The sequence below is a fragment of the Sedimentibacter hydroxybenzoicus DSM 7310 genome, assembly GCF_013403245.1.
In the GTDB taxonomy this organism is placed as follows: Bacteria; Bacillota; Clostridia; order Tissierellales; family Sedimentibacteraceae; genus Sedimentibacter; species Sedimentibacter hydroxybenzoicus.
In genome coordinates this window covers 1-115343 of record NZ_JACBNQ010000008.1, presented here as the reverse complement: position 1 = coordinate 115343, position 115343 = coordinate 1, and the positions used below count along the sequence as shown (strand labels likewise).

At 35.2% G+C, this 115343-nt stretch carries 137 protein-coding genes, 1 tRNA gene, 1 riboswitch and 2 other annotated features (1 of these 141 running past the window's edge); of the genes, 126 read left to right on the top strand and 12 right to left on the bottom strand.

Annotated elements, in window-relative coordinates; translation table 11 throughout:
- From kal to HZF24_RS09010, 20 genes are all read left to right on the top strand, one after another.
- Nucleotides 1–95, top strand: partial view of a 3-aminobutyryl-CoA ammonia lyase gene (gene kal / locus HZF24_RS09105; RefSeq protein ID WP_179238006.1) — the end only. Its footprint begins 292 nt before the window's first position; only the last 95 of its 387 coding nucleotides appear in the window; the start codon falls outside the window, past its left edge; it ends in the stop codon at nt 93–95.
- Between the two features lie 159 nt (nt 96–254).
- The gene (locus tag HZF24_RS09100) at nt 255–1943 is read left to right on the top strand and encodes a GspE/PulE family protein (protein ID WP_179238005.1); all 1689 of its coding nucleotides are present in this window, start codon (nt 255–257) and stop codon (nt 1941–1943) included.
- 13 nt (nt 1944–1956) lie between these two features.
- Entirely contained in the window at nt 1957–3006 is a 1050-nt protein-coding gene (locus HZF24_RS09095) for a type IV pilus twitching motility protein PilT (RefSeq protein ID WP_179238004.1), read from the top strand.
- Between the two features lie 82 nt (nt 3007–3088).
- Nucleotides 3089–4294, top strand: coding sequence for a type II secretion system F family protein (locus HZF24_RS09090; protein ID WP_179238003.1), 1206 nt, complete (start codon nt 3089–3091; stop codon nt 4292–4294).
- A gap of 142 nt (nt 4295–4436) precedes the next feature.
- Complete coding sequence (locus tag HZF24_RS09085; protein ID WP_179238002.1) at nt 4437–4829, top strand: type II secretion system protein; 393 nt, start codon at nt 4437–4439, stop codon at nt 4827–4829.
- Nucleotides 4830–4989: 160 nt separating this feature from the next.
- Entirely contained in the window at nt 4990–5730 is a 741-nt protein-coding gene (locus tag HZF24_RS09080) for a prepilin peptidase (protein WP_179238001.1), read from the top strand.
- Nucleotides 5731–5741: 11 nt separating this feature from the next.
- Nucleotides 5742–7355, top strand: a complete 1614-nt coding sequence (gene pilM, locus HZF24_RS09075; RefSeq protein ID WP_179238000.1) for a pilus assembly protein PilM — start codon at nt 5742–5744, stop codon at nt 7353–7355.
- On the top strand, nt 7342–8517 hold the full coding sequence (locus HZF24_RS09070) for a hypothetical protein (protein ID WP_179237999.1): 1176 nt from the start codon (nt 7342–7344) through the stop codon (nt 8515–8517). Before pilM (HZF24_RS09075) ends, HZF24_RS09070 begins: the two co-directional genes overlap by 14 nt.
- Before the next feature lie 40 nt (nt 8518–8557).
- Nucleotides 8558–9313, top strand: a complete 756-nt coding sequence (locus HZF24_RS09065) for a PilW family protein (protein ID WP_179237998.1) — start codon at nt 8558–8560, stop codon at nt 9311–9313.
- 23 nt (nt 9314–9336) lie between these two features.
- The gene (locus HZF24_RS09060) at nt 9337–11343 is read left to right on the top strand and encodes a hypothetical protein (RefSeq protein WP_179237997.1); all 2007 of its coding nucleotides are present in this window, start codon (nt 9337–9339) and stop codon (nt 11341–11343) included.
- Nucleotides 11344–11379: 36 nt separating this feature from the next.
- On the top strand, nt 11380–14019 hold the full coding sequence (locus HZF24_RS09055; RefSeq protein WP_179237996.1) for a MucBP domain-containing protein: 2640 nt from the start codon (nt 11380–11382) through the stop codon (nt 14017–14019).
- Between the two features lie 43 nt (nt 14020–14062).
- Nucleotides 14063–14512, top strand: a complete 450-nt coding sequence (locus HZF24_RS09050; protein WP_179237995.1) for a prepilin-type N-terminal cleavage/methylation domain-containing protein — start codon at nt 14063–14065, stop codon at nt 14510–14512.
- 253 nt (nt 14513–14765) lie between these two features.
- On the top strand, nt 14766–16187 hold the full coding sequence (gene pilM, locus HZF24_RS09045; protein ID WP_179237994.1) for a pilus assembly protein PilM: 1422 nt from the start codon (nt 14766–14768) through the stop codon (nt 16185–16187).
- A complete protein-coding gene (locus HZF24_RS09040) occupies nt 16184–16714 on the top strand; it encodes a hypothetical protein (RefSeq protein ID WP_179237993.1) in 531 nt (176 codons plus the stop codon). Before pilM (HZF24_RS09045) ends, HZF24_RS09040 begins: the two co-directional genes overlap by 4 nt.
- Before the next feature lie 69 nt (nt 16715–16783).
- A complete protein-coding gene (locus HZF24_RS09035; protein WP_179237992.1) occupies nt 16784–17158 on the top strand; it encodes a type IV pilus modification PilV family protein in 375 nt (124 codons plus the stop codon).
- Nucleotides 17148–17702 (top strand): hypothetical protein, encoded by a 555-nt coding sequence (locus tag HZF24_RS09030; RefSeq protein ID WP_179237991.1) that lies wholly within the window; start codon nt 17148–17150, stop codon nt 17700–17702. The genes HZF24_RS09035 and HZF24_RS09030 overlap by 11 nt, the downstream gene beginning before the upstream one ends.
- 14 nt (nt 17703–17716) lie before the next feature.
- Nucleotides 17717–18244: a type II secretion system protein gene (locus tag HZF24_RS09025; protein ID WP_179237990.1), complete on the top strand. Its 528-nt coding sequence runs from the start codon at nt 17717–17719 to the stop codon at nt 18242–18244.
- Nucleotides 18245–18332: 88 nt separating this feature from the next.
- Nucleotides 18333–18767: a prepilin-type N-terminal cleavage/methylation domain-containing protein gene (locus tag HZF24_RS09020; RefSeq protein WP_179237989.1), complete on the top strand. Its 435-nt coding sequence runs from the start codon at nt 18333–18335 to the stop codon at nt 18765–18767.
- A 43-nt stretch (nt 18768–18810) separates the two neighbouring features.
- Nucleotides 18811–19368, top strand: a complete 558-nt coding sequence (efp, locus tag HZF24_RS09015; RefSeq protein WP_179237988.1) for an elongation factor P — start codon at nt 18811–18813, stop codon at nt 19366–19368.
- A 10-nt stretch (nt 19369–19378) separates the two neighbouring features.
- Entirely contained in the window at nt 19379–19732 is a 354-nt protein-coding gene (locus tag HZF24_RS09010; RefSeq protein WP_179237987.1) for a CD1247 N-terminal domain-containing protein, read from the top strand.
- A gap of 158 nt (nt 19733–19890) precedes the next feature.
- On the opposite strand, the gene HZF24_RS09005 is transcribed toward HZF24_RS09010, so the two are convergent.
- Nucleotides 19891–20763, bottom strand: coding sequence for a hypothetical protein (locus HZF24_RS09005; protein WP_179237986.1), 873 nt, complete (start codon nt 20761–20763; stop codon nt 19891–19893).
- Nucleotides 20764–21158: 395 nt separating this feature from the next.
- Here HZF24_RS09005 and HZF24_RS09000 point away from each other — a divergent pair, with 395 nt between their 5' ends.
- From HZF24_RS09000 to sigG, 14 genes are all read left to right on the top strand, one after another.
- The gene (locus HZF24_RS09000; RefSeq protein ID WP_179237985.1) at nt 21159–21584 is read left to right on the top strand and encodes a C-GCAxxG-C-C family protein; all 426 of its coding nucleotides are present in this window, start codon (nt 21159–21161) and stop codon (nt 21582–21584) included.
- A gap of 174 nt (nt 21585–21758) precedes the next feature.
- A complete protein-coding gene (locus HZF24_RS08995; protein ID WP_179237984.1) occupies nt 21759–23621 on the top strand; it encodes an ATP-dependent helicase in 1863 nt (620 codons plus the stop codon).
- A 184-nt stretch (nt 23622–23805) separates the two neighbouring features.
- Nucleotides 23806–24996, top strand: a complete 1191-nt coding sequence (locus HZF24_RS08990; RefSeq protein ID WP_179237983.1) for a bacterial transcriptional activator domain-containing protein — start codon at nt 23806–23808, stop codon at nt 24994–24996.
- A 189-nt stretch (nt 24997–25185) separates the two neighbouring features.
- A complete protein-coding gene (locus HZF24_RS08985; RefSeq protein ID WP_179237982.1) occupies nt 25186–26625 on the top strand; it encodes an HD-GYP domain-containing protein in 1440 nt (479 codons plus the stop codon).
- Between the two features lie 35 nt (nt 26626–26660).
- A riboswitch (cyclic di-GMP riboswitch) is annotated at nt 26661–26748 on the top strand.
- Nucleotides 26749–26809: 61 nt separating this feature from the next.
- Nucleotides 26810–27418 (top strand): hypothetical protein, encoded by a 609-nt coding sequence (locus tag HZF24_RS08980; RefSeq protein WP_179237981.1) that lies wholly within the window; start codon nt 26810–26812, stop codon nt 27416–27418.
- 24 nt (nt 27419–27442) lie between these two features.
- Nucleotides 27443–28048, top strand: coding sequence for a hypothetical protein (locus HZF24_RS08975; RefSeq protein ID WP_179237980.1), 606 nt, complete (start codon nt 27443–27445; stop codon nt 28046–28048).
- Nucleotides 28026–29234: a signal peptidase I gene (locus HZF24_RS08970; protein ID WP_246346018.1), complete on the top strand. Its 1209-nt coding sequence runs from the start codon at nt 28026–28028 to the stop codon at nt 29232–29234. The genes HZF24_RS08975 and HZF24_RS08970 overlap by 23 nt, the downstream gene beginning before the upstream one ends.
- 53 nt (nt 29235–29287) lie before the next feature.
- Entirely contained in the window at nt 29288–30037 is a 750-nt protein-coding gene (locus HZF24_RS08965; protein ID WP_179237979.1) for a hypothetical protein, read from the top strand.
- Nucleotides 30038–30148: 111 nt separating this feature from the next.
- Entirely contained in the window at nt 30149–31243 is a 1095-nt protein-coding gene (locus HZF24_RS08960) for a DUF5305 domain-containing protein (protein WP_179237978.1), read from the top strand.
- A gap of 38 nt (nt 31244–31281) precedes the next feature.
- Complete coding sequence (locus HZF24_RS08955; RefSeq protein WP_179237977.1) at nt 31282–32229, top strand: LPXTG cell wall anchor domain-containing protein; 948 nt, start codon at nt 31282–31284, stop codon at nt 32227–32229.
- 176 nt (nt 32230–32405) lie between these two features.
- The gene (locus tag HZF24_RS08950; protein ID WP_179237976.1) at nt 32406–33719 is read left to right on the top strand and encodes an FAD-dependent oxidoreductase; all 1314 of its coding nucleotides are present in this window, start codon (nt 32406–32408) and stop codon (nt 33717–33719) included.
- Nucleotides 33720–33864: 145 nt separating this feature from the next.
- A complete protein-coding gene (locus tag HZF24_RS08945; protein ID WP_179237975.1) occupies nt 33865–34770 on the top strand; it encodes a sigma-E processing peptidase SpoIIGA in 906 nt (301 codons plus the stop codon).
- A complete protein-coding gene (gene sigE / locus HZF24_RS08940; RefSeq protein WP_179237974.1) occupies nt 34748–35470 on the top strand; it encodes an RNA polymerase sporulation sigma factor SigE in 723 nt (240 codons plus the stop codon). The genes HZF24_RS08945 and sigE overlap by 23 nt, the downstream gene beginning before the upstream one ends.
- Nucleotides 35471–35531: 61 nt before the next feature.
- Nucleotides 35532–36305: an RNA polymerase sporulation sigma factor SigG gene (sigG, locus tag HZF24_RS08935; protein ID WP_179237973.1), complete on the top strand. Its 774-nt coding sequence runs from the start codon at nt 35532–35534 to the stop codon at nt 36303–36305.
- Between the two features lie 81 nt (nt 36306–36386).
- Here the strand turns inward: sigG and HZF24_RS08930 are convergent, their stop codons facing one another.
- Nucleotides 36387–36659, bottom strand: coding sequence for a YlmC/YmxH family sporulation protein (locus HZF24_RS08930; protein WP_179237972.1), 273 nt, complete (start codon nt 36657–36659; stop codon nt 36387–36389).
- A gap of 104 nt (nt 36660–36763) precedes the next feature.
- A complete protein-coding gene (locus HZF24_RS08925; protein WP_179237971.1) occupies nt 36764–37924 on the bottom strand; it encodes a 1-deoxy-D-xylulose-5-phosphate reductoisomerase in 1161 nt (386 codons plus the stop codon).
- Nucleotides 37925–38090: 166 nt separating this feature from the next.
- Here HZF24_RS08925 and thrC point away from each other — a divergent pair, with 166 nt between their 5' ends.
- The 4 genes from thrC to HZF24_RS08905 all read left to right on the top strand — a co-directional run bounded on the left by thrC (nt 38091) and on the right by HZF24_RS08905 (nt 42241).
- The gene (thrC, locus tag HZF24_RS08920; protein ID WP_179237970.1) at nt 38091–39575 is read left to right on the top strand and encodes a threonine synthase; all 1485 of its coding nucleotides are present in this window, start codon (nt 38091–38093) and stop codon (nt 39573–39575) included.
- Between the two features lie 111 nt (nt 39576–39686).
- Nucleotides 39687–40571 (top strand): homoserine kinase, encoded by an 885-nt coding sequence (gene thrB, locus HZF24_RS08915; RefSeq protein ID WP_179237969.1) that lies wholly within the window; start codon nt 39687–39689, stop codon nt 40569–40571.
- Nucleotides 40572–40588: 17 nt separating this feature from the next.
- The gene (locus tag HZF24_RS08910) at nt 40589–41026 is read left to right on the top strand and encodes an ACT domain-containing protein (RefSeq protein WP_179237968.1); all 438 of its coding nucleotides are present in this window, start codon (nt 40589–40591) and stop codon (nt 41024–41026) included.
- 3 nt (nt 41027–41029) lie between these two features.
- Nucleotides 41030–42241 (top strand): patatin-like phospholipase family protein, encoded by a 1212-nt coding sequence (locus HZF24_RS08905; protein WP_179237967.1) that lies wholly within the window; start codon nt 41030–41032, stop codon nt 42239–42241.
- Nucleotides 42242–42314: 73 nt separating this feature from the next.
- On the opposite strand, the gene HZF24_RS08900 is transcribed toward HZF24_RS08905, so the two are convergent.
- Complete coding sequence (locus HZF24_RS08900) at nt 42315–43724, bottom strand: N-acetylmuramoyl-L-alanine amidase (protein ID WP_179237966.1); 1410 nt, start codon at nt 43722–43724, stop codon at nt 42315–42317.
- Nucleotides 43725–43961: 237 nt separating this feature from the next.
- On the opposite strand from HZF24_RS08900, the gene cysS reads away from it, so the two are divergent.
- The 69 genes from cysS (at nt 43962) to HZF24_RS08555 (ending at nt 94459) form a co-directional block, all read left to right on the top strand.
- Complete coding sequence (gene cysS, locus HZF24_RS08895) at nt 43962–45383, top strand: cysteine--tRNA ligase (RefSeq protein WP_179237965.1); 1422 nt, start codon at nt 43962–43964, stop codon at nt 45381–45383.
- Nucleotides 45365–45838 (top strand): Mini-ribonuclease 3, encoded by a 474-nt coding sequence (locus HZF24_RS08890; protein WP_322790734.1) that lies wholly within the window; start codon nt 45365–45367, stop codon nt 45836–45838. The genes cysS and HZF24_RS08890 overlap by 19 nt, the downstream gene beginning before the upstream one ends.
- Nucleotides 45825–46553, top strand: coding sequence for a 23S rRNA (guanosine(2251)-2'-O)-methyltransferase RlmB (rlmB, locus tag HZF24_RS08885; protein WP_179237964.1), 729 nt, complete (start codon nt 45825–45827; stop codon nt 46551–46553). The genes HZF24_RS08890 and rlmB overlap by 14 nt, the downstream gene beginning before the upstream one ends.
- A 1-nt stretch (nt 46554) precedes the next feature.
- Complete coding sequence (locus HZF24_RS08880) at nt 46555–47073, top strand: NYN domain-containing protein (RefSeq protein ID WP_179237963.1); 519 nt, start codon at nt 46555–46557, stop codon at nt 47071–47073.
- Between the two features lie 143 nt (nt 47074–47216).
- A complete protein-coding gene (locus tag HZF24_RS08875) occupies nt 47217–47864 on the top strand; it encodes a sigma-70 family RNA polymerase sigma factor (RefSeq protein WP_179237962.1) in 648 nt (215 codons plus the stop codon).
- Nucleotides 47865–48044: 180 nt separating this feature from the next.
- Nucleotides 48045–48120 (top strand) — tRNA-Thr (locus tag HZF24_RS08870).
- Between the two features lie 81 nt (nt 48121–48201).
- The gene (gene tuf, locus HZF24_RS08865; RefSeq protein WP_179237951.1) at nt 48202–49395 is read left to right on the top strand and encodes an elongation factor Tu; all 1194 of its coding nucleotides are present in this window, start codon (nt 48202–48204) and stop codon (nt 49393–49395) included.
- A gap of 194 nt (nt 49396–49589) precedes the next feature.
- Complete coding sequence (gene rpmG, locus HZF24_RS08860; RefSeq protein ID WP_019227378.1) at nt 49590–49739, top strand: 50S ribosomal protein L33; 150 nt, start codon at nt 49590–49592, stop codon at nt 49737–49739.
- A 23-nt stretch (nt 49740–49762) separates the two neighbouring features.
- Nucleotides 49763–49975: a preprotein translocase subunit SecE gene (gene secE, locus HZF24_RS08855; protein WP_179237961.1), complete on the top strand. Its 213-nt coding sequence runs from the start codon at nt 49763–49765 to the stop codon at nt 49973–49975.
- A 15-nt stretch (nt 49976–49990) separates the two neighbouring features.
- A complete protein-coding gene (gene nusG, locus HZF24_RS08850) occupies nt 49991–50518 on the top strand; it encodes a transcription termination/antitermination protein NusG (protein WP_179237960.1) in 528 nt (175 codons plus the stop codon).
- 45 nt (nt 50519–50563) lie between these two features.
- Nucleotides 50564–50989 (top strand): 50S ribosomal protein L11, encoded by a 426-nt coding sequence (gene rplK, locus HZF24_RS08845; protein ID WP_179237959.1) that lies wholly within the window; start codon nt 50564–50566, stop codon nt 50987–50989.
- 55 nt (nt 50990–51044) lie between these two features.
- Nucleotides 51045–51743 carry a 50S ribosomal protein L1 gene (gene rplA, locus HZF24_RS08840; RefSeq protein ID WP_179237958.1) on the top strand — a complete coding sequence of 233 codons (699 nt, stop codon included), beginning with the start codon at nt 51045–51047 and terminating at the stop codon, nt 51741–51743.
- Nucleotides 51744–51770: 27 nt separating this feature from the next.
- Nucleotides 51771–51899 (top strand) — a sequence feature (ribosomal protein L10 leader region).
- A 10-nt stretch (nt 51900–51909) separates the two neighbouring features.
- Nucleotides 51910–52413 (top strand): 50S ribosomal protein L10, encoded by a 504-nt coding sequence (gene rplJ, locus HZF24_RS08835; protein WP_179237957.1) that lies wholly within the window; start codon nt 51910–51912, stop codon nt 52411–52413.
- Between the two features lie 128 nt (nt 52414–52541).
- Complete coding sequence (rplL, locus tag HZF24_RS08830) at nt 52542–52925, top strand: 50S ribosomal protein L7/L12 (RefSeq protein WP_179237956.1); 384 nt, start codon at nt 52542–52544, stop codon at nt 52923–52925.
- Nucleotides 52926–53297: 372 nt separating this feature from the next.
- Nucleotides 53298–57026 (top strand): DNA-directed RNA polymerase subunit beta, encoded by a 3729-nt coding sequence (gene rpoB, locus HZF24_RS08825; RefSeq protein WP_179238020.1) that lies wholly within the window; start codon nt 53298–53300, stop codon nt 57024–57026.
- Between the two features lie 114 nt (nt 57027–57140).
- Nucleotides 57141–60659: a DNA-directed RNA polymerase subunit beta' gene (gene rpoC / locus HZF24_RS08820; RefSeq protein WP_179237955.1), complete on the top strand. Its 3519-nt coding sequence runs from the start codon at nt 57141–57143 to the stop codon at nt 60657–60659.
- Nucleotides 60660–60909: 250 nt separating this feature from the next.
- Entirely contained in the window at nt 60910–61143 is a 234-nt protein-coding gene (locus HZF24_RS08815; RefSeq protein ID WP_179237954.1) for a ribosomal L7Ae/L30e/S12e/Gadd45 family protein, read from the top strand.
- A 28-nt stretch (nt 61144–61171) separates the two neighbouring features.
- Nucleotides 61172–61591: a 30S ribosomal protein S12 gene (rpsL, locus tag HZF24_RS08810; RefSeq protein ID WP_179237953.1), complete on the top strand. Its 420-nt coding sequence runs from the start codon at nt 61172–61174 to the stop codon at nt 61589–61591.
- Nucleotides 61592–61730: 139 nt separating this feature from the next.
- A complete protein-coding gene (gene rpsG, locus HZF24_RS08805; protein ID WP_179237952.1) occupies nt 61731–62201 on the top strand; it encodes a 30S ribosomal protein S7 in 471 nt (156 codons plus the stop codon).
- Nucleotides 62202–62238: 37 nt separating this feature from the next.
- Nucleotides 62239–64305 carry an elongation factor G gene (fusA, locus tag HZF24_RS08800; protein WP_179238019.1) on the top strand — a complete coding sequence of 689 codons (2067 nt, stop codon included), beginning with the start codon at nt 62239–62241 and terminating at the stop codon, nt 64303–64305.
- 20 nt (nt 64306–64325) lie between these two features.
- Nucleotides 64326–65519 (top strand): elongation factor Tu, encoded by a 1194-nt coding sequence (gene tuf / locus HZF24_RS08795; RefSeq protein ID WP_179237951.1) that lies wholly within the window; start codon nt 64326–64328, stop codon nt 65517–65519.
- Between the two features lie 510 nt (nt 65520–66029).
- Entirely contained in the window at nt 66030–67505 is a 1476-nt protein-coding gene (locus tag HZF24_RS08790; protein WP_179237950.1) for an alanine/glycine:cation symporter family protein, read from the top strand.
- A gap of 159 nt (nt 67506–67664) precedes the next feature.
- Nucleotides 67665–69068, top strand: a complete 1404-nt coding sequence (locus HZF24_RS08785) for a sigma-54 interaction domain-containing protein (RefSeq protein WP_179237949.1) — start codon at nt 67665–67667, stop codon at nt 69066–69068.
- A 373-nt stretch (nt 69069–69441) separates the two neighbouring features.
- The gene (rpsJ, locus tag HZF24_RS08780; RefSeq protein WP_179237948.1) at nt 69442–69753 is read left to right on the top strand and encodes a 30S ribosomal protein S10; all 312 of its coding nucleotides are present in this window, start codon (nt 69442–69444) and stop codon (nt 69751–69753) included.
- 87 nt (nt 69754–69840) lie between these two features.
- Entirely contained in the window at nt 69841–70476 is a 636-nt protein-coding gene (gene rplC / locus HZF24_RS08775; RefSeq protein WP_179237947.1) for a 50S ribosomal protein L3, read from the top strand.
- 23 nt (nt 70477–70499) lie between these two features.
- Nucleotides 70500–71123 carry a 50S ribosomal protein L4 gene (gene rplD, locus HZF24_RS08770; RefSeq protein ID WP_179237946.1) on the top strand — a complete coding sequence of 208 codons (624 nt, stop codon included), beginning with the start codon at nt 70500–70502 and terminating at the stop codon, nt 71121–71123.
- Entirely contained in the window at nt 71123–71413 is a 291-nt protein-coding gene (gene rplW / locus HZF24_RS08765) for a 50S ribosomal protein L23 (RefSeq protein ID WP_179237945.1), read from the top strand. The genes rplD and rplW overlap by 1 nt, the downstream gene beginning before the upstream one ends.
- 33 nt (nt 71414–71446) lie before the next feature.
- Nucleotides 71447–72280 (top strand): 50S ribosomal protein L2, encoded by an 834-nt coding sequence (gene rplB / locus HZF24_RS08760; protein ID WP_179237944.1) that lies wholly within the window; start codon nt 71447–71449, stop codon nt 72278–72280.
- 31 nt (nt 72281–72311) lie between these two features.
- On the top strand, nt 72312–72593 hold the full coding sequence (rpsS, locus tag HZF24_RS08755) for a 30S ribosomal protein S19 (RefSeq protein ID WP_179237943.1): 282 nt from the start codon (nt 72312–72314) through the stop codon (nt 72591–72593).
- Nucleotides 72594–72610: 17 nt separating this feature from the next.
- Nucleotides 72611–72946, top strand: a complete 336-nt coding sequence (rplV, locus tag HZF24_RS08750; RefSeq protein WP_179237942.1) for a 50S ribosomal protein L22 — start codon at nt 72611–72613, stop codon at nt 72944–72946.
- Between the two features lie 21 nt (nt 72947–72967).
- Nucleotides 72968–73708: a 30S ribosomal protein S3 gene (gene rpsC / locus HZF24_RS08745; RefSeq protein WP_179237941.1), complete on the top strand. Its 741-nt coding sequence runs from the start codon at nt 72968–72970 to the stop codon at nt 73706–73708.
- A gap of 27 nt (nt 73709–73735) precedes the next feature.
- Nucleotides 73736–74179 carry a 50S ribosomal protein L16 gene (rplP, locus tag HZF24_RS08740; protein WP_179237940.1) on the top strand — a complete coding sequence of 148 codons (444 nt, stop codon included), beginning with the start codon at nt 73736–73738 and terminating at the stop codon, nt 74177–74179.
- Nucleotides 74169–74372 (top strand): 50S ribosomal protein L29, encoded by a 204-nt coding sequence (gene rpmC / locus HZF24_RS08735; protein WP_179237939.1) that lies wholly within the window; start codon nt 74169–74171, stop codon nt 74370–74372. The genes rplP and rpmC overlap by 11 nt, the downstream gene beginning before the upstream one ends.
- 21 nt (nt 74373–74393) lie before the next feature.
- A complete protein-coding gene (rpsQ, locus tag HZF24_RS08730) occupies nt 74394–74648 on the top strand; it encodes a 30S ribosomal protein S17 (RefSeq protein ID WP_179237938.1) in 255 nt (84 codons plus the stop codon).
- A gap of 31 nt (nt 74649–74679) precedes the next feature.
- On the top strand, nt 74680–75048 hold the full coding sequence (gene rplN, locus HZF24_RS08725; RefSeq protein WP_179237937.1) for a 50S ribosomal protein L14: 369 nt from the start codon (nt 74680–74682) through the stop codon (nt 75046–75048).
- A 16-nt stretch (nt 75049–75064) separates the two neighbouring features.
- Nucleotides 75065–75373, top strand: a complete 309-nt coding sequence (gene rplX, locus HZF24_RS08720) for a 50S ribosomal protein L24 (protein WP_179237936.1) — start codon at nt 75065–75067, stop codon at nt 75371–75373.
- Nucleotides 75374–75397: 24 nt separating this feature from the next.
- Entirely contained in the window at nt 75398–75937 is a 540-nt protein-coding gene (rplE, locus tag HZF24_RS08715) for a 50S ribosomal protein L5 (RefSeq protein ID WP_179237935.1), read from the top strand.
- 15 nt (nt 75938–75952) lie between these two features.
- Nucleotides 75953–76138, top strand: a complete 186-nt coding sequence (locus HZF24_RS08710; protein ID WP_019229589.1) for a type Z 30S ribosomal protein S14 — start codon at nt 75953–75955, stop codon at nt 76136–76138.
- Nucleotides 76139–76168: 30 nt separating this feature from the next.
- A complete protein-coding gene (gene rpsH, locus HZF24_RS08705; RefSeq protein WP_179237934.1) occupies nt 76169–76567 on the top strand; it encodes a 30S ribosomal protein S8 in 399 nt (132 codons plus the stop codon).
- Nucleotides 76568–76590: 23 nt separating this feature from the next.
- Nucleotides 76591–77130: a 50S ribosomal protein L6 gene (gene rplF, locus HZF24_RS08700; protein WP_179237933.1), complete on the top strand. Its 540-nt coding sequence runs from the start codon at nt 76591–76593 to the stop codon at nt 77128–77130.
- 29 nt (nt 77131–77159) lie between these two features.
- Nucleotides 77160–77528: a 50S ribosomal protein L18 gene (rplR, locus tag HZF24_RS08695; protein WP_179237932.1), complete on the top strand. Its 369-nt coding sequence runs from the start codon at nt 77160–77162 to the stop codon at nt 77526–77528.
- A gap of 14 nt (nt 77529–77542) precedes the next feature.
- Nucleotides 77543–78052, top strand: coding sequence for a 30S ribosomal protein S5 (gene rpsE, locus HZF24_RS08690; protein WP_179237931.1), 510 nt, complete (start codon nt 77543–77545; stop codon nt 78050–78052).
- 12 nt (nt 78053–78064) lie between these two features.
- Complete coding sequence (gene rpmD / locus HZF24_RS08685; RefSeq protein WP_179237930.1) at nt 78065–78241, top strand: 50S ribosomal protein L30; 177 nt, start codon at nt 78065–78067, stop codon at nt 78239–78241.
- 21 nt (nt 78242–78262) lie between these two features.
- Entirely contained in the window at nt 78263–78703 is a 441-nt protein-coding gene (gene rplO / locus HZF24_RS08680) for a 50S ribosomal protein L15 (RefSeq protein ID WP_179238018.1), read from the top strand.
- A gap of 1 nt (nt 78704) precedes the next feature.
- A complete protein-coding gene (gene secY, locus HZF24_RS08675; protein ID WP_179237929.1) occupies nt 78705–79973 on the top strand; it encodes a preprotein translocase subunit SecY in 1269 nt (422 codons plus the stop codon).
- 15 nt (nt 79974–79988) lie between these two features.
- Entirely contained in the window at nt 79989–80636 is a 648-nt protein-coding gene (locus HZF24_RS08670; protein WP_179237928.1) for an adenylate kinase, read from the top strand.
- 1 nt (nt 80637) lies between these two features.
- The gene (map, locus tag HZF24_RS08665; RefSeq protein WP_179237927.1) at nt 80638–81384 is read left to right on the top strand and encodes a type I methionyl aminopeptidase; all 747 of its coding nucleotides are present in this window, start codon (nt 80638–80640) and stop codon (nt 81382–81384) included.
- Nucleotides 81385–81394: 10 nt separating this feature from the next.
- Nucleotides 81395–81697 (top strand): KOW domain-containing RNA-binding protein, encoded by a 303-nt coding sequence (locus tag HZF24_RS08660; RefSeq protein ID WP_179237926.1) that lies wholly within the window; start codon nt 81395–81397, stop codon nt 81695–81697.
- A gap of 3 nt (nt 81698–81700) precedes the next feature.
- Nucleotides 81701–81919: a translation initiation factor IF-1 gene (gene infA, locus HZF24_RS08655; protein ID WP_179237925.1), complete on the top strand. Its 219-nt coding sequence runs from the start codon at nt 81701–81703 to the stop codon at nt 81917–81919.
- Nucleotides 81920–81931: 12 nt separating this feature from the next.
- Nucleotides 81932–82045, top strand: a complete 114-nt coding sequence (gene rpmJ, locus HZF24_RS08650) for a 50S ribosomal protein L36 (RefSeq protein WP_179237924.1) — start codon at nt 81932–81934, stop codon at nt 82043–82045.
- 47 nt (nt 82046–82092) lie between these two features.
- Nucleotides 82093–82461, top strand: a complete 369-nt coding sequence (gene rpsM / locus HZF24_RS08645; protein ID WP_179237923.1) for a 30S ribosomal protein S13 — start codon at nt 82093–82095, stop codon at nt 82459–82461.
- Between the two features lie 14 nt (nt 82462–82475).
- Nucleotides 82476–82877 (top strand): 30S ribosomal protein S11, encoded by a 402-nt coding sequence (gene rpsK, locus HZF24_RS08640; RefSeq protein ID WP_179237922.1) that lies wholly within the window; start codon nt 82476–82478, stop codon nt 82875–82877.
- An 18-nt stretch (nt 82878–82895) separates the two neighbouring features.
- Nucleotides 82896–83519, top strand: a complete 624-nt coding sequence (gene rpsD, locus HZF24_RS08635; protein WP_179237921.1) for a 30S ribosomal protein S4 — start codon at nt 82896–82898, stop codon at nt 83517–83519.
- Between the two features lie 54 nt (nt 83520–83573).
- On the top strand, nt 83574–84521 hold the full coding sequence (locus tag HZF24_RS08630) for a DNA-directed RNA polymerase subunit alpha (RefSeq protein ID WP_179237920.1): 948 nt from the start codon (nt 83574–83576) through the stop codon (nt 84519–84521).
- Nucleotides 84522–84541: 20 nt separating this feature from the next.
- The gene (rplQ, locus tag HZF24_RS08625) at nt 84542–84883 is read left to right on the top strand and encodes a 50S ribosomal protein L17 (RefSeq protein WP_179237919.1); all 342 of its coding nucleotides are present in this window, start codon (nt 84542–84544) and stop codon (nt 84881–84883) included.
- 303 nt (nt 84884–85186) lie between these two features.
- Complete coding sequence (locus tag HZF24_RS08620; RefSeq protein WP_179237918.1) at nt 85187–85909, top strand: LytR/AlgR family response regulator transcription factor; 723 nt, start codon at nt 85187–85189, stop codon at nt 85907–85909.
- Nucleotides 85906–87231: a sensor histidine kinase gene (locus tag HZF24_RS08615; RefSeq protein WP_179237917.1), complete on the top strand. Its 1326-nt coding sequence runs from the start codon at nt 85906–85908 to the stop codon at nt 87229–87231. Before HZF24_RS08620 ends, HZF24_RS08615 begins: the two co-directional genes overlap by 4 nt.
- 182 nt (nt 87232–87413) lie before the next feature.
- Complete coding sequence (locus HZF24_RS08610) at nt 87414–87551, top strand: cyclic lactone autoinducer peptide (protein ID WP_179237916.1); 138 nt, start codon at nt 87414–87416, stop codon at nt 87549–87551.
- Nucleotides 87541–88101 carry an accessory gene regulator ArgB-like protein gene (locus HZF24_RS08605; protein WP_179237915.1) on the top strand — a complete coding sequence of 187 codons (561 nt, stop codon included), beginning with the start codon at nt 87541–87543 and terminating at the stop codon, nt 88099–88101. The genes HZF24_RS08610 and HZF24_RS08605 overlap by 11 nt, the downstream gene beginning before the upstream one ends.
- Before the next feature lie 221 nt (nt 88102–88322).
- The gene (locus tag HZF24_RS08600) at nt 88323–89150 is read left to right on the top strand and encodes an energy-coupling factor transporter ATPase (protein WP_179238017.1); all 828 of its coding nucleotides are present in this window, start codon (nt 88323–88325) and stop codon (nt 89148–89150) included.
- Nucleotides 89141–90001: an energy-coupling factor transporter ATPase gene (locus HZF24_RS08595; RefSeq protein WP_179237914.1), complete on the top strand. Its 861-nt coding sequence runs from the start codon at nt 89141–89143 to the stop codon at nt 89999–90001. The genes HZF24_RS08600 and HZF24_RS08595 overlap by 10 nt, the downstream gene beginning before the upstream one ends.
- A complete protein-coding gene (locus HZF24_RS08590; protein ID WP_179237913.1) occupies nt 89994–90791 on the top strand; it encodes an energy-coupling factor transporter transmembrane component T family protein in 798 nt (265 codons plus the stop codon). Before HZF24_RS08595 ends, HZF24_RS08590 begins: the two co-directional genes overlap by 8 nt.
- Nucleotides 90785–91531 carry a tRNA pseudouridine(38-40) synthase TruA gene (truA, locus tag HZF24_RS08585; protein WP_179237912.1) on the top strand — a complete coding sequence of 249 codons (747 nt, stop codon included), beginning with the start codon at nt 90785–90787 and terminating at the stop codon, nt 91529–91531. Before HZF24_RS08590 ends, truA begins: the two co-directional genes overlap by 7 nt.
- Nucleotides 91532–91732: 201 nt before the next feature.
- Nucleotides 91733–92164 carry a 50S ribosomal protein L13 gene (gene rplM, locus HZF24_RS08580; RefSeq protein WP_179237911.1) on the top strand — a complete coding sequence of 144 codons (432 nt, stop codon included), beginning with the start codon at nt 91733–91735 and terminating at the stop codon, nt 92162–92164.
- Between the two features lie 18 nt (nt 92165–92182).
- Nucleotides 92183–92572, top strand: a complete 390-nt coding sequence (gene rpsI / locus HZF24_RS08575) for a 30S ribosomal protein S9 (RefSeq protein WP_179237910.1) — start codon at nt 92183–92185, stop codon at nt 92570–92572.
- Nucleotides 92573–92774: 202 nt separating this feature from the next.
- Entirely contained in the window at nt 92775–93041 is a 267-nt protein-coding gene (locus tag HZF24_RS08570) for a type II toxin-antitoxin system Phd/YefM family antitoxin (RefSeq protein ID WP_179237909.1), read from the top strand.
- Nucleotides 93028–93318, top strand: a complete 291-nt coding sequence (locus tag HZF24_RS08565) for a hypothetical protein (RefSeq protein ID WP_179237908.1) — start codon at nt 93028–93030, stop codon at nt 93316–93318. The genes HZF24_RS08570 and HZF24_RS08565 overlap by 14 nt, the downstream gene beginning before the upstream one ends.
- On the top strand, nt 93309–93752 hold the full coding sequence (locus HZF24_RS08560; RefSeq protein ID WP_179237907.1) for a type II toxin-antitoxin system VapC family toxin: 444 nt from the start codon (nt 93309–93311) through the stop codon (nt 93750–93752). The genes HZF24_RS08565 and HZF24_RS08560 overlap by 10 nt, the downstream gene beginning before the upstream one ends.
- 200 nt (nt 93753–93952) lie before the next feature.
- Nucleotides 93953–94459, top strand: a complete 507-nt coding sequence (locus HZF24_RS08555) for a QueT transporter family protein (protein WP_179237906.1) — start codon at nt 93953–93955, stop codon at nt 94457–94459.
- Nucleotides 94460–94784: 325 nt separating this feature from the next.
- Here the strand turns inward: HZF24_RS08555 and HZF24_RS08550 are convergent, their stop codons facing one another.
- The 4 genes from HZF24_RS08550 to upp all read right to left on the bottom strand — a co-directional run bounded on the left by HZF24_RS08550 (nt 94785) and on the right by upp (nt 97163).
- A complete protein-coding gene (locus tag HZF24_RS08550; RefSeq protein ID WP_179237905.1) occupies nt 94785–95045 on the bottom strand; it encodes an AbrB/MazE/SpoVT family DNA-binding domain-containing protein in 261 nt (86 codons plus the stop codon).
- A gap of 90 nt (nt 95046–95135) precedes the next feature.
- Nucleotides 95136–96080, bottom strand: a complete 945-nt coding sequence (locus tag HZF24_RS08545; RefSeq protein WP_179237904.1) for a diacylglycerol/lipid kinase family protein — start codon at nt 96078–96080, stop codon at nt 95136–95138.
- 48 nt (nt 96081–96128) lie between these two features.
- Complete coding sequence (locus HZF24_RS08540) at nt 96129–96365, bottom strand: MATE family efflux transporter (protein ID WP_179237903.1); 237 nt, start codon at nt 96363–96365, stop codon at nt 96129–96131.
- A gap of 168 nt (nt 96366–96533) precedes the next feature.
- The gene (upp, locus tag HZF24_RS08535; RefSeq protein ID WP_179237902.1) at nt 96534–97163 is read right to left on the bottom strand and encodes a uracil phosphoribosyltransferase; all 630 of its coding nucleotides are present in this window, start codon (nt 97161–97163) and stop codon (nt 96534–96536) included.
- Between the two features lie 103 nt (nt 97164–97266).
- On the opposite strand from upp, the gene acpS reads away from it, so the two are divergent.
- The 5 genes from acpS (at nt 97267) to HZF24_RS08510 (ending at nt 99521) form a co-directional block, all read left to right on the top strand.
- Nucleotides 97267–97638 carry a holo-ACP synthase gene (gene acpS, locus HZF24_RS08530; protein WP_179237901.1) on the top strand — a complete coding sequence of 124 codons (372 nt, stop codon included), beginning with the start codon at nt 97267–97269 and terminating at the stop codon, nt 97636–97638.
- A gap of 85 nt (nt 97639–97723) precedes the next feature.
- On the top strand, nt 97724–98233 hold the full coding sequence (locus HZF24_RS08525; RefSeq protein WP_179237900.1) for a hypothetical protein: 510 nt from the start codon (nt 97724–97726) through the stop codon (nt 98231–98233).
- A gap of 106 nt (nt 98234–98339) precedes the next feature.
- Nucleotides 98340–98615, top strand: a complete 276-nt coding sequence (locus tag HZF24_RS08520) for a CopG family ribbon-helix-helix protein (RefSeq protein WP_179237899.1) — start codon at nt 98340–98342, stop codon at nt 98613–98615.
- Nucleotide 98616: 1 nt separating this feature from the next.
- Entirely contained in the window at nt 98617–98967 is a 351-nt protein-coding gene (locus HZF24_RS08515) for a type II toxin-antitoxin system PemK/MazF family toxin (protein WP_179237898.1), read from the top strand.
- A gap of 119 nt (nt 98968–99086) precedes the next feature.
- On the top strand, nt 99087–99521 hold the full coding sequence (locus tag HZF24_RS08510; RefSeq protein ID WP_179237897.1) for a serpin family protein: 435 nt from the start codon (nt 99087–99089) through the stop codon (nt 99519–99521).
- Nucleotides 99522–99684: 163 nt separating this feature from the next.
- On the opposite strand, the gene HZF24_RS08500 is transcribed toward HZF24_RS08510, so the two are convergent.
- Nucleotides 99685–100134: a GNAT family N-acetyltransferase gene (locus HZF24_RS08500; RefSeq protein ID WP_179237895.1), complete on the bottom strand. Its 450-nt coding sequence runs from the start codon at nt 100132–100134 to the stop codon at nt 99685–99687.
- A gap of 257 nt (nt 100135–100391) precedes the next feature.
- Here HZF24_RS08500 and HZF24_RS18975 point away from each other — a divergent pair, with 257 nt between their 5' ends.
- On the top strand, nt 100392–100733 hold the full coding sequence (locus HZF24_RS18975; RefSeq protein ID WP_246346016.1) for a serpin family protein: 342 nt from the start codon (nt 100392–100394) through the stop codon (nt 100731–100733).
- A 22-nt stretch (nt 100734–100755) separates the two neighbouring features.
- A complete protein-coding gene (locus HZF24_RS18970) occupies nt 100756–101409 on the top strand; it encodes a serpin family protein (RefSeq protein ID WP_246346015.1) in 654 nt (217 codons plus the stop codon).
- Between the two features lie 51 nt (nt 101410–101460).
- Here the strand turns inward: HZF24_RS18970 and HZF24_RS08490 are convergent, their stop codons facing one another.
- The gene (locus HZF24_RS08490; RefSeq protein WP_179237894.1) at nt 101461–102768 is read right to left on the bottom strand and encodes a bifunctional folylpolyglutamate synthase/dihydrofolate synthase; all 1308 of its coding nucleotides are present in this window, start codon (nt 102766–102768) and stop codon (nt 101461–101463) included.
- Nucleotides 102769–102927: 159 nt separating this feature from the next.
- Between HZF24_RS08490 and HZF24_RS08485 the strand changes: the two genes are divergently transcribed.
- From HZF24_RS08485 to yhbY, 8 genes are all read left to right on the top strand, one after another.
- Nucleotides 102928–104787 (top strand): TIGR03960 family B12-binding radical SAM protein, encoded by a 1860-nt coding sequence (locus HZF24_RS08485; protein WP_179237893.1) that lies wholly within the window; start codon nt 102928–102930, stop codon nt 104785–104787.
- The gene (locus HZF24_RS08480; RefSeq protein WP_179237892.1) at nt 104771–105445 is read left to right on the top strand and encodes a TIGR03936 family radical SAM-associated protein; all 675 of its coding nucleotides are present in this window, start codon (nt 104771–104773) and stop codon (nt 105443–105445) included. The genes HZF24_RS08485 and HZF24_RS08480 overlap by 17 nt, the downstream gene beginning before the upstream one ends.
- A 13-nt stretch (nt 105446–105458) precedes the next feature.
- Nucleotides 105459–106955: an Rne/Rng family ribonuclease gene (locus HZF24_RS08475; RefSeq protein WP_179237890.1), complete on the top strand. Its 1497-nt coding sequence runs from the start codon at nt 105459–105461 to the stop codon at nt 106953–106955.
- Between the two features lie 110 nt (nt 106956–107065).
- On the top strand, nt 107066–107377 hold the full coding sequence (rplU, locus tag HZF24_RS08470) for a 50S ribosomal protein L21 (protein WP_179237888.1): 312 nt from the start codon (nt 107066–107068) through the stop codon (nt 107375–107377).
- A gap of 2 nt (nt 107378–107379) precedes the next feature.
- Complete coding sequence (locus HZF24_RS08465; protein ID WP_179237886.1) at nt 107380–107709, top strand: ribosomal-processing cysteine protease Prp; 330 nt, start codon at nt 107380–107382, stop codon at nt 107707–107709.
- Nucleotides 107710–107711: 2 nt separating this feature from the next.
- Nucleotides 107712–108005, top strand: coding sequence for a 50S ribosomal protein L27 (rpmA, locus tag HZF24_RS08460; RefSeq protein WP_179237872.1), 294 nt, complete (start codon nt 107712–107714; stop codon nt 108003–108005).
- A 181-nt stretch (nt 108006–108186) separates the two neighbouring features.
- Nucleotides 108187–109461, top strand: coding sequence for a GTPase ObgE (obgE, locus tag HZF24_RS08455; RefSeq protein WP_179237871.1), 1275 nt, complete (start codon nt 108187–108189; stop codon nt 109459–109461).
- A 138-nt stretch (nt 109462–109599) separates the two neighbouring features.
- A complete protein-coding gene (yhbY, locus tag HZF24_RS08450) occupies nt 109600–109887 on the top strand; it encodes a ribosome assembly RNA-binding protein YhbY (RefSeq protein ID WP_179237870.1) in 288 nt (95 codons plus the stop codon).
- A gap of 19 nt (nt 109888–109906) precedes the next feature.
- Here yhbY and uppS read toward each other — a convergent pair whose 3' ends face one another.
- Nucleotides 109907–110548 (bottom strand): polyprenyl diphosphate synthase, encoded by a 642-nt coding sequence (uppS, locus tag HZF24_RS08445; RefSeq protein WP_179237869.1) that lies wholly within the window; start codon nt 110546–110548, stop codon nt 109907–109909.
- A gap of 254 nt (nt 110549–110802) precedes the next feature.
- On the opposite strand from uppS, the gene HZF24_RS08440 reads away from it, so the two are divergent.
- The 4 genes from HZF24_RS08440 to HZF24_RS08425 all read left to right on the top strand — a co-directional run bounded on the left by HZF24_RS08440 (nt 110803) and on the right by HZF24_RS08425 (nt 113457).
- Nucleotides 110803–111570 carry an HAD family hydrolase gene (locus tag HZF24_RS08440; protein ID WP_179237868.1) on the top strand — a complete coding sequence of 256 codons (768 nt, stop codon included), beginning with the start codon at nt 110803–110805 and terminating at the stop codon, nt 111568–111570.
- 110 nt (nt 111571–111680) lie between these two features.
- Entirely contained in the window at nt 111681–111875 is a 195-nt protein-coding gene (locus HZF24_RS08435; RefSeq protein WP_179237867.1) for a hypothetical protein, read from the top strand.
- 215 nt (nt 111876–112090) lie between these two features.
- Nucleotides 112091–112921, top strand: coding sequence for a thymidylate synthase (thyA, locus tag HZF24_RS08430; protein ID WP_179237866.1), 831 nt, complete (start codon nt 112091–112093; stop codon nt 112919–112921).
- Between the two features lie 11 nt (nt 112922–112932).
- Complete coding sequence (locus HZF24_RS08425; protein ID WP_179237865.1) at nt 112933–113457, top strand: dihydrofolate reductase; 525 nt, start codon at nt 112933–112935, stop codon at nt 113455–113457.
- Nucleotides 113458–113597: 140 nt separating this feature from the next.
- On the opposite strand, the gene tyrS is transcribed toward HZF24_RS08425, so the two are convergent.
- Complete coding sequence (tyrS, locus tag HZF24_RS08420) at nt 113598–114809, bottom strand: tyrosine--tRNA ligase (protein WP_179237864.1); 1212 nt, start codon at nt 114807–114809, stop codon at nt 113598–113600.
- Between the two features lie 86 nt (nt 114810–114895).
- Nucleotides 114896–115154: a binding site (T-box leader), on the bottom strand.
- Nucleotides 115155–115343 lie beyond the last annotated feature (189 nt).

The following is a 115343-nucleotide window of genomic DNA, read 5'->3' as shown; positions in this document are numbered from 1 at the left end:
ATTCTGCATGTGATTTCCTGGAAGAACCAATCGTAGTGTGCAGAGCCAGCGGAACATGTGTTGTAACGAAGGACAAGCAAAGAAAAAATAAATAGAAATACAATATAACAAAAGCGTAATCTTTATGAATACATATAAGATTACGTTTTTTTATTATTAAGATAAATTGACAAAGTGCCAAATTTTCAATATAATTAATACAATATGTCGTATTTTACACTTTTTAGTGTTTTTTTACATAAAAAGGAGATATTATGAATAATTATAGCAAGACAGCTCGCCTTGGTGATATTCTTCTGCATAAAAAAGAAATAACACAGGATCAGCTAAATGAGTGTCTTAGGTTACAAAAAGGAAGCGGTAAAAAGCTCGGAGAAATTCTTATAGAAAAAGACTTTGTAACCGAGGATATAGTTTTAAATACACTGTCCGAACAATTAGGAATAGAAATAGTCAATTTAGATAATTTTCATATAAATGCAGAAGCAACAAAACTGATATCAGAAAAATTAGCTAAAAGGGTTAATGCCATACCATTAAAAACAGTAAACGATAAAATTTATGTTGCAATGAGTGAGCCGTTAAACATTTTTGATATCGAAGATATTGAAATGGAATCAGGCAAAAAAACGGAAATTTTGTTAGCTGCAAAATCACAGATTAATTATGCCATAGAAAAATATATGGGAAGAAGAAGTGCGGAAAAAGCGGTAGAGGATTTCAACAGAGAAAATTTAGCAAATGAAGATTTTGATGCAATAAGCGAAGAAACAGACATAAACGTAAGCAACTCTCCCGTTGTCCGCCTTATTAATTCACTTATAAGACAGGCCCTGAAAATGGGAGCCAGTGACATACATATAGAGCCATTGGAAAACAGAATCAGGGTAAGAGTGAGAATAGACGGTGAGTTACAGGAAATATTAACACCATCAAAGCATACACAATCTGCTTTGGTAACAAGAGTTAAAATAATAGCCGGAATGAATATTGCGGAAAAGCGATTGCCTCAGGACGGCAGAATCGAAATGAAAATAGACGATACAATAGTTGACCTGCGTATATCCGTCTTACCGACTGTTTATGGCGAAAAAATAGTGATGCGTTTACTGGACAGAGGTAATTTTTTAAAAAACAAAAAAGAGTTGGGTTTTACTCACGAAAATCTGGAGATATTTGAAACAATATTAGGAGCACCAAATGGGGTAATTTTGGTGACGGGACCAACAGGAAGCGGAAAAACGACTACTCTTTATGCTAGCTTAAACGTGCTTAATAAAATGAATAAAAACATCATTACGGTTGAAGACCCTGTCGAATATAAAATTGAAGGTATAAACCAGGTTCAGGTTAACAGTAAGGCAGGATTATTATTTTCAACCGGATTAAGGTCAATATTAAGGCAGGACCCGGACATAATAATGGTAGGGGAAATCAGAGACGAAGAAACTGCAGAGATAGCCGTGCGAGCAGCTATAACAGGTCACCTGGTTATTTCTACCTTGCATACAAATGATGCACCGTCAACCATTATGAGATTGCAGGATATGGGTATTAAACCATTTTTAATTGCAGCTTCAGTCAGAGGAATCGTGGCACAAAGATTGGTAAAAAGAGTATGCACAAATTGCAAGGAAGAATATAAGGCAAGTGAAACAGAAAAGAGTCTGTTAGGAATAGAATTTGATGCAATATTGCAAAGAGGAGCCGGATGTCCTAAATGCTTCAATACAGGATACAGCGGGAGAATTGCGATTCACGAAATATTAAAGGTTGATAAAGCAGTAAGAGAAGCAATACAAAGAGGGAAAAGCTCGGATGAAATTACAAAAGCCGCAGAAAAGGGCGGTATGACGACATTGAAGGAAAATTGCAGAGAATTGGTATTGTGCGGAATTACAACAATGGAAGAATATTCACAGGTGGTTTACAAATTGGATTAATGCGAGGATTAACATGAATATAAATGATATGCTATGCAAATTGATTGAAATGAATGGCTCTGATTTGCATATAACGGTTGGATGTGCCCCTATATACAGGATAAATGGTGTATTGATAAACACAGGGACCGAAAAATTGACTCCGGATGATACAGAAAGCTTAGTGAGACAGGTAACAAGCGAAGAGCAATTAAAGGAAATAAATGATATCGGTGACTTTGACATGTCCTATGCAATACAAAGCTTAGGACGGTTCAGAATCAATATATTCAAGCAAAGAGGAAGCTATTCCATTGCAATTCGTGCCGTCCGTATGGAAATACCCACTCTTAAAGAAATTAATATGCCTGAAATTTTGTATGATTTTACACAAAGACAAAGAGGGCTTATTTTGGTGACGGGACCTACAGGCAGTGGAAAATCAACTACATTGGCTTCAATGATAAATATTATAAACTCAGAAAGAAAACATCATATTATAACCCTAGAAGATCCTATAGAGTATCTTCACAAGCACAACAAAAGCATAGTTAACCAGAGAGAATACAGAAGCGATTTTAAATCCTTTGCTTCAGGGCTTCGCTCATGCATGAGGCAGGACCCTGACGTTATACTGTTAGGTGAAATGAGAGACCTGGAAACCATGGAAATGGCGCTTACTGCAGCGGAAACGGGGCACTTGGTATTTTCAACATTGCATACGACGGGTGCTGCAAAGACGATAGACCGTATAATAGATGTATTTCCTCCACATCAACAGCAGCAGGTAACGATTCAGCTTGCCAATGTACTGGAAGGTGTTATATCGCAGCAGCTTGTTCTGAACATGGATGAAAAAGAGCGACTTGCAGCCGTAGAAATTATGGTTACTACACCTGCCATAAGAAATTTAATAAGAGAAAAGAAAACTCATCAAATACAAAATCAAATACAGACAGGTTCGAAATTCGGAATGCAGACAATGGATTTCAGCTTATTAAATTTATACAACGAAAAGAAAATATCAAGACAAACATTGTTAAAATCAGCGATAGATCTGGATTATGTCATGAAACAGATCTAAATGGGGATATTCTCCAAGGGACTCACTTTAAATAAAAGATGTGTCCTCACAGCTTAAAATTATTTACAAAGGGAAGGTTGCTATGGCAGTATACAAATGCAGTGTGGTAGATCAATCAGGCAAAAAGCGAAAGATAAGCCGTGATGCAGAATCAAAATCAGAAGCTATTGATTACTTAAAGCAAAACAACTACATAATAATAGATATAAACAAGTCAGACAGCTCAGTAAGCTTAAGCGGACTTAATTCCGGCAGAATTAAATCAAAGGATCTGGCGGTGTTTTGCAAGCAGCTTTATGCCATGTTAAAAGCAGGTGTGACTATAGTTAATTCGCTTGATATTCTGAGACAGCAGACGGAAAACAAAAGACTGGCAAAAATAATAGGATTCTTATATGAAGATTTACAAAAGGGCAATACCTTCTCGGAAAGTCTGTCGCACCATAAGGACGCATTTCCTTCAATCCTTATAAGCATGGTGGAAGCAGGAGAATTGAGCGGTAATCTGGATGTTATTATGAACAGACTGGCAGTACATTTCGAAAAGGAATACAAGATAGAAAACAAGGTTAAGGGAGCAATGACATACCCTATCATACTTATTTTTGTAAGTATTGCCGTAGTAATATTTTTATTGACTACGATTATGCCCACATTTGTTGAAATGTATTCAAGCTCCGGCATAGCGCTTCCGAAGGTTACAGAGATTATGATTTCTATAAGCAACGGTCTTAAGAACTATTGGTATATTATAGGCTTTTTTATTTTGGCATTGGTTCTTTTAATTTCTGCAATCAATAAAAACGAAAATATAAAAATAAAGGGAGATTATTTTAAGCTGCAAATACCTGTGGTTAAAAATTTAATTCTGAAGGTAGCAACTTCCCGGTTTACACGTACTCTTTCAACCCTCATGGGAAGCGGTGTACCGCTATTGCAGGCCCTTGAAACCGTATCGGGAGTAACCGGCAACACATATATAAAAAGCAAAATATTAGAGGCAAAAGAGGATGTAAGAAGAGGACATGCCTTGTCACAGCCCTTAAAACGTCAGGGAGTGTTCCCGCCCATGGTTCACTCGATGATTAAAATAGGAGAGGATTCCGGCTCCATCGAGGAAATTTTGGACAAGACGGCAGATTTTTATGACGAAGAAGTGGATACTGCAGTAACCAGACTTACGGCCATGCTTGAACCGATGATGATTGTCTTTATGGCCGTAATAATCGGCTTTATAGTAATTGCGATGGTAACCCCGATGTTTGACATGGTACAAGCCGTGCAATAATTGTTTAAAATAGTATAAGTAGGGTAAATATTACAAGTATTTGATTCTTCAATAATGAAGCAATTGTTTATAGATAATAAGGGATAATATTGAAGCATTATTGAAGCTTAAAATAAAATTTATTCATAAGAGGAGAGAGCATATGTTTAGATTAGTAAACAAATTAAAAAACAAAAAAGGATTCACATTAATTGAGTTGATAGTAGTATTGGCAGTGTTGGGTATTATTATGGCTATTGCTGTGCCGAGGTTTGTAGGAGTGCAGGAGCAAGCTAAAGTTGATGCGGACTATGCATCGGGTTCATTGATAGCTAAAACTGCTGAAATATACGCCGCGAAAGGAATGAATGCTACAGACATTGAGAGTAAATTACAAGACGATTTTCCACAAGACATTAAATTCCAATCATCAAAAATTAGTGGACAAACTTTAGATGATGTTAAAATTACTGTAGCAAATGGTTCTGTTACAGTAAAAGTAACTAAAGGATCTACAGATTATGAAATTTACCCTGAAAATGATTTAGATGAATAATTAAAATACAAAGGGAGGACACCGGGAGGACACCGGGACGTTTCAGAGGGAGGACACCGGGACGTTTCATTTGTCCCGTTTTTACAAATACGGAGGGAGGACACCGGGACGTTTCATTTGTCCCGTTTTTACAAATACGTAACAAACACGAGAAAACACAATGACTATTTTATTTTTAATCTACGGCCTATTTATAGGTTCATTCCTGAATGTATGCATTTATCGCATACCTTCAGGAATTTCAATAATAAAACCGCCATCCTCCTGCGGGAGCTGCGGACACAAGCTTAATTACATAGATATGATACCTGTGGTGAGTTACATTGTAAACAAAGGTAAGTGCAGGTATTGCGGTTCAAATTATTCGGTACAGTATCCCTTGATAGAAATATTAAACGGATTGCTGTATGTTTTGGTATATACAAGGTTCGGGTTAACATTAAGCTCTGTGCTTTACTGCTTGATAATAAGCCTTCTTATAACCATAAGCATCATAGATTTAAGACACAAAATAATTCCTGACGGATTAAATATAACCGGCTTGGTGTTGGGAATTATCTATATAATCATTAACCAAAAACTAATAGACGGCTTAACGGGTGCTGCCATAGGATTCGGTTTATTTCTTTTGATAGCATTGATTACAAATGCCATGGGCGGAGGCGATATAAAGCTTATGGCTGTGCTGGGGCTCATATTCGGCATAAAGGGTATATTGCTTATAACCTTATCCTCATTTGTAACGGGAGCTGTCATATCGGTAATTTTATTAGCTATGAAAATTAAAAGCAGAAAGGATGAAATACCCTTCGGACCTTTCATATCTTTATCTGCTTTAATATATATATTCTTTGGCAGCGAAATAATAAATTGGTACTTTGAGTTATTTAAATTACATTAGAAAGGTATGTCATGGGAAGAATTTTATCTGTAGAAATCAAAAACCGTAATATAAAAATATTGGACGGCTTGAGGAAGGGCTCTTCAATTACTGTCTACAAAAGCTTATTGTTAGACCTTGAACCCGGCAGTATCGATGACGGTAAAATAATCGATATTGACTCGGTTGTTCATATTATCGACAGTGCGCTTAAGGAGAACAATATTAAAACAAAAAACGCAACATTTATTATTAATACTAATGCAACTATTACAAGAAATATGGAATTGCCTTTGTTGAAAAGTAATTCGGAAACATTTTCAATGGTAAAAAACGAATTAAGTCAGCTTTTGCCTGTGGATATTGAGCAATACAAAATTGTTTATAAAAAAACCGACACTGTTACGATTGACGGTGTGGTAAAGGGACTATACATTGTTTACGGACTTCCAATAGCGATATATGAACAATACATAGAGCTGTCGGAACGTTTGAAATTAGAATTAGTTGCAATGGACCTTGCCTCTAATTGCCTTGATAAAATTGCTGCTAAAAATTTATTTATCAACAAGGAAAATTTAAAACCAAGCACATCTGTCGGCTTTGTAGATATCGGCTACACCAACATACTGTTCAGTGTTTTAAATGACGGTAAGGATATATTTTCGAGAATATCCTCTAACGGCTTGCGTGATATTGTCAATAATTTTGAAGCTGTCTACAATTTAAGTACCGAAGAAGCCATAAATGAAATATACGGCTTGTCATTGGGTGACAATTTTGAATTAAATAAAATTTCTGAAAGTAATATTTTAGAAGAAAATATAAATATGTGGGCAGATGAGTTCAACAGATATATCAGATATTATAATTCCAACAACAAGGACAGACAAATTGAACATATATACGTTTACGGAAGCTTCGCAAACATGTCGGGGATTGATCAATACTTAGAATCAAGATTAAATATCAGCACGTCAACAGTTAATGAGCTTTCAAATATTATCGATAAAACAGGCAAACCGGATATCAAAACATATATGAATACTATTTTATCCTTATATATAGACAGACGCGATATAAACTTTTTGTCTGACAGAAAAAAGCAGCATAAAAATAAATTCAATACTGGTGTTGTGGTAATGGCAGCTTCATTAATAGCAGTGCTTACAATCGCTTATTACGGCTATTCGTACTTTGTTGAAAAGTCTGCCTTGGACAAGGATATTGCCGCAATGGAGGCATTTTTGAACAATCAGGAAAATATTAATCTGAATGACGAAGCCGTTAAAGCAAGGAACAAATCACTGCTGCTGCAAAAATATAAGGAGGAAGCAGACAAGCTGTTAATTGCCATTAAAAATGAGGACGCAGTCAATTCAATAATATTTGAACAAATTGCTGCTTCAATACCCCATGGAACAATAATTAATTCTATGTCAATAGAAAGAACAAGCATAAACCTTCAATGTACATCGGCTTCAAGACAGGAGGCTGCTCAATTTGAAAAGAATTTACAGGGAATAGAGTTTATAGATAATGTATACATACCTGCTGTGGCAGACAGTGCAGAAGGAAGCAGCGTAAGCTATTCTTATTCGGTTGTATGCGATGTAAAGGATGTGATTGTTAATGAAGCTGAGTAGAAGAGAAAAAGTACTGATTATTGTTTTAATAATATCATTGATAGCATATGCAGGATACATGATTATTCCGTCCTTAAACTTATTTAACTTAGAATCGTTAAGGTCGGAGTACAACCAAATGAGCATCGAATATAACGGCATGTCTCAAAATATATTGCTTAAAAATAAATACGAAGAAAGCATTCAGACTGTGAGTGAAGAAATAAACAACTTAAATGTCATTTCAGATTTGCGGCAGGAAAAAATTATAGTGTTATTAAATAACTATTTTACAAATAACGGTATTGATGCTAATGCCATAAGCTTTACGGACGCGACTGTTGTTCCGATAAGTATTGCGGCAGAACAGGCAGAGCAAAAGGAAATCAGCTCCTTTGAAGCATTGATGAATGATATAAACGGCGAAGCTTCAGAAAATGACGAAGCGCCAAAGCCGGAGGATTTAAATGAGGAGCAGTCTCTTACAGTTCGGCAGATATCTGTAAATATAACATTTGAAAGCACCTACGACGAATTGTTGAAATTCATTGATTCCATACAAAACAACAAGGTTGATATATCTATTACCAATATCAATATTGTTTCGGAAAGTAACCTAATACAAGGTACAATAGCTTTGAATTTTTATGAGGTGCCAAAACCTGAAGGCTTTACAGAAAGCAACGATGAGTGGATATGGGAGGATTTGGCTGAAAGTGGCAAGAACAATCCCTTTGTGGCTTCATCAGGCCGGATGCAGATGAGCTCAGGCAATTACGACTTTCATATTAGTATCATGCCTGACAGCTCTGACTTGCCTGCAGTAATTTTAGGCAAATCGGATGATGACAGCAGGACATCTTATCTTTATGCCGATGGAAATGCTGTAGAAAGCGTGAATTTTGAATTTAAAGAGGAAGACAGCAAATATTATTACAAATATGCAGCTGTTGAAGGAAGGTATCCTGCAGATGGAACGTGGAAAGAATTTACGCCTGAAATATCCGGCAGCATTTATATTAAAATATATTCAAGCAAAAGAAATTCGAAGGTCGATTCGGTTGGTGTGAACATAGGAGTTTCAAACACCTCGGGTCTTAAACCCAGATTTGAAATCGAGGGTGATGACAGTACCACGAGGGTATTTTTTAAAGACCCTAAATCGGTGACCGTAATCAGATAATACAAGTTAAGACTGTAATTAATATGTGAGTGAGGAAAGTATGATAAACAAATTCAACAATAAGGGACTTACATTAATAGAAATAATTGTGACGCTGGCTGTCTTAGGTGTTGTTGTTACGCCTCTAATGAACATGTTTATCGCATCTCAGAAAATAAATAACGAGAGTGGTGAAGAGTATAGAACATTGCAGATAGCTCAAAATCATTTAGAAAAAATCAAATCTGCAACAGATCTGTCTTCTTTACCCTCCATGGGATATATAAATACAGGCGGAAATCATTATTCGACTGCAGTGGGAGAAACTTTTCCGTATGAAGTCGATATTATCATTGAATCAGAGTCCTCGGGAAATGTTGTAAGCAATGCCCCTCAAAATGCGTTGCCGGTTGTTACGATATATGATGACATTGTCATGCTGCAATATGATATAGTAGTAAAATCCTATCCTGTCGCAAACGGTACAGTGGATATAAGCATTGACGGGGGTAAGATAAATGTTGCGGGATATGAACATTTCATAAGCTCAAATGATATTAACGTCGAATTAGAAACTGATGCCTTCGATGCAAAATTGAATTTTATAAATTGTACGGTTTCAGAAAATGTATATCTCCATGAAAATGAAAAAGAATGGAGCTTTGAGGTTTTTGGAGGGAAGACACCTAAAATAGTAAGTGTAAAGGAGCTTCTTCCCGGGGAACTGTTATATAAAATAGAAGTTAAGGTTTATAAGGGAAACGGCACGGAAAGGAAGCTTGTCAAAAGTCTGGAAAGCACAGGCATATTTAAGTAGCTTCAAATGAAAGGGAGAGGTTTATGAAAAAGCTTCGGAGTAAAAAGGGTTCTACATTGATAATGCTGATAATGTCGATAGGTATCATATCCTTGCTCGGCACATCAATACTGGGCGTTACAATGATGAACTATAAAATTAAAAAAGCAAATACAGATTTGAAGCATACCTTTTATATGTCTGAAACAGGGCTGGACAAGGCATACGACAGAGCATATAACCTTGTACTTGAAGCGGTAAATGAAGGCAGCTCCGCATCACAGGATTTTATCAATGAGCTGACGGAGGAAATTTCCACTCTCAACTCCGCAGAAAATGAAGCTCCTCCGACAGTAAAGGATGCATACAGGGACTATATAATTATAGGTACTGATAAACCCTTTATTGCGGAGTCGAATGAAGTTGAAATAAAAATCAGAGCTTCAGAAATATTTAACAGTACATATGAAAATTATATGGATGCCTTTAAAATCAATCAGACACTGGACAGCAGCTTCAGCCCTTATGACAGCGGATTGGAGGTTGAGGTTGAATACAGCAAATGGGATAATGAAACAGGAAGACCGGCTAAAAGGACATTGACAATCGGAATTCGTTCCTCATATATTTCAGAGTATACCAAAAGGGTATCGGCAAGCTTAATAATAGGCATACCCGATTACGAGGAACCGTTTACAATAGAAACAAAAATTGTTCCTGTACATAAGCTGTGGACATACGGTATTGCCGCCGATAATATAATTATCGGAAATAATTCATATAACGGAGACAAGGTCACGGTTTCAGGTGATGTGTACGCAGGGGTAAATCTTGAAATAAACGGCAGGAACACAGAAGCATATTTTGATAAAAGCCTCATTGCAGCAGGAAGTACAATTGATAATTACGGAATATTGTTGAAGGGTCCGGACTCTTACTTGAGAGTTAAAGACGTTTTTGCCAAAAATATAATTATGAGCGGAACCGGAGCTTCCTTCACAACATATCCGAACAGCAGAATTTATGTCAAGGATGATTTGGAAATGAACAATACCGCCCAGACCACGGATATAGACGGCTCGTATTACGGCTTCAGCCCCGGGGGAGAGCAGCATGAGGTCAATACACTTAACAGCGCTTTGATAATAAATTCTCCGGATATAGCATCCGGCGGTTCAAAGTTTAACATATCCGGCGATTTAGTTCTGTACGGCACTTCATACATCAAGGGTACACCTTATGCAACAGGTGAATCTGTTTCAATTCCGGGGAACTACATAGCATATACAAGGCCGCTTTCCGGCGGTACCTCCGAAGGCAAAAGCATGGTTTGGGACAATATTATAACACAATATTATGACCCGCTGCCTCCTTTGGCTTACAGCTTCAGAAGCGGGGGAGATATGTGGGTTTGGAATAAGGCGGATTATTTTACACAATATTCAATGGAGCATGGAACAGGACTTAACTTAGGCGGCGGAAACATAACGGTGGGAGGCAATATCGAAACTCTTGGTACAGGCTTGAACGGTACCGAAATAAAAACCTCTTCCTTTAATCTTGAATTCCTTGAGAAAATAAACAACAAAAACACTTACAGGACTATCTATGAAGAAAGGGCGAAAAATTACTATGATGCGGGTTTTAAAGCAAAAGTATCATCAAATCATATGAGCCAAATACAAGGAAGTGAGCTTATATACATAGATGATGATGATGTGGTGATAGATGACGGTATATATGACGGACATTTTACGGACAGAGGTATCATAGTCACAAACGGAGACATAGTAATTAACGGAGAGTTTAACTTTAAAGGAAGTTTAATTGCGGGAGGAGATATTATAATCAATTCCGAGCGTGGAAATGCGGTAAATATCATTCATGACGGAAATTATGTCGCTAAGCTCATAGCGGAAAATAATCTGTATAATACTTTGTTCAGTGAAGTCGATGCAGGAAGCTTTGCCATAACGGTATATAAAAACAGCATCTCCGCGAAAATTGATTTTAAAGATTATATTGACTTTAGAGACTGGAAGATAGAATAATAAAACACAAATACTTAACTATGGGAGGATGAAAGAATGAAAAGAAATTTTGTGATAAAGACCGGTGTCAGTATCATCTTATTGTTTTTAATTATTTCTTTTGGAATCAGCAATTCGGCAATGGCATATGGCAGTAACAATAAGCCGGCAAGCTATACGGTAAACTACTATGTTAATTCCATGTTTCAGGAATCAGAAACGATAACAACTACAGATTATGACAAAGACAGGAATGCCGTTGTAGCGTACAAAACGGCTTCGGAGCTTAATCTTACATCAGATTATAAGGTTAAGGGAGATGTTGTAAAAACAATTACTCTTAATTTATCAAACAATAAAAATAATAAAATCAATATCTTCTACAACAACGGTACAATAGCAATGGAAGATCCATGGAAAAGATCTGTGGAAAATTCAAAGAAATCGGGCGGGAAAGCTGTGGAGGTAATTTCGCTTGCTACATTTAACGGTTGGACATGGAATGATGCAGGTGAAATAAAAATGTCCGTAACAGACGAAACTTTAATTTGGGATGAAGGACAGTATTACAACGGATATGTTAAACCTGATTTAAAAAGAGGCTTCCCTTATGCAACCTGGGTGAGACAGTCATCCGGAGACAAAAGGGACATCCGGAGATTTCAGACTGTAATTACGGTGCCCGAGGGTTATGACGGCAACGACTTTGTAAGAATGAAATCGGTAAACCAGGATGCATATATGGATATTAACAACGGAAATATAGTTCCCATAAACGACAATATATTTGTCTTTGTTTATCCGGAAGGTACAGTTGTAAATAATAATAATTATTTAAGCTATCTTGCTTTTTGGGCGGGAACCGAAAGCCAGAGCGGTAAAAAGGCATATTTCAAGGATATATTGGGAAATCCCGCTTATCAGAACACAGGCCTGGCGGAATTAAGACAGACAGACGGATGGCATATATACGCTACAATTGACAATGTGGGAGAAAAGCTCGTAGGCGCAGAATCAGGAGACAGATATGTAATTGACATATTCACTCAGGATTATGCGGAAGGCGGTGGTATGGACAAATATGAGTTTGAATTTATTAAAAATAAGGCTCCGAATGCAGAGGATGACTTTTTTATAACCGCAAAGGGCGAAACCTTTAACCTGATGACAAATAATAATGGCGGCATTCTTGATAATGACTTTATATATGTACCCGAGGCAGGAGCAAAAGCAGAATTGATTACAGACAGCAAACTCAGGAAGGTTTCAGACGGTGTATATAACATTTATGATGATAACAACAAATTAGGCGGCACTATAAAAAACTTTGACGGCGACAAGGGCTTGTTTGTTTTCACTCCAAATTCGGATTATATGGGAGTATTGAAATTTAAATATGAATGTTACCAAAAAAAGATAGGACAGAATGCTGTCGATACGAAGCTGAAGGACAATGCGGAGGTAACTATTTATGTATTGCCGAAAGTTACGGCAGAGCATAAACAAGCTAAAATTAAAAACGGCAAAATAGACAACATTTCATCAGGCACGCTAAAAGAAAGTGATGTAGTATACGGATGGCCGTCAAATTTAGCTTGGAATAACAATTGGATATGGCCTGAAAATGCTTCCGGCATTAACAGGACGGCAGATAAGAAGAGCAGCTATGAGGTAAGCTCTTATACATTCCCAAACCACGACTATATAGGATATAAAAATGATAAGAACATTGTCGTGGCAGATAGCAGTAATTCATCCAAGATATTAAACGGTACCTTTACATCGGAAAATAAAAAGGTTGCATTTTATTATGAAATAGGAAAAAGTAATCTCATAGTAGAAAGCTATATCAAAGGGACGAATACTTTACTGGACAGGCAGAGCATGTCGCTTGACAGCGGAAGCTCGTACAAGGTGGATATACCGGACATACCGGGATATACGTATGACAGCAGCAACGTAAGCTTAAGCGGAACGATGCCTAAAAACGGACTTACCGTTAAATTGTATTATACTGCCAACATGTACAATTATTCCGTACAGTATTATTTCGATGACGTTCTTAAGCACGAAATCACGTATTCCAAGCCCTATGGAAGTGAAGTAAAAAGCTACCTGAAGGCTGAACAAATCGAATCTCTGGAGGATATTGTAAACAGCGGCTATGAGTTTGTAAGAGATGAAAATGTCCCTCTTACAATAGGCAGTTCACAAAATGTGATAAAGGTTTACTATGAGAAGAAGAACAGTGACTTAAACTGGTTTTATATGTATCCTAACGTTAATATAAGCAAAGACAATTATCAGATTCCGCTGATTTATAATCCCGATTACAATGAATACAACATATTGAGGGGTTTTGACTATACATTCGGCTTTAACTTTAACGCTGCACAGCCGGTACCTGATATAATTGTTGATTATAGCGACAGCCTGAACGGAAGCATAGATAATTTCAGGATATATGATGAAGACGGCAACCGACTGTATCCTGCAGAGGGTGTAAATAAAGGAAGTTTTACGGAGCTTGTCAACGGACACAATCTGACAAGAGGAAAGAACTACACGGTTGTTTTCAGACTGAAATATGATAAGCCTGACAATAATTTGACTATTGAAATAAACGGGGATATTGACAGCAAGGAAGTAATAAATAAAATAAAATTGAATCCGATTAAGCTGATTGATGTTGAATAGTGCTTCAATTTAAAAAAATTCCTTGGCATCCGCGAGGTAAGAAATGAGAGATAAAAGAGGATTTACTTTAATTGAATTGATTGTTGTGCTTGGATTGGCGAGCATTGTTATTTCTGTTGTTATGTCTTTTTTCATCGCTAATTTTAAAAGCTATGAGGCAATTAATACGGAGTCGGAAGCGCAATATCAAAGTCAATATATAATAAATTTTATGACGGATAAAATTTTAGGAGCCGAATCATTTGAAGGACATACAGGAAGTGTATTTAAATTTAAAAACCCTGACGGTAAAGAAATAACATTTGAAGGAGCAGGCAAAAGAGTTCGATACCGGCACGGCACAGATGCCCCTGTTTTAATCGGCAATTATGTAAAAGCTCTTAATATTGAAAGCTCAGGTGCCGGGGAGATTACAATAACCTTAATACTTGAAAATGGCAATAAAGAATACGCTGCTAAACAGATTGTATATATGAGAAACTCATCAAATTAATATAAGAGGTCGGCACAGCCTATCATCTTGATGACTTTGTCATCAATCTGAGGTCGGCATAGCCGACCTTTTATTAATATCTCGGCAATAATCGACAAAATTCTTCATTTTTAAATATCTGCAACACATTTTATAATTTTTTAACATTAAATTCTTTGACATAATTTGCCTGTTTATATATAATCTACATACCATAATTTGTAAATAAAGGATGAATATACGATAACAATGTAGAATTTGATTGGAGTACAAAATGATATTGGCTGTGGAAATAAATGATAGTAGCATTAATATTGTTCAGACCTTGATTAGGAAGGGCACACTGTCAAAATTCAGGTGTGTGAGTGAAGATATCCCGCAGGTTGTTGATGACGGCAATATTTTGGATGTGGGCTATCTGTCGGACAGGATTAGGAAAATACTTCAAAGAAACAGAATTAATACTAAAAAGACTGTATTTGTCATAAATTCCAAAAGCATAATTGTACGCAGACTCAGGTTACCTGCACTGAAAAAAAGAAATGAAATAAGAACTATGATAGAGCATGAGTTAAGTCATCTGATGCCTTTTAATCCGGCTGACTATAGGATACACTATGAGGCTGCTTTGGACAGCAGTAATGAAAAATATGCGTGGTACGTCATCTATTGCATCCCGGAGGATTTGCTTGAGAGCTACAGAAACCTTGCCTTAAAGTCGAAGCTGAGACCGCTGGGCTTTGAGATATATTGCAGTTGTATCAATAAGCTCAAGGGTATGGAAGAAGATACACTTGCTTTTACGGATATAGGAGAGAAAAGAATCAGCTTTACGGTTATGAACAAAGGTATGGCCGATTTTTCAAGAATTGCTGAAATTTCTTATGTCGGAGCAGGAAGCCCATTAAATGCATGTATGGATGAAATAATCAGGTGCATAAGGTATTACCAGTCAATAGACAATGAAAGTAAAATAAACAGAATGTATATATTCAATTCGGAAATCAAGGAAAGCTTCTCATCTTTCATTGAAAGAATGTCTGCGGAATTGCCTGATCTGGAAATAGTTACGGAGCCGCCGATATTTTCCCAGGAGCTTTCCTGTTATGCCGGTAGTTGCTTTATGCCTGTTCTTTCGGCATTTAATGAAGGAAGAGGCTCCTACAAACTTCACAAAACTAAATATTATGGAATAAGTGACTTCAGGACTGCTGCATCTATAGCCGTTATCCTTGTATCGTCACTTTTTTTTATTATCAGTGGTGTATTTGTCTTTAAGTTGTACAGGGAATACGAATATATGAAGGAATACATAACAAACGAAGAAAATATTCTGCTGAATAATGAAATAGAGAGATTGAAAGCTGAATCACAAAGTAAGGAAAAAAGAATTACGGATATAGAGTCTCTGCAAAATAAAATAAAAGAAGAAAGCTATGCTGATTCGGAAATATTCAGGGGCATATTTTCCAGTCTTCCGAAAAATACATATTTGAATTCCATTCATGTTGGAATTGCCGGGGTAAGTGCGTATTGCACATCATACTCAATTGAGGAAGCTGCCGTATTTATTAGTAATCTCAGAGAGTTGAGCGTAATCGAAGATGTTTTTGTAGATGAGGTGTCAAGAAAAGACGACTCTGAAAGTGGATACGAGTATACGATCCACTGTGTATTGAAAGGTGTACAGCAATGAAGGATGAAGAAAGAATAAGGAGTTTAAGCTTAAGAAAAGTATTAATATTACTTGTTCCGTGTATAGCAGTTATGTTGATATATTCAGGCGTATTTTCAGAGGTTCATGCAGGAATTACAAAGCCCGCTACCAGATATAGGGATGTAAAGGAACAATTTCACAATATGCATGATAATATTTGTGCAGCAGAAATATATATGGGCAAAAATGCAGTCTTGACTGACGAAGCTGCATATGATTATGACAAAATTTGTTCTTATCCTGAGGAAGCAATGCTTTTTATAAATGATTTGTGCGAAAATAACGCAATAGAAATAAATAGTATGAGACTTTATCATGAAAGTGATGCTGAAGAAGTACTTGTGTCGGAAATTGAGTTTGAATGCACATATGAATGCCTGCTGAGCTTTATGGATGATGTTAAAAACAAGGGGTTCAATGCTGCTGTAAGCAGCGTCAATGTATTTGTACTTGGAGGCGGCGGCAGGTTCAATGCGGTAGTAGGACTGAACTTTTATTTCACTTAGAGTATAAGCGAATGACATCAAAGTAGAGACCGGGTCATATGAGTATCTTAATTGAGTGAGGATTTATTTATGAAAAATAATGAGGGCTTTACATTGCTTGAAGTAATGTTGACTCTATCCATATTCGGCATGGTTGCGGTACCTCTGATGTCCATTCTGGTATTTGCAGCTAAAGTCAATTATGAAAGTGATAGGGAGTACAAATCGTTTTTAGCTGCGCAAAGCTGCATGGAAGAAATAAAGGCAGCCGGTATTGACACCGAAGATTATATTTACGACAGCAATACCGGTTCGTATGAAAGAACAATATCTCAGAATGATAATGAATTCGGGTATGAAGTAAGAATAGTGCCCGAAAAGTCTTTTTATTATGTGATAGATATAAGTATATTAGATAACGGTGAGGTCATCAACACCTTGAGGGGGAGTATGATTGTTAAATAAGAATAAAGGATCGATTTTGATATTGATGGTCATCATCATTGCAATCATAAGTTCAATCAGCTTAACTACCCTAAGCATTGCTGTTTCACAATATCAAATAAAAAAAACAAACAGCAATATAAAAAGGGCTTTTTATTTGTCTGAAGACGGTATAAACAGTGCTTCATTGAGAGCTTGTGATCTAATATGCCGTGCTTGTGCGGATTCTGCAAACAAGACAGATGAATATGTTGAATTATATCCTGATGATATTGCCGTAGCCGAATCTCTGTTTAAAAATAATTATAAATTGTATGTAATAAACAGAGCAGCAAGCACGATAAACAATGGCGGGAATCCTTCGATAAAGATTATAAATTATAACGATTTGTTTTTTATGGATGAAAAACTGACATTACATGTAAAATCAACATATGTATCAGATGCAGGGATTGAAAAAAGCTTGAACGTTAATTTAGTTATCTTAATTCCCTGCTATGCAGATATAAAAGCAGGCATACTTGATTTTTCAGAATTGTTTCATTTAAGCAGCTTTGATTTATGAAGGATAGGTGTGTTATGAAATGTAAAAAAGGATATACTTTAGTTGAGCTATTAATAACCCTGGCAATGACCTCATTTATTCTTGTATTAATTATGACCTTTTTTACTGCCAACATGAACAATATCACAAAAATAAAAAATAATTCCGAGCTTCAGTTCCATGCTCAATATATTTTAAACTTTTTTTCTGAAAAAGCCATGGAATCTAAAAAGGTTGAATTGGTTTTAGACGGTTCGTATATAAACAGTAAGACCAATTCAAAAAAGGAGCAGATTGTATCAAAGATATCCTTAAGATATGGAGAACGAGCCAATCAATGTTATATTTTTGAAGTAAAAGGCATTAAGATATTTTACGGCAAAGGAAAATCAGGTGATTCTGCATACGATGAATTGGGTACTTATGTAAGAGAGTTGAAAATAAAACCATATCCGGATGGAAAATCATTTGCAGAGGCAGTAGGGCTCAAAGTTACCGTTGTGTTAGTCAAGGGTGATGAAGAGTATGATGCATCGCAGCTTATTTATATGAGATTAAGCTAAAAATATGGCACATAAATTCAAGAAAACATTGACAAATATTCAATTAATTTATAAAATGGGATGAGTGATTATGTCCTAAGGGAGTACAATGAATAAAAAAGGTTATACTCTTATTGAAATAATTACAGTATTTTCTTTAATCGGGATACTAATCAGCTTAAGTATTCCTAAAATTACAAATGATTTTGGCTATTTAGACAATTCTTTGGAAGAGCTTTTGAGAGATGTACGATATATTCAGACGGAAGTTATGAAAAATCCTTCAAACAGCTATAAAATAAGCGTAGATTCTATTAAACACAGTTACTACATAGTTAATTCACGAAATAATAATAAAGTGCTGAAATCGGTTAAGTTAAAAAACAGATACACAATCAGTTATAATGGTAATGGGGATTTATATTTCAATTCAAGCGGAACTCCCATAAACCCCGGAACCTTTGAGATAACTGATACAAGATTGAATAAATCTAAAAAAGTTACCGTTGTTGTTGCAACGGGACGAACAATTATAGTGGAATAAGCAGCAATCAGCTGGTTATAATATACATAAGGAGGAGACACCAATGATTACAGCAAGTGATTTTAAAAAGGGTATAACCATATCCTGGAATAACGGATTATGGCAAATAGTAGATTTTCAGCATGTTAAACCTGGTAAAGGCGCGGCTTTTGTCAGAAGTAAATTAAAAAATATAGTAACAGGAGCTATAAGAGAAGAGACCTTTAACCCTACTGAGAAATTCCCGCTGGCAAGAATAGAAACAAAGGATATGCAATATTTATATAATGATGGAGAACTGTATTATTTTATGGATCCGGAATCATTTGAACAAATTCCTTTAAATCACGATCAGGTAGCTGATGCGATTATTTATATTAAAGAAAATGAATTTGCCCAAATGAGATTTTATGAGGGTAAACCATTTGAAGTAACAGCACCGAATTTTGTTGAGTTGGAGGTAGTTGAAACAGAACCCGGTTTCAAGGGAGATACTGCCACAGGTGCAAATAAGCCTGCTATAGTTGAAACAGGCGCTAAGGTTAACGTGCCGCTCTTTGTTGAGTTAGGCGATAAAATTAAGATTGACACCAGAACAGGTGAATATCTATCAAGAGTCTAGGAGGTATAACATGGATTTTTTGTATGAAAAAATATCATATTTGAGAGGTTTAGCTGATGGCTTAGACGTTAAACCAGATTCAAAAGAAGGTAAATTGTTTAATGCTTTAATGGATGTTATCGAAGAAATAGCTGATGGTATGAATGACATAGTAGAAGAACAAGATGAAGTTAATGAGTACTTAGATTTATTAGATGAAGATTTATCAACAGTTGAAGAAGAATTGTTCAGTGACTTGGAAATCGATGAAGATGATGATTACGACTTCGATTTTGATGATGATTTCGATGATGAATACGATGACGACTACGACGATGATTTCGAAGAACATGAATGTAATTGTGCGGAACACGAAGACATATAGTATTTAGTTATAACCAAAAAAAAACTGAGATTCCTCACTGCGTTCGGAATGACACAAGAGTCATCCTGAGCGTTAGCGAAGGATCTCATTTTTTAATTGGGGACATTCCTTTTACCTTCAAGGACTACCCCTATACTAAAGGTGTGTCCCCATACCTTTTACGGCCATATATCTTCCGGGTTTACCCCATAAATCTGAACTACTTCAAATAAATCACTGTTAGCAATATCCTTAGGTGTTACAAGCCATGAACCGTCATAATCGATATTAAAGCCATGCTGCATAAACGGATACCAGACCAGGTGAGAGCATTGGGTGCTGCTTATATCCTCAGGATTCGGATTCTTTTTACTCGTCAATCCGACTGTTAATCCATAGGGTATATCATTTAAGCTTTCCTTTGCGAATTTTGATATCTCGTCAAGCTCATCCTGCGAAGCATCCTTTAATTTGAGCATCATAAACGAAGGATAGACTCTCCATTTATTTATATTTTGCAGCATTGTATTGCTTCCTAAAATTACCGCTTCCAATGTTTCCATATTTTCCGCATCCGTTATTATCGCTGCATGTCCATGTCTCCATCCAAGTGAATGGGTTGCCTTTGTTATAAGGACGTAACCATTTTTGTAGTCTGCCAGATCAAAGCCGTATATCGGCTTATTTTCTTCATTCACCAATGATTCCTGACTGGTGATAATACCTATAGACTCACAAAGTATATTATTATTTCTGAAAAAATTCTCTTGAAATTGAAGAATTTTGTTTTTTCCGTTATCTTCATCTTTTAAATATTCATCCAGAGCCGTCTTGCCTAAGCCGGTTTGATAAAACAGCTCCTTGTAATCTTCTTCAGATAATTCAGCTTTTTCTAATATAGGGATAATATCTGTTTTTTCATAATCGGGATGATAATAACCCATTGGCTCAATTATCATCTCCATTATTGACACTGCAATAAAAATCATTAAAAATACCAATGAAGTAAATAGCAGCTTTTTATATTTGATTTTCTTTATTTTAGCAATCATTTGTCACCTCGATACGTAATCCTGAGAAAAATGTCATTTCAACGAGATTCTTCACCTGACGGAGACATTCCTTTGTGGTGCATCTTCAAAGAGTTTCTATCCATAAAGGTGTGTCCCACTTCCCTTATATAGATTATATATCAAATTTCCTGAAAAATAAATTAAGAATACAAAAAAATATAAATTAAGAAAAGTTCAAGCTGTTAAATTGATAATAAATATGATAAAATATATATTATCAAAATAGATATTATCAAAAATTCGGAGGATATTTATGAACAAATATAAAAGAGCAAATACATTTAAAAGAATCGTATGCTTGGTATTAGCAGGCGGAATGATATTAACAGCGTTTATGAGTATGCTTACATTCTTTATGTAGAGGCGGGCCGTATATGAAAGAAATAGTTGATAAAATAAGCAAATCAGAATTATCATATCCCTTAGAAGAAAGACCCAAGTACCATATAAATTGTGCGGAAGCATTGTTAATGGCAGCAAATGAAGAATATAAACTAGGGCTTGATGACAGGTTTATCAAGGCTGTGTGTCCTTTTGGGGGAGGACTTCAGTCCGAATGCACCTGCGGAGCTCTGTTAGGAGCTTTATCTGCAATTGGAGTAATGTTTACGGAAGACAGACCGAGCGATAACGAAAAAATGAAAGAAATAACTAAAAAATATGTTGAAGAGTTCGAAAAAGAATTTGGGTCATTGGACTGTGTGACAATTAAACAGCACCATAGAAGTATAACAGAAGGGTGCACTCCCGTCAGAGTAAGAGCCGCAGAAGTATTTGAAAGAGTAATGGAGATGCCCTAACCCTATTTTTTAGAGTGTTTTTTCTAAAAAATAGCGGCAGGTCATTCGCAGTGAAATCCCAATGTATATTACCAAAGGGAGTAAATACATTGGTGGATGAGACTGCGCAATACCTCTTGGGCTTTAATACATAAACAGGCATATAAAATTGTAACGAAATTACATAGGTGTAACATGGAATATTTTGATTTATTGAAAAGCTTTAATGGCATAGAATTAAATGATCAACAAATAAAAGCGGCTTCCTTTGATAAAGGAAATGCTTTGGTGCTTTCCACCGCCGGCTCAGGTAAGACAACCGTTACTACTGTAAGAGCCGGGCGTCTTTTGTATGAAAACAAGTGCGGCAGCAAAATTCTGACTATAACATTTTCAAAAATGGCCGCAAAAGACATGTATAACCGATTTCATACATTTTTCGGAGATTCACACAAAAATAAAACGGATTTTTTAACCATACATGCCTTTTCTTATAAAATTGTCAGGGATTTTTTTAAAAGAAAAGGCGTTAATTTTGAGCTGCTTACAAATAACTATCAGGCATTGAATGAAATACTTAAATCATATTATTCTAATTCATATTACAATTATATAAGTGATGAAGAAGTGGAAAATCTTTCGTCAGCTATAAGCTTTATCAATAACATGATGATTGATCCGCCGGAATATAAGGATTACGGAATTGAAATAAAGGGCTTTGATAAAATATATGAAGCATATAAGTTGTACAAGTCACAAAAGCAGCTTATAGATTTTGATGACATGCTTTTATATGCATATAAAATTCTTTCCAATTCAAGCAATCGAAGAGAAAATATTAAAAGGCTGTATGAATACGTTCAAATAGATGAAATGCAGGATACATCCAGAATACAACATGAAATTATAAAGCTTATAACTGACAACAATTTATTTATGGTCGGTGATGATGACCAGGCAATTTATTCTTTCAGGGGCAGCTATCCGGATTTTATGCTTGATTTTAAAAACGTATATAAGGACGGAGAAGTTTTTTATTTAGATAATAATTACAGGTCGGACAGAAATATTGTAGAAGGTGCTAAAAAGTTTATAGAGAAAAATAAAAAGCGATATAAAAAGGAAATTAGTACGGACAACAAAAAAGAAAACGAAATAAATATTATTAAGGTTAACAGCAGGTCTGAGCAGGCTAAATACATCACCCGGGAATTGGCTAAAATTAAAGAGGAAACTGTAGGTATACTGTTCAGATACAATATTTCAGCCATGATATTAGCCAATAACTTATATGAAAACAATATCAATTTTTATATAAAAGAGGACAAGTCCAAGTTCTTCAGCAGTCCCGTATTATACGACGTATTGTCGTTTCTGAATCTTGCACTGAATCCGAAGGACAGAGGTGCATTTTCAAGGATTTATTATAAAAGCTACACCTATTTTACAAAGGGTATGTGCAAAATTGTTACGGACAGCCCCAGAGACGATTTAACGGTATTTGATATATTGGATAATTACAAATATTTTGACTACTATGTATACGATAAAATCCGTCAATTCAAGACGGACATAAACTATATCAATAAGCTTAAGCCTAACGATGCTGTCAGGTTTATCAAGCTTGAACTGGAGTATATTAACTATCTGGAAAGAATGCAGGATGAAGGAAGAAATAATTTATCTAATTCATTGCATATATTAGAAATATTGGAGGAAATAGGCTCATATTGCAGCAATATAAAAGAATTCACAGAAAAAATAGAAAATCTTCAGAGCGTTATAAAAAAAGCTTCGGAAAATATTTCGGCTAATGTAACACTTACAACAATACACAGTGCCAAAGGATTAGAATACGACCGCGTATTTATTATAGATAACATTGACGGTGAATTTCCTTCAGACAGAAAAAATACGACAAATGAAAATTATGAAAAATTACTGGAAGAAGAACGGCGAATATTTTATGTTGGGATGACGAGAGCTAAGAAGATACTAAACATTACAGTCCCGGAGAAACCTTCGTTGTTTATAAACGAATTGATAGATAATAAATAATATATAAAAAATTAAGAAATCTCAAAATAGTCAATGAAAAATAAAAACTAAGTGTTAATATATGAGTATGAATTTTTACAGCTAATAATTATTATAATTATCCATAATATATAATTTTGTTGAAAAAAATTTTACAAACGTATATAATGGTATAAATTGTAATACAGGGCAATGGGGGTAATTTATGAAGCTCTATATTAACACACTTGGTGAGTTTGACATTAAATCAAACGGTAATTCCATTCTTATGCAATCTAAACGTACATATAAGCTGTACAAGCTTTTTGAGTATTTTTTGACATTCAGAAATAAAAAACTGTTGCCTGAAAATATCATTGATAATCTATTGTCCGAAAGCGACTCAGACGACCCAAAAAACATACTTCGCACCCAAATATTCAGATTGAGAAAAGTTATCAAATCCTTTGTCCAACATGATGAAGATAAATCCAAATATATAAATTTAAATTTTAAAAACGGTTATTATTGCCTTGATTTAGGAGAAAATATAGTTATAGACATAGATGAATTTGAAGAACTTATCAGGAAAGGTGACACCGAGCGAGAAAATAATACTCAAAATTCAATTCAATATTATGAAAATGCGATAGAGCTTTATAAGGGTGCATATTTATCTGATAATGCGTACGAGGTATGGCTTGTTCCTACGAGAAACTATTATCAAAGATTGTATCAGAAAACATTGTTGAAGCTTATAGAATTGTTAAAGGTTAACAATAATTATGAAAAAGTAATTTCTTTATGCGAAAAATCTTTATTAATAGAGCCGTATGATGAGCTCATACATGAAAACCTCATGGAAGCTATGATTAACTTAGGACAAAGCAAAGCGGCCCTGAATCACTACGAATATGCATATAAATTGCTGGAAAGAGAGTTGGATACAAAACCATCAGAGCAGTTTACCGGATTTTTAGATAAGATACAAAATTTAAATTTCAAAAATAATGATATTGATATTTCAGGTATAAAAAACAACCTTGACGAAGAATTTATATATGGTGCTCTGCATTGCGATTTAGCATATTTTAAGGTGTTATATAATTTAGAAAAAAGAAAATCAATAAGAAAAAACGAAGATAATTACTTGTGTATAATTAACTATTCTTCTTGCGAAAAAAGTTGTACCGCATGGTCATCATTGTTGGAAAAGACGTTGAGAAAAGGGGATGTATTTTCATTTTGGAATGAAAATCAAATACTTATATTGCTTTATAATGTAAAAGAAGACGGTATCAACATAATTATAGACAGGATATTTAATAAAATAAAAAAATGCAAAGAAATAAAAAAGGACGAAGTGAAAATTGTTTTTCAGCCTTTATTTAGAGAAGACGTAATAACTAATTATTAATAAACCATCAATCCGAGCCACAACAGTGGCTTTTTTATTTTGTCATTCCGAGCGTCAGCGAGGAATCTCATCCTTTTGTAATCAAAATATAATTAAAATAAAATCAATAAGTAATTATTAAAAAACAAAAATGTAATTCTTATGAAATATAATTAAATGCAAATTAACATGCGGGAGCAAAAGCAGGAGATGGAATATTCACCAAATGATTTTTATTTAAAATTTAATATAATTTACAACAACGAAGGTAATTTTATTGATTATATATTAGACTACGTAAGCGATGAATTTCAAAAAATGACAGATATTGATTCAAGTATGATATTAGGGAAGAAATTTTCTGACATAGCTGTTGATTATGCGGAAAAGCTTTGCTTTAAAGAGATATATTTCCGCGTTATACCCAACATTAAATTGAAGTTTGATACTTTTATCAAGGATTTAGGAAGATTATACTTAATAAATATCTTTTACGATAATTCAGGCAAGGAAAATCAAATGATTTTATATTATACAGATATTACGCAGGTTAAAGAAAATAGTCACGAGTCTGTAGAACCGGATAAGCTGAAAAATAATATTATTTATTTTAAAGATAAAGAGAAGCTGTATTACAGAGATAAGCTTACAGGCTTGTACAATAAAAATTTCTTTGAAGAAGAGCTTCAGAGACTGGATACAAAAAGACAGCTTCCTATGAGTATAATTATGGGAGACATAAACGGTCTTAAGCTGATTAACGATGCATTCGGTCACGGAATGGGTGATGCGGCACTAAGAAAAGCAGCCGAAATAATGACTCAATCCTTCAGAGAAGAGGATATAATCAGCAGAGTCGGCGGCGATGAATTTATTGTTATGCTGCCTAAGACGTCAGAAGAAACAGCAAGTAAAATAGTAAACAGAATAAAATCAAAATGTGAGAGCAATCCTCTGGATTTTGTAAAAATAAGCATCAGCTTCGGAGTTGCAGCGAAGACGGAAGCAGATGAAGATATTGATAAAATAATAAAAAAAGCAGAAGACAGAATGTATTTTAAGAAGCTTAAGGAAAGTAAGGAAGCAAAGCTTTCAATGATAAAATTCCTTAAAAGCAGATTAGAAAAAATAACCTATGAAACAAGGTCCCATTACGAGAGGTTAAAAACCCTGACATTATTAATGGCAAATGCACTTAATTTATCAGACAGCGAAAAAGAGGAATTAAGACTTTTGTGCGAGTTCCACGACATAGGTAAAATAGGAGTTTCCAAATCCATATTGCAAAAAGAAGGCTCCCTCAACAACGAAGAATGGGAGAATGTAAAGAGGCACAGTGAAATCGGCTACTATATAGCAAGAGAATTCAGAGATGCAAAACCCATAGATGAACTTATATTGATTCATCATGAGCGCTGGGACGGCAAGGGATATCCGGGATTGTTCAAAGAGAACGAAATTCCTATCGTTGCAAGAGTTTTCGCAATCGCCGATGCATACGACGTAATGGTTAATGACAGACCTTACAAATCGTTAATGTCCAAGTATGAGGCATTAAATGAAATAAGAAATCAGGCAGGAAAGCAATTTGATCCATACATATCCAAATTATTTATAAATTTAATGGAAGATGAGGAACAAATTGTATAATATATATAATTTTATAACATAATATATTATATCAAAATTAACGAGGGCAAACCTATCGAAAGCTAGGGACGCAAAGCCATGAAGTCTAAGACATTTATATGTTATGACCGTTCAGCTGCAAAATATCAATTTTGCAGCTTTTTTGTAGTCAATATGACTAAATATTTTCAGGGAGTGGGCAAATATGTCAAAAAGAATTAAAAGTAAGCTAATAAGAAAAAAACTTATTTTTATATCGCTGATTATATCATTGAGCATTATGGGAATAGGATATGCTGCCTGGAATGACGGCACAAAAATAAATGTATCTATGAAAACAGGTTTTATAAAATCAGTTTTTCTATTAGATAACACAAAAGATAAATTTAAAGACGGTGAACTATTTTATTCACTATCCCAAGGGGGTAGAGTATTAGATATAACCGGTGAAGTGTATCCGAGTTTTAATAAGGATATTACAATAAAAATTATTGATGAAGGAACTATACCTTCGGGATATTCCGGTTTAGAAGAAGATGCTGAAAATGAAATATCAGAATTAAACGAATATTCCGGCAAGCAAAGAAAAAATCTGAATATACATGAAAATTACATAGAGCATTTTGAGCTTAAAATAAATCCTGACAGTAATTATGAAGAAGCAAGGCAGTTTAATGAAGCCTTTTCCAATATCAGTGGTGAAATTTCAAATTTAGAGCAAGCTATAAATGAATTGGAAGCAAAGATAAGATTATACGACAATAAAAGAAATTATAGATTTGAGTATGTCCTTAACTTCGAACAAGAATTATAGTATCAGACCGTACGGAGGTAAAGTATGAAAAATAAATTGATTATAATTTTTATCAGCGCTTTAATTTCAATAATGCTGTTATCTGTTGGGTTTGGTAAATGGAATGATAAGCTGTATATTAAAGGAAACATAACGGTAGTTCCTGATCCGAATGTTTTAGCTGAGATGGAAGATGAATTGAAAGAACTTGAATCCCAGTTAGAGCAGCAAAAAGCATATGAGGAGCAGCAGAAATTATTAGAAGAACAAAAACTATTAGAAGAAAAATTAAAAGAAGAAATTGACGAATCACCTGAAAAATCTGAAAATATTGAAGAAGGTGAAGATATAAATCAAGAACAAAAACAAGATAAGACGGATGTCAAATCAGAAGAAAATAATGAGGAAGAGAATATTAAAGAAGAGTCGAATGATGAAACAGAGCCAACAAAAGATGAATCTGAGGTGACTAAAGACGAGCCGGACGAAACAAGCGAAATAAATAACGAACCGGAAGAGACAGAGGATTATCCGGACAATATAAAGGATGAATCGGATGTGACAAACGAGGAGCAGGAGCAGATAAACGATGAATCAAAAGATACAAACGACGAACCGGAAGGACTAAATGATGGAGCAGAGGAAAACTAAATTTATACCTACGAGAGCTTCGTATAAAAATTGTATTCTCGTGATAATGTTGACAATGTCCATATACATACTTGAAAACTCGCCTGCTGCATCACTTATTGGCGGCACATTGTTCACATATGTTATAAAACCTTTATTATGGTTCGGTGTGGCTGTCTTTATATGGCAGATGCCGCATATTAAACCAACAGCAAAGTTGCGTCATAAAAAATTCATATATCTATGGGCATTCATCTTTGGAGTAGCCTATGTTTTGATAAATTTACTGGCAGGCTTGCTTGGCGGGATTGGTAAAAGTCCCTACAGTCATTCTCTACTTGGTATAATTAAAAATTTAATATATGTAGTTCCTCTGTTAACAGGCGGAGAATTCGTAAGAAGCTACTTAGTAAACAGCATTACAAAAAAAGAAAACTATTTTGTTTTTATAATGATTGCATTGCTGATGACCTTTACAAGTTTTTCAATCAATAAATATTTGGGATTAAGCAATATTGAAGGTACAGTACAGTTTGCAGCAGAGTATTTTGCGCCGGAATTTTCACATAATTTATTTGCTACATACTTGGTTTATTTAGGAGGACCATCGGTATCGATTATTTATTTAGGCATAATTCAAGGGTTTCACTGGCTGTCGCCCATATTGCCAAACCTGAAATGGATAAACACGGCACTGATAGGTATTTTATGCCCGATTTTTTTCCTGATGACTTTTAACTCTGTTTATTCAGGTATTGCCCTAAAGAAAAAGCAAAAAGAAGATGATGATATATTGAGCTGGATTGTTACAAGCATAGTATCCATAGCAATGATATGGTTTGCGGTAGGAGTTTTCCCAATATATCCATCTGTAATAGTTACGGGCAGCATGGAGCCTGAAATAAAGCCGGGAGATGTAATATTAGTCGAAAAAATAACCGGCATTGAGGATATAAACAATCTCAAAGTTAATGATGTAATTCAATTTCAAAGAGACGGCATATTTATTTCACATAGAATTATAGATATCCTCAATACAGAAGAAAATGGACTTCAATTTAAAACAAAGGGCGATAATAACCAGAGTCCCGATACTGAGCCGGTAAAATCTCAGGACATAAGGGGAACAATAAAATACAAGGTGTCTAAAATTGGCTGGCTGACAATGCTGATAAAGAGTGATAAGGAAATATCCATTGATTTATAACCTATGAGGTTTTAAATAAATAAAATAAAAAAATAATAATGGGAGTGGAAAAAATGAAAAAAACTAAATTAATTGCTTTAATCATGGTAATATCAATAATGATGGTTGGAGCAGGATATGCAGCATGGTCGGAACAAATATTTGTAGATACTACGATAAAAACTGGTAATTTCAACATGGAAATTACCAAAGCTACAGTGAGAACCGGGGAACGACAAGATGATAATCTATCACATGAGTGGCATCATTTTGATTGGACAAAGGGCAACTCAAAGAATGATGTAACTATTAATCAGGATGGCAATTCGGTTGAAGTAGAATTAAGAAATTTGTATCCAGGAGGAGTTGTTCAATTTGATATGACAACAACTAACAATGGTACAATTCCAGCTAAACTTAAAAGTGTTAATGTTCAATATTTAGATGGAAATAAATCCTTACTTAACTCACTAAAAGCTAAAACTACATGGAAGGTTGACATAAATGGTGATGGAAAAATCGAACCTATGGGGAAATTTGGAAATGGTCATGTAGATGGAAAATGGCATCCGGTACAAAGCGCACTTAGTGTATTGGTTGATGACTTAAACAATTATAATATAGTAATTGAACCAAAAGGTTCGTTATCATTAGGTCTTGATGATGAAGACGGATGCATTCAATTTAAATTAGATGAAAATGCGAAAAATGCATTGCAGGATCAAACCGTTAAATTCAAATTAACATTTAACTGGGAACAATGGACAACTGATCCAAACTCAAATCCTTATACAAATTATGGAGGAGATGGAGATATTCAATAATTAGTCAATAAATTGCACTTAATGAATTATTGAAATAATCAAGTGTAGGAGGTTAAACTCTTACACTTGAATTAACACATTAATAACATACAAAGACCTATGGGGGCTGGCATGAAGTTTAAAATTAAAAAAAAAATAAGATTAGGATTGATTGCAATTACAGTTATTTCTATAATGATTTTTGCATACTTAGTTTACAATGAAGCATACAATCCCGGTTTTGAAGAAAAAAAGATTCCGTCTTACAGCTACGACAATAAAGGATCAATAAATTATGAAATATACCTCAAGCCAAACAACCTATATACAGAGGATAAATTAGGTGAAGGGAAATTATACATAACCGAATTTGTTGATTATATAGATACAGATTTAAAATATGAATTTACAGGCGAAAGAGACGCCGAAATCAACGGTAATTATGATATTACCGCTAAAGTAAAAGGATATATGGGAGATGGGGAAAAAATCACTAATATATGGGAGAAGGATTTTCCCATCAAGCAAGTAAAAGAATTTAATAATAAAGATGGTAAAGTATCAATAAACGAAAAAGTAAATTTGAATATAGACGAATATAATTTATTCGTTCAAGATATAAAGGAAGCATCAAAAATAAATTGTCAGGCATCATTGACATTATCGATGAATGTTAATCTGGAAGGAACAACTGATAAAGGAAGTATTGAAGAAATTATGTCGCCGAGCATAACGATTCCCCTTGATGTACAGATGTTTGAAATAACGGGGAACAACATTATAGATAAACCCGCAGCAATTGAAGAAACTGTTGATGAGCCTCTTCCGGTAAATAAAAGCCGGATAATAGGCTATGCTGTGATTTTAGCTGTCTTTGTAATTGCACTTATAATCTTAATATTTTTTACGGCAGTAAGTCCTGTCAAGGACTCGTTGGAAAAAGCATTAGGAAAAATATTTAAAAAGCATGGCGAGAGACTGGTTGCTTTGGATTCTGATATAGATATTCAGGATGCAATAACCGTTAAAACTATTAATGATTTGGTCAAAATCTCCGATGAAATCGGAAAGCCTATTTTATATAAATACAGCGACGATTATAAAGAAATAAATAAATTTTACGTATCCAATGAAGACGAAGCCTTTGTATTCAGTTTAGAATACCTGATTGATGTTGAACAAATTGAAGAAACTGAAAACACGTCATCAGACAATACAATTGCTTAAATAAGGTATATATTTCATCCCTGAGAGAGGTGAACGGATTGAAAATAATAAATAAAATATTTAGAACAGTATTTAGAATATTTGCAATTGTGCTGGTAGGAGGCGTATTAGTCAGCAATTTTATGTCGTACACATTTTCTGCCACGCCCATAGACAGTCCGAATGTACTGCTTACTATAAACAGTGAGGGAGGTATAGTACAAGATGGAGACCTTTTTTCCGGACAGCTATATCCGGGTACAGTTGCAGATGCTGAAAATGGGATTGGCGGAATCAACGGTGTTATCAGGATAAAAAATGAATTCAGAAAAGTGGATGTTGATAATTTAGCAGTTGGAATAAATAATATGGTAATAGGAAATGATTATCCACCAAATATTGTTTTTGATTCGTTCTTAAAAAATGTAAAATTAAAAGTGGAGAAAGGTATTATATTGTCATTTGATAAAATATTAATAGACTATACGAGCCTTGAAAATATATTGTTTAAATCTGACGATGGTAAATATCAAGGATACACCTTGGATACAAAAGACAAATTCAGCATAAATAAGGGAGATACCGTAGATTTAAAATATTCTCTTTACATGGATACCGAAGCAAATAATGAACTTCAATCATTAACTGCACATATGCCTATATACATTAATCTTAAAGAATCACATGTTATTGATGATGGAGATGATGATGACGATGACGACGTTGATGATGACAATGATGATGAAGAAGATAATGACAATGAAAATAACAACAATGAAGATAATGATAATGTAATTCAAATTGATGACCCGGTTATTCCTTTAGATGTAGTAACAGCACCTGAACCAGAAGCTCATTCAACTGATGATGAAATGATTGAAGATGCTGTAATTCCTTTAAGCACCTTGCCTGAAACAGGTTACGTATTGAATACAACTGTTTTGATAATCATTGGAGTAATGATGATAGCTATAGGTTTGATTCTAAGTAAGAAAAAAATACAATAGTCTGACCTTATATCTTAATGAATTTGACGGAGCAGTATAAGCTCCGTTTTTTTCGCTTTATTGATGTATGAGATCAACAAGTTATTAACATATATTGGGTTTAAGTTCAGATAATAAGGGTATAATTTCATTTGCAGGGTTAATGCAAAATGATTGATAATTTAGGAGGATTGTGTATGAGATGGAAGTGTACTGTTTGCGGAGAAATTATGGAGGGAGAAAGTCCGCCTGCTGCTTGTCCGGTTTGCGGGGTAGAGCCCGAATATTTTGTTAAATTAGAAGATGAGGTAATCGGTGAAACTACTGATAAACAAGAAAATATAATTATAATCGGTGCCAGCGGGGCAGGCTTATATGCGGCAATAGAAATCAGAAAAAGAAACAAGAATAGCAAGCTGACAGTTGTATCTAAGGAAGATGTAAAGGGCTATTTCAGACCTCAATTGTCTAAGATGCTCGGAAATGATGATGTGACTGTTGAGTCGATGGTTATAAAGGATGATACTTGGTTTAAGGAAAACAACGTAAACCTTTTATTGAACAAATTAGTTGAGAAAATTGATACCGCTGATAAAAAGGTTATATTAAACGATGGTCAGGAATTAAGTTATACTAAATTAATAATTGCCTCTGGAGCAGAAGTATTTGTTCCGCCATTCCCGGGCAGGGAAAAGCAGGGTGTATTTACACTGAGATATGCTAAAGACGGAAAAGCTATAAAGGAATATGCCAAGGGAAAAAAGACGGGTGTCGTTATCGGAGGAGGTATTCTCGGCTTGGAAGCTGCAAATGAGCTTAAAAAGCTTGGACTTACAGTAACTGTAATTGAGGTTGCCGACAGGATTTTACCAAGACAGCTTGATAAAGATGCGTCAAGGGTGTTGGAGGAAGCTTTAAGCAATTTTGGAGTCAGCTTTAAAAAAGGTGTCGGTACTAAAGAAATTATAGGAGATGAGAAAGCAAAGGCAATACTTCTTGACAACGGAGAGGAAGTTGATGCGGAGCTTGTTATAGTTTCAACGGGAGTAAAAGCAAACAGCAAAATTGCCGAGGGCTGTGAGATTGAAATTAAAAGAGCCATAGTCGTAAATGAAAAGATGGAAACTGCGGCTAAGGATGTCTATGCCTGTGGGGATTGCGCCGAATTTAACGGCATTAATTATGCACTTTGGAGCGAGGCGATTGAACAAGGAAAGACAGCCGGAATCAATGCTGTGGGTGGAAGCAGCGTATATGCAAATATTATTCCGTCTACTACGTTGAACGCATTTGGTATCAGTGTATTTTCCATAGGTGATGTAGGATCTGACTCTGAAAAAGATTATAAGACATATGAAGCAGTCGACGGAAACAATTACAAGAAATTATACTTTGTGGACGGAATCTTGTCCGGAGGAATTTTGATTGGTGACACTCATCAGACTGTGGATTTGATAGAGGGGTTTGAAAAAAGTAAAAATATGAATGAAATGATAGAAAAATTCAAGTAATAAAAATTTATTTTTTATATATAGTAATGCATGGCTATATTCATAAAGTCGTGCTTTTTTTTATTTTTGGAGACACGAATTGACAAAATATTTTTAAATCGTCACTTATAATTGATAACATAGCTTAACAGCTTTGGAGGTGGAGATGGTTTATTATGTTGAATATGTCTTCGCTGAAAATTTTATTATTGATTTTATTTTATTATTCATTACGGGTAAGCTGGTAAAGAAAGGTATCATTTACAAAAGATTAATTGTTGCTTCGGCAGTTGGTGCATTATATGTTATATTAACTGCTTATATAGCCGAAGCCTTTATGACTTATTTTATAGTTAAGTTCAGTGTTTCCGCATTAATGCTTATGATTGCTTTTGATTGTAAGGGGATACTTGCCAATATCAGAGTTATCATTTGCTTTTATATTACGTCCTTGATAATGGTCGGAATTATTACCGGTCTATATTATTTTACTTATTCAAAGGTTACGGTAAGTGTAATTGTCATATCCTTTTTTATAGGATATGTTGCATTAAGCTTCTTTTTTAAGGAAATAAAATTAAGGCAGGAAAAAAGTAATTACATGAGGACAGTTACTATCGGTTTATCAGGCAGAAGTAAGTCAATTAAAGGATTCATTGATACAGGGAATGAGCTTTCCGATCCATTGACCGGAAAGCCGGTTATTGTTGTAAACATACAATGCATTAAAAATATTTTGGGAGATGAATTGTATACCAGTGTCTTAAGCTTTTACAACAAAGAAAAAAGCTATGAGGAAATTTTAAGCAGTCACAGCGATATAAACCTGAGGATAATAAGGTTCAATACAATCAGTTCAAAGGGTGAGATGATGGTTTGTATTATCCCTGATGATATTGAGATAATGGATAATTTCAATAAAAAAAATACAGCAAAAAAAATTACAGCAGATGCAATCATTGGATTGTATCCAAAAAAAATCAGTCAAAAGGAGGATTACGACGCTTTATTGTTTAACAAAATACTTGAATGGGAGTTGGAACAAAATAATGAGCTTGTTAATGTATGTTAAAAAATTTTTTAGAAATTTATTTAACTTTATAATAGATAAGCTGGGATTTGCAGAAGATATTTTTTACATAGGAGGAAGTGACACACTTCCCGCACCGCTGTCCCAGGAAGAAGAAAAGGAAATAATAAACAAATTAAAGGATTCGGATGAAGCAAAGACAATCCTTATTGAGCACAATCTGAGATTGGTGGTTTATCTTGCGAAAAAATTCGAATCTACAGGAATTAATGTTGAGGATTTAATATCGATAGGAACAATCGGACTTATAAAAGCAGTCAATACTTTTAAAGCTGAAAAAAATATCAAGCTTGCAACGTATGCTTCCAAATGCATCGAAAATGAAATTTTAATGCATCTGAGGCGTGTGGGTAAGGCAAAAGCGGAAATATCATTAGATGAACCGCTGAATATCGATTGGGACGGAAATGAACTTTTGCTGTCTGATATTTTGGGTACTGAAGAAGACGTTGTTTTCAAAGATATGGAAAATGAAGTAGATTTAAATTTATTGAATGATTCAATCAAGAAATTAAACAAGAGGGAATACATGATCATGAAATTAAGGTTCGGCCTTAATAATTCTAAAAGCTTCACTCAGAAGGAAGTTGCGGATATGCTTGGTATTTCCCAATCTTATATATCTCGTCTTGAAAAAAAGATACTAAATCGGCTAAAAAAGGAAATCAACAAAGCAGTATAAAAAACAGTACTAAGGAGATAATTTTTAAGGGGGATAAATTTGTTAAAGGGGAAAAACGGCGATGATAAACAAAGTAGTTATATGTGGCGTTAATACTTCTCAATTGCCTACGATTAAAACTTCAGAAATGAGAGGTATGATTAAGAAAATCCAAGAAGGTGACACTGAGCTGAGAGAACAGTTTATTAAAGGCAATTTACGTCTTGTGCTCAGCGTTATTCAAAGGTTTAATTCTAAAAATGAGCCGGTTGATGATTTGTTTCAAATTGGTTGCGTAGGTCTTATAAAGGCAATTGATAATTTTGATTTGTCCTTAGACGTGAAATTTTCTACATATGCTGTACCAATGATTATCGGTGAAATCAGAAGATACTTAAGAGATAATAATTCTATCAGAGTATCAAGGTCAATGAAAGATACAGCTTATAAAGCGTTACAAATAAGAGAAAGACTTACTTCAAGCGGTTCACAGGAGCCGACTATCGCCGAGATAGCTAACGAAATCGGCGTTGACAAGGAAGAAATCATATTTGCATTAGAATCTATTCAAGAGCCGATATCGTTGTTCGAACCTATTTACAATGACGGTGGCGATGCACTTTATGTGGTTGACCAGGTAAAGGATGAAAAAAACATAGATGAAAGATGGATTGAAAAAATAACGTTGGAGGACAGTATCAGCAATTTATCTGAAAGGGAAAAGCAAATTGTTGATATGCGTTTTTATAAAGGTAAGACCCAAATGGAGGTAGCCGAAGAAATCGGAATTTCCCAGGCTCAGGTATCGAGGCTGGAGAAATCGGCTCTCGCTCAGTTGAAAAAGGGATTCAAATAGCAGTGAACATTGAATAATGAACAGTGAACAGTTAATGAAGGATTTGTGCGTGCACAAATCCTTTGGCAATTTTATATATAATCATTCAAGCATATCTTTTATTGCCTTATTGTTAACGTCATCGTCGACATTAACGATTATTACATCAATACCGATTTTTAATATTTCTTCCCATTTAATCCTTCTTGCCTTGGACTTTCCGAGCATACCCATAAATTTGCTTGCTTCTTCTATATAAAAGCCAATAATTTTTCCTTTTTTTGTATCTATTTCCACGTCGTCAAATCTACCCATAATTTCTCCGTCTTTAATATTAACAACATCTTTTTCAATCAGATCCCAATAATTAGTCAAGAAGTTCACCACCCTAATATTATATACTATAAATTATGTACAACTTCTCTCTTTTATTACAAAAAAAAGAACGCCTCAGCGTTCTGTCAGAAACTGTTCAATATTCAATGTTCAATATTCATTAGCGAACCTATAGTTTGCCTTGTCCACTCTTCGGCTTCTAAGATTGTTTCTATTGAATCAATTTTTACGGAAGAGTGTTTTAGCATAACCTGTTCATTTATGTTTCCTATATCGAGGAAACTTATTTTTTTATTTAAAAATAAATCGACACATACTTCATTTGATGCGTTTAATACTGCCGGCATAGTACCTCCTGCTTTTAAAGCATCGAAAGCCAGCCTTAGGCATTTAAACACTTCCATATCCGGTTTTTCAAATGTTAAATTACCTATATCCGTAAGTGACAGACTTTTGTAGCTGTTATGAATACGTTCCGGATAAAACAAAGCAAATTGTATAGGAACCCTCATGTCAGGAAGTCCAAGCTGTGCAATTGTGGAATGGTCTATAAATTCAACTCCCGAATGTATGATGCTCTGGGGGTGGACAAGAACCTCTATCTGCTCCGGCTCTATGTCAAATAAAAACTTTGCTTCGATTACCTCTAAGCCTTTGTTCATTAAGGTTGCCGAATCTATTGTAATTTTTTTACCCATTGACCAATTTGGATGCTTTAAAGCATCCTCTACAGTTACATTTTTTAAATATTCGGTATCCTTACCTCTGAACGGTCCGCCTGAAGCCGTCAGCAATATTTTATTGACAGATCTATATTCATTTGCCATTAAGCACTGAAAAATAGCGCTGTGTTCGCTGTCCACAGGGATTATTTGAGAGTTGTATTTTTTGGCTAAGTCCATTATGTAGCTGCCGCCCGTAACCAATGTTTCCTTGTTGGCTAGTGCAATTTTTTTATGCTTTTTTATAGCTGCAACCGTTGGTTTTAATCCTATCATACCTGAAATAGCAGTAACTGCTATTTCACTTTTTTCAAATTCTGCTGCTTGCATGAGACCGTCCATACCAAAGGATATGTCTGTTTTACAATCCTTTGGAAGCATTTTCTTCAAAGTCAATGCTTTTTCTTCGCTCATAACAGAGCAGAGCTCCGGCTCAAATTCTATTATTTGTTCTTTCAGCAGCTCTATATTATTATTTCCGGTAATGGCACATACCTTTAAGTTTCCTGCATGCTCTCTTACTACGTCCAATGTCTGTGTTCCTATGGAACCTGTTGAACCAAGTATACTTATGTATTTCATAGGTGACTCCTTTTGGTGTTATCTATTATTATTTTATCACAATTATGACTTATTGCAATTATTTCTTGTTGACATGCCTGGTAATGTGTTTCATTAAAAAAACACTTGTAATTATTCTGAGAACAGTATATTATATATTATTATCACTATGGGCAGCGGAGGGATTATGTTTAAGAGTTATGAAAGCACAAGGAATTCAAATTTAAAAACAACTGCTTCAAAAGCAGTGTTGAAGGGCATCGCTGAGGACGGCGGTTTATTTGTTTTAAGGGACATTGATAAATGTGTTGATATAGAAAGCTTAACCGGCAAAAATTATATAGAAATTGCGGAAATAATTATTGGATTCATGCTTGATGATATACCTGCATCTAAAATAAAGGAATGTGTGAAAACGGCATACACTGAAAAATTCAGCAAGGATGAAATTACTCCTGTTGTAAAGGTCGGTGATTCGTTTATAACGGAATTGTTCCACGGCCCCACATCTGCATTTAAAGATGTGGCACTTTCAATCCTTCCGCATTTGATGACAACATCCTATGAAATGAATGATGTAGACGGAGAAATTATAATTCTTACCGCGACTTCGGGAGATACGGGAAAAGCGGCCTTGGAAGGGTTTAAGAATGTAAAAGGTACCCAGATTGCGGTTTTCTATCCTGAATTCGGAGTCAGTGAGGTTCAGAAAGCTCAAATGATAACGCAAGAGGGGAAAAATACCCATGTTTGTGCCATAAAGGGAAATTTTGACGATGCTCAGACAGGAGTTAAAAGAATATTTACAGATGAAAAGCTTATAAAAGAATCTGAAGAAAGCAATAAAATATTTTCTTCCGCCAATTCTATAAATATAGGAAGGTTAGTTCCCCAAATCGCTTATTACTTTTACACATATGTTCAGCTAATCGAAAAAAAAGAAATCAGCATGGGAGATGCGGTTAACTTTTCTGTTCCGACAGGAAATTTCGGCAACATATTGGCAGGTTACTACGCTAAAATGCTTGGTCTTCCGATAAACAAGCTTTTGTGTGGCTCTAACGAAAACAACGTATTGTATGATTTTATAAAAACAGGTGTATATGACAGAAACAGAGAATTTCACAAAACAATATCACCATCCATGGATATTCTTATTTCGAGCAATTTAGAAAGATTGCTTTATTATATGAGCAATAAGGATAATGAAGCAGTTAAAGCCATGATGGAGCAATTAAATTCTCAGGGTAAATATGAAGTATCCGATGAAATGAAAGAAAAAATCAATCAAGAATTTTATGCAGGATGTGTTTTTAAAGAAGATACGGAGAAAACAATTAAAGAAGTATATGATAACTACGATTATCTTCTTGATACTCATACTGCTGTAGCTTATAAAACACTTGCGGATTACAAAAGAGAAACGGGAGACGAGAGCGTCAGCATAGTTTTATCAACGGCAAGTCCTTATAAATTTTCGAAAAGTGTTTATGAATCATTGTTCGGATCAAATGATAAAAATGAATTTGAAATAATGGAGGAGCTGTCTGAAAAAACAGGAGTTCCTATTCCCGAAAATTTAAAAGGACTCAACAATAAAAAAGTAATTCATACAAAAGTATGTGAAATTAATGAAATGGAAGAGTTCGTAAGAAGGATAGTTAAAAGATGAGATCCTTCGCTTTGCTCAGGACGACACGGTACTGTCATTCCGAACGCAGTGAGGAATCTCCATTCATAAATCATCGCTAATTAATTGCAAATCAATTGTTATGGAGGCTTCATGGTTAAGGTTACTGTTCCGGCAACAACTGCAAATTTAGGTCCCGGTTTTGATACATTGGGACTTGCCCTTAATTTATATAATACGTATACATTTGAAGAAATAAATGAGGGGTTGGTATTTGAGGGTTGCCCGGATAAATATAAAAATATAGAAAATTTAGTGTATCAATCTTTTGCAAAGACGGCAAAATTATTAGGTAAAAATTTAGAAAAAAATTCATATGGGTTAAAAATAACTATGGATACTCATATACCTGTATCCAGAGGATTGGGAAGCAGCTCGGCATGTATAGTTGGCGGTGTTTTTGGAGCAAATGCTTTATTGAAGGGTAACTTATCAAAGGATGAATTGTTTAAAATTGCTGTTGAGATTGAGGGGCATCCTGATAATGTGGCACCTGCGGTGTATGGCGGTTTAACTGCTGCCATCGTTGAAAACGGAGTTTACTCAGTGAAGTATAGTATTAGTGACAAAATTAAATTTTGTGCATTAATACCGGACTTTGAAACTTCGACCCATGAGGCAAGAAAAATTTTACCCTCAATAGTTTCTTTTAAAGATGCGATTTTTAACGTTTCAAGAACGGCTGTCTTGTTAAAGGCTTTAGAAGAAGGTAATTTTGAATTAATAAGTGTCAGCTTAAAGGATATGTTGCATCAGCAATACAGAAAAACCTTAATATCTGAATATGATGAGGTTAAAAAAATCTGTTTGGAAAATGGCTCTCACGCATTTTTTATCAGCGGCTCGGGTCCAACCTTAATGAATATAACCAATGACCCTGATTTTATAAAAAATATGGAAAATAGTACGAGGTATTTGAAAAACAAATGGGATATAAAATTTTTAAACGCAGATAGATCAGGTGTAATCATAAAATAAAATTGAGAGGTGGATGTATGTTGAAAAAGTATTTAATTGTCAGCAAAAAAATATTACCGGATGTATATGATAAGGTTATTGAGGCAAGAAATCTAATTAATAACGGCAGCGTCAAGGGTATCAGCGAGGCGGTTAAAATAGTTGGAATCAGCAGAAGCACATATTATAAATACAAGGATTACGTATTTTCTCCCGACGAAAATTCAATAGGCAGAAAAGCAGTAATTTCTATGATGCTAAGACACGAAAAAGGAATTTTGTCAAGTGTATTAAATTATATGTCGCAAGAAAATGTAAATATTCTCACCATCAATCAAAGTATACCCATTAACGGCAAGGCATCTGTAAATTTGTCGCTTGATATTTCTGATATCGGAAAACCGATTGATGATATTATTGCAGATTTAAAAAAATTAAAGGGTGTAAGTTCTGTTAAACTATTATCTGTGGAGTAAAAAATGTACGGATTAGTATTAGAAGGCGGAGGCGCAAAGGGCGCTTATCATGTTGGGGCATATAAGGCATTAAAAGAATTAAATATTGAAATAGGGGGAATTGCAGGTACATCTATCGGAGCCATTAATGGTGCTATGATGGTACAAGATGATTATGACTTGTTAGAAAAAATTTGGTACAGCATCAATTCTTATGAACTATTTGACATTGATGAAAAAGCAATAGTTGATTTAAAGCATTTTAATCTTCATGAAATTAATTTTTCTTATTTACTTCATCAATCTAAGGAAATTTTGAATAACCGCGGCTTAGATACATCAAAAATCCGAGTGCTGTTTGATACATATATTGATGAAGACAAAATACGGAATTCGACCATCGATTATGGTATTGTGACAGTAAATCTGACCGACAAAAAACCTGTGGAGCTTTATAAGGAAGATATACCTGAAGGAAAGTTGACAGAATTTTTAATAGCCAGCGCCAATCTTCCCGCCTTTAGAATAGAGGAAGTTGACGGTAAAAAATATCTGGACGGTGGCTTTTATAACAACCTTCCTATAAGCATGCTCGTAAATAAGGGATATACAGACATAATAGCAGTGAGAACCATGGCTGTGGGTATTGTCAGAAAGGTCAGAAATAAGGATGTAAGAATTACATATATTCAGCCGGCGGACGGAAGTCTGGGAAGTATGCTTGAAGCGCTCGATTTTAACCGCGAAAGAGCTGATGAACTGATAAAGCTTGGTTACTATGATACCATTAAGGTATTTAAAAAGCTGAAGGGCTTCAGGTATTACTGTGTTCCCTACGAAGGGGATTTCATTGAGCTTTTGATGAATTTCATGATATCAAATAAGGATAGGATAGAAACGGTAGGAAGAACCTTAGGCTTTGAGGATATCAGCGTGGACCGCATGCTTTTTGAAAAGATACTTCCAAGGTTGGAGTCTATCTTAGATATGAAGGGAAGGGCCGATTATGAGGATATTTGCATAAGACTGGCTGAAAGAATCGCTGAAAAATTAGGAATTGAAAAATTCAATATTTATAATTCTCTTGAGTTTTTCGATTTAGTTATTGGTGAATTCAGAAAAAATCCTGTTAAATTTACTAAAAGCATCCCGGATTTCATAAAGCACAACAAATTATTGTCTTTGGCAGTGAAGGATGATTTGGTAGCCGAGGTTTTCACAACATTGTTCTTATAACAGACCCAGAGGGGACGGTTCTTTTTGGGTCAACATTTTTGTTGACCCAAAAAGAACCGTCCCCTCTGGGTCTCTATTGTTGGAAGTAATCCACTATTCCGTTTGATATTTTTTCCACCATTACGTTCTGGAAGCTTACGTTATGGATATTCATTTCTTCCTGAGGATTTGACATAAATCCGATTTCTATCAAAGCAGCAGGCCTGTTTGTTTCTCTCAACACTTCAAAATTTCTATCAAGTATACCGTCTCTGTAAACACCGTTAATGGTTATTGCATTTAAGTAAATTGCTTCGGCTAAATTATAACCCTGTGATGGACTTTTGTACTTAATGGTGTTGTAATATGTTGAAAGTCCAAAGTAGTCACTGTTGTTTAAAGAATTGTGGTGAATTGACAGAAATATGTCCACATTTAATCTGTCAGCCATTCTGCCTCTTTCCTTATTGGCTATGTATGTATCGCTGTTTCTTGTCATATGCACCTTTGCACCTAATGCTTCTAAAGCGTTTTTCAGCTTGTTTGTAACCTCAAGGTTTATATGTTTTTCATATTTACCCGAAAAACTTATTGCTCCGGGGTCTTTTCCTCCATGACCCGGATCAAGCAGTATCACTTTTCCTGACAGGGGATATACATCCTTCAGGTAATAATCATTTACCCATCCGATTATTCCATTATTTGCAACGACCTTGCTCCATCCGTCAACAGTTTCTACAACCGTTATGGATTCTCCACTTTTAAGAGTTGTTATCCTGCTATTGTTAACAGATGGTCCGGTTCTCAGGTTTAATTCATCAGTTGTTTTTTTATGGCCCTGACTGCCTTCAGAAAAATAATTGCTGTCGTAGGATGTCAGCCATCCTGCCACATAGCCGATTTTACCGTCAGGAAGCCTTATTTGAAGCCATCCGTTTTTTTCGCCTGTTACTTTGTATGTATCGTTTTTGTTTCCTTGTGCAATCACATTGCTGCTTGTGGATGCATTGTCACGAATATTTATTGTATCATATAATAATATTATTTCCTGTGAAGCGGCATATTCTATATCGGTCAGCCAGCTTGCTATGTAGCATTCGTCACCGCCGAATTCAATTATATGCCAGCTGTGATACGTATCAACGTATTTAATCTTTTCTCCGGGAGCCAATTGACCTACAGCCTTTGCACTTGTGGTAGGTGACGTTCTTATATTAATTTGATTGTTTGTATTATTGACAACAAACCTTTGTGAAGGTACAGTAACGAAATATTTTTCTATCCATCCTGTATTGCCGCTTGTTGTTTTAACATAGTACCAATCTTCGGTTTCATTTAATATATGTAGTTTAGTGCTTATTTTAAGAGTGTCATTAATTTTGGAAGAATAATCCGTATCGTTGTATAGTGCAATGCTTGAAATATTCGTATACCCTGTTTGTGCATATGCAAAAGAAATTGAAAGGATTAATGTTAAAATGACAAAAGCTAATACTTTTTTCATGCCGTCCTCCTGTAATATGTATACGCACATTATACCATTGTTCGACAAATTAACCGTTACAGTTATATTACACTTAAGCATGAAAAATAGCTTGATACTATCTTTTACCTATAATATAATGAATACTATATAGAAGTTGCCTAAGTATACTTCGTTATTGTCATCAAGTGCTGAGATCCTTCACTATCGTTCAGGATGACGAATGCGGAGTAAATGAAATAATAAGGAGAAATTTTTATGAAACTTTATAATACACTTTCAAGAAAAATTGAGGATTTTAAACCTATAGATGAAAATATGGTAAAGATATACACATGCGGGCCAACCGTTTATAACTACGCTCACTTAGGTAATTTAAGGATGTACATACATGAGGATGTACTTGAAAAAACCTTGAGATATGTCGGATACCCCGTTAAAAGAGTTATGAATATAACCGACGTGGGACACCTTGAATCAGATGCAGATGATGGTGAAGATAAAATGCTTAAGGGTGCAAAAAGAGAAAATAAAACCGTTTGGGAAATTGCTCAGCATTATACTGATGCATTTTTTACAGATATTGAAAAATTAAATATAAAAAAACCGGATATTGTGGCGAAAGCTACGGATTATATCGACAAGTACATAGACTTTATAAAGACATTGGAGGAAAAGGGATATACTTATTTTGCCAATGGTAATGTATATTTTGATATAACCAAGGTAGATAATTATACGAAGCTTTCAGGTATGGATTTAGAGCAATTAAGGATTGCTTCAAGAGATGAGGTTTCTGTCGATGAAGCAAAAAGAAATCCCCAGGACTTTGTTTTGTGGTTTACCAAGTCAAAGTTTGAAAATCAGGCAATGAAGTGGGATTCTCCATGGGGAGTAGGTTATCCCGGCTGGCATATCGAATGCTCGGTTATCAGCTTAACCAATCTGGGAGATCAAATGGATATACACTGCGGCGGTGTCGACCACATTCCTGTTCACCATACTAACGAAATTGCACAGACTGAAAGCTATACAGGCAAGCAATGGGTTAAATATTGGTGGCATGGTGAATTTTTAATTGATAACGAAGGGAAAATGAGTAAATCAAGCGGTGAGTTTTTAACCTTGGCGCTGTTGGAGAAAAAAGGATTTAATCCTCTGTCCTACAGATATTTTGTATTAAACTCTCATTACAGAAAACAGCTTGCATTTTCATTTGATTCACTGGCATCTGCCGAAAATGCATATTTAAAATTGAAAAACAGAGTTAAAGCATTAAAGGAAAATACTGATTCAGCCGGAGCAGATGAATTAAGCGAAGCAGCAGTTAAAATAAAGGATGAATTTAAAAAATGTATCGAAGATGATTTAAACACCGCTAATGCGCTGACTGTTTTGTTCAACATGCTAAAAGCAGATGATGTTACTAATGATGAAAAGATAAAGTTAATTGAAGATTTTGAACAAGTCTTGTCTTTGGACTTATTAAAAGAAGATGAGAGCGATGATGGTGTTCGTGATGGTATGGCTGAGTACATCGAAGAAGCGATTCAAAAAAGACAGGAAGCCAAAAAGAATAAAGATTACCAGTTAGCCGATTCTATAAGAGCAGAGCTGTTAGAAAAGGGGATAATGCTGGAAGATACGAGACAGGGTGTAAATTGGAAGAGAATAAACTAAATAAAACAACAGATGAAGAATTATTAAGAAATTTAAGCAGCACCTCAGATTCAAAAAAATTTTTTATGTATTCACCTGCACAGTTGGCTTATGCAGGTGATGCTGTTTATGAGCTGCTGGTCAGGAGCTACATTATCCACAACCACGATATAAATGTAAATAAAATGCATAAGATATCCGTAAATTTTGTGAAAGCAAGTTCTCAGGCTTATGTAATAAGTAAGCTTGAGGATGAACTGACAGAAGAAGAAAAAAGGATAGTTAAAAGAGGCAGAAATGCAAAAATAACATCTTCGCCTAAGAATGCCGAGCTGATGGAATACAGATATGCAACCGGCTTTGAGGCTTTGTTCGGATATCTTTATCTAAGCAATGACATTAACAGGCTGATGATTTTGTTTAATAAAACAGTTAATATAATAAACGAAAAGGATGAAAAAAATGAGGATAATTGAGGGTAAAAATCCTGTAATTGAAGCTTTGAGAAGTGAGGCGGAAATAGATACAATATTAGTAAGCAGGGATGTAACAGACGGCTCGTTAAAGAGAATAATTGAGCTTGCCAAACAGAAAAATATCCTTGTAAAAAATGTTGATAAAGCCACGCTTGACAGATTAAGCGAAAATAAAAGACATCAAGGTGTCATTGCCGAAGCAATGGAGTATGAATATAAGGAAATTGATTATATTTTAAATCTTGCAAAGGAAAAAGGCGAAAAGCCGTTTGTTATAATTCTTGATGAAATAACAGATGTACATAATTTAGGAGCAATTATAAGAACGGCAGAATGTATGGGTGCTCATGGCATCATTATACCTAAGAGACGAGCAGCTCAGGTAAACGGTGTGGTTGCCAAATCCTCTGCCGGAGCTGTTGAATATTTGCCGATCGCAAGAGTTACAAATATAAGTAATACAATTGAAGAATTAAAGCAAAAGGGTCTGTGGATATATGGTGCTCACATGGACGGCAATAATATATCGGATGAGAAATTTGATGCTCCCGTTGGCTTGGTTATAGGAAGTGAAGGCTTTGGAATAGGCAGATTGGTTAAGGAAAAATGCGACACCTTAGTTAAAATTCCTATGAAGGGCAAAGTAAATTCTTTAAATGCATCATGCGCAGCCTCTATTATAATTTATGAAATTATGAAGCAAAGAGGATTTTGAAATGGCTCGCACAAAAAAAGAATATTTATTTGTAGACGGATACAACATTATAAATCAATGGAACTATTATAAAGATATTTCCGGAAATATAGAAAATTCGAGGAATAAGCTTATAGAGCTATTAGTTGAATATCAGGCATACAGAGGCATAAAATTAATTGTTGTCTTTGATGCTCATTTAGTTAAGGGAAGTATTGAGAAAAAGGAAATAATTGCAGGAGTTGAAATTATTTATACGAAGGAGCATGAAACGGCAGACAGCTACATAGAAAAACAGCTTGATAAAATAGGCAGATACGAAAGTGTTCAGGTGGCAACCTCTGATTCGGCCATACAACAGATAGTGATTTCAAGAGGAGGAACACGTATATCCGCACAGGAAATGCTTTTGGAACTTGAGAACACAAAAAAGGACATTAGAACAAAATATGAAAAAACTCGACAAAAAGGAACAAATATTGACCAGGTTTTAGGACCTGAAACTTTGAAAAAATTAGAAAAACTGAGAAGAAATATATAATGTCTTGACACTAATTGTAAAATTTAATATAATTTTCATACAACATTCTTAAGAATTTCGCAAAGCTTTCTTAAGATTTTCATATAATTCTCTGTTGGTTTGTGAAAAAATTACTAATTTATTACGTTTAATGGGGGAAGTCAATGATAAGTTCTATTAGCATTTTTAGTAATTTAGATTATAAAAAAAGATATGACGCACTTTCAGACGAGGAACTTATTCGAGAGATAAAGGATGGAAATGACCATGCCGAAAGGTGTTTGTATAAGAGGTACACATATATAATTAAAAGGATTACAAGTTCCTTTTTCTTAGTGGGCGGCGGTATCGATGATTTGTTTCAGGAAGCTATGATTGGCTTAATGAAAGCAATAGAAGGTTACAATGAAGAATTGGGAAACAGCTTCCGCGGCTTTGCTGAAGTGTGCATCAGAAGGCAGGTTATTACAGCAATAAGGAAAACTAAATCTTATGAAGTGTTAAGTAATATTCAGTCAGTTTGTGATTACTCTAATATTGATTATGAAATTAATATTGGAGGGTGTTATTCCGACTTGGAAAGATTAAATCCGGAAAATGTAATTATATGTAAGGAAGAAATTAAACAGTATTATAGCGTAATGTCCGAAGAATTAAGCGAATTCGAAAAGATTGTTTTGACTGAGTATGGAAAGGGTAAATCATACGTAGAAATATCAGCTGCTTTGAATAAAAGCATAAAATCAGTAGATAACGCATTGCAAAGAGCTAAAAAGAAAATCAGCAGCAATAAAGAGAAAATATTGTGTTAGTAAAATGGTTAGATGATAACCATTTTTTTATTTCATGGCCCCACTTTTCTACGAAAAATACTCTTGATTTATTCTACCTTCGGTGTTATAATCTACAAAGAAAAATAGGAAGTAGGTGCTCTTAAAAGCAAAAAATGAAGCACTAACAATATGAAATCTTGGAATTTCAACATGCATAGTGCTTGCGTAGCTCAGGTGGTAGAGCACTTCATTGGTAATGAAGAGGTCGGCAGTTCGAGTCTGCTCGTAAGCTCCAAATAACGGCTTATGCCGTAATGGTTCACTGCATAAAAAACAAAATAATGAATGAATAATTAGAAATTCAGGGAGGAAAGAAATGGCAAAAGCAAAATTTGAAAGAAATAAGCCACACGTAAATATTGGAACCATAGGCCACGTAGACCATGGAAAGACAACATTAACAGCAGCAATCACAATGACATTGAATAAGAGATTCGGAACCGGAGAATTTGTAAGCTATGACAATATAGATAAAGCTCCGGAAGAAAGAGAAAGAGGAATCACAATATCAACATCACACGTAGAGTATGAAACAGCAAACAGACACTACGCACACGTTGACTGCCCGGGTCATGCTGACTATGTAAAGAACATGATAACAGGAGCAGCACAGATGGACGGAGGAATCTTAGTTGTATCAGCAGCAGATGGTCCGATGCCACAAACAAGAGAGCATATACTGTTATCAAGACAGGTAGGAGTTCCTAAACTGGTAGTATTCTTAAACAAAGAAGATATGGTAGACGATCCTGAGCTAATAGAATTAGTTGAAATGGAAGTAAGAGAACTATTATCAGAATATGAATTTGACGGAGACAACACACCAATCATAGTGGGATCAGCATTAAAAGCATTAGAAGATCCGGACGGACCATGGGGAGATAAAATAGTTAAGTTAATGGAAGAAGTTGACGCATGGGTACCAACACCGGAAAGAGACGTTGACAAACCATTCTTAATGCCGGTAGAAGACGTGTTCTCAATCACAGGAAGAGGAACAGTAGCGACAGGCAGAGTAGAAAGAGGAATATTGAAGGTTCAGGATAAAGTTCAAATAGTAGGATTAAACGACGAACCGACAGAAACAGTGTGTACAGGTGTAGAAATGTTCAAGAAATTACTTGATCAGGCACAAGCAGGAGACAATATAGGAGCACTTCTTAGAGGAGTACAAAGAACAGACATCCAAAGAGGTCAAGTACTGGCAAAACCGGGATCAATAACACCACATACAAAATTCAATGCAGAAGTATACGTATTAACAAAAGAAGAAGGTGGAAGACATACACCATTCTTTAACGGATACAGACCACAATTTTATTTCAGAACAACAGATATCACAGGACAAATAGACTTAGAAGAAGGAATAGAAATGTGTATGCCTGGAGACAACTCAAGATTTATAGTTGAGTTAATCCACCCAATCGCTATCGAAGAAGGATTAAGATTCGCTATCAGAGAAGGCGGAAGAACAGTTGGATCAGGCGTTGTTACTAGCATAATAAAATAGCAAAAAAAGTTCTTGACAATATGTTTTTATTATAGTAGAATGAATTGCTACAAAAAAAGCTTTTGCTTTGGCAGGGGCTTTTTTTAGTGAGTTCAATAGACCATGAAACATTAAAAAAATGTTGACAGTTGAATTTAATTATGATATCTTGATAAAGATAATTGGCTATGTAAACAAGAGTCCGGAGGTGTGGAATGAGAGTAGCAGTTAAGTTAGCTTGCACAGAGTGCAAACAAAGAAACTATGATACAGAAAAAAACAAAAGAGAAAACCCAGAAAGAATAGAGTTGAATAAATACTGCAAGTTCTGTAAAAAGCATACTTTACACAAGGAAACAAAATAATAACCGTATTAGAGGTGTTGTAAATGTCAAATAGAGAAAATGAAAAACCAAAATTTACAAGTAGGGTAAGCAATTATTTTAAAGGCGTAAGAGCTGAATTAAAAAAAGTAAATTGGCCTACTAAAAAGGAATTAACAAATTATACTATAGTTGTACTTGCTACTACTTTTGCTATGACACTCGTAATTTGGGGATTAGATCTCATATTCCAGAACTTGGTTGGATTGATTGTATAATAAAGGAGCACTGGTATGAAACAAGAATCACAAGGATCAAGATGGTATGTAGTTCATACATATTCGGGACATGAGAACAAAGTAAAGGCTAACATCGAAAAGCTTGTTGAAAACAGAGAAATGCAAGATATAATTTTTGAAGTTAGGGTGCCGGTTGAAGAAGTGGCTGAAGTTAAAAACGGCAAGAAGAAAATAAAAGAAAGAAAAATGTTCCCCAGTTATGTAATTATTAAAATGATAATGACTGATGAATCTTGGTATCTTGTAAGAAATACGAGGGGAGTAACCGGCTTCGTCGGTCCGGGATCCAAACCGGTTCCTTTATCAGATGAAGAAGTTAAGGCGCTTGGTGTTGTAGAAAGATTACCGGTAATTGAACTTGCACCGGGAGATACCATTAAGGTCAAAGAAGGACCGTTTGAAGATTTTATAGGTGCTGTTGAAAGCATCAGTCAAGAAAAAAGAAAAATTAAAGCTTTTGTATCAATGTTTGGAAGAGAAACTCTTATCGAACTTGATTATGATCAGATTGAAAAAGTTTAATACTTTATCAATATACATGCGTTTCGTATGAAGGAGGTGCAACACATGGCTAAAAAGGTAACAGCTTTAGTTAAACTGCAAATACCGGCAGGTAAGGCAACACCGGCTCCACCGGTTGGTACAGCGTTAGGACCTCATGGTGTGAATATAATGGGATTTTGTAAAGAATTCAATGCAAAGACAGCTGATCAGGCAGGTATGATTATACCGGTAGTATTAACTGTTTATCAGGATAGATCATTTACATTTATCACAAAAACTCCGCCTGTGGCAGTTCTAATTAAAAAAGCAGTTGGAATTGAAAGCGGTTCGGGAGAACCAAACAAGAAGAAAGTAGCAAAGCTTTCTAAAGAAAAATGCGAAGAAATCGCAAAATTAAAAATGCCGGATTTAAATGCCAATACAGTTGAAGCAGCTATGAGCTTAGTGGCAGGTACTGCGAGAAGTATGGGTGTAACGGTAGAAAAATAGCAATATGGCACAGTGGAAGGCGATAAGCTGTTAGACCACTAAGGAGGTTAATGATATGCCAAAGAGAGGAAAAAAATATCAAGACAGTATGAAATCAATTGATAAATTGAAATTATACGACTTGGAAGAAGCTGTAGAAGCAATGCTTACAACAGCAAAAGCTAATTTCGATGAGACTGTGGAAGCTCACGTAAAATTAGGTGTAGATTCAAGACATGCAGACCAACAAGTAAGAGGCGCAGTAGTTCTGCCGCACGGAACAGGTAAAACAGTTCGTGTTTTAGTATTTGCAAAAGGTGATAAAGCTAAAGAAGCTGAAGAAGCCGGAGCAGATTACGTAGGCGAAGCTGAATTGGCTGATAAAATTCAAAAAGAAAACTGGTTTGAGTTTGACGTAGTTATAGCAACTCCGGATATGATGGGTGTTGTTGGTAGATTAGGTAGAGTATTAGGTCCTAAGGGATTAATGCCAAATCCGAAATCAGGTACGGTAACATTTGATGTAGCTAAGGCAATTCAGGAGATTAAAGCAGGTAAGGTTGAATACAGATTAGATAAAACTAATATTATTCACGTTCCTGTAGGAAAAAAATCTTTCGGTACACAAAAATTAGTTGACAATATTAAAGCAATCATGGATGCTATAGTAAAGGCAAAACCGGCTGCTGCAAAGGGTAAATACTTAAAAAGTGTTACAATAGCAAGCACAATGGGACCTGGAATCAAGCTTAATACAACAAAACTAATGGATTAATGTATTGACAAGGACTATGAATTAATATAAAAATTGAATAAATGACCGCAGACAGTTGGTACTCATTGAGTTTAATTATCCAACCGAGGTGAGAATATAGATATTATATATATTAAAAGTTTCTCTTCGTCTGCGGAGAGATTTTCTTTTTGAGGAGGTGTAAAGTATGAATCAATCAGTTTTAGAACAGAAAAAACAAGTTGTAAACGAAATAACTGAGAAGCTAAGAAATGCTAAATCAGTTGTGTTAGTCGAATATAAAGGTTTATCTGTTGAAAAAGCAACTCAGTTAAGAAATAAATACAGAGAAGCAGGTGTAGAATATAAAGTTTATAAAAACACTTTAATGCGTTTTGCGTTTGAAGAGTTAGGATATAAAGATATTACAGCTAATCTGGAAGGGCCGAATGCGATTGCTATATCTCAAACCGATGAAATATCTGCTGCTAAAGTTACTAATGACTTTGCTAAAACAAGCAATGATACAATTGTAATAAAAGCAGGTATAGCTGACGGCAAAGTAATGAATGCTGATGAGGTAAAAGCATTAGCCAGCGTTCCGCCAAGAGAAATCCTGCTTGGACAATTGGCCGGAGTGTTACAAGGAAATATCAGAAATCTTGCTTATATGCTTGATCAGATATCAAAGAAAAACGAAGAAGTTGCATAGGTCACTGAAAATGACCGCCTGCGACCTTGCTGTTCAGCGGCGTCTTGCGGGACGAATATTTTCAACAACCTATAAATAACAGTGAAAAATAAAAATTAATTAATGAAATTAATAGGAGGATATTAAAAATGGCAAGTGAAAAAATCACAAAATTTATTGATGAAATAAAACAATTAACAGTATTAGAATTAAATGAATTAGTAAAAGCAATCGAAGAAGAATTCGGAGTATCAGCAGCAGCTCCTGTAGCAGTTGCAGGTGCAGTAGCTGGCGGTGCGGCAGCTCCGGCTGAAGAAGAAAAAACTGAATTTGACGTAGTACTTTCAAGTGCAGGTGCAGGAAAAATTAAAGTTATAAAAGTAGTAAGAGAATTAACAGGTCTTGGATTAAAAGAAGCTAAGGATGCTGTTGACGGAGCACCTACTACATTAAAGACAGGCGTTTCTAAAGAAGAAGCTGACAAAATGAAAGAAGCTTTAGAAGCTGAAGGCGCATCAGTAGAAATAAAATAATTTAAACGACAGAAGAAAGGACTTTATAAAAACAATAAAGTCCTTTTTGTAATTCTTATGTGGACATGGGGACATTCCTCTACGGACTATCCTCGGAGGTTGACTATCTGTAGAGGGTGTGTCCCCTTTCATTGTAAAGGATGTTTCTATAATAGATGTTTTTCTATATAGTGTCCCATTTCATATTTTTATATGTATATATTTTCTAAAACAGGCAATAATACCTAAGGTGTTTTCTAAAAAATATCGATGGTATACGCAAAAAAATATTGACAAAAAAAATTGTTGGTGATATTATTATATATTGCCATGAGCATAAAATGTTGGCATAGAATTTGTATGCTAAAAAAAATTAAACTGAGGGGTGAAAGAATGCCGCATCCTGTGAAAATAGGTAACAGAGTGAGGATGTCTTACTCTAAAATTGATGAGGTTTTAGATTTACCGGATTTAATTGAAGTTCAGAAAAGATCTTATGAATGGTTCTTAAATGAAGGACTTAGAGAGGTTTTTGATGATATTTCGCCAATTGAGGATTATACCGGAAATTTGATTTTGGAATTTGTTGACCATTCTTTATACGGTGAACCGAAGTTCAATCAGGTTGAATGTAAGGAAAGAGATGCAACATATTCTGTACCGTTAAAATTAAAAGTGAGATTAATTAATAAGGAAACGGGAGAAATCAAAGAACAAGAAGCTTTTATGGGCGAGTTTCCTCTGATGACTGAAAAAGGTACATTTATAATCAATGGAGCGGAACGTGTTATTGTTAGTCAGTTAGTCAGATCACCGGGTGTTTATTTCAACATGACAAGGGATAAGGTAGGAAAGGAATTATATGAGGCTACACTTATACCAAACAGAGGTGCATGGCTTGAATTTGAAACGGACTCTAACGATATTATTTATGTAAGGGTTGACAGAACGAGAAAATTACCAGCCACAGTGCTTGTCAGAGCTATGGGGCTTTCTTCTAATTCTATGATTATTGAAACTTTAGGAGAAACAGAACAGCTTTTGAAAACGCTTGAAAAGGACAACACTACTAACTCAGATGAAGCTTTGATTGAAATTTATAAAAGATTAAGACCGGGCGAGCCACCTACATTGGACAGTGCGACCTCATTAATAAATTCTTTATTTTTTGATCCGAAGAGATATGATCTTGCGAAGGTCGGAAGATATAAATTTAATAAGAAACTAAGCTTTGAAAACAGAGCTATCGGGAAAAAAGCTGCTGAAGATATAATTGATACAGAAACAGGTGAAATTTTAATACATAAAAATGAGGCAATTGATAGCAAGGCAATATTTAAATTGGAATCTGCCGGCATTTTTTCTATTAATGTATTAAACTCAGAAGATAAGATAACTAAAATAGTGACAAATAAATTTGTAAATCCAAAAACATTCAATTTAGATATAGATTTTGAAAAACTTGGCTTAAAGGAGCGAATTTTCTATCCGGTTATGAAAAAGATACTTGAAGAAAACAGCTCAAGCGAAGATATAGAAAAAGCAATAATAGATAATATGAAGCTTTTATCTCCAAGACACATAATTATTGAAGATATGGTTGCTTCTACAAATTATCAATTAGGCTTATTTAAAGGTTCAGGTCAGACAGATGATATAGACCATCTTGGTAACAGAAGATTGCGCTCGGTGGGGGAACTTCTTCAAAATCAGGTTAGAGTTGGTTTGTCAAGAATGGAGAGAGTTGTAAGAGAAAGAATGACAATTCAGGACGTTGACGTTGTAACCCCGCAGGTATTGATTAATATCAGACCCGTATCAGCTGCAATCAAAGAATTTTTTGGTTCCAGCCAGTTATCACAGTTCATGGATCAAACCAACCCATTGGCAGAATTAACTCACAAAAGAAGAATGTCTGCTTTGGGACCGGGAGGATTGTCAAGAGACAGAGCGAGCTTCGAGGTCAGAGACGTTCATCATTCTCATTACGGCAGAATGTGTCCTATAGAAACTCCGGAAGGTCCAAACATTGGTCTGATAACATCTCTTGCAACATACGCCAGAATAAATGACTATGGATTCCTTGAGGCTCCATACAGAAGAGTTAATAAGGAAACCGGTCAGGTAACAGAGATTATAGATTATATTACAGCTGATATAGAAGATACAAAAATTATTGCTCAGTCGAATGAGCCATTAAATGAAGATGGTACGTTTGAACACACTCGTGTTGTTGTAAGAGGAATTGACGGTATCAATGAAATAGTTTCAAGAGACATGGTTGATTACATGGAGGTTTCTCCAAAACAAGTTATATCTATCGGAACAGGTATGATTCCATTCCTTGAAAATGACGATGCTAACCGTGCATTAATGGGTGCCAACATGCAAAGACAGGCAGTTCCTTTATTGATTACGGAAGCACCATTCATAGGAACCGGCTTGGAATATAAAGCAGCAAAGGATTCAGGTGCTGTTATAGTAGCTGAAAATGACGGAGTCTGTATTTCTGTAACCGCTGCTGAAATTTTAATAAGAAGAAATGACAACGGCATGATTGACAGATATCCGCTGCTTAAATTTAAACGTTCAAACAGCGGTACATGTGTTAATCAAAGACCTATTATATATCAGGGTGATGAAATCAAGAGAGGTCAGATAATTGCTGATGGTCCTTCTACGGACAACGGTGATATGGCAATAGGTAAAAACCTTCTGATTGGCTTCATGACTTGGGAAGGTTACAATTATGAAGATGCCGTGTTGATGAATGAAAAATTGGTTATGGAAGATGTTTTAACATCCGTCCATATAGAAGAATATGAATCAGAAGCAAGAGATACAAAATTAGGTCCTGAAGAAATAACAAGAGATATCCCTAACGTTGGAGACGACTCTTTGAAGGACTTAGACGAAAGAGGAATTATAAGAATAGGGGCTGAGGTTAAATCAGGCGATATTCTTGTAGGTAAAGTAACACCTAAGGGAGAAACAGAGCTTACTGCCGAAGAAAGATTATTAAGAGCGATTTTCGGTGAAAAGGCAAGAGAAGTTAGAGATACTTCGTTGAAGGTTCCTCACGGCGAATCAGGTATAATTGTTGACGTAAAAGTGTTTACGAGGGAAAACGGCGATGAATTAAGCCCCGGAGTAAGCAAGATGGTCAGAGTGTACATCGCTACAAAACGTAAAATAAATGTAGGAGATAAAATGTGTGGTCGACATGGTAACAAGGGTGTTATATCACATATTATGCCGGAGGAAGATATGCCGTTCTTACCTGATGGCACACCGCTTCAGGTAGTACTTAATCCTCTTGGAGTTCCTTCACGTATGAACATCGGTCAGGTGTTGGAAGTACATCTCGGCTTAGCTGCTAAAAAATTAGGATGGCAGGTTGCTACACCTGTATTTGACGGAGCAGTTGAGGATGATATATGGGATGCTCTTGAGATGGCAGGTTACCCAAGAAGTGGTAAAATTGAATTAAGAGACGGACGTTCGGGAGAATATTTTGATGGTCCGGTTACTGTTGGCTACATGTATATGCTTAAGCTTCATCACTTGGTTGATGATAAGATACATGCCCGTTCAACAGGACCTTACTCCTTGGTTACTCAACAGCCATTGGGCGGTAAAGCACAATTCGGAGGACAAAGATTCGGTGAAATGGAAGTTTGGGCATTGGAAGCATATGGCGCAGCTCATACGTTGCAGGAAATTCTGACCGTTAAATCAGACGATGTTAACGGTAGAGTTAAAACATATGAAGCTATTGTCAAAGGTGAAAATATTCCGGAACCGGGTATCCCTGAATCATTTAAGGTACTTGTAAAAGAATTACAAAGCTTGTCTCTGGATATTAAGATAATTACCAGCGAACAGGATGAAGTTGAAATAGTTGACACTCTTGATATTGAGGAAGATTTACCGGTTGATGGTGAAAATTTAAGCGATGTCAGATATGTTGACGAAGATGGAATGAATATTGTTGAAGATGAGTTGGTAGATGCCGAAACTTCGGACAATGTGGAAGATGTGGAAGATATTGACGATATAGATATCTATGACGAAGACATTGAGCTAGATAACGAAGACGATTATGAAAGCGACGAATTCTAAGGATGTTGGACACACCTTTAATGAAAGTATAGTCGTTGTGAGTAAGCATTAAAGGAATGTCTCAAATACAAAGTACCGATTTAAATAAAATTTTAAATGAAGGGAGCGAACTTCTTGATAGATTACAATAATTTTGAATCAATAAGAATTGGCTTAGCATCCCCTGATAAGATCAGACAGTGGTCAAGAGGAGAAGTTAAAAAACCTGAAACAATTAATTACCGTACATTGAAGCCCGAAAAGGATGGTTTATTTTGTGAAAAGATATTCGGACCTACTAAGGACTGGGAATGTCACTGCGGAAAGTATAAAAGAGTCAGATATAAAGGTGTGGTTTGTGATCGCTGCGGAGTAGAGGTTACAAAAGCAAAGGTAAGAAGAGAAAGAATGGGACACATAGAGCTCGCTGCTCCTGTTTCCCACATATGGTACTTTAAAGGTATCCCATCCAGATTAGGATTGATACTTGACATGTCTCCGAGAGCTTTGGAAAAAATACTGTATTTTGCACAGTATGTTGTTACAGAAGCAGGAGATACATCTTTGTCAGAAAAACAGCTTTTGTCAGAAATGGAATACAGAGAGTATAAAGACCACTATAAGAATGCTTTTAAGGCTGAAATGGGTGCGGAAGCAATTAAAAAACTTCTCGAAAAAATAGACCTTGAAAAAGAATCAGAGGAATTAAAATCACAGCTCAAAGACAGCAAGGGTCAGAAGAAAATCAGAATAACAAGAAGATTGGAAGTTATTGAGGCGTTCAGAGTTTCCGGAAACAGACCGGAATGGATGGTACTTGATGTGATTCCTGTTATTCCGCCGGAACTCCGACCTATGGTGCAGCTTGACGGCGGAAGGTTTGCTACATCTGATTTAAATGACCTTTACAGAAGGGTTATAAACAGAAACAACAGATTAAAAAGACTGCTTGACTTAGGTGCTCCTGACATAATCGTAAGAAATGAAAAAAGAATGCTTCAGGAAGCGGTTGATGCCTTAATAGATAACGGAAGACGCGGCAGACCTGTTACAGGTCCGGGAAACAGACCTTTAAAATCTCTTTCGGATATGCTTAAAGGAAAACAAGGTCGATTCAGACAAAACTTACTAGGTAAGAGAGTTGACTATTCAGGACGTTCGGTTATAGTTGTTGGTCCTGAGCTTAGATTTAATCAATGCGGTTTACCTAAAAAAATGGCCCTTGAATTATTTAAGCCATTCGTAATGAAAAAATTGGTTGAAAACGGAACAGCTCACAATATCAAGAGTGCGAAGAAAAAGGTTGAAAAGGTTGACACTGCGGTATGGGATGTATTAGATGAAATAATTAAAGATCACACTGTTATGTTAAACCGTGCCCCTACACTTCACAGACTTGGTATACAATCATTCGAACCTGTACTTGTTGAAGGCAAGGCAATTAAGCTTCATCCGCTGGTATGTACTGCTTACAATGCCGACTTCGACGGTGACCAGATGGCTGTTCACGTACCATTGTCGGTTGAAGCGCAGGCAGAGTCAAGATTCTTGATGATGTCTACAAATAACATTTTAGCTCCAAAGGATGGAAGACCTATTACAACTCCTACACAGGATATGGTTCTAGGAAGCTACTACATGACTCTTGAAATAGAAAATTCAAAAGGTCATGGGATGGTATTTAAGGATTATGATGAAATGATGATGGCATATTTCAATAAAAATATTGATTTACATGCCAGAGTTAAAATAAGAAAGACAGTTGACGGAGAAACAAAATACGTTGAAAGCACAGCAGGAAGATTTATTTTCAATGAAAATATACCTCAGGACCTCGGTTTTGTGGACAGAGAAAAAGATAAATTCTCTCTTGAAGTAGATAAGACGGTTACTAAAAAATCATTAGAAGAAATAGTATACAGATGCTTCAGAAAACACGGCAACTCTAAAACAGCCGACGTATTGGACGGTATCAAATCTACAGGATATAAATATTCAACAAGGGGAGCTATTACTATAAGTGTAAGCGATATAACAGTTCCCGAAGAAAAGAAAGAGTTCATTGAAAAAGCTGAAAAACAGGTTATCGAATACGAGAAAAAATACCGTAGAGGTTTGATGACTGATGAAGAAAGATATGAAAATGTAATTAAAATCTGGAACCAGACAACAGAGGATGTTACAAATGCACTTATGGAGAATCTGGATCCGTTGAATTCTATTTACATCATGTCGGTATCCGGAGCCCGTGGAGGACGTAACCAGATAAAGCAGCTTGCAGGTATGCGTGGTCTTATGGCAAGTGCCGTAGGTAAGACGGTTGAGGTACCGGTTAAGTCAAACTTCCGTGAGGGACTTTCAGTTCTTGAGTTCTTCTTATCAGCAACAGGTGCCCGTAAGGGATTAACCGATACTGCTCTAAGAACAGCCGATTCAGGTTACTTGACAAGAAGATTGGTTGACGTAAGTCAGGACGTTATAGTAAGAGAAGTTGACTGCGGAACAACCGACGGTATAGAAGTCGAAGCCTTTGTTGACGGCAAGGAAGTAATAGAAGAATTAAGCGAAAGATGCGCGGACAGGTATGCTTCTGATGATGTTATACATCCTGAAACTAAAGAAGTTATGGTTAAATCAGGGGAGTTTATATCAGAAGAAACAGCGCATAAAATTCAAAATTCCGGTATTAAAGTAGTTAAGGTAAGATCGGTTCTTACTTGTAAAACACCGCACGGCGTGTGTTCAAAATGCTACGGTACTAACCTTGCGACAGGAAAGCTGGTTAACGTGGGAGGAGCTGTAGGTATTATAGCTGCTCAGTCGATTGGGGAACCGGGTACACAGCTTACGATGCGTACATTCCATACGGGAGGTATAGCAGCAGCAAGTGATATTACTCAAGGTTTGCCGCGTATAGAAGAGCTTTTCGAGGCAAGAAAACCAAAAGGTCAGGCGATTATTTCCGAAATACCGGGTAAAGTTACATTAATGGAAAAAGTTCATAAGAGAGAAGTTACGGTTACTAATAATGAAGCAGTGGAAAGCAAGACGTATCTGATACCTTATGGTTCTAAAATATTGGTTAATGACGGTGATTACATTGAAGCTGGTGATAAGATTACCGATGGCTCAATAAATCCACATGATATATTAAACATTAGGGGCATGACGGCACTGGAATCATACATCCTTATGGAAGTTCAAAGAGTTTACAGAATGCAGGGTGTTGATATAAGTGACAAACACGTTGAAGTAATCATAAGACAGATGGTTAATAAGGTTCGTATTGAAGAATCAGGAGATACATCTCTTCTTCCGGGAAGTTTGGTATCGACATTTGAGTACAAAGAACAAAATGAAAAAGCAATAGCTGCAGGCTTGGAGCCCGCAGCAGGTGAAGTTGCATTATTAGGTATAACCAAATCATCTTTGGCTACGGATTCATTCCTTGCATCGGCATCATTCCAGGAAACAACAAGAGTACTTACAGATGCAGCTACTAAAGGTAAGGTTGATAACCTGATTGGTCTTAAGGAAAATGTAATTATAGGAAAACTAATTCCTGCAGGAACAGGTATGAAGAAATACAGAAACATTGGAATAACAACTAATGATGTTGAAGTAGAAAGAGACGAAATTGCGGTAAGCGAATAAAGATGAAAGGGGACACACCTCTAAGGAGGGATAGTCTATGAAGATATGCTTAGAGGAATGTCCCCAAATTGAAAAAATTAATTGACATCTAATTTTATAGATGATAGAATGTTTGAGTGCAAATAGGAAGGGGGACACATCTCCAAAGCAGAGAAAGCCGCTGAGGTTTGAACTTTGGAGAAATGTCCCCGTTTGAAAGGGACACACCTTGTTCCTGATAATTCGAGGGTATGAGTACCGGAGGATTGAAATGGATGCAGATAAAAAAATAGTAATTGGAAAGAAGCAGACTTTGAGAGCTTTACAAAGAAACGAAGCTCAAAGGATTTATATATCAAAGGATGCTGATTTGCATGTTACTAAACCTATTACAGATGTTTGCAAGGAAAAAAATGTGGAAATAATATATTTTGACAGTATGAAAGATCTTGGAGCTTCTGTAGGTATCAATGTAAACGCAGCGGCGGCTGCCGTTTTAAAATAACTAATATTAAACAAAAGGAGGTGCACGAATGCCATCAATTAACCAGTTAGTGAGAAAAGGAAGACAACAAGTCACTTATAAATCCAATTCTCCAGCGCTAAATGTAAGTTATAATACTCTTCAAAAAAAGATGAATGAATCTAATTCACCGCAAAAAAGAGGTGTATGTACTTCAGTTAAGACTGTAACACCAAAGAAACCAAACTCAGCTCTTAGAAAAATTGCCAGAGTTAAATTAACAACAGGTGTTGAAGTAACTGCATACATTCCGGGTGTAGGCCACAACTTACAAGAACACAGTGTTGTTCTTATAAGAGGCGGAAGAGTTAAAGACTTACCAGGGGTTAGATACCACATTGTAAGAGGTACCCTTGATACAGCTGGTGTTGCTAAAAGAAAACAAGCAAGGTCCAAATATGGAGCTAAAAGGGAAAAAGCAAAGAAATAATAAGATGATTCCGGCACACTATGCTTAGGTTATGATGCATACAATGCGCCATAATATATATAACATGCATGTTGTGCACGACGGCATTAAATTATTGTCGAGTACCTGTGAATTAAATTATATTAAGGAGGGAAGTAAAGTGCCAAGAAAAGGTCACATACCTAAAAGACAAGTAATGGAAGATCCTATCTACAAAGATAAGGTAGTTTCCAAATTGATTAATCAACTTATGTATGACGGTAAAAAAGGTGTTGCTCAAAAAATTGTTTATGAAGCATTTGACATCATAAGAGATAAAACAGGTGAAGAACCGATTGAGGTATTCACTAAAGCAATGAACAATATCATGCCGGTACTTGAAGTTAAAGCAAGAAGAGTCGGTGGTGCAACCTATCAGGTTCCTATCGAAGTCAGACCAGAGAGAAGACAGACTTTGGGACTACGATGGCTTGTAAGTTATTCTCGTAAAAGAGGAGAAAAAACTATGCGTGAAAGGCTTGCAAAAGAGTTAATGGATGCAGCCAACAACGTAGGAGCAAGCGTTAAGAAAAGAGAAGATACACATAAAATGGCAGAGGCTAATAAAGCATTTGCACACTTTAGATGGTAATAATCTAAGTAGTTTATTCGCAGCGTGAAGGAGGGAAATAATGAGAGAATATTCTTTAGAGAATACAAGAAATATCGGTATTATGGCGCATATTGATGCGGGAAAAACAACAACTACCGAAAGAATCCTGTTCTATACCGGGAAAATTCATAAAGTAGGCGAAACTCATGAAGGTGCAGCTCAGATGGACTGGATGGAGCAAGAGCAGGAAAGAGGAATTACAATAACTTCAGCTGCTACTACTTGTCATTGGAAAGATGTAAGAATTAACATTATAGATACACCGGGTCACGTAGACTTTACAGTTGAAGTTGAAAGATCGTTGAGAGTACTTGATGGAGCAGTAACAGTATTTGATGCTAAAATGGGGGTTGAGCCTCAGTCAGAAACTGTTTGGAGACAGGCAGACAAATATCATGTACCAAGAATTTGTTTTATAAACAAAATGGATAAATTAGGTGCAAATTTCTTCTACTCATTAGGCACAATTATTGACAGATTAAAAGCTAATGCTGTTGCAATTCAGTTGCCGATTGGTGTTGAAGAAAACTTCAGAGCAATAATAGATTTAGTTGAAATGAAAACTATAAACTATGGAAACGATGAAGGAACAGACATTACTATTACTGAGATACCAGAAGAATATTTAGATCAAGCAAATGAATACAGAGAAAAATTAATTGAAGCTATTGCAGATACTGATGAAACATTGATGGAAAAATACTTGAACGGTGAAGAAATTACCGTTGAAGAAATCAAAAAAGCTATCAGAATCGCAACTACTAATGTTAAGATAATTCCTGTAATTTGCGGTACTTCATATAAACATAAAGGTGTTAGATTGATGTTGGATGCAGTAGTTGACTACCTGCCAAGTCCGAGTGATGTACCACAAATGAAAGGTTTTGACCCTGATACAAAAGAGGAAATACCTGTAGGAATTAAGGATGAAGATCCTTTAGCAGCTTTAGCATTCAAAATAGCTACTGACCCATTTGTCGGAAAACTTACTTTCTTCAGAATTTATGGCGGAACGCTTGAATCGGGAAGCTATGTATTAAATTCTACTAAAAACAAGAGAGAAAGAATCGGTCGTATTCTTCAGATGCATGCAAACAAAAGAGAAGAAATTAAGACATCTTATTCAGGAGACATAGAAGCAGCAGTAGGTTTGAAATTGACTACAACAGGGGACACTTTGTGTGATCCGGATCATCCGATAGTATTGGAATCAATGGATTTCCCTGAACCGGTTATAGAAGTAGCAATCGAACCTAAAACTAAAGCAGGTCAAGAAAAAATGGGTATCGGTCTTCAGAAACTTGCTGAAGAAGATCCAACATTCAAGACATATACAAATCCTGATACGGGACAGACAATTATTGCAGGTATGGGCGAGCTTCATTTGGAAATAATCGTAGACAGATTATTAAGAGAATTCAAGGTTGAAGCAAATGTAGGTAAGCCACAGGTTTCTTACAAAGAAACAGTTACAGGTAACGCAGATGTTGATATGAAGTATGCAAGACAATCAGGCGGTAAAGGTCAATATGGTCACGTTAAAATTACCATGGAACCTCAAGAACCTGGTGAAGGCTTTACTTTTGTCAATGCAATTACAGGCGGAGTTATTCCGAGAGAATATATACCGGCAGTTGAAGCCGGAGTTAAGGGCGCATCTGAAAATGGTGTACTTGCAGGATTCCCTGTTATTGATTTTAAAGTAACATTGTATGATGGTTCATATCACGAAGTAGACTCCAGTGAAATGGCATTTAAGATTGCCGGCTCTATGGCGTTTAAGGAGGCAATGAAAAAAGCAACTCCGGTATTGTTAGAACCATACATGAAAGTTGAAATGACTACTCCTGAAGAATACTTAGGGGACGTTATGGGAGATGCTAATTCAAGAAGAGGCAGAATCGAAGGATTCTCAGACAGAAGTGGACTTAAGGTAGTAGATGCCTTTGTTCCGTTGTCAGAAATGTTTGGTTATGCAACTACTTTAAGATCTATGACTCAGGGTAGAGCAAGTTACTCAATGGAATTCCACCACTATGAGAGAGTTCCGAACAGCGTCGCTGAAAAAATAATAAATAAATAAACCTATAGGAGGATAAAGAAATGGCAAAAGCAAAATTTGAAAGAAATAAGCCACACGTAAATATTGGAACCATAGGCCACGTAGACCATGGAAAGACAACATTAACAGCAGCAATCACAATGACATTGAATAAGAGATTCGGAACCGGAGAATTTGTAAGCTATGACAATATAGATAAAGCTCCGGAAGAAAGAGAAAGAGGAATCACAATATCAACATCACACGTAGAGTATGAAACAGCAAACAGACACTACGCGCACGTTGACTGCCCGGGTCATGCTGACTATGTAAAGAACATGATAACAGGAGCAGCACAGATGGACGGAGGAATCCTTGTTGTATCAGCAGCAGATGGTCCGATGCCACAAACAAGAGAGCATATACTGTTATCAAGACAGGTAGGAGTTCCTAAACTGGTAGTATTCTTAAACAAAGAAGATATGGTAGACGATCCTGAGCTAATAGAATTAGTTGAAATGGAAGTAAGAGAGCTGTTATCAGAATATGAATTTGACGGAGACAACACACCAATCATAGTGGGATCAGCATTAAAAGCATTAGAAGATCCGGACGGACCATGGGGAGATAAAATAGTTAAGTTAATGGAAGAAGTTGACGCATGGGTGCCAACACCGGAAAGAGACGTTGACAAACCATTCTTAATGCCGGTAGAAGACGTGTTCTCAATCACAGGAAGAGGAACAGTAGCAACAGGCAGAGTAGAAAGAGGAATATTGAAGGTTCAGGATAAAGTTCAAATAGTAGGATTAAACGACGAACCGACAGAAACAGTGTGTACAGGTGTAGAAATGTTCAAGAAATTACTTGATCAGGCACAAGCAGGAGACAACATAGGAGCACTTCTTAGAGGAGTACAAAGAACAGACATCCAAAGAGGTCAAGTACTGGCAAAACCGGGATCAATAACACCACATACAAAATTCAATGCAGAAGTATACGTATTAACAAAAGAAGAAGGTGGAAGACATACACCATTCTTTAACGGATACAGACCACAATTTTATTTCAGAACAACAGATATCACAGGACAAATAGACTTAGAAGAAGGAATAGAAATGTGTATGCCTGGAGACAACTCAAGATTTATAGTTGAGTTAATCCACCCAATCGCTATCGAAGAAGGATTAAGATTCGCTATCAGAGAAGGCGGAAGAACAGTTGGATCAGGCGTTGTTACTAGCATAATCAAATAATTTAGTTTGATATAAAAAAATAGTTTTCGTAAGAAGGCTATTTTTTATGTATAGATTTTTGTACACATGAAAGATAATTATACGCAATATATTATGATTTTTTGTACATTAAAGGGACAGTCCACATTGCCTCAAAAGGAATTTGCACCGGAACAGCACCTGATTCGGTGCGTCAGGGGACTATCCTTTTTTATTTGAAAGAAAAAAGAGTTGGCATAGTAGTTGCAATGGTTATATTTTAAATTATTAATTTAACTGTGTGTATCAGATTTGTTAATTTGATACACATGAATTTTATATAAGAACATAAATTTTATATAAGAATATTAATTGACAACCTTTTAATGACAGGCATTATAGGTAAGGTAGTATGGATGTATATTACTTGTGAAAACATTATCAACTGCTTTTTATGAGGAAACTTATGGTTGAAAAGAAAGGGGGGTGGTAATACAAAATAAAATCATGTATTGCAATAAGAAATTATAATATCAATTAAGGAGAAAAATTATGGCGGATTTTTTAAATAATTTTGTTGATTGGGCAAATGGTTATATCTGGGGTGTCGGTATGCTTGTACTTATCGGTGGTGCCGGTATTTACTTTACAGTAAGGCTAGGCTTTTTCCAATTTGTCCGTTTCAGGGATATGTGGAGCCGTATTATAGAAAAAGGTGATTCTGAATCAGGTATTTCTTCCTTCGCGTCCTTCTGTACTACAATGGCTATGCGTGTAGGTACAGGTAATATAGCAGGCGTTGCCGTTGCTATTTATATGGGGGGGCCGGGTGCAATGTTTTGGATGATACTTATAGGTATGACTAACTCCGCAGTTTGCTTTGCTGAGTGTACACTAGGTCAGCTCTACAAAGTCCGTGTTGACGGTGCATATCGTGGTGGCGGTGCTTATTGTGCAGAGCGCGGTTTGGGATGGAAAGCATACGGCACATTTATGGCTATAGTTTTGGGTGTGGCTTGTGCTGTATTTATGCCGGCGGCTGCTACGTATACAATTTCTGATGCATTCCGTGAAGCTACAGGTGTTCCGATGGCAGTTACTTCTGCTGTTATTGCAATATTACTGTTTGTAACAGTATTTGGCGGTATCAAACGTATCAGCTCCGTAGCTTCCATGGTTGTTCCGTTTATGACAGTTGTTTACATGGTGGTTACTTTTATAGTTGTAGCTGTAAATATCACAAAGATCCCTGCATTGATTGCTGACGTTGTTACTTCAGCATTTGGATTAAACGCTGTATTTGGTGCTGCTATCGGCACAGCTATTCAGCAAGGGGTTAAGAGAGGTACGTTCTCATCCGCGTCAGGTATGGGTGAGTCTACACCGACAGCTGCTGCCGCTGAAACCAGCCATCCTGTTAAACAAGGGTTATCAAATGCTGCGGGTGTATGGCTAGATACAGTTATCGTGTGTACAGCTTCAGGTCTTTTAATTCTTTTAACTGACACATTCAATACAGCCGGTGGATATCATGGTAGCGGAATAGCTGCAGATGTTACAGGTGGTGTTGTATATGTACAGGCTGCAGTTAGTACAGTCTTAGGTGGATTTGGAAACATATTCGTTGCAGTTATGCTGTTATTATTCTCTTTTACATGCTTAATCAGCTACTACTATGAGGCAGAAACAGCAGCTTTGTACTTATTCCAAAAACCTGAACAACAAAAAATTCGTAAAGCTATAACAAGGACTATGCAATTTGGAATGCCTGTTCTGGTATTCTGCTGGGGTATTATTGAATCCGGTACAGCTTGGAATCTTTCAGACCTTGCTCTGGGTACAACTACATGGGTCAATATGCTAATCGTTATCTTATTATTTCCAAAATGTATTGCTTTGTACAAAGACTATGTTGAGCAGATGAAAGCCGGTAGAGATCCTTACTATGATCCTGATAAACTTTCTTGGAAAGGTGTTGATGTGGAACTTTGGAAAGAAATCAATGCTAAAAGAATAGAGGCTAAATAATTAACTTATACACGGGGACTGTCCCGGTGTCGCACGTTTTTAGCGACACTGCGGACTGTCCCCAATTTTGTGGTCGTTTGCTTATAAAAAATTACATTAATTTATATATGTGTGATATAATATATACATGTGTAAAAAAAATTAACAGCAGGTGATTAAATGGACTACAAAAATATTTTAAAGCTAATATCTGAAAATATTTCCAGCGGATTATTTATTGTAAATAAGGAAGGTATTGTCATTTTTTATAATCAGTCGGCAAATGATTTAGCGGGGCTCAATGTGGAGAACGCCATAGGAAAGCATATGCTTGAGATATTCCCAAAGCTTACGGAGGAGACAAGTACAATAATAAGAGCATTAACCACCGGTGAAGTCATAAAGAACTATGTTCAGAATTATTATAACTATCAGAGAAAACTTGTAACTATTTTATCAAATACGGTGCCAATTTATGAAAACGGAGAAATTGTAGGAGCAATTGAAATATTTTCAGATGTTGACCAATATAAAAATATTAATCAAAATAAATATAAAAAACAGAAAGGTAATATAATAGACAAAGCTCACTATACAATCGACGATATTGTGGGAGTAGGCCAGTTTGTAAAGGATATCAAGCTAAAGATAAAAAAAATAGCAGATAGCAGATCACCCGTGTTGGTTTACGGAGAAACAGGTACAGGAAAAGAGTTAATCGTACAAAGCATTCATAATTCAAGCCAAAGATGCGACAATCCGTTTATAGCGCAAAACTGCGCGGCTATTCCCGGAACCCTGCTGGAAAGCATGCTGTTTGGTACCGCATTGGGAAGCTTTACTGGTGCTAAAGATTCCAAGGGACTTATAGAGGCGGCGGACGGAGGAACTCTGTTTCTGGACGAAATAAATTCAATGGATATAATGCTTCAGGCAAAGCTTTTGAGAGTGCTTCAGGAAGGGCAGATAAGAAGAGTAGGTGAAAATAAAACACGATTTGTGGATGTGAGAATCATAACCGCACTGAATCAGAATCCCTACAAAGCTATAGAAGAAGGCAAGCTGAGAAGTGATTTATTTTATAGGCTAAATGTCATAAATTTCAGACTTTTGCCTCTCAAAGAGAGAAGTGAGGATTTGGAAGTGCTTGCATATTATTTCTTAAATGAATTCAACAGGGAGTTAAATAAAAATGTAAAGGGCTTTACTAAAGAAGTCATTGAATTTTTCCACAGCTATAATTGGCCCGGAAATATAAGAGAGTTGAGGCATTCCATTGAACATGCCGTAAATATGATTGAGAAGGACGTTATAGCAATAGAAGATTTGCCGAAATATGTTGATATAAATTATAAAGCCGCAGATGATATTCAGAAAAACATAGTAGAAGAGAAAAACACAATAATTATTAATGAACCTCTTAATGAAATAATGAATGAATATGAACGTAAAATAATAAGCAAATCATTAAGACAAAATGACTACAATGTATCGAAAACATCAGAAAGGTTGGATATTCCAAGGCAGACATTATATTATAAGATGAAAAAGCTTGGAATAAAGGTTGATAAGAGACTTGAATAAACAATTTTATAAGAGTTTTATGTACCTCGATGGGGACTGTCACACTGTCGTATTCTTTCAACGACAGTGCTGACTGTCCCCCTTGCAGTTACCAGAATTAAGATAAATGTTAATTTTTCGTAACAAATCAAAAAAAATAAAAATAGTGCTTGATTTATGCGGTTAATTGTTATATCATTATAAAGCTTGCCACATGCGATGACGTGAAAGGTTGCTGATTTTACAATGAAATCAGGTAATTTTTGCAGAGTATGTCCTGTTATAAAACAGGGCGACCGGTATTGCGATTTAAAAAAAATCAGGATACACCCGGCAGGGTTTATCGACGCAATCCCGAGTTGTATGGATGACATACGAAGAAGGAGGTAAAAAAATGGCAAACACACAGAAAATAAGAATTAGGTTAAAAGCTTATGATCATCAATTAATTGATCAATCTGCACAAAAAATCGTGGAAACAGCTAAAAGTACAGGTGCTACCGTAGCAGGTCCTATCCCGCTGCCGACAGAAAAACAAATCATAACAATACTTAGAGCAGTTCACAAGTACAAAGATTCCAGAGAGCAGTTTGAACAAAGAACTCATAAAAGATTGATAGACATAACAAACCCTACTCCAAAAACTGTAGATTCATTGATGAAATTGAATTTGCCTGCTGGCGTAGATATTGAAATCAAATTATAAGAAAAAGTAGAGAGAAATATATTAAGTACACTCTGCTTAGAATGATTGCCGTAAGGTAATCCGCTGTAAGAAAATAGGAGGTGTAAGATGAAAGCAATTCTTGGTAAAAAAGTCGGAATGACTCAGGTGTTTACAGAACAAGGAGATGTTGTTCCTGTAACAGTTGTTGAATCGGGCAATATGGTTGTGGTTCAAAAAAAGACAATTGAAAAAGATGGCTATAATGCTATTCAGGTTGGTTTTGGTGACATCAAATTAAAGAATGTTAATAAACCTAAAAAAGGTCATTTTGATAAATCAAAAGTGGAACCAAAAAGATTCTTGAGGGAATTCCAAGTAACAAACATTGATGACTATGAAGTAGGTCAAAAAATCGGCGTTGATATTTTCCAAGTTGGTGAAAAAGTAGACGTTGTAGGAATTTCTAAAGGTAAGGGATTCCAGGGATCAATTAAAAGACATGGACACCACACCGGAGATATGAGCCACGGTTCGAAATTCCACAGATTAAGAGGTTCTTTAGGAGCTTCCGCAGGTGTTGGAAGAGTAGTAAAAGGTACAAAAGCTCATGGACATATGGGTCATGAAAAAGTAACAGTATTAAACCTTGAAGTAATAAGAGTTGACGCTGACAAGAATGCAATACTTTTAAAAGGTGCGATACCGGGACCTAAAAAAGGTTTAGTAAAAATAAGAGAAGCAGTTAGAAACTATAGTAAATAATTGCACGGAAAGGAGGATTAAAGATGCCAAAAGTAGCTCTTTATGATATAAAAGGCAGCCAAGTCGGAGAAGTTGAATTAAATGATTCTGTATTTGGTGTAGAAATAAATACGCATGTAATGTATGAAGCTGTAAAAAATTATTTGGCTAATCAAAGACAAGGAACTCAATCAGCAAAGACAAGAGCTGATGTAAGAGGCGGCGGAAGAAAACCTTGGAGACAAAAAGGAACGGGCAGAGCGAGACAAGGTAGTACGAGATCACCGCAATGGAAAGGCGGCGGAGTTGTATTTGCTCCAAAACCGAGAGATTACAGCTATTCAATTCCTAAAAAAGTTAAAAGATTGGCACTTAAATCAGCATTAAGTTCAAAAGTTCAAGATCAAGAAATAATCGTTATAGACAGCTTAGCGCTTGAACAAGCAAAAACAAAAGAAATGGTTAAGGTTTTACAAAATCTTAAAGCAAACAAAAAGACATTAATAGTTATTCCTGAAAGAGATGAAACTGTAGTTAGAGCAGCAGCAAACATTCCGGGAGTAAAGACAGCATATGTTAACACAATCAATGTTTACGACATTTTAAACTGTGATTCTTTCTTAATTACAAAAGAAGCAGTTAATAAAGTGGAGGAGGTGTACGCATAATGCGCGATCCACACGATATCATAAAAAAACCTATAGTAACAGAAGCAAGTATGGATGCAATGGCAGAAAAAAAATACACTTTTGTTGTAGATAAAAAGGCTAATAAGACAGAAATTAAAAATGCAGTGGAAAAAATATTCGGAGTTAAAGTAGAAAGTGTAAACACAATGAATATGCTTGGCAAAACAAAAAGACAAGGCATACATGTGGGTAAAAGAGCTGACTGGAAAAAAGCTATAGTTACTTTAACACAAGAAAGCAAAACAATAGAATTCTTCGAAGGAATCTAAACGTTAATAAATTGAAAAAAGGAGGAAAATCTCATGGGTATTAGAAAATACAGACCAACCTCTCCGGCGTTGAGACAAATGACTGTTTCAACATTTGAAGAAATTACAACTAATGAACCTGAGAAATCTCTTTTAGCTCCATTAAAAAGTAAAGCCGGAAGAAACGCGCACGGAAGAATAACTGTACGTCATCAAGGCGGTGGAGAAAAGAGAAAATATAGAATCATAGATTTCAAAAGAAATAAAGACGGAGTACCGGGCAAAGTTGCAACAATCGAGTATGATCCTAACAGAAGCGCAAATATAGCACTTATTAATTACGTAGATGGAGAAAAAAGATATATCATCGCTCCTCACAAATTAGTAGTTGGTGATACTATCGTTTCAGGACCGGATGCAGATATTAAAATCGGTAATACATTGCCTGTAAGAAACATTCCTGTAGGTACAATGATTCACAATATTGAGCTTAAACCCGGCAAAGGCGGCCAAATGGTACGTTCAGCAGGAAATGCGGCTCAGCTTATGGCTAAGGAAGGCAAGTATGCTCAAGTAAGACTTCCAAGCGGAGAAGTTAGAATGATATTGATGGATTGTAGAGCTACAATCGGTCAAGTAGGAAATTTGGATCATGAGAATATAACAATCGGTAAAGCAGGCAGAAAAAGACATATGGGTATAAGACCTACAGTGAGAGGTTCCGTAATGAACCCTAACGATCACCCTCACGGTGGTGGTGAAGGTAGATCTCCTATAGGCAGAACAGGACCTGTAACGCCTTGGGGTAAACCTGCACTTGGTTATAAAACTCGTAAGAAGAATAAAAAATCTGACAAGATGATTGTTAAGAGAAGAAACGTTAAATAGTACTAGGTTTTGTGAAAGGAGGAAATGGTGAATGGGTAGATCATTAAAAAAAGGGCCTTATTGCGAACCAAGTCTTATGAAAAAGATTGTGGAAATGAATGAAGCCAACAATAAGAAAGTATTAAAAACTTGGTCAAGAAGATCAACAATATTCCCCGAAATGGTAGGCCATACATTAGCTATACATGATGGCAGAAAGCACGTTCCTGTATATATAACTGAAGATATGGTTGGACACAAACTCGGTGAATTTGCTCCAACAAGAACTTATAGAGGACATGATAAGAACGATAAATCTTCAAAAGTTAAATAAGAAGGGAGGCAGCCTAAATGGAAGCAAGAGCAGTTGCTAAATATATAAGAATATCACCAAGAAAAATGAAGTTCGTATGTGATATGGTAAGAGGTAAAAATGTTGATGAAGCTTTAGCGATTTTGAAATTTTACCCAAGCAAGGGAGCTAAAATTTTAGAAAAGGTAGTTCAATCAGCTACAGCTAATGCTGAAAACAACTTTGATTTAGATAGAGATAAATTATATGTTTCTGAAGTTTATGCCAATCAGGGACCAACTCTTAAGAGATGGAGACCGAGAGCAAAGGGAAGCGCATATAAGATACTAAAAAGAAGCAGCCACATAGGTGCTGTAGTAAAAGAAAGAGAATAACAACTGTAAAGGAGGTAAAAAATGGGTCAGAAGGTAAATCCTCATGGACTGAGAGTTGGTATAATCAATGATTGGGACTCAAAATGGTATGCTGACAAAAAGAATTTTGGTGAAAATTTAACCGAAGACTATAAGATTCGTGAATTTATAAAAGTAAACTTGAATCAAGCAGGTATTGCTAAAGTTGATATCGAAAGATTTGCCAGCAGAGTAAAGGTGAGTGTGTTCACAGCTAAACCGGGTATGATAATCGGAAAAGGCGGTACTGGTGTTGATATGTTAAAGAACAGTATCGAAAAAATTACCGGTAAAACTGTTATAATTAATGTAGAAGAAATAAAGGTTCCAGAATTAAATGCACAATTAGTTGCTGAAAATATCGCTAGTCAGATTGAAAAGCGTATATCTTTCAGAAGAGCTATGAAGCAGTCAATGCAAAGAACAATGAAAATGGGTGCAAAGGGTATTAAAACAAGTGTATCCGGAAGATTAAACGGTGCCGATATGGCAAGAACCGAAGGATATTCAGATGGTAAAATTCCTCTTCAGACTTTAAGGGCTGATATAAGCTACGGTTTTGCGGAAGCAAACACAACATTCGGAAAAATCGGTGTTAAGGTTTGGATATGCAGAGGAGAAGTTCTGAGAAAACCGGGTTCATTGTTATCAGACAATCAAGAGCCGACAAAAGCACTTAATGACAACAGAGATAACAAGAAGAGAAGAAGACCAAACAATAATTTTAAAAGAGATAAAAAGTAATAAGTCCTGAAGGAAGGAGGAACAATTATGTTAATGCCTAAAAGAGTAAAACGCCGTAAACAACAAAGAGGTAGAATGACAGGAGTTGCAACAAGAGGCAACAAAGTAACTTATGGCGAATATGGGCTTCAAGCACTTGAACCAGCTTGGATAACATCTAACCAAATAGAAGCTGCCAGAAGAGCAATGACAAGATCTGTTAAGAGAGGCGGTCAAATTTGGATTAAAATATTCCCGGATAAACCTGTAACAAAGAAACCGGCCGAAACACGTATGGGTAAAGGAAAGGGCTCTCCTGAGTATTGGGTAGCTGTAGTTAAACCGGGCAGAGTAATGTTCGAAATGTCAGGGGTATCTGAAGAAGTAGCCAGAGAAGCAATGAGACTTGCCATGCATAAATTGCCTATCAAATGCAAATTTATCGTGAAGGATCAGGCATCAGAGAAGGATGGTGAAGCAAATGAAAGCTAATGAACTAAGAAATAAATCAGTTGAAGAGTTAAATAAATCAGTTTCTGATTTAAAAACAGAACTGTTCAATTTAAGATTTCAACTTGCGACCGGAGAGCTTGACAATCCGATGAGAATAAAAAAGGTCAAGAAAGATATTGCACGTGTTAAAACAGTTCTCAGAGAACGTGAATTAAGCATTAATGCGCAGTAATAAGAAAGGAGGATCTTTACTTTGGAAAGAGGCAACAGAAAAGTAAGAATTGGAAAAGTAGTTAGTAATAAAATGGATAAGACAATAGTAGTTGCTACTGAGAAGCTTGTAGCACATCCTCTTTATAAGAAACAAATTAAAATGACTAAAAAATATAAAGCACATGACGAAGAAAACAAGTGCAACATAGGCGATACAGTTAAAATAATGGAAACCAGACCATTATCAAAAGAAAAATGCTGGAGATTAGTTGAAATATTAGAGGAAGCTAAATAAGACCCCAAGACAATTGAAGGGAGGTTAAGTCATGATACAAACTGAATCGAGGTTAAGAGTCGCAGATAATTCAGGAGCTAAAGAAGTTCTTGTTATAAGAGTTATGGGCGGATCAGTCGTTAAATATGGAAGCGTTGGTGATATAGTAGTATGCACGGTTAAATCTGCAACACCTGGTGGAGTTGTTAAGAAGGGTGATGTTGTTAAGGCAGTTATCGTCAGAACTAAAAAAGAAATAAGAAGAAAAGACGGAACTTATATAAAATTTGACGACAATGCAGCCGTAATTATTAAAGAAGATAAAACACCGGTTGGTACTCGTATATTTGGACCTGTAACAAGAGAATTAAGAGATGGAAAGTTTATGAAAATAATCTCATTAGCACCGGAAGTACTTTAATAGGAGGTGTATAAAGATGCACGTTAAAAAAGGCGATAAAGTTGTAGTTATAGCAGGCAGCGACAAGGGCAAAACAGGCAAAATTTTAACAAGTTTTCCTAAGGATAACAGAGTTGTTGTTGAAAATGTAAATATGCTTACGAAACATCAAAAGCAGACAAATCAGATGCAGCAAGCCGGTATAGTACACCGCGAAGGCCCTGTTAACATTTCAAATGTCATGCTATATTGCGATAAATGCAAATCAGGTGTAAGAACCGAAAAGAAAATAGAAAATGGTAAAAAAGTAAGAGCATGTAAAAAGTGCGGTCATGTTTTTGAATAATGCTCGAAGGGAGGTACGAACCATATGGCAAGATTAAAAGCCACATATAAGGAACAAGTATTGCCTGCACTGATGGAAAAGTTTCAGTACACAAGCGTTATGCAGGCACCTAAAATAGAGAAGATAATAATCAATATGGGCGTTGGCGAAGCTAAAGAAAATGCAAAGTTTTTAGAAAACGCAGTTGAAGAAATGTCTATAATCGCAGGTCAGAAGCCTGTAGTAACTAAAGCCAAAAAATCTATATCTAACTTTAAATTAAGAGAAGGAATGGCAGTAGGTTGCAAGGTTACATTAAGAGGAGATCACATGTATGAATTCTTCGATAAATTAGTAAACATTGCCTTACCGAGAGTTAGAGACTTCAGGGGTGTTTCAAAAACATCATTTGACGGCAGAGGAAATTACGCTTTAGGAATTAAGGAGCAATTGATATTTCCGGAAATAAATTATGATAAAATCGATAAAATAAGAGGTATGGACATAATTATAACAACTACAGCAAACACTGACGAAGAAGCACGTGAGCTGTTGAGATTAATGGGTATGCCTTTTACTAAGTAAGGGAGGGAAACGATAATGGCAAAGACATCTCTAAAAGTTAAACAACAGAGAAAACAAAAATTCTCAACAAGAGAATATACAAGATGCAAAATTTGTGGAAGACCTCATGCTTATTTAAGGAAATTCGGCATATGCCGTATATGCTTTAGAGAACTGGCTTATAAAGGTCAGATCCCAGGCGTTAAAAAAGCCAGCTGGTAAAATTTTATAAAATGGAAGGAGGTTACTTACATGGTAATGACAGATCCTATCGCAGATATGTTAACGAGAATAAGAAATGCTAATCATTCAAAACATGAATTTGTTGATGTTCCGGCTTCTAAGATAAAAAGAGAAATAGCTAATATATTACAAGAAGAAGGATACATTAAGGGCTTTGATGTTATAGATGACGGTAAACAAGGTATTATAAGAGTTGAACTTAAATACCAACAAAATAAAGAGAGAGTTATAACTGGCATTAAGAGAATTTCTAAACCAGGTCTTAGAGTTTACGTAGGAAAAGAAGAAACTCCAAAGGTATTAGGCGGTTTAGGTATAGCTATACTTTCTACTTCTAAAGGAATAGTTACGGATAAAAAAGCAAGAACACAGGGTGTTGGCGGAGAAGTAATCTGCTACGTATGGTAAAATAACGAATAGGAGGTGCTAAGATGTCAAGAATAGGCATTAAACCTGTAAATATACCTGCAAATGTTGAAGTGAAAATCGATGCTCACAATTATGCAGTTGTTAAAGGTCCAAAAGGACAGCTTGAACAGCAGTTGCCGAAGTCAATGAAAATTGAAATAGAAGGCGCAGAAATCAATGTTTCAAGACCTGATGATCAAAAAGAACACAGATCATTACACGGACTTACAAGAACTCTTATTAACAACATGGTAGTCGGAGTTTCTGACGGTTTTTCTAAGACGCTTGAAATCGTAGGTGTTGGATATAGAGCACAAAAACAAGGAAATAAATTAGTTTTAAACTTAGGTTTCTCTCATCCTGTTGAAATGGAAGATCCGCAAGGAATTGAAACAGCAGTTGAGGGCACAAATAAAATAATAGTTAAAGGTACAGATAAACAGCAAGTTGGAAACTACGCGGCTGTAATCAGAGACTGGAGAAGACCTGAACCATATAAGGGTAAAGGAATTAAATACTCTAATGAAGTTGTTAGACGTAAAGCAGGTAAGACTGGTAAATAATAAGTAATATATGAAAGGAGTGAGTATTAGTGCTTAAAAAAATTGATAAAAATCAAAAGAGAAAAGAAAGACACTATAGTATAAGAAACAAAGTCGTAGGAACTCCTGAGAGACCAAGATTGAATATTTTTAAAAGCTCTAAGCACATATACGCTCAAGTAATTGACGATGCTACAGGAGTAACTCTTGCATCAGCTTCAACATTAGATAAAGAGTTAGTTGGCCAAGTAGCTGAACTTACTAAGACAGATGCAGCAAAATTAGTAGGTAAAACAGTGGGAGAAAGAGCGAAAGATAAAGGTATAAATGCGGTAGTTTTCGACAGAGGCGGATATTTATATCACGGCAGAGTGAAATTACTTGCAGATGGAGCAAGAGAAAGCGGACTTGAATTTTAATAAGGAGGTTAGTCATGGAACAACGTGGACGTATAGATGCAAGCCAACTGGATGTTAAAGAGAAAGTTATAAGCATCAACCGTGTTACTAAAGTTGTTAAAGGTGGTAGAAACTTTAGATTTAGTGTATTGGTTGTTGTTGGTGACGAAAATGGTCATGTTGGCATAGGAATGGCTAAAGCAATAGAAATTCCGGATGCCATCAGAAAAGCAATCCAGGATGCTAAGAAAAATATGATTGAAGTGCCACTGATTAACACAACAGTGCCACATGAAATAATAGGCAGATATGGCGCAGGCAGAGTTCTTATAAAACCAGCTAAAGAAGGTACAGGTATCATAGCAGGAGGTCCTGTTCGTGCGGTGCTTGAATTAGCCGGAGTAAGAGATATAAGAACAAAATCATTGGGATCAAACAATCCAAGAAATGTAGTTAACGCAACAATTGAAGCTTTAAAACTTCTTAAGAAGCCTGAAGATGTAGCGAGAATCAGAGGTAAATCTGTAGAAGAAATTTACGGCTAAGAGGTGAAAGATATGGCAAAAATAAAAATAAAACAAACTAAGGGATTAAGTGGAAGAACTCCTAATCAGGTTAAGAACATAGAAGCTCTCGGTTTGAGAAAAATTGGCCATGTGGTTGAAAAAGAAGACAGTCCTCACATAAGAGGAATGATCAGAAAAGTAGAACACATGGTAGAGGTTATAGAATAATACTATAAGGAGGTGTTAATGATGAAACTTCATGAATTAAAACCTAATCCTGGTAGTACAAAGAACAGAAAAAGGTTAGGTAGAGGTACTGCAACAGGACAGGGAAAGACAGCCGGAAGAGGTATGAACGGACAAAAATCACGTTCCGGCGGTGGAGTTAGACCAGGATTCGAAGGAGGGCAGATGCCTCTTTACAGAAGATTACCAAAGAGAGGATTCACGAACATTTTTGGTACTCAATTTGCTGAAATAAATGTTGAAGTATTAAACAAATTCGAAGATGGAGCAGAGATTACTCCGGAACTTCTTAAATCAGAAGGTATATTAAAAAAACAACTTGATGGTGTGAAGATACTCGGAAACGGTGAACTTGCTAAGAAGCTTACAGTTAAAGCTCATAAATTCAGCAAATCAGCGGTAGAAAAAATCGAAGCTGCCGGCGGAAAAGCTGAGGTGATTTAAGTTGTTTGAAACTTTAAGAAATGCATGGAAAATACCTGATTTAAGAAAAAAAATGACATTTACCTTTTTAATGCTTGTAATATATCGACTTGGCGCAGTGATACCTGTTCCCGGTATAGACAGAGCGATTGTAGGTAACATGTTTGCAGGAACGGCAGGCGGCTTATTAGATTTCTTCGATATGATGTCCGGTGGTGCTTTTAAGGACTTTACAATATTTGCATTAAATATTTATCCATACATTACATCTTCAATTATTCTTCAGCTACTGGCAATTGCAATTCCAAAGCTTGAAGAAATATTTAAGCGTGAAGACGGAAAGAAAAAAATGGCTCAATGGACCAGATACATTACTGTTGTACTTGCATTGATTCAAGCTACTGCATACGCTGTTGGATTTTTCAATTCAGCAATAATAGACCAGAGCTTTTTATCAATCCTGTCGGTAGTAATAGTATTGACAGCAGGTACAGCATTCTTGATGTGGCTGGGTGAGTTAATAACAGAAAAAGGTATAGGTAACGGTATATCATTAATAATCATGATTGGTATCATATCAAGATACCCTTCTGATGTTGGAACAATGATATTCCAGATGCAAAACGGAGCAGTTAATATAATTGAAATTATATTATTCTTGATATTTGCATTAATAATAGTAGTTGGAGTTATAGCAATTCAACAAGGCGAAAGAAAAATCCCTGTTCAATATGCTAAGAGAGTAGTAGGAAGAAAAATGTACGGCGGACAAAGCACACATATTCCTATGAAAGTGTTAATGGCAGGAGTTATGCCGGTAATATTCGCTTCAACACTTTTAGCAATACCACAAACTTTAGGATTTTTCTTCCCGAATATGTTAGACGGTGTACAAAAATATTTCTCAGTGGCTCAAAGTCCGGGAGTATATATCTATACAATATTAAATATAGTACTGATTATATTCTTCACATATTTCTATACAGCGGTACAGTTCAATCCATTTGAATATTCAAACACGCTTAAAGAAAATGGTGGCTTTATCCCGGGAATCAGACCGGGAAGACCAACAGCAGAATATTTAAATAAAGTGTTAAACAGAGTTACAATAGCAGGAGCTATTGCACTTGCAATAATTGCGACAATACCTACTTTAGTATTCTCGTTCACTAGTTTAAATATAAACTTTGGTGGAACATCACTGTTAATCGTAACAGGTGTTGCGCTTGAAACGATGAAGCAAATAGAAGCACAAATGCTGATGAGACACTACAAGGGATTTTTAAAATAAGGAGAGGTAAGGAAAATGAGAGCAATTTTATTGGGACCTCCGGGAGCCGGAAAGGGAACTCAAGCAGAAACAATTGTAAAAGAATTTTCAATACCACATATTTCTACGGGAGATATATTCCGTCAGAATATTAAAGAAGGAACAGTTCTTGGGAAAAAAGCAAAAGAATATATGGATCAAGGATTGCTTGTTCCCGATGAATTGACAGTTGAATTGGTAAAAGACAGATTGCTTAAGGATGATTGTGAAAATGGATTTTTGTTAGACGGTTTCCCGAGAACAATTTTTCAGGCAGATGCGCTTGAAAGTGCATTAGAAAGCATGAACCAAAAGCTTGATTATGTTATTAATATAATAGTAAAAAAAGAGCTTCTTGTTGAAAGAGCTGTTGGAAGAAGAATATGCAAAGACTGCGGTCAAACATTTCACATATCATTCAATAAGCCTTCAAAAGAAGGAATATGCGACAATTGCGGCGGCGAGCTTCTTCAAAGAAAAGATGATGCTGAAGAAACAGTTACGAAAAGAATCAATGTTTACCAGGAGCAGACAGAACCCCTTATTGATTATTACACCAAAAAAGGTATAATAGTTAACATAGACGGAGAAAAACCCATAGCTGAGGTTGGCAAAGAGATTGTTGCAAAAATGAGGAATAAGTAATATGATTATCCTCAAGACAAAAAGAGAAATAGAAATAATGAGAAAAGCCGGACGTTTAGTAGCCAAAGCTCACGAATTGGTGAGAAACAACATTAAACCCGGTGTTACTACAAAAGAACTTGACCGATTAGTTGAAGAATTTTTAAAATCGCAAAATGCAATACCTACATTTAAAGGTTATAACGGATTTCCATTTTCGATATGTGCTTCTGTAAATGAAGAGGTGGTGCACGGATTTCCAAGTGACAGAAAGCTGGTAGAAGGCGATATTGTCAGTGTGGATATCGGTGCAACATTTGAGGGATATGTAGGAGACAGTGCAAAGACTTTTTCCGTAGGCGAAATAAACGACGAAAAAAGATGTTTAGTTGAAGCAACGAGACAAAGCTTCTATGAAGGTATAAAGTTTGCAAAAACTGACTACAGGCTGTCAGACATTTCCCACGCAATACAAAGTTATGCCGAATCAAAGGGATTCTCTGTAGTAAGAGATTTCGTAGGTCACGGAGTTGGTAAAAAGATGCATGAATCACCGCAAATACCTAACTTCGGAAAACCGGGTAAGGGACCGCGGCTGCAGGAAGGTATGGTCCTTGCTATCGAACCGATGATTAACGCAGGAGTATATAATGTTAAGATACTTGACAACGACTGGACAGTAGTGACTGTTGACGGTAAACCGTCAGCTCACTATGAACACACGGTTGCAATTACCGATGGAGAACCGATGCTATTAACCGTGCTATAGGGGTGATATTTTGGAAATAACAACAGATTTAAAAATTGGTCAGATAGTTAAATCAAAAGCAGGCAGAGATAAAGACAGGGTCTTTATTATATGCGGTATTTTGGATGAACAATTCGTATTTGTATGTGACGGAGATTTAAGAAAATTAAATTCTCCCAAGAAGAAGAAAGTGAAACATTTAATGATTTATAATACAGTGTTGACAGAATTTGCAGATAAGTTACAAGGTAATGAAAATTTAGATGATGCATATGTTAGAAGGGTACTAAGTCCCTTTAACCAGAGTGTATCTAAAGAAATGGAGGTTGAGTGATCAATGTCCAAGAAAGATGTAATAGAAGTCGAAGGGAAAGTCCTGGAAGCACTTCCTAATGCTATGTTCAAAGTTGAGCTTCAAAATGGGCACCAGATTTTAGCGCATATTTCTGGAAAACTGAGGATGAACTATATCAGGATTCTACCAGGAGATACTGTTAATGTTGAATTATCACCGTATGATTTAACAAGAGGAAGAATAACCTGGAGGAAAAAGTAAGGAGGTATTACAATGAAAGTAAGACCATCAGTAAAACCTATGTGCGAAAAATGCAAGATTATCAGAAGAAAAGGAAAAGTAATGGTAATCTGTCAAAATCCAAAGCACAAACAAAAACAAGGCTAATAAGCTGATAAAATATTAAGTAACTAGGTCGATAGGAGGTGTACTTAATGGCCAGAATCGCCGGTGTTGACTTGCCAAGAGAAAAAAGAGTTGAAATAGGTTTAACTTATATATTTGGTATTGGCAGAGCAACTTCAAAGAAAATTTTAAATGCAACAGGTATTAACCCTGATACAAGAGTTAAAGACCTGACAGAAGATGAAGTACAACAATTAAGAACTGAAATAGATAAGCGTCCTGTAGAAGGTGACTTAAGAAGAGAAGTAGCGTTGAATATTAAGAGATTAAAAGAAATCAACTGCTACAGAGGAATAAGACATAAAAGAGGACTGCCTGTCAGAGGACAGAACACTAAAAATAATTCGAGAACTCGAAAAGGTCCGAAGAGAGTTTCAGGAAAAAAATCTAAGAAGTAAAAGGAGGGACTTAAGTGGCAGCTAAGAAACAACAAAAAACAACAAGAGTAAGAAAAAGAGAACGTAAAAATATTGAAAAAGGCCAGGCACATATTAAGTCAACTTTTAACAATACGCTTGTAACTCTTACAGACTTGCAAGGAAATGCAATTTCTTGGGCAAGTTCAGGCCAATTAGGTTTCAAGGGTTCAAGAAAATCTACTCCTTATGCAGCGAGCATGGTTGCTGAAGAAGCTGCAAAAAAAGCTATGGAACATGGCTTGAAAACAGTAGAAGTATACGTTAAAGGACCGGGCTCAGGCAGAGAAGCTGCAATCAGATCTTTGCAGGCAGCAGGTTTAGAAGTTAATTTAATAAAAGACGTTACTCCGATACCACACAATGGTTGCAGACCACCAAAACGTAGAAGAGTATAATGGAAACGAGGTGAAAAGATGGCAAGATATACTGGACCTGTCTGCAGAATTTGCAGAAGAGAAGGATTAAAGTTATATTTTAAAGGTGACAGATGTTATACTGACAAGTGTTCAATAGGCAGAAGAAATTATGCTCCGGGACAACACGGTCAAAACAATAAAAAATTATCTAACTATGGTATGCAGTTAAGAGAAAAACAAAAAGTTAGAAAATATTATGGAGTTTTAGAAGGTCAATTTGTAGAATATTTCAGAATTGCTGATAAAATGACAGGAAAAACAGGTACTAACTTATTGAAGTTATTAGAGCTTAGATTTGACAATGTCATTTATAGATTAGGTTTTGCAAGCTCAAGACCTGAAGCAAGACAATTGGTAGTTCACGGCCACTTTACCGTAAACGGTAAAAAGGCAGATATCCCATCAATGATTTTACAAGCTGGCGATGTTATACAAGTTAAAGAAAAAAGCCAAAGCTCAGATAAATTCAAGGCTTTAGTTGAAAACCATAAAAAGACTGCACCACAATGGCTGCAGGTAGAACCGGACAGCTTTACAGGTAGAATAATTGCAGAACCTGCTAAAGAGGATATAGAAATACCAATAGAAGAGCATCTGATTGTCGAGTTGTATTCTAAGTAATAAGTAATTAAGAATTATTACCCTCGGCAAACATCACATCTAAGGAGGGTTGGGATGATAGAAATAGAAAAACCTAATATTACGTTAATTGAAAAAAATGATGATAACTCGTATGGGAAAATAGTAGTTGAACCACTTGAAAGAGGTTACGGGACAACACTTGGAAATTCACTCAGAAGAATACTTCTTTCATCGTTACCTGGAGCAGCTGTAACATCGATTAATATTCAAGGTGTATTGCATGAATTCTCTACAATACCGGGAGTAAGAGAAGATGTTACAGAAATAATTCTTAATATAAAGAACCTTGCTGCAAAAATGAACGTACAAGGACCGGCACAGCTTCTGATAGATGCTAAAGGCCCTAAGGTGGTTACAGCGGCAGATATTATAACAGGAACAGATGTAGAAATAATCAACGAGGATTTGCATATTGCAACCTTGGAAGAAGGCTCTGAGCTCATTATCGAAATGGAAATGGAGCAGGGCAGAGGTTACGTCGTAGCAGAAAGAAACAAGAAGGACAGTCAGGCAATTGGCGTAATACCTATAGATTCTATCTACACACCTGTTAAGAAGGTTAACTTTACTGTTGAAGATACCAGAGTTGGTAACAGAACAGATTTTGACAAATTGACAATCGAGATATGGACTAATGGTACAATTGAACCTGAAGAAGCAGTTTCTTTAGGTGCTAAAATATTAAATGAACATCTGAATTTATTTATATCATTGACAGATCACGTTAATGACGTTGAAATAATGGTAGAAAAAGAAGAAGATGAAAAAGAGAAAGTATTAGAAATGACAATAGAGGAGCTGGATTTGTCAGTTAGATCTTACAACTGTCTGAAGAGAGCAGGAATAAATACTGTTGAGGAGCTTACATACAAGTCAGAAGATGACATGATGAAAGTAAGAAACCTTGGAAAGAAATCTTTGGACGAAGTGGCTAAGAAACTTGAGGAATTAGGTTTATCTCTCAGAAAAAATGATAATTAGCTGTAAAAGGAGGACTAAGCATGGGTAGTCACAGAAAGCTTGGTTTCAAGTCTGACCACAGAGTAGCGATGCTTCGTAATATGACAGCTGACTTAATTAATCACGGCAGAATTGTTACAACTGTAACAAGAGCCAAAGAATTAAGAAGAGTAGCTGAAAGAACTATCACTCTTGGCAAAAGAGGAGACCTACATGCAAGACGTCAAGCAGCAGCTTATTTATACGATAAAAATGCTGTAAGTAAGTTGTTTGAAGAAGTTGCTCCTAAATACAAGGAAAGAAATGGTGGATACACCAGAATTCTTAAATTGGGACCACGCAGAGGCGATGGAGCAGAAATGGCGATAATTGAATTAGTATAAACATGAAAAGCAATTTAAATTTACAAAATTTAAATTGCTCTTTTTATACTTACAGTATAAGCAGATGACCTAAATTTATTAGCGTGAAGCGAGCAAATAAATTTGGGTCATCTGCTTATTGCATACTACATAAGCTGTAAGTGGCAAATTACGCACACAGCACAAACAACTGATAGAAAATCAATCAGTGAATTTTTATCCACCAAAAATCGATTACATTATGATTAAATATTCATTGAATATTTTACGATTTGTGATAAAATATTATATATACTTATATATACTAATGTAGGATGTGAAAATATGGGAATAAGTATTGCCGTTTGCGATGATTCAAAGGAATACAGCGAAATTGTTACAGAAATTATAAAAAGAATTGTTAATAATAGAACGAATGTTAATACATTTAATTCAGGACATGATCTTGTACAAGCCTTTAAGGAAAACAAATTTGACATCATATTTTTAGATATGGAAATGCCCGAAATAAATGGCATAGAAACAGGATTAAAAATAAGGGAGATGAGCAATAAAGCCATTATATTCTATCTGACATCACATAAAGAATATGCCTATGAATCCTATAGAGTCAAGGCCAGAGATTATCTGTTAAAGCCTGTAAGCCTTTCTATAATAGAAAAAGTATTGAATGAATGTCTGCTGGAATTAGAAGGGAGCTTAAATTATTTAGATGTAAAGGACATAAAGGGAATCATTCACCGTATACCTATTGATGACATTACACACATATTAAGGAAGAAGGAAGACCGTAAGCTACATATCTATTGTTTGGACAATAAGGAGATTATTGCATCACAAACACTTGATAGTATTGGAAAAAGGTTTTCAAACAATGAAAATATTATAAGGTCAAGTAAATCTTGCTTAGTAAATATGGAAAATGTAAGGGAAATCAGAAAAAATGTAATTTATTTCAGCAATGAATCAAGAGAAGAAGCAAGTCGTAGATGCTTATCAGATTTGGTTAATAAATTTAAACTAAAAAAACTGGTGGTGAAAATATGAAGTGGGATTTAATAGAATTATCAGTAAACTTTCTCCAAATGTTTGTGATCTATAAAACATTAGAATTATATTATGTACGTAGATTTTATTTTAAATATTCTGTTGAGATTCTCATGATTGTTATGACTGCGATGTTAAGTATTTTAAACTATAATCTATCAATAGAATTATATCCTTATATGTATATTTTCTTCTATTTTCTTATTTATCTTACGACAGTTCTTATTTTTAAAGGAAATATATTTTCAAAGGCTATTACAATTTTTTTAATTATGGCATTTATAGGAGCATGTGAATTGTTGGCTGCTGTTTTTATTTTTTCGATAACCGGGTTGGACTTTAAATTACATCAGGAGCAAAACTTTATAAGATTTGAAGGGATGGTAATTTCTCAAACCTTACTTATATATACCTATATGTTTTTGAAGAAAACTACCAAAAAGGAAAGGTTAAATTTATTTGATAACAGGTATTATTTTCTTGTTGGATCAATTTTATTTTTAACTATTACCTTAATTGTGATGGTTATTTGGATGTATGGGAATATCGAAATTCAAGATGAGAGTATAAACAATAGCTTGGTTGTTTTTACATTATGTGTGTCTATTATATCCATAATTACAATAGCATTAACGAATAAAATAATTAAGGATATGAACGAAAAACATAAAAATGATTTGGAGCTCCAACAAATGAAAATGGAGCATGCATATTTTACAGATGTTAATTCCGTCTTGGAAGAAATCAGAATTTTAAGGCACGATATGAGAGGAGAGCTTGCAATAATCCATGCGTATAATGAATTGGACCAAAGAGACAACATCAGAATCCACATCGAAAAAAAGCTTCGTGAAATAGACATACAACTCATGCCTCAAATAGATAAGGATAATATAATTACATCCTTTTTAAACTTCAAGCTGAAGGAAGCGAAGTGTAAGGGTATAGATGTGGTCATAGAAAGCAAGCTTACCGAAGAAAACGAAATACATATAGACAAAGAAGATATATGTAGGGTGTTAAACAATATTATCAACAATGCTATTGAGGCATGCAATGAATGTGAAGAATGCATTGAAAAATATATAAAGCTTGATATAGATATGATTGGAAGAAGTATTATAATAAAATCTGAAAACCCCTATTCGGGTGAGTTAAATAAAGAAGGAAACAAAATACTCACTATTAAAAAGGATAAAACAAGACACGGCTATGGATTGAAGAGCATTAAAGGCATTGCCGAAAAATACGGAGGTTTTATGAAGCTAAGCTATGATGACAGGGTATTTGTTATAGAAGTACATATGCTGACTAAGATTTAATATACAATTTTAAAATGATGACACGGAAATACTTGTAAATATTGATTACAGGTTTATTTTAACCCCTTTAATTACCGTACAAGCAGTGAAAACAACCAAATAGACATTTTAGCGTGAAAAATGTTGAACATTGTATAAAAATAGGATATTATGTTGTTAACGTTTGAAAGGAGGGATGTAAAGTGAAAAAAACTTTATCCTTTATGTCATGTATTGCTGCATTTTTGGTTATGACTGCTCAAACAACCGTGGGGACGACATGCTTATTTCTGTATAATCAACCAAAGGTTCCGCAATGCTTGCTGAAAGATGATAAATAAGATTTCTGTTTTCTTATCTGAAGGAATTGGGCTGAAGCTCAATTCCTCTGATAATGAAAAGGAAGTGTATGCATACAGCATCGAGGTACTGCTATCCTTGCTGTTAAACTTATTAATCCTTTCTACGGCGGCATATATTTTAAACAAAAAATTTGAGCTTTTAATTTTTATCATTTTCCTGTCGGGTCTTAAGGTTTATGCTGGTGGCTACCATTCAAAAACGCATTTAGAATGCTTTTCCGTAACACTGATAGCATTTCTAATTTCAGCTCTAAGCAATACGTATTTAATAGCATATGGGGAAATAATTTTAGTAATTGGAATCCTATTTTCAATAATCATGGTTTTCTTACTTGCACCGGCGGAAACAGAAAACAAGCCTTTGAGTAAAAAGGAAGTAAAGAAGTACAAGTTAATAAGCAGAATAATAGTCATAGCGTTGAGTTTAGCTGCTGTTGCTCTGTATTTTGTACGGGTTAGTACCGGTTATATTTATATCACGGCAGTCGTGGCAATGGTAATTGAATCGGTAAGTTTGTTAAAAAAGTGAAGCGTTATTAAGTATTGGGTTAAATTGACAGTTGGGTGTAACTGTCAATTTTTATGTTGTAAATTTGTTGGAATAATGTTATTATTTATTGCAGTAAAACTAATTCGCATTAAATTAGTTCCCTTGAAGCGAATTAGTAATACTGTTTTCTTATGTTACGGACAAAGATTTGTCCGTATTCAATAAGAACGGTGTATGAAAATAAATATATGGGTGCTTATATGATTGAAAATATAATTAAAATTGAAAATGTTAAATATAAATATGAAAAAGAAAGCAATGATTATGCGCTGAATGGCATTAGTCTTGAAATAAAGCAGGGAGAATTTACTGCGATTATAGGTCATAACGGTTCCGGAAAATCTACACTTGCTAAGCTTATAAACTCTATTTTATTGCCTACAGAAGGAAAAATATATGTAAAAGGCATGGATACTTCTGATGATTCAAAGCTATGGGACATCAGGCAAGCAGCGGGAATGGTATTTCAAAACCCGGACAATCAGCTTGTTGCAACCATTGTGGAAGAAGATATCGCCTTCGGACCGGAAAATCAAGGTGTAGAACCTTCTGAAATCAGGAAAAGAGTTGATGATGCCTTAAATACGGTTGGTATGTATGAATATAGAAAAAGACCTCCGCATATGCTTTCAGGCGGTCAAAAACAAAGAATAGCAATTGCAGGCATACTTGCTTTAAATTCTGATTGTATCGTGCTGGATGAACCGACTGCAATGCTCGATCCTTCAGGCAGAAGAGAAGTAATGGATACTCTGAAAAAACTAAACAAAGCCGGAAAAACAATTTTATTGATTACTCATTACATGGATGAAGCAGTACAGGCGGACAGAGTTGTAATAATAGACAAGGGCGGCATAAAGTTAGACGGTACTCCGAAAGAAGTTTTCAGGAATATTGACGAAATCAAAAAATTCGGATTGGATGTTCCTCAGGTTACCGAGCTTGCTCAGGAGCTTGTAAAGGAAGGTATTAATATTCCGACCGATATAATAGACGTAAAGGAATTGGTGGATTTGTTATGTCAATAAAAGCAGAAAATATAAAATATATTTACAGCGAAGGGACACCTTTCAGGACAGTGGCTTTAGATAATATCAGCATAGAGGTTAAAGAAGGTGACTTTCTTGGTATAATAGGGCATACCGGGTCGGGTAAATCTACCTTGATTCAACTTTTTAACGGATTGGAAAAGCCAACAGAGGGTAAAATAATTGTCGATGAAATAACCGTGGGAGAGGACAAAAAGCTTCTCAGTAAGGTGCGTCAAACCGTAGGTCTTGTTTTTCAATATCCAGAGTATCAGTTGTTTGAAGAAACTGTTGCCAAGGATGTTGCTTTTGGTCCCATGAACTTAAAATTACCACAGGATGAAATAGATAAAAGAGTAAGGGAATCTTTGGAGTTAGTGGGTTTTAATTTTAATAAAATAAAGGACGCTTCGCCTTTTGATTTATCGGGAGGTCAAAAACGAAGGGTTGCCATTGCAGGCGTACTGGCAATGAAACCAAACTATTTAGTATTGGATGAGCCAACAGCCGGATTAGATCCTGCAGGCAGAAATGATTTATTTGAAAAAATAAAAACTCTTCATAAGAAAGCTAATGTAACTGTTATTTTAGTTTCTCACAGCATGGAGGATATAGCTAAGCTGGTAAACAGGGTAATAGTTTTGTATAAAGGTAAAATTCATATGGAAGGAACACCTAAGGAAATTTATTCTCAGGCTGAAGAATTAAGAGAAATCGGTCTTGGTGTGCCTCAGGTCGCAGAAATAGTCAATGAACTTAGAAGCAGAGGTTTTAACATCAGGACGGATATACTCACTGTCGAAGAGGCGAAGGAAGAGATTTTGAAAGAAGTGAGGAAGAGAAATGTTTAAAAATTTAACTATAGGACAGCATTACCCGGTTGAATCACCCGTTCATGAGCTTGATCCGAGGGTTAAGATAATAATGACATTTGTTTTTATAATATCCTTATTTCTTATTGAAAGCTTCATAACTTACTTGGTAGTAGGCTTATTTTTAGCTCTGGCGATAAAGGTGTCCAAGGTTCCGATTAAGTTTGTTATAAAGGGCTTAAAGCCGATTTTAATGATAATAGTAATAACATTTATCATTAATTTATTGATGACCCCGGGTAAGATAATTTTTCAGATTGGTTTTATAAAAATAACCGAGGAAGGAATAAGACAGGCAGGATTTATGGCTATACGCCTTACCCTTCTTATTATGGGCACATCATTGCTGACCTTGACAACATCTCCGATTATATTGACGGACGGCATAGAAAGCTTGCTGAATCCGTTTAAAAGGTTTGGTCTTCCGGCACATGAGCTTGCCATGATGATGACGATAGCCCTCCGTTTCATACCAACATTGATGGAAGAAACAGAAAAAATAATGAAGGCACAAAAATCAAGAGGTGCTGATTTTGAAAGTGGAAATATTATGAGTAGGGCCAAAAACTTAGTTCCGTTGCTGGTTCCGCTTTTCATAAGTGCTTTCAGACGTGCGGATGAGCTTGCTATGGCAATGGAAGCAAGATGCTACAGAGGCGGAGAAAACAGGACGCGCATGAGACAGCTAAAAATATCAAAGGGTGATTTTGTTGCATCAGGTATTTTTATAGTATACTTTGCAGCAATAATTATGATTAAGATATGGTAAGGAATATAAAGCTTAAAATAAGCTACGACGGAACACAATATCACGGATGGCAGACCCAATTAAACAGGGCTACAGTCCAAGAAACCATTGAGCAGGCAATATGCGTCGTAATGAAGCAAAAAGTTAACTTAACAGGTTCTGGAAGGACTGACAGCGGAGTGCATGCATTAGGACAGGTTGCAAATTTTACTGCGGATACCAATATTCCTGAAGAGAAAATAAAAATTGCGTTAAATTCGATTTTGCCCAATGATATAAGAGTAATTGATTCGGTGGATATTCCCATAGAATTTAATTCAAGATTTGATGCTCATGATAAAACATATATGTATCAGATATATAACGACAATGTCTGGAGTCCTTTTTACAGCAGATATTCTTACTTTGTTCCTGTCGGGTTGGAAATTGATAAAATGGTCGAAGCTGCAAAGCATTTGGTTGGAACACATGATTTTAAAGGCTTTATGGCTGCCGGTTCAGATGTTAAAACGAGCATCAGGACTGTTTATGAAACTAAGCTTATTAAAGAAAACCAATTAATCAAATTTTATATAAACGGGAACGGATTTCTGTATAACATGGTCAGAATTATAGCAGGAACCTTAATAGATATAGGCAAGGGAACTAAAAGTATAAATTGTATAGAAGAGGCAATAATTAATAAGGACAGAACACTTTTAGGTCAGACGGCACCTGCACAAGGATTGTTCTTAATGAACGTAAATTATAACGATAGATGAGCGATGGATAGGCATTAGGTTGGTTACAGATAGGTAATTGGTTAGTAAAAAAGCAAAAATCACTTGACAGATGTTGAAATTTAATATAGAATACCATAGGTATGATAAGATTAGAGAAAAACCGTTCCAATGCCCCGGAGTTAGGTTTTTTCGATATATTATAATTTTAAATAGTATAATAGTAGAAATACAGGAGGAAACATGATGAAAAGCTTCTTGGCTAAACCTAATGAAGTTGAAAGGGCATGGTACGTAATCGATGCCGAAGGAAAAACTTTAGGTAGACTTGCAACTGAAGTTGCTAAGATATTAAGAGGTAAACATAAAGCAACATATACACCACACGTTGATACAGGAGACTTTGTTATAATAGTTAACGCTGAAAAAGTGGTATTGACAGGTAAAAAATTAGATCAAAAACTATACAGACACCACTCACTTTATCCGGGTGGATTGAAGGAAACTCCTTACAGAGATTTATTCAAGGCTAAACCGACACAACCGGTGTATCTTGCAGTAAAGGGAATGCTTCCTAAGAATTCACTTGGAAGAAAAATGTTAAAGAAACTTAAAGTATACGCTGGTCCTGAGCACAATAACCAAGCTCAAAAACCACAAGTATACGAGTTTTAGTGAGAGGAGGACGATTAAATGGATGCACAATACAGAGGAACAGGCAGAAGAAAAAAAGCAATAGCAAGAGTAAGAATGGTACCGGGAACAGGTAAAATTGTTATAAATAAAAGAGAATTAGATGATTATATCAAATATGAAACTTTAAGAGTTTTAGTAAGAGAACCGCTAATGATTACTGATACGATGGGTCAATACGATGTGTTAGTAAATGTAAAGGGTGGAGGATATACAGGTCAGGCAGGAGCAATCAGACACGGTATATCAAGAGCACTTTTGCAGGTAGACGGAGAACTGAGACCAATTCTTAAAAAAGCCGGATTCTTGACAAGAGATTCAAGAATGAAGGAAAGAAAGAAATACGGTTTGAAAAAAGCAAGAAGAGCTTCACAGTTCAGCAAGAGATAAACAGACAACCCAAATTTTATATTTGGTGTTGGTCGTTTATACTGTAAGTATAATTGGTACAAAACCATATATGGAAGAGTCGCAGAAATGCGGCTCTTTTATTTTGTTTAAGAATTTAGTATAAATGAATAGAGCAAAACATTGACTTTATGATAAAATAATGATAAAATAACGATAAATTATAATGCAATGAGGTGAAAGTATGATTCGTATTAGACCTGTATCAGATTTAAGAAATAAGTTTCCGGAAATTGAAGATATGGTTATAAGAGAAGGACAGCCGGTGTATCTTACAAAGAATGGATATGGTTCCATGGTTGTATTAAGTATAGAAAAGTATGCAGAATTAACAGATGGAATAGAATTTAAGCTGGATGAAGCAGATAAAGAAGCAACATCAACTGATACCAGATATACTCATGATGAAGTTTTTTCAAAAGTGAGGGCAAGAATAAATGCAGGAAAGTAAATATAACGATAATTTAACCGGAAGGAGCTTCGGTATGAGTCTTATTTCTAAACTTAATCAAGATTTAAGTATAAATATACCAGAACAGATTCTTAAAAAAGCAGGGTTAAAACCAGGTACAGAATTCATATGGTTATATGATGATGAGACTGGTCAAATAGTATTAATGAAAAAACCAGACGATTTTGTAAAAACTATGAGAGGTTTAGGCAAAGAAGTGTGGGACAATATAAATGTTAATGAATATATAAAAGAGGAAAGAGAATCATGGGAATAGATGTCGGGAGATCAGTATTATTAGATACTAATTGTTTTATCTATTTTTTTGAAGACAACCCTGATTATTCCGGCAAGTTAGAGAAAGTTTTTATTGACATTCAAGATGGCAAAACTCCTGCATTAATGTCTGTAGTATCTTTTATGGAAGTATTAGTTAAACCAAAGAGAGATAAGAATATTTTCATAGAAAATAGGTATAAATTGATGTTATCTAATTTTCCTAACCTTTCAATAGTAAATGTAGATTATAAAATTGCAGATATAGCTTCAAGATTAAGGGCCTACTACAATATTAAAACTCCTGATGCACTAATTATAGCTACAGGTATAACTATGAAAGCTGATTGCTTTATAACAAATGATAGTAGACTGGAAAAAGTATGTAGAGAAGAAGGAATTCAGGTAATAATTATAGAGAATATAGATTTATAATTTACCGCTATTTTCTTATTTTCGAAAGCAGGACATGAAACTTAAAATAATACTTGAAAAATAAATGATTATATAATATAATTGGTCAGTATTATTGAATTGCATAATAAATATAACACAGTGTTTTCTTGGCACCCACTTAAAAAATCAAGTTTTTTTGTGGCTCCCTAAGAATTCGTTATTCGAAAGGAGTTTTTTTAATGAGAAAAAATAATATACAATTCATAACACGTACAGCTCTTATAGCTGCGTCATACGCAGCCCTAACCTATGCATTTGCGTGGATGAGCTATGAGCAGTTACAATTCAGAGTATCGGAAATATTAGTATTGTTTGCATTTATAGAGCCGAAATATGGTCTTGGCTTAATATTAGGATGTGTATTGGCAAACCTGGCAAGTCCCTTAGGAGTAATTGACATAGTCGTTGGATCATTTGCAACATTGCTGGCGATTATGTTCATAGTAATGGTCAGAAAGCTTTTAGGTTACAATATAAAAGCGCTTATAATTGCAAGCTTGGGACCCGTAGTATCAAATGCTTTGTTGGTTGGCTTAGAGTTAACCTATCTGTTTAGCACCCCGTTTTTATTGAATGCATTTTATGTAGCTGTAGGAGAGTTTGTGGTAGTTACTCTTGTAGGTACTGTTGTGGTAAATTCTATCATGAAAAATAACATTTTAATCGAAAGATTATCCATAGATTAACTGAGTTTTATTATCCCTTAGGCAGATGACCCGGACTATACCGTATTGTGCTTTACGACTGAACGGGCTAACTATTATCGACACCTGAAAAATGTAACCTTTAATGTGGAAGATATTTAAAAAAGTTGTTCAAACATATAAAGTTGAAAGATTAATAGAAAATCTTTCAACTTTTTTGTGTTTAGAGTGGGAATAAAATAAATAACATTAAGTTCTAAAATTTAAAACAGCTTTCATTCTAAAACTGTTTTAAAATATCATGATGTCCTACATCAACAAGTATAATGCTTTTCAAACCGTTGTGTAAGGATAAGCTGGTAGGACATTAATTTTCCTCCAATTTCTCAAATACAGCATCAATATTGTCAAACATGTGGAGCTCTCCGGATGCAACTTTAAGTCTTGTTATTTCAATTTCCTCACGGAGTTCATCTAAGTATTTTTTTGGATATACTACAACAGGCATAATACAAATTATACCATCCTTTTCGTATATTTCTAATTTATCTCCTTCGGAAAGTCCCAATTTGTCTACAAGGTCTTTAGGTATCGTAATTTGAGATTTTGCTCTTAACTCGGATATCATATTTTATCATCTCCATTCTGTGAGTGCGAATTTCTTACTTTCTTACAGATATTATATACAAAAGTAATAATTATATCAACTAATATTTTATTATTGAGTTGTATAAACACTTTTCTCTGCCTGTACTCGTACACCTTCCGGAATCCAAAATTTAAGTATATCTTTTACCGCTTCGAGTTCAATTTCATCATGTATAAAGTTTTCACCGTCTATACATATATTTATAGGTTCTTTACTTTTGATTTTAACGTGTTTGCATTTTTTATATGTAATGATGTCTTTAAGCTTTTCGTTTGTAAGATGTGTACCTTCCTTATAGCTACCTAATACGCTGAGGATTTTAACACGGGATATATTGCTTACAAAGCATAAATCCATTATACCGTCATTAATTTCGGCTAAGGGAGCGCATTTGTAGCCGCCTCCGTATGAATGACCGTTGGCAACGACTCCTAGCAGAAATGATCCTTTTAAAACTTCATCTTTATCAATTATTACTTCTAATTCTTTTCCTAATTTCTTAGATAAGTTATAAATAACAGACATAATATAACATCCTGAGCCGGTTATGAAGGGAATCTTTTTAAACTTATGCATACTGAAAGCGGCATCAGCATCAAAACCGATATTACAGACAGAAACTGTATATTTATCTTTTACTTTGATTAAATCTAAATTTATCGCTTTTCCATTAACTTGTGAATCTATATAGTGAAAATAATCACGATTATCAAAGTTCTTAACAAAATCGTTACCTGAGCCGCAGGGTATCACTCCGATATAAGCATTTTCGAATCCTATACATGCATTTACAACCTCATGGAGAGTTCCGTCTCCGCCGCATGCATAAAAAACGCTTTGCATATTATCTCCACATTTATTTGTTATATAGGTTTTTATATCGTCTTTAGATTTACTGAAATATACCTCATAATCGACTTTTTTTGTCTTTAATTCATGGTGTATTGATTTTTCTATATTTTCTTGCAGTTTCCCTTTGCCTGCAATAGGATTGATGATAAATATATGTTTCATAAGCCTCCCTTTTAATTCATAATTAAATTATTAAGCCATTTTTTACTTCTATATCTGTTTATTACAACAATTGCTTTTATATATTCCAAAACAAATAGTAGTAAAAATAAAATAAATTCTGTTTCCAAGACCTACAGCAGAAATGGCATTTTCGCCTAATTTGCTTACCATGATAGTATCAATCATATTAAGACCTATACTAAGGGTGTTCTGAATAACGACAGGTATAGCTATTACTAAAAGTATTGACAAAAATGCATTGTTTTTCCTTGTTAAATTGTCCATAATTACCTCAAACAAAAGGAACGTGAATTACTCACGTCCTTAATATATACTTATCATGTGACTGTCAATATTGTCTCATCACCAAAAAAAATTTGGGTTGTCTGGAAGATCCTTCGCTTTCGCTCAGGATGAGCGACCAACACCAAATTAAAAATTTGGGTTGTCTGCTCACTTTGTTCCGAATAATCTGTCTCCCGCATCCCCTAATCCGGGTACTATATACCCGATATCGTTAAATTTTTCATCGATTGCTGCAGTATAGATTTCTACATCAGGATGAGCTTCGGTTACTTTTTTGAGTCCTTCGGGAGCGCATACCAAATGTATCGATTTAATTTTTTTAGCACCGTATTGTTTAAGTAATGTTAATGCTCCAATCATTGATCCGCCGGTAGAAAGCATAGGTTCTGTAATTATCACTATTCTGTTTCCTATGTCACTTGGAAGCTTGCAGTAGTATTCTACCGGCTGCAATGTTTCTTCATTTCTGTACAAACCGATATGACCTATTTTAGCATTTGGTATTAAATCAAGCATGCCGTCTACCATTCCGAGACCTGCTCTTAATACGGGAACTATTGCAATGTCTTCTCCGGATAATGCTTTGCCGGTTGTTTTTGCTATAGGTGTTTCTACTTCAATATCTTTAACCGGTAGATTTCTTGTGACTTCATATGCCATAAGCATGGCAATTTCTCTTACCAGCTCTCTAAAGTCTTTAGAGGATGTATTCTTATCTCTCAGCATTGTCAATTTATGTTGAATCAATGGATGAGAGACCACTGTAATATTACTCATATATTCTCCTTTGTCAAATAAGAATTGTATTACTTTTGTTAATATAATATAATTATTATATAATGAAAGCTCTTTGTCAATTTATTTTTCTGAAGGAGATTATATGATAAAAGGTGTAGGAACTGATATAACGGAAGTTGAAAGGATTAAGAATAATTTACAGAATGATAGATTCATTAAAAAAATTTATTCGGAAAACGAAGTTGATTATTTAAATAAAAGGAAGTTTAATTATCAAACGGCAGCAGGCATGTTTGCTGCAAAGGAAGCAGTATCTAAAAGCTTGGGCACCGGATTTTCAAACTTTGGTCCATGTGACATAGAAATATTGAAGGATGAATCAGATAAGCCATGTGTAAATTTATTGAATAATGCGTTGATTTTAGCTAATAATCTGGGTATAACCAACATTCAGGTGTCAATTTCTCACACTGTTGATTTGGCGATTGCTTTTTGTGTAGCTGAAAGTAACTGAATAAATCATGTGTTTCCCTTTTTTAAGCATATTTATTTATATCTCATCATAATCTATTATATAACTATGGGAGCAGGTTTGATGTATGAAGTTAAAAATAGTATGCTTGATTTTATTTGTGATAACTTTTTGCGGGTGTTCTAAAGTCAGCGACAACCCCTTTATGATTCCTGTTAATTATACAGGAGAAGCTGTAATGAAGGTGTATACGGAAAACAGCGAAAACGCTTATAAGGTTAATATTATTTGCAGGGATTCAAATTACAGCATTAAAGTTGATTCAGGAAAGGAATCGTGGAATTCAGCATTTCTATCAGGCAACAGATGCGTTTTAAACAATGATAAATTTCCTGAAAGTAGTGTAGTAATTGAAAAATTTAATATAACCGATTCATTGATTTATGATTTTGATCTGAAGAAATTTGACAGCCACTTCGATGTTTTACCGGAAGAATTGGTTTATTTTGACGGTACTTATAAGCATGTTTTAAACTTTAATAAAGAAAACCTGCTTCCAAATTCAATTTTTATTTATAAAAATGATAATTTAGTAAAAACTATTTTATATGAAAAAATAAATATGGAAGAACTATAATTTTCTCAGTTAATACAAAACTTACCATACTACTATTATAATTATTGTGGTAAAATTACATAAGCTATGTTTAATGAACTGAGTTTGAGTAATCGAGGTGTGTGATTTGGCTGATAATAAAAAAATATTGATTTCGATCCCTGAAAACTTGTTGAGGGAACTGGATAATGCAGTTAAAGCAGAGGGAACTAACAGAAGTGATTTCATAAGAAAATCTATAAGATATTATTTAATTGAGAAAAGAAAATTAGAAATCAGAAATAAGATGAAAGCCGGATATCTGGAAATGAGCAATATCAATAAAAGCATTACAGAAGAATACTCAGAAGGGGATTATGAAGATTTTTTAAGTTACGAAACAAAATTATTGGGAAGTGAATAGCTTGATAGTAAAACGGGGAGATGTTTACTATGCCGACTTAAGCCCGGTGATTGGTTCAGAGCAGGGAGGCGTAAGACCGGTTTTAGTAGTACAAAACGACATTGGTAACAGATATAGCCCTACAGTTATAGTATCTGCGATTACATCTCAGATTAACAAGGCAAAATTACCTACTCATATAGAAATAAGCTCTGAGGATTTTAGCTTACCTAAGGACTCAGTCGTATTGCTGGAACAAATCCGCACTATTGATAAAAAGCGTCTAAAAGAAAAAATAGGTAGGTTTGATACAAACCTGATGGGTGAGGTTAATGATTGTCTGAAAATAAGCTTAGGGCTCATAGATTTTTAAATTTACATATTACAAAGGATTTGTGCAAAAGCACAAATCCTTTTGTCATGCATGTTATTTTGAATTGTCATTTTAATTTTTAAGGAACTTTTATCCTATGCTTGTTACTTATTGCAACAATGATTTTTACAGGATGCACATCTTCCGCTGATTTAATGGAAGGTATTAACCCAAATAATGAAAACGAGATATCACAACCAATGGACAGCAAGTTAAATCAAGCTATTTTGGACTTTACATGGAAGATGTTTAAAGAGAGTAGTAAGAATAAAGGAAATATGATGATTTCACCGACATCAGTTTATTTTGCTTTAGCTATGACGGCAAATGGTGCGGAGGGAGAAACGAAAGAAGAGATGCTGAGGGCATTAAGTGCTGAGAATATTACATTGGACGACTTGAATAAGGGTCTTTACGGATGGATGAATGCAATAACAGGAGATGAAACTGTTAAGCTGTCGATAGCAAACTCAATCTGGTACAGGGATGACTTCAAGGCAAATGAGGATTTTTTACATACGAATGCTTATGGAGATACCCAAATTAACTTTTGACAGACCTTTTATATACGGAATAATTGATGTTACAACAGGAATACCGCTTTTCATGGGTATTATGGAAGATCCTACAATCAAGTAACATTGAATGTAAAGATTAAAGTTTTAAAGTGTAAAAAACCTATGCATAGTATTTATCGCATAGGTTTATATTTGTTTGTTAAATTTCTAATTTCATGGTTATCTCTTCATCATCCCGACCTATATCTGTAAAGCCAAATTTTTCATAGACATGGATTGCTGCATTGTTACCGATGCTGCAGGTTAGTATGATAATATTTGACTCACCAAAAGGCTTTGATTTTATATAGTCTATACATAGATCAATTGCTGTAGTACCATATCCATTGCCTTGATGTTTTTCGTCAATCATCATATGCCAGATATTATATGTTTCTTCATCATAATCATAAATAACCATAACATATCCTATAATAATATCTTGCTTATAAATAGCAAAGGGCGTACATTGATTATAATACACATATGCCTGTGCAAGACTGCGGATGGGATGAGATACATATTTCTCCTGCCCGCTTCCAAGCTTTAAATTAAAGCATTCAATAAAGTTGTTTTCATCAACTTTTTTTAAAGATAGTTTGTTTTGCATTTAATTCCTCCGATTATTCAGGGGGAATTTTTAAAAGTTTATCCCCCTGTTGTCAACATAATTTTTAAACACTATATATGTCATAATGATCAACTCCCAACTTATTTATTTGCATGCATTATCATTATAGCTGAATCAAGGTGAAAATTCAAGGATTTATAAAAATAGTGTGCAAAGCAGAAAAGAGATTATTATTATATTAAATAAAAGGAACATTTTAGAATTATAAACGTCTAAGTAGCAAAGGAGGTGTCGCTATGCGATGCAAATTGAATTTTTTTTTATGTTCATTACTCATTACAATGATTATTATCGCAGGATGCTCATCTTCTGTTGACTTAATGGAGGGCATCAACTCAAGTAATGAAAAAGGTATACCAGAAAAAATGGATAGCAAGTTAAATCAAGCTATTTTGGATTTCACATGGAAGATGCTTAAAGAGACCGGCAACAATGAAGGAAATATAATGATTTCACCGACATCTGTTTATTTTGCTTTAGCTATGACAGCAAACGGAGCGGATGGAGAGACTAAGGAAGAAATGCTGAAAGCATTAAGTGCTGAAAACATTGCATTGGACGATTTGAACAATTGTTGAAAAAACAGAAGATGACGTAGTTATGTATTTAATTAACGCAATTTACTTTAACGGAGACTGGAAATATCAATTTTCGGCCAATGATACTCGTGAAGGAGATTTCAACAGCCCGGACAAAACAGTGAAAACAGAATATATGAACAGAAGAGGGGATATGGATTATTTACAATCGAATGGTATAACCGGAGCATTACTTCCCTATGTTGACGAGCAATTCGCCTTTATCGGACTGCTGCCTGAAGAAGGTACAACTCCGAGGGATTTAATAAATAATTTGTCAGCTCTCGATTTATTAAATTTAATTAAAAATAAGAAAGAAAAAGAAATTGAGCTTTCGATTCCGAAATTTGAAAGCAGTTATGAAGACAGTCTGAAGGATGAACTGTATAATTTGGGTATGAATATACCATTTACACCCGGCAGTGCCGATTTTTCAAAAATGAGTGAATCCGGTAAAGATGATTTGTTTATAAGTGACGTTAGGCATAAAACCTATATTAAAGTGGATGAAAAGGGTACGGAAGCAGCAGCCGTTACATCTGTTGTTATGCCGCAATCAATGCCTATAGAGCTTCCACGATTATCATTTGACCGACCTTTTATATATGGAATAATTGATGTTACAACAGGAATACCGCTTTTCATAGGTATTATGGAGAACCCGGTATTTAAGTAATATAAAGGAACGGTAGTTTAAAAACATCCGTTCCTTTCTTGTCCATATCACTTAATTAAACAAATATTCTTTTTTTAGAAGTATTCTTACTTCTCCAATCATATACAATGAACCTACAAAGGCGATGTATTCGCTTTCATCGGCACCTTTGACTATTCTTAAAATATCCTTGTAATTATCTAAGGATGTTACGTTTATATCATAATTGTTTCTAATTAATTCAGCTAAATCTGATGCTTTCATTGCTCTTGGATTGTTTGGCGTCAATGTATATATTTCCTTACAAAGAGGAACTAAATAGTTAAGCACATCATCAGGATTCTTATCCTTCAGCATGCCAAAAAACAGTATGACTTTATTATCCTTAAAATATTCCTTCACTGCTTTAGAAAAAGCTTCAATACCGTCTATGTTGTGACCTCCGTCGATAACTATGACGGGGTTTTCATGTAATATTTCAAATCTGCCTGCAAATTTCACACTTTCGAAGCCTGTTAATATACTTTTCTCAGTGATATTATAACCTGACAGTTTTACGATTTCAAGAGTTCTGAGTGCCGTAAGGGCATTGTAAAGCTGGTGCTCTCCTAAGAAATTTATTTTTACTTCAGGCAAATCAAATACATCATTTTTTAAGTATTTAAACCATTGACCCGTTAAGTTTCCATTTATTTTTTCTATATTATTTTTATCGGTTAAATAGTAATTAGAATTCCTCGTCTTTGCTATATCTATTATTGTATTAACCACATTATCATCCTGAGGATAAATCACAACATTGGAATTTGCTTTTATGATACCTGCCTTTTCAAAGGCAATTTTTTCTAATGTATCTCCTAAGTACTCCATATGGTCATAGCTGATTGATGTAATTACCGAAATAAATGTGTTTGCAACAACATTGGTGGCATCGAACCTGCCGCCTAAGCCAACCTCCAATACTAAGAAATCTATATTTTGCTCCTGAAAATATTTAAATCCGATGGCTGTTACAACCTCAAATTCGGTAGGATGATTATATCCTTCCTCAATCATTATTTTTATTTTCTCTTTGACTAATGAAGTAGTCCTTGCCAGCGCTTCTTTGTCAATTTGTATTTTGTTTATTTGAATTCTTTCGGTAAATTCTTCCAAGTAAGGACTTATAAACAATCCTGTCTTGTAACCGGCAGCCATTAATACATCGTGTATCATGTTGCTTGTTGAGCCCTTTCCGTTCGTGCCGGCAATATGTATAATTTTATATGAATCTTGTGGGTTTCCTAACAGTTCCGTCAATTTTGTAATATTGGATAAGCCTAATTTTGAACCGAATTTATATGTAGAGTGAATAAATTCAATTGCCTCCTTATAGTTCATGATGCCTCCTGCAGTTTTATCTATACACTCTATTATATAATTTAATTATAAGTTGTCAATTTAAAATGATTGTGTTAAAATATCTTAGAATTTCATAATAAAGAGCAAATCAGAGTAATAGCAGAATTAATAGGAAAAGATAGTATAAAAGGAGTAACAATGATAAATATAAAGAAATTGGACAGGGAGCTGTTAAGTGTGGAAAAACCTGCAAGATATGTGGGCAGTGAGCTTAACTCTGTCATTAAGAATAAGGAAGATGTTAGTATAAGGTTTGCATTTGCATTTCCTGATGTGTATGAGGTTGGCATGTCTCACACGGGACTTCATATTTTATATCATTTGCTGAACAGTAAAGATAATATATGGTGTGAAAGAGTATTTGCGCCGTGGACAGATATGGAAAAGGTAATGCGAAAAAATGACATACCCTTGTACGGCTTGGAAAGCAAAGATGAGTTAAAGAAATTTGATTTTGTCGGTTTTACTCTTCAATATGAAATGAGCTATACAAATGTATTAAATATGTTAAATTTAGCTGACATTCCTATACGGTCAAAGGATCGAACAGAGGATATGCCCATAGTCATTGCAGGAGGTCCCTGCGCATACAATCCGGAACCTCTTTATGAGGTTGTTGATTTGTTTACAATAGGAGAATCCGAAGAGCTGATACTTGAGCTGATGGAGCTTTATGAAAAAGAGAAAATTAGTGGCTTTAACAAGCTTTCATTTTTGGAAAAAGCAGCACATATAGAGGGTGTTTACGTACCCCGGTTTTATGAAGAAACATACAACGATGACGGTACTATAAAGGAAAGAAAAATATTAAACAGCAATGCCAAGGAAGTAATTACAAAACGAATAATCAAGGACTTGGATAAAAGCTTTTATCCTGAAAAAAGTATTTTGCCATATATTGATGTTGTTCATGACAGAGTTGTTTTAGAGGTGTTCAGAGGATGTACAAGAGGATGTCGTTTCTGCCAGGCAGGAATGGTATACAGACCGGTCAGAGAAAAAAGTCCTGATACACTCGTTAATCAGGTTGAAAGTTTAATTAACTCTACAGGACATGACGAAATATCTCTTACTTCATTAAGTACCGGTGATTATTCATGTCTGCCGGATTTAACATTACAATTATTAGATAAATACGAAAATAAGAATGTAAGCATTTCATTGCCATCTCTTCGCCTTGACTCAATGACCTTCGATATAATAGAAAGATTGCAGGAAGTCAGAAAATCGGGGCTTACATTTGCTCCTGAGGCGGGAACTCAACGCATGAGAGATGTTATAAACAAAAATCTCACCGAAGAGCAAATATTGGGACCTGTGGAAACAGCATTTAACTTAGGATGGTCTACAGTTAAACTATATTTTATGATTGGTCTTCCGGGAGAAACAATGGAAGATGTAATGGGTATTAAGGAGTTAAGCTACAAGGTAAAGGATAAATTCTTCCAGAGGCCGAAGGAAGAAATAAAGGGCAACCTGAAAATTAACGTAAGTGCATCATGCTTCGTTCCTAAACCATTCACGCCGTTCCAATGGGTTAAACAGGACAGCATGGATGAATTCTATGACAAGGCAAAATCTTTACAGAAAGAAATAAAAGATAAAAAGGTGTCATTCAGCTACCACGAACCAAAACTAAGCTATTTGGAAGCTGTTTTTGCAAGAGGAGACAGACGGCTTTCTGATGCTTTGATAAAAGCTTTTGAAAAAGGATGCCGTTTTGACGGGTGGTACGATGTTTTTGACTTTAATAAATGGATGGAAGCTTTTGAAGAAACAGATACAGTTCCTGACTTTTTTGCTAAAAGAGAAAGGGAATTAACGGAAGTTCTTCCATGGGACTTTATTGATACGGGAATTACTAAAAAATTCTTAATCAGTGAATATAACAATGCAATGAAAGCTCTCACTACAAGCGACTGCAGACAACAGTGCTATAACTGCGGCGTTAACCATAAATTAATAGGAGGTGCCTGTCCCCATGTCATTAATAGTTAAATATACAAAGACAGGAAATTTAAAATATATATCGCATTTAGATGTTTTGAGGTTTATTCAACGAGCGGTTAAAAGAGCAGGAATAGATGCAAAATATTCAGAAGGTTTTAATCCACATATGAAAACATCCTTCGGGTTTCCTTTGTCTTTGGGTATAGAAAGCATCGGTGAGTACTTTGAGATAGAGTTAAATGAAGATATTAAGCCGGATGATTTCGTAAACAGAATGAATGTTGTGATGCCCAAAGAAATGCAGATATTAAAAGCGGCATATTCAGAGGACAGCCGTTCATTGATGGCAAGAAGCTCATATACAGAATATTTGTTTAATGTTGAATTTGTTAATCTTGATTTTAATAAGCTTAATGAGTTGATAAAAGAAATAATTGAAACAGGTATTGTTTTCAGCAAGCAGAAAAAAAATAAGAAAAATAAAATAATTACTAAAGAATATAATACAAAGGATTTCATCACATATCTTAATGCGTTTGAGAAGACGGGCAAAACAGTTATAGAAGCAATATTTATAACAACCGAAACAGGCAGTATGAAGGCAGATGATTTAATTAAAATTATATCAGACAGCGGTTTTAATATAGATTATTATACTATTTTAAAGGTAGATACATTAGACGAAAACAGAAAATCATTGTTATAACGGAGCAATAAGAATGAAGCAAGTTTTAATCAACAGTTCAATATTTTTTGATCAGGCTGCGGTTCTGGAGGATGGCAAGCTGATTGACTATATCCATGAAGAAAAAAACAATAAAAGTGTTATAGGAAACATTTATAAGGGAAGAGTTATGAACATTCTTCCCGGTATGAACGCTGCTTTTATTGATGTCGGACTTGAAAAAAATGCTTATTTATTTTTAGACGACCTGCTTTCGGATAAATTTCTAAAGGAAAAAAACATTAAAAAAAGAAATGTTGATAATATAAATAAGGTTTTAAAAAAAGGTGATGAGCTTCTTTTGCAAATAGTCAGAGAACCTATGGGTGAGAAGAATATTTCTGTTACCACGGATATATCACTTACGGGAAAGTACATTGCCTTCATACCAAACAGTATAGAGATAAACCTTTCGAAGAAAATCAAAGATATTGATGAAAGAAGACGTCTGGAGGATATAGGAAGAGAAATTATGTCAGAAGGAAACGGTATGATAATAAGGACTTTTTCGAAGGATTGTCCAAAGGAAAACATACAGCAAGAATACAATATGCTTTCATCTGTCTTAAAAAAAATAGAACAAGAATATAATTATTCATATGCACCTAAGCTATTATATGAAAACAACTCATTGATTGAAAAATTATTTTATGACTACATAGATGCTTCAGTAAAAGAAATATATGTGGAAAATAAAGAAACAAAAGAAAAAATATCAGAGCTTTTGACAGGATATTCCGAATTAAATGATATTGAAATTGTTGAATCTGATAATTCCTTTGATAAATACAATGTTGAAAAACAAATAAGCATGCTTTTTGAAAGGAAGGTAGACCTTGATAACGGTGGTTCGATTATTATTGATGTTACAGAAGCATTAACAGTAATAGATGTTAACAGCGGCAGCTTTGTTGGAAGTGAAAGCATTGAGGATACGGCATTAGCTATTAATTTATATGCCTTGGATGAGATAAAAAGACAGATTAATTTAAGAAATATCAGCGGAATAATCATAATCGATTTTATTGATGTTAAAAACAAGGATAATATTAATTTAATAGTCAATAAGGCAAAGATGATATTTAAAAATGATAAAAATAAAACCAACGTCATCGGCATGACAAAGCTTAACCTGATGGAACTAACAAGGAAAAAAGATAAGGAAAATTTCTTTAATTTAATTACGGAAGAGTGTGAGCATTGCAACGGGAGCGGCAGGACAAGTTCAAAGGTTCATATATTTCTAAGGCTTGAAGCTTTAATAAAAAGAATCAAAAATAATACTACATCAGAAGCAATAGTATTAAAAACCGGTTCTATAATTTATTATAAAATACTGAATGAATGCATGGATATAATAAATAAATTGGAACAAAAACATAATATGAAAATATATTTTGTAAAGGACAAAAATATCCTCGCAGGCGAAATAATTGTTGACAGAACAGGCAAACTAAATTATATTAGTATGTATGTTAAACAGCAAAAATAGTTGACAAATGTATTATAATTTGTTAAAATCTATATTTGCAAGAGCCGCGCGGATCAGGTTAAAACTGTAAAGTACCTGCAATGGCGAGACTGGGAAGAGGAGGTAATTTTATGTACGCAATCATTGAAACTGGTGGAAAACAATATAGAGTACAGGAAGGCGATGTTATAAGAGTTGAAAAACTTAACATAGCTGATGGTGAACAGGTAAAATTCGATAAAGTTTTACTTGTTGCTGAAGAAGGAAAATTAAACGTTGGAAAACCATATGTTGACGGAGCTGTAGTTGAAGGCTTGGTTGAAAACCAAGGAAAGGCTAAGAAAATTATAATTTTTAAGTATAAAGCTAAGAAAGACTACAGAAAGAAACAAGGTCATCGTCAACCATATACTCAAATTAAAATTGAGAAAATAGTTGGATAATTATGATTACAGTTTCTGTATATAGAACCAAGGAAGAAATAAGCGGTTTTATAGTTGAAGGACATTCAGGATACGCCGAAGAAGGATTAGACATAGTATGTGCATCAGTTTCCATTTTATCGTATACAGTTCTTAACTCAATTAACTTAGTTGCAGGTATTGAACCGGAAGATATAAGTTATGAGGTTGATGAGGACATTGGTCTGATGAGTGTCAGAACATTAAAAAACAATGATAAAACTGATGTAATATATAGAAGCTTCGTAGTAGGTATAGAATTATTACTGGCAGATTACAGTCAATATATTACACTTAAATTTGAGGAGGTGTAAACATGTTTTTAAAATTAAATTTACAGTTATTCGCACATAAAAAAGGTGTTGGTAGCTCTAAAAACGGTCGTGACAGCAATTCTAAAAGGCTGGGAGTTAAAAGAGCTGATGGTCAGTTTGTATTGGCAGGAAACATTCTTGTTAGACAAAGAGGAACTAAACTTCACCCGGGATTAAATGTTGGTATCGGAAGTGATGATACATTATTTGCAAAAGTTGACGGAAAAGTTAAGTTCGAAAGAAAAGACAAACAAAGAAAGCAAGTAAGTGTATATCCCTGTGAATTAGAAGCATAAAGCAATGTACCTACCTTAATGGTAGGTTTTTTGTATAATAGGAAAGGGGACACACCCTTAAGTATAGATAGTCTTTGGAGTATGCTTAAGGGAATGTCCCCAACGTAAAAGGGGACACACCCCTAAGTAGGGATAGTCACTGAGGTAAGGCTTATGGGAATGTCCCCGACAGGAGGAGAATATGTTTATTGACATAGCAAAAATCAGTGTTAAGGCCGGCAAAGGCGGAAACGGCAGCGTTGCCTTCAGACGTGAAAAATATGAGCCCATGGGCGGACCTGCCGGCGGAGACGGCGGAGACGGGGGCAGCATTATATTAGAAGCTGATGAGGGCTTAAGGACATTGATGGATTTTAGATATAAAAGGCATTATCAAGCAGAAAACGGAGAAGACGGCAGAGGAAAAAAACAGTATGGTTCTGACGGTAAGGACCTTGTTCTAAGAGTGCCCACCGGAACTTTGGTTAAGGATGAAGAAACAAATATTATATTAACTGATTTGAAAACTCACGGACAGCAGTTTGTGGTTGCAAGAGGAGGCAGAGGTGGAAAAGGAAATACGAAATTTAAAAATTCCATCAGGCGTACACCCCGTTTTGCAGAGCCGGGAACAAAGGGAGATGCACGAGAAATAATTCTTGAGCTTAAGCTCCTTGCAGATGTTGGCTTGGTTGGGTTTCCCAATGTTGGCAAGTCAACTATACTTGCTACAATAACAAGTGCAAAGCCAAAAATTGCAAATTACCATTTTACAACACTGAAGCCGAATTTAGGTGTGGTAGGTATAGAGGAAGGACATAGTTACGTTCTTGCTGATATACCCGGTCTTATTGAAGGGGCATCCGAAGGAGCCGGCTTAGGTCTTGAGTTTTTAAGACACGTAGAAAGAACTAAGCTTTTGCTTCATGTAATTGATGCATCAGGACAAGAGGACAGAGATCCCGTTGAGGATTTTTATAAAATAAATGAAGAGTTGAAGCAGTACAGTGATAAGCTGTCAGATAAATCGCAGATAATAGTGCTTAATAAAATAGATTTGCCGGAAGCTATGGTAAATTTAGAAAGAATTAAAAAAGAGTTTTCTGAGAAATATGAGATACTGGAGGTTTCGGCAGCAACAGGTGAGGGTCTTGATTTATTAAAGAAGCGTGCCTATGAAAGATTAACTCAAATCGAAGAGGAAATTGAATTTGTTGATGAGCAGGAAATCGAAAGCTTCTATGACAGAAAGGAAAGAGATACAATCGTTGTAACTAAGGAAGATGATTATTATCTCGCAGAAGGTGATTTTCTTGAAAGATTGGTTGATTCAACTAACTTTGACGACTTTGAATCCTTCAGCAACTTCCAGAAGGTTTTAGTCGATAAGGGTGTCATAGATAAATTAAGAGAGCTTGGAGCAACAGAAGGAGATTTAATAAGTGTCTGCGGAGTGGAATTTGACTTCGTGGACTAAGAGGAAAGGGGACACACCCCGACAGAGGTATGGGGACACACCTTTAAAGTTGGGAAAATCTTTGGAGTAAGCTTTAAAGGAATGTCCCCGATTAGAACTGAAGATAAAGGGGAATGTCCCCAAATTGAGGAGATAGAAATGTTAACAGGAAAACAAAGAAGTTATTTGAAATCAATGGCTAATGGTATTGATTCTATAATGCAAATCGGCAAGGGCGGCGTAACAGAAAATGTTATAAAGCAAATCGATGATGCGTTAGCAGCCAGAGAATTGATTAAGATAAGCGTATTAAACAACAGTATGCTTGAGGCAAAGGAAACTGCTAACGAAATAGCGGAAGCAGTCAGAGCTGAGTATGTACAAAGTATAGGCAACAAATTTGTTCTGTACAGACAATCAAAGGAAAAGATAATAGAGTTACCATAAACGCAATGAATGGGGGAGATTATCCCCCCAATGTTACATCCTGAGCATTGTACCATTTCATTGCTTTATGAAATTGCTCGGGTGTGAAATCAGGCCACATATCATCAATTGTATAAATATCTGAATAAACAGATTGAACCGGCAAGAATCCCGATAATCTTTTTCTGCCGCCCCATCTTAAAATCAGGTCGATTCTTGAAATATCTCTTGAGTGAAGACAATCCATAATTGTTCTACGATCGGAGGAATTTACGTTAATTTTTGATATATCCCAATCCCAGCCGTAATTCACCAGAAAGTTAACCTTTGTTCCACCGTTTCCTATATTGGTTCTTGTGGTATATTTTAATAATTCCTTTGGAAATACAGATGATTTAGTGTTTCCAATAACAAGGAGTGACACATTTTCTTTGGCAATTATATTGATCGCATCCACACATGCTTTTACAAAGGATTCGATTTGAACTTTAGGTCTTTTGCAGTTATCGGTGGTAAAGCCGTAATATGTAATTTCATCAATACCATATTCTTGTGCTAATTTTAAGGCTGCAAGCCCGGGATTAAGTCCATAATAATATCCATCCTGTTTATTTAAACCATTATCCTGTGCCCACCTTCTGTTTCCGTCAGGTATAAGCCCTATATGTCTTGGTATCCGCATATAAACACAACCTTTCTCTATGATATTGGTATTATTTACAATAATGGCGCAATTATTCTTATCTAAATTAATCACAATTTAAGGATACTTAAATATAATTAAATTAAAATGCTGTATAAGTAATGATTTTTACAAAACGATTATTATATTTTTACAAATTAACATTACTATTTAAGGAAGAGGGACACACCTTTAAAGTAGAGAAAGTCTTCGTAGGAAGCTTTAAAGGAATGTCCCCGTCAAAAGGAGGTGAAATGATGATAAAAGGAATATTGTTTGATAAGGATGGAACCTTGATAGATTTCTCATTATGGATAGATGCGTCAGTTAATACAATTAAAAAGTTAATGAAAGAATATTGCATAGAAGACGATAATATTTTTAACGAGCTTAAAAAATCTATCGGTATAAAAGGAAATGTCGCTGAACCATTTGGAGCATTGGCAAACAGATCACATGAGGATGTAGCGGCAGAGCTTCATTTTGTATTGAGTAAATACAAAAATATAGAGTTAGCGCCATTTCAGAAGCATGTAGTAGAGCTCATCAGAGGAGAAGGTTTAAGAGAAGACATTGAATTTAAACCGTTAACCGATATAAGAGCTCTGTATGAGCATTTAAGCTCTAAAGGTATTAAAATGGGTCTTGCAACGGCAGATTCATATCAGTCGGCAATGCATATGATCAATAAATTAAGCTTGCATGATTGTTTTGATTTTATCGGCTCTAATGACGGAGTTATGAAATTAAAACCTCATAATGATGCATGTGAAAGATTTTGCAGCATGTATGGACTCAATCCTGAAGAAGTTGCAATAGTTGGAGATTCATATTACGATATGATGTTTGCAAAAAATTCAGGTGCCATAGGTGTAGGTGTTTTATCCGGAGTAAGTTGCAAAATTAATTTGAAGGATATCGGCGATGTGATAATACCTTCTGTAAATTCGCTTTTTGATAATGAAGTTCTATGTTCTTTGGATGAAGAAAGCTATGAAACGAGAGAATTATGGACAGCTTAACAGTCTTATGAATTGCTTTTGTAATTCATAGGATATTTTTTTCTCAAATTTAGTCATAATTTAGTATAAACAGGGAATATTATGTATATATAACGTAAGGGGAGAGTATTATGAACGAATTTGAGAAAATAAAAGAAATGTACGATAACGGCTTCAGGTGCATAAGATACGATGATATTAAGGACGGAGAAATGTCCATATACTTTAAAAACTTTGAAAGTGAAGAATCTGAAGCAATGAGAGTAAAAGGCTTTGAACAAAAAATGCAAATAAAGAATTTTATAAACCAGAATTCTATGAAATAAATATGGTTACAAAGATAAAAAAATCGTCATTCGGAGACACTGTTGATAATTTTAACGAATTAGCTGTTCTCAGAATGACATTCTTTTTGTACTTACATTATAAGCGGACAACACAAAGGCAAATTAAAAGATTTGGGTTGTCTGCATATTATTAGCTTGTATTGGTTGGGTGGATAATATATAATTATATATTATATAATTGTTGCGGAGGACTAATGAGTACAGCAGATAAATTATTTATAAATATGTGCAAGGATATACTTGCAAATGGTGTTTGGGATACTGATTATGATGTAAGACCTAAATGGGAGGATGGAACTCCGGCTCACACGATTAAGAAATTTGGCATAGTTAACAGATATGACTTACAGGAAAGCTTTCCCATATTGACTCTAAGAAAAACAAATTTTAATGCTGCAGTTGACGAATTGCTGTGGATATGGCAGAAAAAATCTAATAACGTTAATGATTTAAACAGCAGTATTTGGAATTCTTGGGCAGATGAAGGCGGCTCTATAGGAAAGGCATACGGGTATCAGCTAAGCATTAAGCATAAATACAAAGAAGGGGAGTTTGATCAGGTAGACAGAGTAATTTATGATTTAAAAAACAACCCGGCAAGCAGAAGAATCATGACTAACATATATAATTTTCAAGATCTTCACGAAATGCACCTATACCCGTGCGCTTACAGCATGACATTTAATGTATCAGGCAATAAGCTAAATGCCATATTAAATCAGCGTTCACAGGATATATTGGCCGCTAACAACTGGAATGTAGTTCAATATTCAATTTTAGTACATATGATGGCACAGATAAGTGGTTTGACAGCAGGGGAATTAGTGCATGTTATAGCAGATGCGCATATATACGACAGACATGTTCCAATAATAGAAGAGCTTATAGAACAAAAAGAGCATGAAGCGCCAACTTTGATAATTGATAAAAATGTTGTTGATTTTTACAAATTTGCAGTGGATAGCTTTAAATTATCTAATTATGAATTTAATCCTTTTAAGGTTAAAGTTCCGATAGCGGTGTAGAGGAGTAGTATATGAAATTAATAGTTGCAGTAGCAAAAAATTGGGCAATCGGTTATCAAGGAAATTTATTGTTTAGCTTACCTGATGATATGGCTTTTTTCAAAAATACAACCATGAATAAGGTAGTGGTAATGGGCAGGAAAACATTACTGTCTTTCCCTGGAGGCAAACCATTAAAAAACAGAACAAATATAGTGCTTACAACAGACAAGGATTTTAAAGAAGATGACTGCATAGTTGTAAATTCATTTGATGAATTGTTTGAAGAGCTTAAAAACCACGAAGATGATGATGTGTTCGTAATAGGAGGCGGCAAAATTTACAATGATTTATATCCATATTGCAGTGAGGCGCTAATAACTAAGGTTGATGCAATCGAAAATGCCGATACATTTTTACATAACTTTGATTCTGATGAAAATTGGTATTTATCTTACGCATCAGAAATACACGAAAATAATGGTTTAAAATTTACATTTAATACATATAAAAACAAAGAAGTAAGGAAAATAGATGTGCAGACAGGAGAACATTAATGGGATATGAAATTAAAGCATTATATATTCGAAATACCCGAAGAAAATCACTTAAATCTTATTAATTTTAAAGAAAAATTAGATGAAAATATATAAAAAATAGCGCTCCGGCGCTATTTTTTATATATTTAGGTTATACCTTAAATATCTTTAATGAATTTTACAAAACGCTTTTTCCCGATTTTAATCACATCATCATGGTTAATAATTCGATCGGTTTCATGTAGTGAAAGCTTGCTCCCATTTAACTGAATGCCGCCCTGTTTCACTAATCTGATAAAATCATTTTTGCTTTTAATATAATCCATTTTTATCAGTTGTATAATAATATCGTTGATAGTTTCTTCATTTATAAAAATCTCAGGGATATTGTCAGGAATGGATTTTTTACAAAAAGCAGTATCATAGTATTCAATTGCCCTTTCCACATCATCAGGTGCATGGTAAAGTGAAGTTATGATTTCGGCCAAACGGTATTTAATATCCTTTGGATTTGCTCCGTGATCGAGATTTTCCTTTATCCCTTTTATTTCACTCGGGTGTTCATCCGTTGCAAGTTCAAAATATCTGATGATAAGAGTGTCGGGAATCTCCATTACTTTCTTAAACATTACTTCGGCGGGTTCATTAATACCTATATAATTTCCAAGGCTCTTGCTCATTTTTTCTATACCGTCTAAACCTTCAAGAATAGGCATGAATATAGCAATCTGCGGTTCTTGATTTAATGCTTTTTGCAGAGTTCTGCCCATTAATATATTAAAAGTCTGGTCAGTGCCTCCCAATTCTACATCTGAATTAAGCGTAATAGAATCATATGCTTGCATCAATGGGTAGAAAAACTCATGAATTCCTATCGGAGTTTGGTTTTCATACCTTTTTTTGAAATCGTCTCGTTCCATAATTCTCGCAACGGTCGTAGTAGAGGCAAGCCTAATTACGTCCTCAAAATTGAGTTTAGAAAGCCACTCGCTGTTAAAGCGAACTTCAGTCTTATCTTTATCCAATATCTTAAAAATTTGTTCACAATAAGTTATCGAATTTTTCTGAACCTGCTCATTTGTGAGAGCAATTCTTCCCTTTGACTTTCCGGTGGGGTCACCGATTTTTCCCGTAAAATCACCCACAATAATTACTACGTGATGACCTAAATCCTGCAGTTGTTTAATTTTACGGAGTACAACCGCGTGGCCTAAATGTATATCCGGCGCAGATGGGTCAAGTCCTAATTTGATTGAGAGCGGTATATTTCTGTCGAAAGATTTGTTGAGCTTTAAAAGCAACTCTTCCTCATTTACTATGGTGTGCGCACCTTTTGAGATAATCTGCATTTGTTCTTCTGGTTTTAACATAATTAACATCTCCTTGAAATATTTTATTCAATATTTATGAGGTATAAGAAGAAAAGCCGATAATAAAAAACTCGCCCTTTTGTTTCCAAAAGGACGAGATATCATTTCGTGTTACCACCTTATATTTGCAAGCAACTCACATTGCTCACCTTATTAAGTACGTCATTTATTAAATGAGATACTCTAACACTATAACGGGTGTTATTTCCCGTTGCAGCCTACTAAAAAACTGTTCGGTGCAAAGCTCAAAGATGTATTCACAATCAATATCCAAGGCACCTCTCATCAACCGGTAACTTTCTGTTTGTATTCATGATTGCTACTAATTCTTATCGCAGCTTTTATTTCTTATACTGCGAACTATGATATTTACCATAGTTCTTAGTTATACAATATTTAATTAATTAGTATTATATTCAATAAGCTTTCATATGTCAACTATCATATCAATAAATAACACGACAAACGCATGAATGAGTTTCACAATTAAACTATTGAAAGATTAAATTTAAAAAAATATGATCCAGTTCAAGT

Bases quoted from the DNA above. Each gene is read 5' to 3' on its own strand.
- HZF24_RS08985 (WP_179237982.1), top strand. From the start codon at position 25,186: ATGGAATATTCACCAAATGATTTTTATTTAAAATTTAATATAATTTAC.
- HZF24_RS08960 (WP_179237978.1), top strand. From the start codon at position 30,149: ATGAAGTTTAAAATTAAAAAAAAAATAAGATTAGGATTGATTGCAATT.
- HZF24_RS08875 (WP_179237962.1), top strand. From the start codon at position 47,217: ATGATAAGTTCTATTAGCATTTTTAGTAATTTAGATTATAAAAAAAGA.
- sigE (WP_179237974.1), top strand. From the start codon at position 34,748: ATGAGCTTGTTAATGTATGTTAAAAAATTTTTTAGAAATTTATTTAAC.
- rplE (WP_179237935.1), top strand. From the start codon at position 75,398: ATGGCAAGATTAAAAGCCACATATAAGGAACAAGTATTGCCTGCACTG.
- rlmB (WP_179237964.1), top strand. From the start codon at position 45,825: ATGAGGATAATTGAGGGTAAAAATCCTGTAATTGAAGCTTTGAGAAGT.
- rplW (WP_179237945.1), top strand. From the start codon at position 71,123: ATGCGCGATCCACACGATATCATAAAAAAACCTATAGTAACAGAAGCA.
- HZF24_RS09065 (WP_179237998.1), top strand. From the start codon at position 8,558: ATGATAAACAAATTCAACAATAAGGGACTTACATTAATAGAAATAATT.
- HZF24_RS08550 (WP_179237905.1), bottom strand. From the start codon at position 95,045: ATGATATCCGAGTTAAGAGCAAAATCTCAAATTACGATACCTAAAGAC.
- rpsI (WP_179237910.1), top strand. From the start codon at position 92,183: ATGGATGCACAATACAGAGGAACAGGCAGAAGAAAAAAAGCAATAGCA.
- rplJ (WP_179237957.1), top strand. From the start codon at position 51,910: ATGAATCAATCAGTTTTAGAACAGAAAAAACAAGTTGTAAACGAAATA.
- pilM (WP_179237994.1), top strand. From the start codon at position 14,766: ATGATATTGGCTGTGGAAATAAATGATAGTAGCATTAATATTGTTCAG.
- HZF24_RS09100 (WP_179238005.1), top strand. From the start codon at position 255: ATGAATAATTATAGCAAGACAGCTCGCCTTGGTGATATTCTTCTGCAT.
- tuf (WP_179237951.1), top strand. From the start codon at position 48,202: ATGGCAAAAGCAAAATTTGAAAGAAATAAGCCACACGTAAATATTGGA.
- rplV (WP_179237942.1), top strand. From the start codon at position 72,611: ATGGAAGCAAGAGCAGTTGCTAAATATATAAGAATATCACCAAGAAAA.
- acpS (WP_179237901.1), top strand. From the start codon at position 97,267: ATGATAAAAGGTGTAGGAACTGATATAACGGAAGTTGAAAGGATTAAG.
- rpsH (WP_179237934.1), top strand. From the start codon at position 76,169: ATGGTAATGACAGATCCTATCGCAGATATGTTAACGAGAATAAGAAAT.
- rplB (WP_179237944.1), top strand. From the start codon at position 71,447: ATGGGTATTAGAAAATACAGACCAACCTCTCCGGCGTTGAGACAAATG.
- HZF24_RS09090 (WP_179238003.1), top strand. From the start codon at position 3,089: ATGGCAGTATACAAATGCAGTGTGGTAGATCAATCAGGCAAAAAGCGA.
- rplD (WP_179237946.1), top strand. From the start codon at position 70,500: ATGCCAAAAGTAGCTCTTTATGATATAAAAGGCAGCCAAGTCGGAGAA.
- HZF24_RS08570 (WP_179237909.1), top strand. From the start codon at position 92,775: ATGATTCGTATTAGACCTGTATCAGATTTAAGAAATAAGTTTCCGGAA.
- HZF24_RS08975 (WP_179237980.1), top strand. From the start codon at position 27,443: ATGAAAAATAAATTGATTATAATTTTTATCAGCGCTTTAATTTCAATA.
- rplF (WP_179237933.1), top strand. From the start codon at position 76,591: ATGTCAAGAATAGGCATTAAACCTGTAAATATACCTGCAAATGTTGAA.
- upp (WP_179237902.1), bottom strand. From the start codon at position 97,163: ATGAGTAATATTACAGTGGTCTCTCATCCATTGATTCAACATAAATTG.
- HZF24_RS08945 (WP_179237975.1), top strand. From the start codon at position 33,865: ATGGTTTATTATGTTGAATATGTCTTCGCTGAAAATTTTATTATTGAT.
- HZF24_RS08630 (WP_179237920.1), top strand. From the start codon at position 83,574: ATGATAGAAATAGAAAAACCTAATATTACGTTAATTGAAAAAAATGAT.
- HZF24_RS08490 (WP_179237894.1), bottom strand. From the start codon at position 102,768: ATGAACTATAAGGAGGCAATTGAATTTATTCACTCTACATATAAATTC.
- HZF24_RS08465 (WP_179237886.1), top strand. From the start codon at position 107,380: ATGATTACAGTTTCTGTATATAGAACCAAGGAAGAAATAAGCGGTTTT.
- HZF24_RS08510 (WP_179237897.1), top strand. From the start codon at position 99,087: ATGATTTTTACAGGATGCACATCTTCCGCTGATTTAATGGAAGGTATT.
- pilM (WP_179238000.1), top strand. From the start codon at position 5,742: ATGGGAAGAATTTTATCTGTAGAAATCAAAAACCGTAATATAAAAATA.
- rplQ (WP_179237919.1), top strand. From the start codon at position 84,542: ATGGGTAGTCACAGAAAGCTTGGTTTCAAGTCTGACCACAGAGTAGCG.
- HZF24_RS08595 (WP_179237914.1), top strand. From the start codon at position 89,141: ATGTCAATAAAAGCAGAAAATATAAAATATATTTACAGCGAAGGGACA.
- HZF24_RS08440 (WP_179237868.1), top strand. From the start codon at position 110,803: ATGATGATAAAAGGAATATTGTTTGATAAGGATGGAACCTTGATAGAT.
- HZF24_RS09050 (WP_179237995.1), top strand. From the start codon at position 14,063: ATGAGAGATAAAAGAGGATTTACTTTAATTGAATTGATTGTTGTGCTT.
- rpsM (WP_179237923.1), top strand. From the start codon at position 82,093: ATGGCCAGAATCGCCGGTGTTGACTTGCCAAGAGAAAAAAGAGTTGAA.
- rplP (WP_179237940.1), top strand. From the start codon at position 73,736: ATGTTAATGCCTAAAAGAGTAAAACGCCGTAAACAACAAAGAGGTAGA.
- sigG (WP_179237973.1), top strand. From the start codon at position 35,532: ATGATAAACAAAGTAGTTATATGTGGCGTTAATACTTCTCAATTGCCT.
- HZF24_RS08565 (WP_179237908.1), top strand. From the start codon at position 93,028: ATGCAGGAAAGTAAATATAACGATAATTTAACCGGAAGGAGCTTCGGT.
- HZF24_RS08950 (WP_179237976.1), top strand. From the start codon at position 32,406: ATGAGATGGAAGTGTACTGTTTGCGGAGAAATTATGGAGGGAGAAAGT.
- HZF24_RS09000 (WP_179237985.1), top strand. From the start codon at position 21,159: ATGAAAGAAATAGTTGATAAAATAAGCAAATCAGAATTATCATATCCC.
- HZF24_RS09060 (WP_179237997.1), top strand. From the start codon at position 9,337: ATGAAAAAGCTTCGGAGTAAAAAGGGTTCTACATTGATAATGCTGATA.
- HZF24_RS09085 (WP_179238002.1), top strand. From the start codon at position 4,437: ATGTTTAGATTAGTAAACAAATTAAAAAACAAAAAAGGATTCACATTA.
- rpmC (WP_179237939.1), top strand. From the start codon at position 74,169: ATGAAAGCTAATGAACTAAGAAATAAATCAGTTGAAGAGTTAAATAAA.
- HZF24_RS08600 (WP_179238017.1), top strand. From the start codon at position 88,323: ATGATTGAAAATATAATTAAAATTGAAAATGTTAAATATAAATATGAA.
- tuf (WP_179237951.1), top strand. From the start codon at position 64,326: ATGGCAAAAGCAAAATTTGAAAGAAATAAGCCACACGTAAATATTGGA.
- HZF24_RS09010 (WP_179237987.1), top strand. From the start codon at position 19,379: ATGGATTTTTTGTATGAAAAAATATCATATTTGAGAGGTTTAGCTGAT.
- efp (WP_179237988.1), top strand. From the start codon at position 18,811: ATGATTACAGCAAGTGATTTTAAAAAGGGTATAACCATATCCTGGAAT.
- rplO (WP_179238018.1), top strand. From the start codon at position 78,263: ATGAAACTTCATGAATTAAAACCTAATCCTGGTAGTACAAAGAACAGA.
- HZF24_RS09080 (WP_179238001.1), top strand. From the start codon at position 4,990: ATGACTATTTTATTTTTAATCTACGGCCTATTTATAGGTTCATTCCTG.
- HZF24_RS08970 (WP_246346018.1), top strand. From the start codon at position 28,026: ATGATGGAGCAGAGGAAAACTAAATTTATACCTACGAGAGCTTCGTAT.
- HZF24_RS08905 (WP_179237967.1), top strand. From the start codon at position 41,030: ATGTACGGATTAGTATTAGAAGGCGGAGGCGCAAAGGGCGCTTATCAT.
- HZF24_RS08990 (WP_179237983.1), top strand. From the start codon at position 23,806: ATGAAGCTCTATATTAACACACTTGGTGAGTTTGACATTAAATCAAAC.
- cysS (WP_179237965.1), top strand. From the start codon at position 43,962: ATGAAACTTTATAATACACTTTCAAGAAAAATTGAGGATTTTAAACCT.
- HZF24_RS08900 (WP_179237966.1), bottom strand. From the start codon at position 43,724: ATGAAAAAAGTATTAGCTTTTGTCATTTTAACATTAATCCTTTCAATT.
- HZF24_RS08500 (WP_179237895.1), bottom strand. From the start codon at position 100,134: ATGCAAAACAAACTATCTTTAAAAAAAGTTGATGAAAACAACTTTATT.
- HZF24_RS08710 (WP_019229589.1), top strand. From the start codon at position 75,953: ATGGCAAAGACATCTCTAAAAGTTAAACAACAGAGAAAACAAAAATTC.
- rplM (WP_179237911.1), top strand. From the start codon at position 91,733: ATGATGAAAAGCTTCTTGGCTAAACCTAATGAAGTTGAAAGGGCATGG.
- HZF24_RS08980 (WP_179237981.1), top strand. From the start codon at position 26,810: ATGTCAAAAAGAATTAAAAGTAAGCTAATAAGAAAAAAACTTATTTTT.
- nusG (WP_179237960.1), top strand. From the start codon at position 49,991: ATGAAACAAGAATCACAAGGATCAAGATGGTATGTAGTTCATACATAT.
- HZF24_RS08620 (WP_179237918.1), top strand. From the start codon at position 85,187: ATGGGAATAAGTATTGCCGTTTGCGATGATTCAAAGGAATACAGCGAA.
- HZF24_RS08485 (WP_179237893.1), top strand. From the start codon at position 102,928: ATGATAAATATAAAGAAATTGGACAGGGAGCTGTTAAGTGTGGAAAAA.
- HZF24_RS08545 (WP_179237904.1), bottom strand. From the start codon at position 96,080: ATGAAACATATATTTATCATCAATCCTATTGCAGGCAAAGGGAAACTG.
- HZF24_RS09055 (WP_179237996.1), top strand. From the start codon at position 11,380: ATGAAAAGAAATTTTGTGATAAAGACCGGTGTCAGTATCATCTTATTG.
- obgE (WP_179237871.1), top strand. From the start codon at position 108,187: ATGTTTATTGACATAGCAAAAATCAGTGTTAAGGCCGGCAAAGGCGGA.
- HZF24_RS08965 (WP_179237979.1), top strand. From the start codon at position 29,288: ATGAAAAAAACTAAATTAATTGCTTTAATCATGGTAATATCAATAATG.
- HZF24_RS08615 (WP_179237917.1), top strand. From the start codon at position 85,906: ATGAAGTGGGATTTAATAGAATTATCAGTAAACTTTCTCCAAATGTTT.
- rplL (WP_179237956.1), top strand. From the start codon at position 52,542: ATGGCAAGTGAAAAAATCACAAAATTTATTGATGAAATAAAACAATTA.
- HZF24_RS09040 (WP_179237993.1), top strand. From the start codon at position 16,184: ATGAAGGATGAAGAAAGAATAAGGAGTTTAAGCTTAAGAAAAGTATTA.
- thrB (WP_179237969.1), top strand. From the start codon at position 39,687: ATGGTTAAGGTTACTGTTCCGGCAACAACTGCAAATTTAGGTCCCGGT.
- rpsC (WP_179237941.1), top strand. From the start codon at position 72,968: ATGGGTCAGAAGGTAAATCCTCATGGACTGAGAGTTGGTATAATCAAT.
- HZF24_RS08995 (WP_179237984.1), top strand. From the start codon at position 21,759: ATGGAATATTTTGATTTATTGAAAAGCTTTAATGGCATAGAATTAAAT.
- HZF24_RS09025 (WP_179237990.1), top strand. From the start codon at position 17,717: ATGAAATGTAAAAAAGGATATACTTTAGTTGAGCTATTAATAACCCTG.
- HZF24_RS09070 (WP_179237999.1), top strand. From the start codon at position 7,342: ATGAAGCTGAGTAGAAGAGAAAAAGTACTGATTATTGTTTTAATAATA.
- HZF24_RS08435 (WP_179237867.1), top strand. From the start codon at position 111,681: ATGAACGAATTTGAGAAAATAAAAGAAATGTACGATAACGGCTTCAGG.
- HZF24_RS08925 (WP_179237971.1), bottom strand. From the start codon at position 37,924: ATGAAATACATAAGTATACTTGGTTCAACAGGTTCCATAGGAACACAG.
- HZF24_RS08880 (WP_179237963.1), top strand. From the start codon at position 46,555: ATGGCTCGCACAAAAAAAGAATATTTATTTGTAGACGGATACAACATT.
- HZF24_RS09020 (WP_179237989.1), top strand. From the start codon at position 18,333: ATGAATAAAAAAGGTTATACTCTTATTGAAATAATTACAGTATTTTCT.
- yhbY (WP_179237870.1), top strand. From the start codon at position 109,600: ATGTTAACAGGAAAACAAAGAAGTTATTTGAAATCAATGGCTAATGGT.
- uppS (WP_179237869.1), bottom strand. From the start codon at position 110,548: ATGCGGATACCAAGACATATAGGGCTTATACCTGACGGAAACAGAAGG.
- rpmJ (WP_179237924.1), top strand. From the start codon at position 81,932: ATGAAAGTAAGACCATCAGTAAAACCTATGTGCGAAAAATGCAAGATT.
- rplX (WP_179237936.1), top strand. From the start codon at position 75,065: ATGCACGTTAAAAAAGGCGATAAAGTTGTAGTTATAGCAGGCAGCGAC.
- HZF24_RS08815 (WP_179237954.1), top strand. From the start codon at position 60,910: ATGGATGCAGATAAAAAAATAGTAATTGGAAAGAAGCAGACTTTGAGA.
- map (WP_179237927.1), top strand. From the start codon at position 80,638: ATGATTATCCTCAAGACAAAAAGAGAAATAGAAATAATGAGAAAAGCC.
- rplA (WP_179237958.1), top strand. From the start codon at position 51,045: ATGCCAAAGAGAGGAAAAAAATATCAAGACAGTATGAAATCAATTGAT.
- rpsE (WP_179237931.1), top strand. From the start codon at position 77,543: ATGGAACAACGTGGACGTATAGATGCAAGCCAACTGGATGTTAAAGAG.
- HZF24_RS08475 (WP_179237890.1), top strand. From the start codon at position 105,459: ATGAAGCAAGTTTTAATCAACAGTTCAATATTTTTTGATCAGGCTGCG.
- HZF24_RS08785 (WP_179237949.1), top strand. From the start codon at position 67,665: ATGGACTACAAAAATATTTTAAAGCTAATATCTGAAAATATTTCCAGC.
- rpmA (WP_179237872.1), top strand. From the start codon at position 107,712: ATGTTTTTAAAATTAAATTTACAGTTATTCGCACATAAAAAAGGTGTT.
- rpsL (WP_179237953.1), top strand. From the start codon at position 61,172: ATGCCATCAATTAACCAGTTAGTGAGAAAAGGAAGACAACAAGTCACT.
- rpmD (WP_179237930.1), top strand. From the start codon at position 78,065: ATGGCAAAAATAAAAATAAAACAAACTAAGGGATTAAGTGGAAGAACT.
- HZF24_RS08525 (WP_179237900.1), top strand. From the start codon at position 97,724: ATGAAGTTAAAAATAGTATGCTTGATTTTATTTGTGATAACTTTTTGC.
- HZF24_RS09095 (WP_179238004.1), top strand. From the start codon at position 1,957: ATGAATATAAATGATATGCTATGCAAATTGATTGAAATGAATGGCTCT.
- rpsD (WP_179237921.1), top strand. From the start codon at position 82,896: ATGGCAAGATATACTGGACCTGTCTGCAGAATTTGCAGAAGAGAAGGA.
- HZF24_RS09035 (WP_179237992.1), top strand. From the start codon at position 16,784: ATGAAAAATAATGAGGGCTTTACATTGCTTGAAGTAATGTTGACTCTA.
- infA (WP_179237925.1), top strand. From the start codon at position 81,701: ATGTCCAAGAAAGATGTAATAGAAGTCGAAGGGAAAGTCCTGGAAGCA.
- secE (WP_179237961.1), top strand. From the start codon at position 49,763: ATGTCAAATAGAGAAAATGAAAAACCAAAATTTACAAGTAGGGTAAGC.
- rpmG (WP_019227378.1), top strand. From the start codon at position 49,590: ATGAGAGTAGCAGTTAAGTTAGCTTGCACAGAGTGCAAACAAAGAAAC.
- rpsS (WP_179237943.1), top strand. From the start codon at position 72,312: ATGGGTAGATCATTAAAAAAAGGGCCTTATTGCGAACCAAGTCTTATG.
- rplN (WP_179237937.1), top strand. From the start codon at position 74,680: ATGATACAAACTGAATCGAGGTTAAGAGTCGCAGATAATTCAGGAGCT.
- HZF24_RS08670 (WP_179237928.1), top strand. From the start codon at position 79,989: ATGAGAGCAATTTTATTGGGACCTCCGGGAGCCGGAAAGGGAACTCAA.
- HZF24_RS08555 (WP_179237906.1), top strand. From the start codon at position 93,953: ATGAGAAAAAATAATATACAATTCATAACACGTACAGCTCTTATAGCT.
- thrC (WP_179237970.1), top strand. From the start codon at position 38,091: ATGTTTAAGAGTTATGAAAGCACAAGGAATTCAAATTTAAAAACAACT.
- rplK (WP_179237959.1), top strand. From the start codon at position 50,564: ATGGCTAAAAAGGTAACAGCTTTAGTTAAACTGCAAATACCGGCAGGT.
- HZF24_RS18970 (WP_246346015.1), top strand. From the start codon at position 100,756: ATGTATTTAATTAACGCAATTTACTTTAACGGAGACTGGAAATATCAA.
- HZF24_RS08425 (WP_179237865.1), top strand. From the start codon at position 112,933: ATGAAATTAATAGTTGCAGTAGCAAAAAATTGGGCAATCGGTTATCAA.
- rpsJ (WP_179237948.1), top strand. From the start codon at position 69,442: ATGGCAAACACACAGAAAATAAGAATTAGGTTAAAAGCTTATGATCAT.
- rplU (WP_179237888.1), top strand. From the start codon at position 107,066: ATGTACGCAATCATTGAAACTGGTGGAAAACAATATAGAGTACAGGAA.
- rpoB (WP_179238020.1), top strand. From the start codon at position 53,298: ATGCCGCATCCTGTGAAAATAGGTAACAGAGTGAGGATGTCTTACTCT.
- rplC (WP_179237947.1), top strand. From the start codon at position 69,841: ATGAAAGCAATTCTTGGTAAAAAAGTCGGAATGACTCAGGTGTTTACA.
- HZF24_RS08790 (WP_179237950.1), top strand. From the start codon at position 66,030: ATGGCGGATTTTTTAAATAATTTTGTTGATTGGGCAAATGGTTATATC.
- HZF24_RS08910 (WP_179237968.1), top strand. From the start codon at position 40,589: ATGTTGAAAAAGTATTTAATTGTCAGCAAAAAAATATTACCGGATGTA.
- thyA (WP_179237866.1), top strand. From the start codon at position 112,091: ATGAGTACAGCAGATAAATTATTTATAAATATGTGCAAGGATATACTT.
- HZF24_RS08540 (WP_179237903.1), bottom strand. From the start codon at position 96,365: ATGGACAATTTAACAAGGAAAAACAATGCATTTTTGTCAATACTTTTA.
- truA (WP_179237912.1), top strand. From the start codon at position 90,785: ATGGTAAGGAATATAAAGCTTAAAATAAGCTACGACGGAACACAATAT.
- HZF24_RS18975 (WP_246346016.1), top strand. From the start codon at position 100,392: ATGCGATGCAAATTGAATTTTTTTTTATGTTCATTACTCATTACAATG.
- HZF24_RS08560 (WP_179237907.1), top strand. From the start codon at position 93,309: ATGGGAATAGATGTCGGGAGATCAGTATTATTAGATACTAATTGTTTT.
- HZF24_RS08480 (WP_179237892.1), top strand. From the start codon at position 104,771: ATGTCATTAATAGTTAAATATACAAAGACAGGAAATTTAAAATATATA.
- tyrS (WP_179237864.1), bottom strand. From the start codon at position 114,809: ATGTTAAAACCAGAAGAACAAATGCAGATTATCTCAAAAGGTGCGCAC.
- HZF24_RS08590 (WP_179237913.1), top strand. From the start codon at position 89,994: ATGTTTAAAAATTTAACTATAGGACAGCATTACCCGGTTGAATCACCC.
- HZF24_RS08605 (WP_179237915.1), top strand. From the start codon at position 87,541: ATGATAAATAAGATTTCTGTTTTCTTATCTGAAGGAATTGGGCTGAAG.
- HZF24_RS09005 (WP_179237986.1), bottom strand. From the start codon at position 20,763: ATGATTGCTAAAATAAAGAAAATCAAATATAAAAAGCTGCTATTTACT.